Below are 81,339 nucleotides of genomic sequence, written 5' to 3'. Positions count from 1 at the left end.
ACCACGCGTTCCCATACCGAACACGACCGTTAAGCCCTCCAGCGCCAATGGTACTTAGACCGCAGGGTCTTGGGAGAGTAGGACGTCGCCAAGCACGAGAGACCTATCGCATGTGATGCGATAGGTTTTTTGTTTTATCCATTACCAATCATTCATGTCAAATAAAGAAGCCTTAGATCGCTCCATATGAGCTTCTAAGGCTTTGCTGTTACCGGCGGTAATAAGAGGCTTCTCTAGACTCAAGCCGTAAGACGCCGTCCTTCTGTTCTTTACGGAAGGTGAAGGAGAGAAGCATGCGTGGAATTAGCAGCCACAGATGCCAGCTAACGATGCTGATCATTAAAGATTCTTTGATCCAAGGATAGAGGAGTGCGATAGCGCATAAGCCGATCCAGAACATATGGCGGTGCACACGTCGGAATAATTGGAGTTTAATATCGTTAGCCGGTTTAAAGCCGATCCACGGCGGCGTGATGCGCCATATCCATTTTCGATCGGCGGCTTCGTCAACGCGGATAAAGGTAAGCAAAATAATGGCGATATGGATGATCTGGACGACGGCAAAACCAAACAACCAAGAAAATAAACCATCCATTTGATACATAAGCATTTGAAAGGCGAGTAAAATGGCTGCAATGAGCAAATGGCTCTGGATGAGCTCAGGACGAATGATCTTTCTTTTGACGAGCTGGTATTGATAAATGGTGGCATTTTGTTGTTCGGATAGTTTTTGGCGCATGAATGAACGTCCTTCCGTCTGAAATACAGTAACTCTCGTTAACTATATCGGTATTTATTAGTAATCTGTCCATAGTTTCGGCTAAACAATTTTGCTTGTGCAGTAACCATTAGCCCAGATGCGGCATACGATATATAAATATTTGAAATGCGCTATGAAACAAGTATAAATAGATAGACTATGTGCCATAATAATAGCTATATAGGAACGAACAGAAAGCGGGGATTGTCATGAACGATAATCGCGAGCATAAATGCAACATTTGCAATGAACAGAAGGCCGAAGGCGAAGGCATTCGGATTGTTAGCGGCTTTATTTGCGAGACGTGTGAAGAAGAAATGGTACGTACAGATGTTAAAGATGCGAAATACCCCTTTTTCATTCATCAAATGAAGCAAATCTTTTTGGGCGAAAATGCTTGAGCGGTTTCTGACTACAGAAGCTGCTCTTTTTTTGTGGCCTAATTCGGGTACAATAGATGTTATTACCGAAAGTGAACGTTTGGCCGAAAGGAATGCTATTATATGAAGAAACTTTTTAGGGCTCCTATATTTGAGGCACTTATCAATCATGCGACTAGTGACCCGGTGGGGTTTCATGTACCAGGGCATCATGGGGGACAAGCATTAAAGCAAGACTTATGGGATGAACAAATGAATGGCAATGCGCTTGCTTATTTTGAGAAGATCATGCAGCTGGATGTAACAGAGCTTTCGTCAACCGACGATTTGCATCATCCTGAAGCATCTATAATGGAAGCTCAGAAATTAGCAGCTGTGACATTTGGCGCAGAGGAGACCTATTTTCTGGTGGGAGGAAGCACTTCGGGCAACATTGCTTTACTGCTTACGGTATGCGAGCCGGATGATATTATTATCGTGCAGCGCAATGTACATAAATCGATCATTAACGGCTTGAAGCTGGCAGGAGCTAGAGCAGTCTTTCTAACGCCCCAAATTGAACCGCAAACGGGACTCACGACAGTTCCTACGGTGCGGCAGGTAGAGGAAGCACTTGCGGCATATCCGGAGGCAAAGGCGGTTTTCTTATCAAATCCAAATTATTATGGCATGGGAGTAAAGCTCAAGCCTTATATTGATGTTGTTCATTCGTATAATAAGCCCATAATGATCGATGAGGCGCATGGAGCACATTATGGCCATCACGCATCATTCCCAAAGTCGGCAGTATACGAGGGTGCAGATGCGGTTGTACAGTCGGCACACAAGACGCTTCCTACCTTGACGATGGGTGCATTGCTCCATGTACAAGGAAGCAGGATACCAAGGGATACACTGCAACAGTCTTTAGCGATGATTCAAAGCTCAAGCCCCTCTTTTCCGATTCTTGCTTCAATCGATATTTCCCGAGCAATGATTGATACTTTGGGGGATCGCTTATTTGACCAAAGCATGCGTTCGGCTGCCGCTTTCCGTGAATGGCTGGAACAGCAGCAAGCAACGCCAATAAGTGAAATGAAGATAGAAGACGAAAGGTCCGATACACTGCGCTTAGACCCGTTAAGAGTCGTTATGTACGACAGATCAGGAACATACTCGGGTTATGAGCTTCAGAAGCATTTGGAGCGCTATGGGTGCTTTGCAGAGATGGCTGATCCCCGTTATGTAGTGCTCGTATTCGGTATTCAGACCTCCTTACGCGATACGCAGAGGCTTCAGGAGGCTATAGCGGCGATTAACGATGGGAATATGAAGCAAGGATCAGATATAAAGAGTATGCCGTACATAAATGAAGGCTTACAGCTTTCGAATACCGAGCCTGTTTCGTTTGCCAGAGCTAGGTTTAAGAATAAAGCAAGTTTACGAATACAATTAAGCGCAGCGGAACACCATATATCGGCTGAGATGGTTACTCCATACCCGCCAGGCATAGCCATCCTATATCCAGGGGAGAGGATAACGGCAACCATGATTGCGCATATTCAGCATCTCTCCGCGATGGGGGCGAAATTCCAAGGAGCAGCCGATCCTGACATGGAGACGATTAGGGTATACCAAGAATAGGGACGGATAGCCTATGGGAATTTGCTTTTGCTGCAAATCTTCATTGTACAAGGGGTATCGCTTTGTTAATATAGAAGAAAGTATAGTTAACATAAACGTTAGGAGAAGCCTTAGCTTGAAAAAAGGTGTTTTCATTACCATAGAAGGCGGCGAAGGAGCCGGCAAATCGACACTGATTGAACAGCTTTCGAATACGATGCTTCAAAGGGGAAAATCGGTCCTTATGACGAGAGAGCCTGGAGGTATTCCGATTGCTGAGCAAATACGTGCCGTCATATTGGATCGCAGCAATGTCACCATGGATGCAAGAACAGAAGCGCTGCTTTATGCAGCTGCAAGAAGGCAACATTTAGTTGAAAAGGTCGTTCCCGCACTGGAGCAAGGCCATATTGTCATTTGTGATCGATTTGTCGATAGCAGTCTTGCTTATCAAGGGCATGCGCGAGGACTTGGCATGGATGAGGTATGGGCGATCAACCGGTTCGCTATCCAAGAGCTTATGCCTGATCTGACCATCTACATGGATGTGTCTCCAGATGTAGGTCTTGAGCGAATCGCACAGGCGTCAGAGAGAGAAATCAACCGTTTGGATCTCGAAAAGCATTCCTTCCATGAGAAGGTAAGAGAAGGCTACATGCAGCTGCTTCAGCAGAATCCAGATCGAATCGTGCTTGTAAATGCCGAACAGAGTCAGCAAACGGTGTTTGATGACGTTTTACAGGCAATTGAGAACCGTTTTGCAGGATTTTTTGCAACCGATGTCAAATTTAAAGGTATGGTTTAATTTTAGACCATCGAAGGGCATAGTCTTTTGCGGCTAATAATTGCTCAAATAAGTTTGGCAATAACATGCAAGCGCTCAATAACCTATTCTAATAGTAGTCAAGGGGGAATGAAGATGAAATTAGTAATCGCGGTTATTCAAGATAAGGACAGCAATAGACTCTCAAATGCTCTAGTGCGTGAAGGATTTAGAGCAACGAAGCTTGCAAGTACAGGCGGCTTTCTAAGAGCAGGAAATACGACGTTTATGATCGGTATTGAGGATGAGCGGGTGCACGAGGTGCTGCAGGTCATCAATTCCAATTGCAAGGTGCGCGACCAGCTTGTTACTCCTGTATCACCTATGGGCGGATCAACGGATTCCTATATCCCATTCCCTGTTGAAGTGCAGGTTGGAGGCGCAGCCGTATTTGTAGTACCAGTCGAAAGATTTGAGCATTTCTGAATGGGCGTGACATTCGATGAAAATTGATCAAGGCTTCCGGCCGCTAGGCCAAAATCGTCCAGGCAACGAGGCAGCAAGTAAGCAGGTTCAGCCTAGGAGCTTTGCCGACGTCATGGTTCAACAAGATGCTGACCGTACCCAAGAGCAGCTTCAGCAGAAGCTGCAGGACATTCACAGACAAGGCGATCGTCTTGCCAAAATAATGACGGTTCGCGAGCTTAAGCTGTATCGTCAGATGATCAAGCAGTTTTTGGAGGATACCATCAGACGCGGCGTCGTACTGAAGGAAGTCAAAGGCTTTGATCGAAGGGGCCGTATTAAAAGATATAAACTGCTAGATGAGATTGATGAGACACTCGTCTCGATGGCCGAGGATTTGCTCGATAGCGAGCAAGGCAGAATTGACTTGCTTAACAAGATCGGGGAGATACGAGGCCTGCTTATCAATTTATTATTTTGATGAGAACCGGGCAGGGAAAGGTTAGGAACGGCTATGAGCCTTGAACAAATAACAGGGCAATGGAAAGCGCAGCGGATTTTGACTCATGCGCTGCAGAGCGGCAAGATCTCACACGCTTACTTATTTAACGGACCTTCGGGTACAGGAAGAATGGCAATGGCGCGTGAATTTGCTAAGGCGCTGTTCTGTACAGCAGGCGGCGCCGTTGCATGCGGAGAGTGCTTGGAGTGCAGGAAGTTTGAGCACGGCAATCAAACGGACCTAACGACAATCGCGCCGGATGGCCAATCGATAAAGATCGACCAAATTCGCGAGCTGCAGCGGGACTTCTCTTACCGAAATAGCGGGACGAAGCGCAAAGTATATATGATTGAGCAAGCTGACAAAATGACGATGCAGGCAGCAAATAGCTTGCTCAAATTTTTGGAGGAGCCGTTATCGCCGGTTGTAGCTATTTTGATAACCGATAATGGACAAGCTGTTCTGCCTACCATCCGCTCTCGCACGCAGTGGGTGCCATTTCTACCGATGTCGCCAGAGAGCATGCTGCAGACGTTAATTGCCGAAGGAGCGCCTCCTACATTAGCCCGAACCGTTGTTCAATTAACGTCGGGTTTGGATGGAGCTAGACAATTTCTCCAACAGAATCAGTTTGCAGAAATCAGAAGCCTAGTGATACAATTAGGCAAGGAGAGTTTGACCCGATTCACCGCGGCGATGATCACTGCTGGACAACAGCTTTTTAAGACGGATTTAGTGGAGCATACACAATTGCTGTTGTCGTTGTTAGTTATATGGTTTAAAGATTTGATTCAGTTCCAGGCCGGAAGGCAGGACAACATCGTTTTTATAGATCAGTTGGAATGGATAAGCAAGCACGCGTTTGATCGATCGTTCGCAGGCTGGGTGTCCTGCATAGAGCATACGCTTGAAGCAAGTAAGCGCATGCGTGCAAATGTAACGCCTCAGCTCGCATTTGAGCAACTATTGGTAAACTTACAGGAGGGCTAATTCTTGTATAATGTCATCGGTGTTCGCTTCAAGAAAGCGGGCAAGATCTATTACTTTGATCCGGTCGAGCATCCCGTGGATAAGGAACAACATGTTATTGTTGAAACAGCACGCGGAATCGAATACGGTAAAGTGGTGGTGGGACAGAAGCAAGTCGGTGAATCGGATGTTGTACTTCCTCTAAAGAAAGTAATACGCATTGCAAGCGATGTAGACGCTAAAGTCGTCGAAGAAAATCGCGCAGCAGCCAAAAATGCGTTCTCTACTTGTCTTGAAAAGATTAAAGGTCATCAGCTTCGCATGAAGCTGGTAGACGTAGAATTTACGTTTGACCGCAACAAAATTATTTTTTACTTTACGGCAGAAGGCCGTGTCGACTTTCGCGAGCTAGTTAAAGATTTGGCTAGCGTGTTCCGTACAAGAATTGAGCTAAGGCAAATTGGCGTACGGGACGAAGCGAAGATGCTTGGTGGAATCGGTCCTTGCGGACGAGTGTTATGCTGCTCCTCTTGGCTGGGCGATTTTGAGCCCGTATCGATTAAGATGGCTAAGGATCAGAATTTATCACTTAATCCAACTAAGATATCCGGTTTATGCGGGCGTCTTATGTGCTGCCTGAAATATGAGCATGACAACTACGAAAGCATTCGTGAAGAACTTCCGGCTATTGGAAAATTCGTTGTCACCTCATATGGGGAAGGTAAGGTTACTGGCATAAACACATCCACGAAAAGCGTGTATGTGCAATTATTTGATACACCAGGTAAACCGAAAGAACTGTCGATGGATGATGTCGTCATCAAATAAGCGGCAGAGTGCGATTCTCACGGGTGAGGTTACACTCACGCTTGAAGCTCTGGGGTGGGAACTTGGAGAAGAAAGATATATTCTTGAAAATGGACGAGCTGGATAACCAAGTAGGTACGTTCCATAAGGAGCTGACGGCTTTGAAGCAGAAGGTAAAAGAACTGTTAGAAGACAATAAGCGTCTGAGTGAAGAGAACAACCAGCTGCGTCAACTGTTTAAAAGAGAAGCGGAGCTTGAACGTGAAGTCGTTAAAGCTCCAGCCAAAGGCAAAAAATCGGGTGCATCCCAAGAGGTGCAGGTGCTTGCCGAGCAAGCATTCGCAGAAGCGAATGTAGCAATCGGAGAAGGCCATGATAATTTGACCCGGCTGTACCACGAAGGATTCCACATTTGCAACGTATATTACGGGCATTTGCGGACGGAGGGTGACTGTTTATTCTGTCTATCCTTTCTAAATAAATAGTGGAATCCGTATCGACATGCCGTCCTTGCCGCAAAGGGCGGTATTTTTATTAACAGGACTTGTGAAAAAAAGGATGGACATTATTACCGATTAATGAAAAGGAGCGGCTTAAAACGTGTCGGAACAAACTCTATTAGCAGCTAATGAACGGCTTGATGATTTAATGACGGAATCAGGACTAAAAATTATACAGAGCAGGGAAGTATTCAGTTTCTCGCTTGACGCTGTGCTGCTTTCTCGGTTCGCAAGCGTACCGAAGCATGGCCGTATAGTCGATTTATGTACGGGTAACGGTGTTATTCCCATGCTTCTCACTACAAGAACAAATGCGAAGATTGATGCGGTTGAAATTCAGCCAAGACTTGCGGATATGGCTAGAAGAAGCATCTTGCTCAATCAGTTGACGGAGCAAATAACGGTTATTGAGCAGGATTTGAAATTGTATCCGAAGCTTGCGGGCAATGGGGTATATGATGCAGTGACGGTTAACCCGCCTTATATGCCGGTAACGGCAGGCGACCAGAATGAAAACGAGCATTATGCGATTGCTAGGCATGAAATACACTGTACGCTTGATGATGTTGCGGAAGCATGTTCGAGGCTCGTACGTCCCGGCGGGAAGGTGTCCATGGTCCATCGGCCATCACGCTTGCTGGATATCGTCGAAACGATGCGCAAATGGCGGCTTGAGCCGAAGCGGATCCAATTTGTTCATCCTCATGCGAATGCGGAAGCCAATATGGTATTAATAGAAGCGATGCGGGATGGAAAGCCTGATATTAAGCTTCTTCCGCCGATTATGGTATATGAGAATGGGGTGCAAATCGTTTGAACATACAGAAAAGCTTCTCAGAGGCTGCAAAAGAAATTACAGGCAGCCTATATTTAGTAGCTACGCCAATCGGCAATTTAGAAGATATGACATTCCGTGCGATCCGTACACTAAAGGAAGTACAGCTGATCGCCGCTGAGGATACAAGGCAAACACGCAAGCTGCTTACGCATTTTGAAATCGGTACCCGCATCGTCAGCTATCATGAGCATAATAAGCGGGCAAGCGGGCCAGAGCTTATCCGGCTGCTGCTGGAGGGACAATCGATTGCATTAGTAAGCGATGCGGGGCTGCCGGCAATTTCCGATCCTGGCGCTGATCTTGTGAAAGAAGCAGTTGAACATAATATCCCCGTTATTCCTATTCCTGGGGCAAACGCCGCCTTATCTGCGCTTATCATGTCAGGATTGCCGACAGAACGTTTTTTATTTGCCGGATTTCCGCCACGTGAACGTAAATCGTTAATGAAGTGGCTGAAGGATATGCAGGCTCAGAGAGGAACCCTTCTTTTTTACGAGTCCCCCCACCGTATTGGCAAAACATTGGAAGCAGTACTAGAATGTCTGGGTGATCGCCATGTTGCATGCGTAAGAGAGTTAACGAAGCGGCATGAAGAGGCGGTGCGCGGGCGAGTATCAGAATGTATAGATTGGTTTGCGGAGCATCCGCCGCTGGGCGAGTTTTGTATCGTAGTCGAAGGATCAGAAGGATCTGGCGCAAGCGAGCAGCCAGCTGCCGACATCTGGTGGTCAGAGCTTGAACTTGCTGCCCATGTTGCCCACTATGAAGAGCAGTATGGTCGGAAGGAAGCCATTAAAATGGTTGCCATTGATCGAGGATTGCCAAAAAGAGATGTATATAATGAGGTTAATAGATAAAGCTGTATAAGAAACCATTAATTAGACAAAAAAAAGACCTTCCTGGCCGGGTTCAAGCTCAGGAAGGCATCAAGGAGTATAAAAAAGGTTAGAATTAACAAGTTGATAAGTACAGTATAACCGATTTTTTTTATTTTGTCACAGGTGTTGGCATTTCAGACAAACAAATATGACAAACAATTTTTCCTTTGAAGTAAGATACGTTTTCTGCATTGCCACAGAAGATACATGCAGGCTCGTATTTTTTAAGCATGATGCGCTCGCCATCCACGTAGATTTCAAGTGCATCTTTTTCGCCTATTCCTAGTGTACGGCGTAATTCGATTGGAATAACGACCCGTCCTAGTTCATCAACCTTACGAACAATACCAGTAGATTTCATCATAATCTATCATTGCCCCTCTCAAAATACAATTCGCCATCGTTCGACATAAATTTTGCTTTTATGATTACTATAATACCAACGATTACCATAATAGTCAACCAATAAAATTGACTTTCAAAGCCGTCAGGTTAAGTATTTGACTATACACAAGGCTCATATTACTCTGTAATAGAATACAACAGCTTCGACATTTTGGAAACTAATTTACGACACTATTCGACAATAGTTTCACTTAATGTGTCGAAAATATGAACAAAGGAGATGAGAGACGATGAAGCAACAGCTGACCGAAGAGAAGGTTTTTAAGGACCCTGTCCATCATTATATATATGTTCAGGACCAAACGATTTGGGATTTAATCAATACGAAAGAGTTCCAGCGATTGAGAAGAATCCGCCAATTAGGAACCTCGTATTTAACTTTTCATGGTGCTGAACATAGCCGATTTTCACATTCGCTAGGAGTCTATGAAATTACGCGTAAAATTATTTCTCAATTCGAGCGTAACGGCTATCCCGATTGGCCTGCCGAGGAGCGGCTGGTCTCGCTTTGTGCCGCGCTGCTGCATGATGTCGGTCACGGCCCGTTCTCCCACTCCTTAGAAGAAGTATTCGACACGGATCATGAAGAGTGGACATGCAAAATCATACTGGAGAACACGGAAATCAACCAAGTGCTGCGGGCCGTATCGGAAGAGTTCCCCGCGCAAGTTGCTGCAGTTATCCGAAAAACATATCCAAAGCCCATCGTCGTAAGTCTCATTTCAAGTCAAATGGATGCTGACCGTATGGACTATTTGCTTAGAGATGCTTATTATACCGGTGTCAACTATGGAACCTTTGACTTAGAGCGCATATTACGGGTATTGCGTCCCTATAAAGGGCAAATTGTAGTGAAAGAAAGCGGAATGCATGCCGTAGAGCATTATTTGATGTCTCGCTATCAAATGTATTGGCAGATTTACTTCCATCCAGTTACAAGAAGCTCTGAGATTATTTTACGTCAAATATTTCGTAGAGCGCAGGAGCTTTATGTGGGTGGCTACACATTTGATTGGATGCCGAGCTCACTAAAAGGATTGCTTCACAACTCGATTACGGTGCAAGATTATTTGAAGCTGGATGAAGCACTCGTGCAGACCGCTTTCACGCAGTGGGCAGAGGAGCAGGATTCGCTGTTAAGCGATTTATGCGATCGATTTATGAACCGCCATTTATATAAGTACATAACGATCGAAAATCCGGATGAGGACCTTTTGAATGAGATCGGCCATTGCTTCTCTTCTATAGGAATGAATCCGGATTACCATATGGAAATTGACTTCCCGTTTGACCTTCCTTATGACGTATATCGACCGGACAAAAAAGAAGGAGAAAAGAAAGAAAAAGCGCCGATTTTGTTGTTAGACGGGCAAGATGAAATAAGCGAAATATCTGCCAAATCCGACATCGTTCGCTCGATTACGGGGCTGCATCAAGGCCAGTATCACTTGTATTATCCGGAAGAGCCGCTCAAAAAAAATATTTCCCTGATACCCGATTCGTTGAAAAAATTGTTTAAACTCGACTAAAGGAGCCTGACACTAACATGACATTACTTTTTGATACCCATACGCACTTAGACTCATATAAATTCGACGAGGATCGCGACGAGGTTATTCAGCGCGCGAAGGATGCAGGCGTACACATGCTGCTTAATATCGGCTTTAACCGTGAAACCATCCCAACGACGATCGCGCTTGCTGAGCAGTATGATTTTATTTATACGGCTGTTGGCTGGCACCCGGTGGATAGCATCGACATGCTTCCCGAGGATTTAGAATGGATCGAGCGCCTTTGCGCACATGAGAAGGTTGTTGCTATCGGTGAAATCGGCTTGGATTATCACTGGGACACGTCACCCAAAGACGTTCAGCAGCGTGTATTCCGCGAGCAAATCCGCCTAGCCCGCAAAGTAGGCAAGCCTATCGTTATTCATAACCGCGATGCGCATGAGGATGTTATTCGGATTTTGCAGGAGGAAAATGCAGCCGAGGTTGGAGGGGTCATGCACTGCTTCTCAGGCAGCTGGGAAACCGCAAAACAATGCCTGGATATGAATTTTTATATTTCGTTCGGAGGGCCGGTTACTTTCCAAAATGCAAGGGTACCCAAAGAGGTGCTTAAGCAGGTTCCGCTCGATAAAATTTTGATTGAAACCGATGCTCCATATTTGGCTCCTCATCCGTTCAGAGGGAAGCGAAATGAGTCCTCGTATGTGGCACTCGTCGCACAGACAGCAGCCGAATTATTAGGCAAATCTGTTGAAGAAATAGGCGCAATTACGACCGAAAACGGAAAAAAATGTTTTGGTATTGTCTGAAAACGAGAGAACCAGAGAGAATTTAAGACCTTTATTGCGTAAAAACTAATTTTTATAGCGATTATCGCTTAATTTTTCCGTCTTTATCCACCTTTTTCGCTTAAATCGTCTTTTATCGTATCTTTACAATTCACCTCGTATGAGGGTATGATTCAACTCAGAGCATTACATTTTGTATTGGATTTCCAGTTTGCGCTTAATCTCCATTTGGAGAGCGGGGGAACCAAATACGGGTTTTTGTACCGTGTTTTGAATTCTTCAAGGGGTGAATTTCGGAGCCTTTGCCATGAGCATTGCGTTTTCGAATAGGGCGTCTCTCTTGCCCGAATCCGTCAGCTAACCTCGTAAGCGTTCATAGAGAGTGATCAACCTCGTGCATCCATTTTTCTGTATCCCAGTGTAATCATTTACCGGGAAGCCACGAAACAGATCCTCTGTCGACGGCTTCTTTTTATTTTCGAATAAACGGGAATTTGTCGACATAGGGATTAAAGATGGGGGTGGGAGGATCGATAGCAGTACTGGATTGCGTGCTTGCACGCCAATATACTATAGTCGCGTCAGTTGTATCATGCGTAACACTTGGCGGCGGGGCTATGAAGGAGGACCGATGAAGTGGGAATACTCCAGGTTAAGGACACCCATGGGAAACGATCATCCAGCATGTCTTTCGCATTGCGATGGAAGCGTGAAAACTTGCGTTTGATTCTTTTGAGTGCTACTATCTCAATCGCTATGACTTTCATGTTTTTGGTGTTGTTGTACGGAACGGCTGTCAAAAGCGTCTCCGTAGTAGTGAACGGACAAGAAACCATTGTGGAAACGAAGCAATGGGTCCTGCAACGCCTACTGGATGAACAAGCTATCGCAATTGGACCACATGATGAGGTGTCCATACCGCTTAATGCGGCAATAAAGGACGGAGATCGAATTGAGGTTACTCAAGCGATTCCGGTAATTGTGAAAGCTGATGGCAAGACCTCTACTGTATATACGACAGAGAGAACAGTGCAGGCAGCGATCGAGGAATTAAATATTCCAGTTCGTAATCATGATAAAGTAATGCCTCCGCTTAATACGGTAGTTGATTCGGAATTAACGGTAACGGTCGTACGTGTCGACACGAAGGTGTCTGAATCCGAGCGCGCCATGCCGTACTCTATCGTAAAGAAGAAAGATCCTACGCTGGAAGCGGGCAAGGAAAAGCTCGTGCAAACCGGTAAGGAAGGCCTTATTGTTGAACATATCGAGAAGCAGTACGAGGACGGCATTCTCATTTCGAAGAAGATGGTCAGCAAGGTTGTCCAGACCGCTGCAGTTGACCAGGTTGTCGTTATCGGAACGAAGAAGGCTGAGCCAAAAGTTTCTGTGCTCTCTAACAAAAGCCAGAGCGTTGCAACGCTTACGAAGAGCGGTGTATCGTTCAAGGCCAAGACCGTACTTAAGAACTTCACGCTGACTGCCTATTCGGCAGGTGTCGCTTCTACAGGTAAAGATTCCGACCATCCGGATTACGGGATTACAGCATCTGGCTCCCGTGTGAAAGAAGGACGAACGATAGCGGTTGATCCAAAGGTTATTCCGATTGGCTGGTGGGTTTATATTGAAGGGATCGGTTTCCGCCGGGCTGAGGATACGGGCAGCGCGATAAAAGGAAACAAAATCGACGTATACTTCGATAGCAACAAAACGGCAAATAAGTTTGGCAGGAAGAAGGGCTTTACCGTTTACGTGCTCGGGCCTAATAAACCAACGTCAAGCTAATATGCGGGTTTACCATCATCTTATCGTAATATTCAATTAAATATGCCATCATAAGGAGAGGCACCGCCTCTTCTTTTTGCATGTTTGCGGGTTTATAAGAGTTTATGTTGAAGGGAATGGTCTTGATGATCAAAGAGATCATTGTCGTTGAAGGTAAAGACGATACCGCAGCGATAAAACGGGCGGTTGAAGCGGACACCATAGAGACGAACGGCTCGGCTATCGGCGAGGACGTGCTGAGAAGAATTGCGCTTGCGAACGAGCGCCGCGGCATTATTATATTTACAGATCCCGACCATGCGGGAGAGCGAATTCGCAAAATCGTTGCGCGTCACGCGCCCGGTTGCAAGCATGCTTTTTTGCCACAGGAGCAAGCTTTGTACAAGGGAGATATCGGCATTGAGAATGCAAGCCCGGATGCGATTCGCACGGCACTCTCAGAGCTCCGTACAGAGTCGCTTGACGAATCGGGAGAGATTAGCTTTGAGGATTTAATGGAAGCGGGGCTTATTGTTCATCCAGACGCTTCTAATCGACGCTTGGTTATGGGCAAGCTACTCGGGATCGGTTATGCAAACGGCAAGCAGTTCTACAAGCGTTGTACAAGCTTTCGCATTTCCAAGGTGGAATTTGCAGAAGCGTTTAAGCAAATGGAAGAGGAACTGGGGGGTTAGGAAATGAGCGATCACGATCAAAATGAGCAAAGCAAGGCTGCGGTGAAATCGGCACCCTTCGAGGTAGCAACGCCAAAGCGGACCAAAGAGATTATTGCCAAATACGGCTTCTCTTTCAAGAAAAGTCTAGGGCAGAACTTTCTGATTGACCAAAATATTTTGAACAATATCGTTGCAGCAGCTGAGCTGGATGAAACGAAGGGAGCGCTTGAGATCGGTCCCGGGATTGGCGCGCTTACGCAGCGTCTTGCGCAAGCTGCCGGCAAGGTGGCGGCGGTCGAGATCGATAACCGGCTTATTCCGATTTTAAAGGATATATTGGCTGAAGAGCAGCATACCACGGTCATTCATGGCGATGTGCTGAAGCTTGATTTGAAGCAGCTGTTCGAAGAGCAATTTGCCGATGTAACGGGCGTCAGTGTCGTAGCTAATTTGCCTTACTATGTGACTACGCCTATTTTGATGAAGCTGCTTGAGGAGAAGCTGCCGCTTGAGCACATCGTCGTGATGATTCAGAAGGAAGTGGCTGAGCGGATGGCAGCGAAGCCAGGAGGCAAGGAGTATGGCAGTCTTAGCGTGGCTGTCCAATATTACTGCGTGCCTAAGCTTGTCTGTACGGTGCCGCATACGGTGTTTATTCCGCAGCCAAACGTGGATTCGGCTGTTATTAAGCTATCCCTGCGCGATAAGCCGGCCGTTGATGTGCCGGACGAGGATCATTTTTTCCGTGTCGTGCAAGCGAGCTTCGCACAGCGCAGGAAGACGCTTGCGAACAATCTGACTGCATTTGTAGGCAAGGAACGGCGTGAGGCATTGACGGAGATGCTCCTGAAGAACGAAATTGACCCTATAAGGCGCGGCGAGACGCTTTCGCTTGAGGAATTTGCGCGGATTAGCCGCAGCATGCTGGAAGCGGGCTGGGGAGCTCAGGCGGTTAAGTCATAAAAATACTCACCATTCGCTCTATCTGCCCATAGGATAGAGGAAGAGGTGATTTACCCATGAAGCAAGGGGACCTGGTCGTCCGCAAATCGTATGGCGGTGACGTGCTATTTAAGGTTGAAGCTGTTCGTACAGAAACTGCTGTTCTGAAGGGCACGGACTACCGATTGCTTGCGGATGCTCCGATTCCAGATCTGTCGGTCGTACGCGATCCAGAATCGACAAGCGCGGTTCAGCAAGTTCGAATAAAAGTAAATGATTCCTTAAGACGTATGCACTCTGAACGAGAACGTCAAGCGATTGAGAACGAGGATAATATTCGGCATGCGATGCAGCAGAGCCAGCCATTTTTTGAAGTGCCAGGAAAAGTTCTTCATCTCGATGGCGACGGTAACTATTTGAAGAAGAGCATGCAGCTGTACAACACGATGCATGTTCCTTCGCATGGCCTTCATGTGCATGAATCCCAAATGGCTGATGTGCTGTACCGACTGCTGCCTCAAATCCAACCGGATATCGTCGTTATAACCGGACATGACGGTGTATTGAAAAACCGCGCACAAATGGACCTATACAGCCTAAGCAGCTACAAAAACTCACAGCATTTCGTTAATGCGGTTCGCGTTGCTCGTGAATACGAGAAGAATCGCGACGGATTGATTGTTATTGCGGGTGCTTGCCAATCGCATTTTGAAGCATTGCTTCAGGTAGGCTCCAACTTTGCGAGCTCGCCTGGACGTATTTTGATTCATGCGCTCGATCCCGTTTATATAGCCATTAAAGCGAGCTATACGTCGATTAAAGACACGATCAACTTAGCTGACGTTATTCATGGCACGATAAGCGGAATCGATGGTGTAGGCGGCATTGAGACGATGGGACGCTTCCGCGTTGGCATGCCGAAGCCTAAAATAACGGAATCCTCTTCTATGTTAAAGCAGTAAATCAGTAAAACAAATAACGCCGTTTAGGCGTTATTTTGTTTTTTAAGGTTGAAGCAACTTCTTAATATGTATATTATTTGCTATTTCATACACAGTTTTTTTAAAATGGGTGAAATCACCGTTGACAAGTAAATATTCCGGCTGATATAATATTTTGCTTTGTTTGACAAGCCTCCTTTTTTTAGTTATAATGGACAAGGAAAGAGGTGGTAGTGGACAATGGCAAAAAATGCGCTATTGGATATTAAACGCAGTTTGGAAGCTCATGTTGGCTCCAAAATCCGTCTTCGAGCGAACGGTGGCCGACGAAAGACCATCGAACGAACCGGCACGTTGGAAGAAACCTACCCTTCTGTTTTCATTGTTAAGCTGGATGAAGAGCAACATGCGTTCAAGCGTGTCTCTTACAGTTATGCGGATATACTGACCGAGTCGGTGGAAGTGACCGTATGCAATGATGAAGGTCAAGTCCGTATTGCCCATTTGCAACAATAGATTATATATCGCCTAGTGAGGCATGTTAGCGCAGAGAAATCTGCGCTTTTTTTTTATTAAAAAACTTACTTAGTGTTCTCGGGCGTGAGCCAATTCCAGCGCGTATGGACCCATTCAATTTGAAGCATACTACCTGTGCAATAGTGACAGCCTATATGCTTATCGTTAATTTGGAGTTGGAGGTAATGGAATGGGCCGCAGAAGACGTGGAGTGATGTCAGAGCAGTTGAAATATGAACTGGCTAAGGACCTTGGATTTTACGATACGGTGCAGCAAGAAGGCTGGGGCAGCATTCGTGCGAAGGACGCGGGCAACATGGTGAAGCGTGCGATACAGCTTGCCGAGCAAGCCGCTGCAAAGTCGAATCAGCCGTAAGCGGAACGTCATATTTATGCAGGCAAAAGCTAAGGTGTTGGCATTCGGAAATTAACCGTTTGTCATCTCTTAGCTTTTATTGCGTTCGTTTGATATAATGATGCTTAAGCTTACGAACGAACGGGTGAACTTATCGGATGAAAATTTATGAAAAAGCTCCTGCCAAAATTAATTTATTGCTCGATGTGCTCCGCAAGCGTGATGACGGCTACCATGAAGTCGAGATGATTATGACGATGGTTGACCTTGCAGATCGACTTGAAATGGAAGAGCTCCCTAGAGATACTATTATTATTTCAAGCCAAGTAGGCTACATACCTCTAGACGAGAAGAACCTAGCCTTTCAAGCGGCTAGGCTTATTAAAGAACGCTATGATGTGAAGCAAGGCGTATATATCCATTTGGACAAAAAGATTCCGGTCGCTGCGGGACTCGCCGGCGGAAGCAGCGATGCCGCTGCTGCGCTGCGCGGACTAAACCGGCTGTGGAAGCTGCAGATCCCTGAGGACGAGCTATGCCGACTTGGCGCTGAGCTTGGCTCTGACGTTCCTTTTTGCGTAACAGGCGGCACAGCGATTGCTCGCGGCCGTGGCGAGAAGCTTGAGCATATCGCGGCCCCTCCGCAGTGCTGGGTCGTGCTGGCGAAGCCGCCAATTAACGTTTCCACAGCAGACGTCTATGGCAGATTCCGGGCTAACGAGCTGAAAGAGCATCCTTCCATCCCTAATATGGTCGATGCGCTGCAGAGAGGCTCCTTTGCCGATATTTGTGACGGGCTTGGCAACGTACTGGAGAAGGTTACGCTGGATGTGTATCCGGAGGTCATGCAGCTGAAGGAAAGCATGATTCGTCTTGGCGCCGATGGCGTATTGATGTCAGGCAGCGGACCGACCGTTTTTGGCCTTGTGTCGAAGGAAGCCAAGCTTCCGCGCATTTACAATGGGCTCCGAGGTTTCTGCAAAGAAGTCTATGTGGTAAGAATGCTGACATAGGACTGACGTTCTTCTTGATTAAATCCGTATAAAAATGTTATATTGACATTATATTATTCGGATTTAGTGGGGGGAGATGTGTTTGAAGAAGTTGAAACGGAGCTCGCGGTTGGTTGAAATGACGCAATACCTATTAAGTCGACCCCACACGTTAATTTCACTGACAGCATTTGCTGATCGATATCAATCGGCAAAGTCTTCAATTAGTGAGGACCTGGCGATTATTAAAGAAGTGTTTGAGGAAGAAGGAATTGGTGAGCTTCATACACTTGCTGGAGCTGCTGGCGGAGTGAAATATACGCCGAAGATGCAGCAAACGACGGCTCTTACCATTATGACGAGCATATGCCGCCAGCTAGAGCAGCCTGAGAGGGTTCTTCCCGGCGGTTATTTGTATATAACGGATATGTTAGGCCAACCGGAGCTGCTGGCTGATGTCGGGAGAATGTTTGCAACCGCGTTCGCGGATCGGAAGATCGACGTCATTATGACGGTAGAGACAAAAGGGATACCACTTGCGTATGCAACGGCTGCCTGCTTGAACATACCGGTTGTCATTGTGCGGCGCGATAACAAGGTGACGGAAGGCTCCGCGGTTAGTATCAACTATGTATCGGGATCAACGAAGCGAATTCAGACGATGTCTTTGGCGCGCAGAGCGCTGAAGGAGCATTCGCGCGTTCTCATTATTGACGACTTCATGAAGGCTGGCGGGACGATCCAAGGAATGATGGATCTGCTGTTCGAATTCAAAGCTACAGTTGCGGGAGTAGGCGTATTTGTCGAGTCCGGCGAGGTAGAGCTCGAAGAACGTCTGCTTGAGGATTATGTATCCTTGGCTAAGCTGACTGCCGTTGATATGAAAACGAAGCAAACGACTGTTGTTCCTGGTAATTATTTTAAAGGATAAAATTGTCTGGAAATAATGGCTTATACTTCTTGATAGGAAAGGCTGGGACCATAATGACTACGAAGCAGCAACTGGAAGTAATCGCAACTGATAAAGCGCCTGCAGCGATTGGGCCTTATTCGCAAGCGATAAAACTGGGAGGATTATTGTTCACTTCGGGACAAATTCCATTAGATGCATCTGGACAGCTTGTAGAAGGCGGAATAGAAGAACAAACCCATCAAGTGTTTCGTAATTTGGAGGCTGTTCTTGCGGCTGCAGGCGCCGGCTTTCAGGATGTAGTAAAAGCTACTGTATTTATGAAGGACATGAATCAATTTGCAACGGTAAATGGCATTTACTCGTCGTACTTCGGAGAGCATAAACCGGCTCGATCAGCCGTTGAGGTCGCGAGGCTGCCAAAGGATGTTTTTGTCGAAATAGAGGTCATTGCATCGACTCTTGTCGAATGAAAACGAAAAAGATTTAATTGTAAAAAAATATTTTAAATACAGCATGATTTTTCCAAAAATGTAGAAGGAATTGGCACAAAAACGTGGAAGTATACACCAAGTCTCTGATAGACAAAGGTGGTGAACACAAGTGCAAATTACTGATGTCAGACTCCGCCGTGTAAATTCCGAAGGGCGTATGAAGGCGATCGCATCCATTACTATTGATAATGAATTCGTTGTTCACGATATTCGTGTCATCGACGGAAACAATGGTATGTTCGTTGCAATGCCAAGCAAACGTACTCCGGATGGAGAATTTCGGGATATCGCTCATCCGATCTCTTCAACCACCCGGGAGAAAATCCAGGCTGCTGTTCTCGCAGAATATGAGCGTGCAGCAGAAGAAGTTGCGATTGAAGAAGGAGCTTAACCAAAGCATTTCATGAATTTTGGGGTTGTTTGGAGAAGAGAGCCATGGCTCTCTTTTCTTTTTTTTTGCAATAGAGGAACATAATCGTATAATGGAATATAATAAAGCTAGTATTTTTGTAGATGGGTTTAACTGTGTTTATTATTCATAGTAGATTTAGGAGGTCTTTCATTTGAAAGTGATGGCGATTGTGCTTGCAGCCGGACAGGGCAAGCGTATGAAATCGAAATTATATAAAGTGCTTCATCCGGTATGCGGGAAGCCGATGGTTGGTCATGTGCTTGATGTTGTGAAGGAAGCGAAAGCGGAGCGCTCCGTTGTGATCGTAGGGCATGGTGCGGAAATGGTTAAGTCCTTTTTGGGCGACAGCGCGGAATATGTGCTGCAGGAGCAGCAGCTAGGTACGGGCCATGCGGTGCGTCAAGCTGAAGGCTTGCTGGGCGAAGAGGATGGCACGACGATCGTTATTTGCGGAGATACGCCTCTCGTACAGGCTTCCACGATTAGCGCAATGCTTGAGCTGCATGCATCAAGCGGTGCGGCTGCTACGGTGCTTACGGCATCATTTGATGTTCCTGCCGGCTACGGGCGCGTTATTCGCGGCGAGGATGGAACGGTGCAGCGCATAGTCGAGCAGAAGGATTGTTCGCCGGATGAGGCGGCGGTTAAAGAAATCAATACAGGCACGTACTGCTTCGACAACAAGAAGCTGTTCGCAGCGCTTGCGAAGGTAACGAGCAACAACGCGCAGGGAGAATTTTATTTGACCGATGTTATCGGCATTTTCCGCGAGGCAGGCGAATCCGTTCAAGGCTACTGCACTTCGGATTTGGCGGAGGCCATTGGCGTGAACGACCGCGTTGCGCTTGCGGAAGCGGAGCGCTTCATGCGCGAGCGTATTAACCGCAACCATTTGCTTGGCGGCGTTACGCTTATCGATGCTTCTTCGACTTATATAGAGGCAGGGGTACAAATCGGTTCGGACACGGTTATTTATCCGGGTACGGTGCTGCGCGGATCAACGGTTATTGGCGAGGATTGCATCATTGGTCCTCAAGCTGACATTGCGGACAGCACAATCGGAGCAGGCGTTACGATTAAATATTCCGTTGTGGCGGAGTCTGTCGTAGGCGACACCAGCTCGGTAGGTCCTTACGCTAACTTACGCCCAGGCTCGAAGCTTGGCGTTGGCTGCAAAATCGGCGATTTCGTTGAACTCAAAAACGCAACGTTGGACGATGGAAGCAAAGTGTCGCATCTGAGCTATGTAGGAGATGCCAAGGTAGGCAAAGACGTGAACGTTGGCTGCGGTGCGATTACGGTCAATTATGACGGCTATAATAAATTTGTTACAGAAATCGGCGACAATGCGTTTATCGGCAGCAACGTCAACCTCATTGCTCCCGTGAAGATCGGCGATGGCGCTTATGTCGTTGCCGGATCTACAGTAACGCATGATGTTCCGGCTGGCGACCTCGCGATTGCGCGCGAGCGCCAAGTGAATAAACCAGGTTATGCGGACAAGATTCGCGGCCGTGCCAAAGCGAAGAAAGAAAAGAAGCAGCAATAAATACGACGCAGCTAAAAGATGCAGGACGAATTCGTAATGGCGAATTCGTTGCTGCATCCTTTTTTTGTCTTCTTTTATTAGTTGTTTAATATTTGGCAGCAGTGGGTAAGTTATAGGGAAATGCATACGAAGCGAGTTTTTGCTTCACAAAACTTTTAGGAGGTAATCAATATGGCGATAGCGATGAACGCGGATCAACGAACTGGCACGACGAAAGGTGAGTTGCGCCAATTGCGGCTCCAAGGGAAAATTCCGGGCGTTATTTACGGAAAACAATTAGATAATGCCGCTCAGGTAACTGTAGATAGCAAGGAGCTGCAGGCGCTGCTTCGGTCCCATCCGAACGCGGTGCTTGAAATAAATGTTCCATCACATGGCAAAACATCGGTTATGATCTCAGAAATCCAGCGTGATTCATTGAGCCGTCAAGTGCTTCATGTTGATTTCCACCAAATCAACATGAACGAAAACGTGCGTGCTAACGTTCGGATTACTGCGGAAGGCGATTCGCAGGGAGTAAGAGAAGGAGGCATTCTTCAAGTGATTTTGCATGAGCTTGAGGTGCAATGCTTGCCTGGCAACATTCCTGATTCCGTATCCGTAGACATTTCCGCGCTAGCGATAGGCGAGAGCGTACTCGTAAGCGATTTGAAGCTGCCTAAGGGCGTTGAATCGCTTGCTGAGCCGGAGCAGGTCGTCGTGACGATTCTTGCGCCGCAGAAGGAGCTTACGGAGGAAGAAGCAGAGGATGCGGCTGTGGAGCTTGCAGAGGCGGAATCCCGTTCCAAGGAAGCGCAGCTTGAAGGCATTAAGAGTCTGTAATTCCAACCTTGCAAAATACAGTTGCGAATTTGAATGGCGCCGCCCTTTACTAGGGCGGCGCTGTTTTGTCATTAGGCGAGGCTGGCGCTATCTATTCTCATTTTTAACTACGTTTAAGCCGTTTACGCTTGCAAGAGATTATGATACATTTGTCCGTAAAGGAGTGGAGCAAGCAATGAGGTGGATTGCAGGACTTGGGAATCCCGGTACGGCTTATCAGGGAACCCGGCACAATGTTGGATTTATGGTTATTGATGAGCTGGCGAAGCGCTGGGGCATTAGCGTTACGCAAAGCAAATGCAAAGCTTTAATCGGAGAAGGCAACGTGCAAGGCACGAAGGTTGTCCTTATTAAACCGATGACATATATGAATTTGTCAGGCGAGTCTGTTCGGTCTTTTCTCGACTATTTTAAAGCAGATGTGCAAGATGGCTTGATCGTTTACGATGATTTGGATACGGAGATCGGAAAGCTTCGGCTTCGTTATCAAGGCAGCGCAGGCGGGCATAACGGCATTAAGTCGCTCATTCAGCATCTGGGCACGCAGACGTTCGACCGCGTTCGGATGGGCATCTCCCGTCCGCAGCCAGGCATGAACATTGCGGATTATGTGCTGTCCACTTTTCCGAAGAGCGAAAAGGAGAAGCTGGATGCGATGATCATGGATGCATGCGATGCGATTGAGTTCAGGCTGAAAGCGCCATTTGAAGAGACGATGGCAAAGTTTAACCGATAATCTGTTAGATTACGGGATTACGGGCATACTGAAGGGTATAACGACCCTTCAGGAGGCATACATATGGCTGTAAACTATATTTGTCGGCATTGCAGAACGTCAATTGGATCCCTCAGCGGGTCAAATATAACCGAGCACCAGCTTGGTTTCCATTTCTTGACCCCCGAAGAGCGCAGCGATATAATAGCGTATGACCCAAATGGAGATGTAACGGTAAAAGTGGTTTGTGATTATTGCCGCGAGGCGATCGACGCGAACCCGGAGCTTCATTTGGTAACTAGCCCTCTTCAATGACGGAAAGTGAATAGTATGAGCCTTAGCGGATGGCTGAGGCTTATTTTCAATGTACAGGGAGCGATCGTAATACTCTTTCGATTGTGTATAGAAACGGGGTGTCGCAACGTTGAAAGCTTTAATTAATGCTTTTGCCGCGGATACGGACGTTCAGTCCGTCATATCCGGTATTCGTAAAGGCATGCGCGAACAGATGATATCTGGGCTCGCAGGCTCTTCCAGGCAGGTGCTGATTGCTGCGCTGCAGGAGGATGTAGAGCGTCCAATGCTCGTTGTGACGCATAATATGTTCGCTGCGCAGAAGATTGCAGAGGATTTGCAGGAATGTCTTTCACCAGAAAATGTTTTATTATATCCCGCGAATGAGCTGGTTGCTGCAGAGGCGGCGATCTCGAGTCCCGAGACGCTAGCGCAGCGAATGGATGTGCTGATCAAGCTATCCAAGGGCTATCGCGGGATTGTTGTCGTGCCCTTCTCAGGGGTTCGGCGCTATTTGCCAATAAGCAGTGTGATGGCTGAGGCGCAGATAGAAGTGAGCATAGGCGATTCGCTGCCGATTGATGCGTTCCTCAGACAAATGACAGCGCTTGGCTACACGAGAGCCGACCGAGTGGAATTGCGCGGCGAAATGAGCGTTCGCGGCGGTATTGTCGACTTCTATCCGTTAACGGCCTCGCAGGCGTACCGGATTGAATGGTTTGGCGATGACGTTGATTCCATTCGCGCCTTTGACCCTGCGGATCAGCGCTCTTCCGATCGCTTTGAGTCCTACGTGGTTCCGCCATGCCAAGAGCTGATGGCTGATGGACACCGTATGGAGGTTGCGGCTAATCATGCGCAGAAGCTCCTTGAGAAGCAGCTCGACAAAATGACCGACCGCACAGCGAAGGAGCGTCTTCGTACGGAACTGGGCGGAGAGCTTGAACGGCTGCGCGAGCATGTATATTTTCCGGAAATGTACAAATATATTTCGCTTCTATATCCCGAGCGGCAAACGATTCTCGACTATATGCCAAGCGATACGCTTCTCATACTAGACGAGCCAACGCGTTTGATAGAGACGTCCAAGCAATTGGAGCGGGATGAGGCGGAATGGTCCATGCACTTGCTGCAAAACGGCAAATCGCTGCCGGATCTTGCGCTTGCGCGCGATACGGAGGAGATTTTGCACCATCGACCGTTTCCGACGCTATTTCTATCCTTGTTCCTCAGGCAAATCCCGCATTCGCAGCCGCAAAATATTTTGAACATGACGAGCCGCTCGATGCAAAATTTCCATGGGCAAATGAATGTCCTTAAGGCAGAGATGGAGCGTTGGCGCAAAACTGGCGCAACCGTCATGATGCTGGCCGGCAACGCGGAGCGCATGGAGAGAATGCGCCGCGTGCTCGACGACTATAGCATCGAGACGCCTATCCTGCTTGAGGGTAATTTGCAGTCCGGATTTGAGCTGCCTTCCTCTCATCTCGTCATTATTACCGAGGGCGAAATGTTCTCCCAGAAGCAGCGCAAAGCAAGAAGATTGGATAAGAAGGTCGATAATGCAGAGCGTATTAAGAGCTACACGGAGCTGAAGGTTGGCGACTACGTCGTTCACCATAATCATGGTATCGGCAAATACGTAGGCATCGGTACGCTTGAAATAGCAGGCATTCATAAAGATTATTTGCATATTTTGTATGCTGGCGGCGATAAGCTGTCCGTTCCGATCGAACAAGTCGATATGATTCAGAAGTATGTCGGCAACGAGGAGAAGGAGCCGAAGGTCAATAAGCTCGGCGGAAGCGAATGGACGAGAGCGAAGAGCAAGGTAAAAGCCTCCGTACAGGATATCGCCGATGATTTGATCAAGCTGTATGCAGAGCGGCAGACCGCGCCGGGTTATGCTTTCGGACAAGACACGTCGTATCAGAATGAATTCGAGGCCATGTTCCCGTATGACGAGACGCGCGATCAGCTGAGAGCTATAGAAGAGATTAAAAAGGATATGGAAAAAACCCAGCCGATGGATCGTTTGCTGTGCGGAGACGTTGGTTACGGCAAAACCGAGGTTGCGATTCGTGCTGCTTTCAAGTCGGCTATGGACAGCAAGCAAGTAGCGGTACTCGTTCCGACGACGATTTTGGCGCAGCAGCATTACGAGACATTCCGCGAGCGGTTCTCGGGTTATCCGATTAACGTTCAGGTGCTTAGCCGTTTCCGATCCCGCAAGGAGCAGAACGAGACGATGAAGGGACTGAAGACGGGAACGGTCGATGTTGTCATTGGCACGCACCGCTTGCTGTCGCAGGATATTATTTTCAAGTCGCTTGGGCTTCTTATCGTCGATGAAGAGCAGCGGTTTGGCGTATCCCACAAGGAAAAGCTAAAGAAGCTGAAAACCAATGTTGACGTGCTTACGCTGACGGCTACTCCGATTCCGAGAACGCTGCATATGTCGATGCTAGGCGTGCGCGATCTGTCGGTTATCGAGACGCCGCCGGAGAATCGTTTCCCCGTGCAAACTTATGTAGTCGAATACAGCCCGTCCCTCGTACGCGAGGCGATTGAGCGAGAGCTTGCGCGCGGAGGTCAAGTCTACTATTTATATAATCGCGTTCAAGGCATCTACCAAATGGCGGAGCAAATTAATGCGCTCGTTCCGGGTGCTAGAGTTGCGGTCGGCCATGGCCAAATGTCGGAGCAGGAGCTCGAGAAAACGATTCTCGATTTTCTTGATGGCGAGTCTGACGTTCTTGTCAGCACGAGCATCATTGAGACGGGCGTCGATATCCCGAACGTCAACACGCTAATCGTACATGATGCGGATAAAATGGGACTTTCCCAGCTTTACCAGCTACGTGGCCGCGTAGGGCGCTCGAATCGCATTGCGTATGCGTATTTTACGTACCAAAGGGATAAGGTGCTTACAGAGGTCGCAGAGAAGCGTCTGCAATCGATCAAGGAATTTACAGAGCTTGGCTCGGGCTTCAAAATCGCGATGCGCGATCTATCGATTCGTGGAGCGGGCAATTTGCTAGGCGCGGAGCAGCATGGGTTTATTGCCTCTGTCGGCTTCGATATGTATTCGCAAATGCTGGCCGATGAGATTGCGAAGCGCAAAGCAGAGATGAGCGGCGAGGAAATGAAGGAAGAGAAGCCGGTCAGCACGCTTATTGATGTCAGCATCGATGCTTATTTGCCTTCCGATTACATTTATGACAGCATCCAAAAGATCGAGATTTACAAAAAAGTTGCCGCTATTCGCAATTTTGATGAAGCGGATGATGTGATTGATGAGCTAGTGGATCGTTTTGGCGATTTGCCGCAGGCGGTTAGCAATTTGCTTGCTGTAGCTAGGCTGAAGGTATACGGCACGATGTATGGCATTGAACAGATTAGCGGCAAGGGGGATGACCTGGTGCTTCGTTATGCTGCCTCGGAGAAGCGCCGGATTGACCGGAAAAAGGTGGATCAGCTGTGTTTGAAGCATGAGAACCGCTTTAAGCAGGGCAGCGAGCAGGAGCCGAATCCAACGATTTTGCTGCGCGGCAAGGGATTGAATATGGAGCAGAAGATTCATATGATCGAGCAATTTTTGCAGGCCTATAAGGATGTTCTTCTATATAAGGACGAATTGCAAAATGTGTCGCCATAGACAAGATTCGCTTTATGCGTCCCTTTTCTGATACAATACAAACAAGCTCAAAAGATGAAAGGGGATTCAACATGTTACACAGTTCACGCAAATCGGCATGGCGCAAAGGCGCGCTGCTTATCGTGGCAGTTGTGCTGGTCATGACTATGGCGGCATGCGGCGCGAAAAAGACAGAAATTGCTACCTATAAAGGCGGCAATGTGACAGATACGGAATTCAACAAGTATTTGGATGTATTTACGGTTATGCAGCCAACGTACGCGCAAATTATCGAAATACCGCAATTTAAGGAGCAGTTGCTCCAACAGTATATTTCCTACAAAATTTTAGGCAGCCGCGCAACGGAGGAATCCGTTAAAAAGGCTGAATCCGATGTTAAAGAACAAATGAAACAATATAAAGATGCATTGAAAAATAATGCGGAGCTCAAAACGGCTGTTGACGCGAAGAAATTAAAAGATAAAGATATGGAGAACTATTTGCTGCTGACATCTAAAGTTGTCGCACATATGAACTCCCAAGTAAAAGATGAAGATATGAAAACCGAGTATGAAAAGAACACGGTTAACTATGCGCTAGTTACGGTTCGTCATATTTTGGTAGCGACAAAAGATCCTTCATCCCAAGAAGGCAAAGAGCTTCGTACGGCTGAAGCAGCTTTGGCGCGTGCCAAAGAAGCGAAAGCTAAGCTGGATGCGGGCGGCGACTGGGCAGCCGTTGCCAAAGATTTCTCCGATGATACAGGCTCCAAGGAAACTGGCGGCCTCTATGCAGACAAGATTAACGGCGACTGGGTTGAAGGCTTTAAGCAAGCAGCGTACAAGCAAGAGATCGGCGTTACTGGCGATCCGGTAGAAACAGAGTTTGGTTACCATGTCATTAAAGTAGAGAAACGTGACGCACCCGCTTTTGACAAAATCAGCGACACGGTCAAAGACAAGCTTAAGAGCACGATTTCCTATGAGCTTATGAACAAGTTCATGACGGACGAGCTTCCTAAGCAAGATATCGTGATTAAGCTTCCTAAGACGGAAGAAGAGACTCCGGCAAGCGACGCGCCTGCGAGCGATGCTCCTGCCGGCAGTGAAACTCCAGCAACGGATGCACCGGCGACAGATGCGCCTGCAACGAAATAATTGCAGCAACCTGTTATTTAGACCCTTTAACCAACTGCTGGTTAAGGGGTCTTTTTCTGAAAATATGTAAAGTAAGGGTTGATTGCACGGTGAACACAAACCACTATTTGCTGCGTGAGGCGATGATTGTCGTATTGAAATCTCCTGGAACATCAACCGAGATGAAGATCGGCGCGCCTACGTTATTTATGGTTAGCGAGGGCAGTGGAACGATGACGATTAATGATTCCGTCACCGAGCTCAGCTTTGGCTGCCTCTTGTTTGCCCATGCCGGAGCAAGGGTGTTCATGACCAGCACGGAATCTGCCGACTTGCGCCTAGCTGAGTGAGGTTTTACGGTCCGATGAGACCGTAGGCGCTTATGAAATTGCAGATGGCAATGTTTTTGCGCTTAGCACGCAGGATCGCGGCGCGTATGCACTATATGAGGTGCTGGGGCTTCCTGCTCCTAATTCAATAAAACGGCATGTAATTGAGGCGGGAAAAAGTAAAATGATCGCTTCAGGCGAGCTTTCAGCCTATGCAGCCGACCATATGGTCGTGAGTATCTATGAAGAGGGCGGAATGGAGAAAACAAACCGGTTGTTGGCAAGCGATGCTTGGCGCAACCTTCCGGCTGTCAGAGAAGACAGGGTATACGCGATACCCGTCACGAAATGTTTCGCGAATGATGGCGTATCCTTGCAAAAGCTGACAGACATGCTCGTCGATATGCTTCATTCTCGCCAAAATCAAAAGTGACAATAATCCATATGACAAGGTGACTTTTATCTATAGACGGCAGCTATCGCTATTTGATATACTTCTAATGATAATGATTCCCATTATCATTAATAAGAATCAATCGTTGAACGTAAATAGGGAGGCTCACCATGTTAAAGAAGAAATCGTATTTGATCGTTAGCGCTATTGTCCTTATGTTGTCAGTTCTTGTATCCGCGTGCGGCGGAGGGAACAATACAAACGGCAATGCTGCTGCTAACGCGCCTAAAGAGAGCGAAGCGCCGGCAGCAACGGAAGCGCCTGAGGCACAATTCCGCAGTTACGAAACGGCAAAGGGAGCGGTAGAAATTCCGGTGAAGCCGCTAAAAATAGTTACGGATTATTACGGAGGCGAGCTGCTTTCGGTAGGCGCCAATGTTATTGGTGTTGAGCCTACCGCTTTCGATAATCCGTTTCTGAAGGAGAAGCTTAAAGGTGCAGCTGACGTAGGCGCGCCGGTTAACGTAGAGAAGGTGCTGGAGCTACAGCCAGACCTTATCGTCGTGATGTATGACGAGAACTATGAGGCCTTGTCTAAAATAGCGCCGACGATTCATATTCCTTACGGCACGGCTACGAATATTTATGAAACGGTAAAATTGTTTGGCGACATCGCAGGTGCGCCGGATAAAGCGGAGCAGTTTATTGCTGAATTCGATAAAAAAGCTGCTGAAGGCCGCGAGAAGCTTAAAGGAGTCGTAGACGAGAATGCAACCTTTGGCCTTTACGAGCTAACCGATAAAGGCGAGCTGTGGATTTTTGGAGACAACGCGGGTCGCGGCGGTCAGGCCGTCTACAACGCTTTGAAGCTGAAGATGCCGCATATTAGTAAGAGCACGGAGGAACAAACGATTCAATTGTCGCTCGAGGCATTGCCGGAATATGGCGCTGATTATATGTTCCTAACGACATACGACCCCGAGAAAAAGGGCGAGGAGCTGGAAAAATTGAAGGCTTCAGGCGTATGGAGGGGTCTTAAGGCGTCCAAAAACAACAATTTGTTCTATAATGATTTTGATACGTTCTACCGTTATGATCCCATTGCTATAATGGGACAAATCGATCTCTTCGTTGACATGCTTGTGAAGCGTGCGGAAGAGAACAAGAAATAAATGTGATCGAATAATCGTACGAGCCCATTTTAAGGCATGAGCCTTGAGGTGGGCTTTTTTTACGCGCAAGAACCTAATGTCATAATTTCTATCATAAATTACCGTTTTCAATCATATATGAAAATGTAATCTATCCAAAATGTCATTATACATAACATTAAGCATAGAAAAATCCCCCAAAAAGCCCATTTTTCAATAAAATTTTATCCTTTAAAATTTATATGTAAACTATATTGACATCCATATAATGGGCAAACTATAATGAAAGCACGAACATTGGAAGTCTATTCCAAGGGATTGTTCGGATATAGAGACAAATATAACAATTTGGGGAGTGGGAATATGAAAAAGAGAATGTTTTATCAGTTTAGCTTGTTGCTTGTGGCATTATCGCTAGTATTGGCGGGCTGTGGAGCTAGTAACAACAAACCAGCATCTACGAATGGGGAAACGGATAAGGCAACAAATACAGCAAATACGGGAGCAAGCGCAGAGGGGGAAATTAAAGTAGGAATTTTGCACTCGCAGAGCGGCACGATGGCCATAAGCGAGGTGTCGGTAATCGATGCGGAAATGATGGCGATTGATGAGATTAATGCCGCTGGCGGCGTATTGGGCAAAAAAATCGTACCCGTTCTTGAAGACGGAGCATCGGATTGGCCGACCTTCGCAGAGAAAGCCCGCAAGCTGATCTCCGAGGATAAGGTCGCGGCGGTGTTCGGCGGATGGACATCTGCTAGCCGTAAGGCGATGAAGCCGGTATTCGAAGAGCTGAACGGCTTGCTCTGGTATCCGGTGCAATACGAAGGCCTTGAATCTTCCCCGAATATTTTCTACACAGGCGCAACGACCAACCAACAGATCGTTCCTTCGGTTTCGTGGCTGCTTGAGAACCGCGGCAAAAAGTTTTACTTGCTCGGATCGGATTATGTATTCCCTCGCACGGCAAACCTCGTTATCAAAGAGCAGTTGAAGGCTGAAGGCGGCGAGTTGGTTGGCGAAGAATATACACCGCTTGGCCACACGGATTACAGCACGCTGATCAGCAAAATTAAAGCAGCAAAGCCGGATGTCGTATACAACACGCTTAACGGCGATAGCAACGTCGCTTTCTTCAAGCAATTGAAGGATGCAGGAATTACGGCAAAGGACTTGACGACCTTGTCTGTATCGGTAGCAGAGGAAGAAATTCGCGGTATCGGCGTCGATGTGCTGGAAGGTCATTTGGCGGCATGGAACTACTACCAAACGACGGATACGCCAGCAAACAAAACGTTCGTCGAAAACTACAAAAAGAAATACGGTGACGAGCGCGTAACGGCAGATCCGATCGAAGCTGGCTACACGGCGGTTTACTTATGGGCAGCAGCGGTTGAAAAGGCAGGTTCTATAGAAGTGGATAAGGTGAAGGAGGCGGCAAAAGAGCTGGAGTGGGATGCTCCAGAAGGCAAAGTGAAAATCGATGGCGCTACACAGCACATTTACAAAACGGTTCGGATCGGCGAGGTGCAAGCTGACGGTCAATTCAAGGAATTGTGGAATTCGGGCGAAGCTGTTAAGCCTGATCCGTATCTGAAGGGTTATGATTGGGCGGCAAGCATTCAACCAACGGAATAATTCATAAGCAGGTCATGGTCTAATACGCAGCAATACATGGGGGAGTATTCGATCGCTTCGAATGCTTCCCTTCTGTTTTATCGAAGCGGTGATGACGGCTGATGTTCATGCATGAAAGGAGTGGTCATATGGAAGTGTTTCTGCTGCAGCTATTTAACGGCTTGAGTATTAGCTCTATTTTGCTTCTGGTGGCGCTTGGGCTAGCCATTACGTTTGGCTTAATGAAGGTCATCAACATGGCGCACGGCGAGTTGATTATGATTGGAGCTTACTCCACTTATTTAACGCAAAACCTATTCCATGATTATTTGCCAAAATCGATGTTCGACTGGTATTTCGTGCTCGCCGTTCCGGTTAGCTTTGCGATTGCGTTTTTGTTTGGCCTCATTCTCGAAATGTCTCTTATCCGTTTCTTATACGGACGTCCGCTGGATAGCCTGCTTGCGACATGGGGCGTTGGTCTTGTGCTGCAGCAGCTTGCGAGGTCGATCTTCGGCGCGCCAAACGTGGCGGTTACAAGTCCGGCATGGTTAAACGGCGGCTTAAAGATTATGGATGGAACTCTGCTTCCTTATAAACGGCTTTTTATTATCGCACTCGTTATTGCCTGCTTGGTGGCGATGTATTTCTACATCTACCGCAGCCACGAGGGAAGAAGGATGCGCGCGGTTATGCAAAACCGTGACATGGCAGCATGCCTTGGCGTATCGACGCGGCGGGTTGATTCGATGACATTTGCTATTGGCTCCGGAATTGCCGGAATCGCGGGTTGTGCGTTAACGCTGATCGGGCCAATAGGCCCCTCGCTTGGCACCTACTATATCGTCGACGCGTTTATGGTCGTCGTGCTTGGCGGCGTCGGCAAGCTTGTCGGAACGGTTCTAGGTGCTACGGGGATCGGCATGTTCAATACGCTGTTTGAGTATTGGACGAATGCATCGCTTGGCAAGGTGCTGGTGTTTGTCTGCATAGTGGCTTTCCTTCAATGGAAGCCAATGGGGCTCGTTGCGATGCGTTCGCGGTCGCTTGATTAAGATAAGGAAGGTGGGACGCTCATGCGATTGCAAAAGTTTACGCCTCAGCGAATATGGATACTGATTGGATATGCCGCTGCGGCTGCCGCGCTATTCTCGGCACCGCTCTTTGTAAGTGATTTTCGGCTTAATCTGCTGGCGAAATTTCTAGCCTTTGCTATAGTTGCGCTTGGGCTTGATCTAATATGGGGCTTTACGGGGATATTAAGCCTCGGTCACGGCATTTTCTTCGGGCTTGGCGCGTATGCGATGGCGATGTATTTGAAGCTGGAAGCAAGCGGGGGGAGGCCGCCGGATTTTATGGGCTGGAGCGGCCTTAAGGAGCTTCCGCTGTTTTGGCAGCCATTCCAAAGCTTCTGGTTTGCGGTTGCGATGGGAATTGCGATACCTGCACTGCTCGCGCTGGTGCTTGGTTATGTCACGTTCCGCAACCGGATTCGCGGCGTGTACTTTACGATTTTGACGCAGGCGCTCGTTATTATTACGACAACGCTGCTCATTGGCCAACAAGCCTTCACGGGCGGGACGAATGGAATAACAGGCTACTCTACCGTGCTTGGATTTTCGATTGGCTCACCGGATACGAAGCGCGTGCTTTACTATATTACGGTCGCTGCACTCATTGGCATATTCATATTTTGTCGTTTCGTAATTGGCAGCCGTTTCGGCAAAGTGCTTCGCGCGATTCGCGACGGCGAGAACCGCGTTCGATTTATTGGCTACAACCCAGCGATTTATCAAATGGTGGTGTTTACGATCTCTGCCGGAATTGCGGGTATTGCAGGCATGCTGTTCGTGCTTCATGTCGGCATTATTTCCCCGTCCATGCTCGGCATTGTGCCTTCGATAGAAATGGTGTTGTGGGTGGCAATTGGCGGTCGTGGAACGCTCGTTGGCGCAGCGCTTGGCGCCATTCTAATGAACTGGGCAAAAAGCGAGTTCAGTACGGCGTATCCCGAAGGCTGGCTGTTCTTTATGGGCTTGCTGTTCGTGGTGGTCGTCGTGTTTATGCCAAAAGGCGTCGCGGGTTTGGTTAGCCAATTGAAATTCCGCAAAAAGAGGGGGGAACCGAAGCATGAAGGAGTCCGCAATCCTGCTGTGTGATGATGTGACGGTTGATTTTGACGGGTTTAAAGCGATCCAAGGGATGAATTTGCAATTGGAAAAAGGCGAGCTGCGTTTCCTGATCGGCCCGAATGGCGCCGGCAAAACGACGATGCTGGATGTGATCTGCGGCAAGGTGAGGCCAACGGCAGGCCGGGTAACGTTTGGGGGCAAGGTGGACATTACGAAGAAGAAGGAGCATCAGATCGCAGAGCTTGGCATCGGCCGCAAGTTTCAAGCGCCTTCGATCTTCCCGTCTATGACCGTTGCTGAAAATTTGGAGATCGCCATGCGGCAGAAGCGCGGCGTATTGGCCACTCTCTTCGCCAAGATGGAGGAGGAGCAGCGCGCGCGAATCGACGGTCAGCTTGTGATGATAGGTCTCCAGAAGAAAGCGGAGTGGCGGGCCGGCGGTTTGTCGCATGGCGAGAAGCAGTGGCTGGAGATCGGTATGATGCTGCTCCAGGAGCCGGAAATATTGCTGCTTGATGAACCGGTAGCAGGGATGACGGACAAGGAAACGGATAAGACGGGCGAGCTGCTTCATCAAATTGCCCGCAAGCGTTCGATCGTTGTCGTTGAGCATGATATGGAGTTTGTCCGCAACTTTGCGAGCAAAGTTACGGTCATGCATGAGGGACGGCTGCTTAAGGAAGGCACGATGGATGAGATTCAGCGGGATGACCGCGTAGCTGAAGTGTATTTGGGGAAAAGGCGGGATGCCGATGTTAGCCGTTCAACAGCTTGAGGCCGGATATGGAGAAAGCATTATTTTGCGAGACGTATCGCTAAAGGTGAAGCAAGGGCAGGTTGTCTGCCTGCTTGGGCGCAATGGGGTCGGCAAGACGACGCTTATGAAAAGCATTATGGGGCTGCTGAAGGCAAGGGAAGGCTCCGTATCGTACAACGGAACGAATCTGACGAAGAAGGCGCCGGGGCTGCGGGCAAAAAGCGGAATCGGCTACGTGCCGCAGGGCCGCGAAATATTTGGTCAGCTGTCGGTCTATGAAAACTTGCTGCTCGGACTCGAAGCCTCGCGGTCGAAGGCTGCCGCTATTCCGGAGGAGGCAATCGCCAAGTTCCCGGTGCTTCCGACTATGTACACGCGCCGCGGCGGTGATCTCAGCGGCGGGCAGCAGCAGCAGCTTGCATTCGCAAGGGCGCTTGCCTCAAAACCCGAGGTGCTGCTGCTCGATGAACCCTGCGAAGGGATTCAGCCCTCCATCGTAGATGATATACGGGATGTTATTCGGTCGATTAAAGCCGATGGCAGGACGGCGATTCTGCTGGTGGAGCAAAGCTTGGAGTTTGTGAAGAGCGTCGGCGACTACTTCTACGTGCTTGAGAAGGGCGCGGTCGTATGGGAAGGCGGCTTGGAGTCGCTGAGCGATGAGGTTATTCGCAAATATTTGACGGTATAAGATTGGTTCGGTTTAAAACAATGGAAAACGAGCCTTAGAATCGCTTCTAAGGCTCGTTTGGCATGTCTTCAGTAACTCAAACCCCGCCTGTACCTCGAATTATTGCAGCTCGGCACAAATAACGGGAATTTCTCCAGCTAATTTTTCAGTAAAAGAATGGACCGAGCATTTAGCTGGAAAATCTCCAGTTAAAATGAGCGTTAACGCATCAAGCGAGGTGAGGGATAGAGAATTAGCGGGAGAAAATCCATCTAAAGCTGATTTTCGCCGGATATTTCTTGATTTAACAGGAGGTTTTCCTGTTCATTATTCAGGCAGCGGTGTTCTCTGTCCGTTGGAGCAACAGATCGCCCGGAGGCTAGCATCTGCTGCAAGTCATGCGCCCCTGCTTACGGCAAGAGGACTGAAGAATGATGCGTTTTCGTTGTCCCCTTGCGAGTTTCAGTTGGGGCGCTGATACAGCGTGATTTTACAAATGCTTTTCGACTACCGCTTGGTAAAGAGATTTGGGGCGCAGCCCGACCAGCTTATCCATCGCCTGCCCATCCTTATAGACGATAACGGTCGGCGTGCCTAACACGCCTGCTTCTGAGGCGGATGCCGGCAAATCCTCGCAATTCACCTTCACGATACTGACTCTGCCGTTCATCTCCTGGTCGAGCTCATCTAATACTCCGAGCAGTGTCTTGCAAGGCGGGCAAAAAGGCGCGCTATAGTCGACAAGAACGACGCCCTCGCTAACGATCGACTTCAGCATGCTGTCTGATTCCGCGTTCATAATGGCCATCTGTATTTCCCTCCTTATTCCTATTCATCATTTCCTTGCTCTTGCTGTCCAAGAAAGGCGATTCGGTCGATCAAATTCGCTTTAATTTGGTTCAGCTCAACAATTTGCCGCTCGATTTCGGCCAACTTTTTGCGGTAAACCGGCATCACTTCAGTGCAAAATGCCTCTTTATTTTGAAGCACGCAAGTAAGAAAACCGGCAATCTGCTCCGTCGTTAAGCCAAGATTCAAATAAAGCTTGACCGTCTCCACCGTCTCTATCGTTAGAGGCGTATATTCACGGTAACCGTTAGGCTGACGGACGGATGTGATCAAGCCTTGCTGCTCGTAATAGCGCAGAGAACGAATGCTGACGCCTGTTGTCCGCGATAATTCACCAATTTTCATAGCAAGCCCCCGGGTTTATGAGAATGGTATAGTATCAGTATAAACAGTGACATTAATGTCAGGGTCAATGATTATTTTGAAAAAACAGAAAACATCAATGGCTGATTAAAGTCTTCCAGTAGCTCCAAGCCTTCAGGTAGTCGGATAAATCTTGCGGATGATGCTTGAGGCAAATCGCTATGCGGTAATAAAGCTGAATAATGACTTCTTCAACGAGCTTCGATTGTGAAATGCCGGTATGATGCAGCAAGCTGAACGCGGGCATTAACGTTTCTAGATTTAAATCATCAGGAGATGAGCAGAAAGCGTAAAGGAAATCATAGAGCGGAGGGCCGATAATCGGTGAAGGGTCGATAACTCCGGTTAGAGCATCCTGTTCAAAGACAAAATTGTGGACGCCGCAATCGCCATGAAGCAGAAATCTGTCCTGTTCCTCGCCTAGCGCAGTATTTTCTACAAATGACTTTACGACGGAGTAATCCTCCAATGACAGATAGCTCCCCACCTGATTCCGAGCATATTCCACTGCAAGAGCTAGAAAGTCACGCCATGTATCGCAAGGCTCCTCCAGCCAATACCCCCATTTATCTGAATCGCTGAAGCGTTTGTAATGGTTGATAAGCCCGCTTGCCAAAATCGTCAGCCATTGCGCCTTCGAGCCGCGTTTATAATCGGTTGTTCCTGTAAGATAGGAATAAACAAAAAATGCGTTATCAGGGGCTATGTAGATAAGCTTAGGCAAAAGAGGGCTGTCCCTATAGGTTTGTTTGAACTGTGTGACTAAAGAGATGTGCTGCGGATGATCGAGCTTTAACACGTATTTTGGCGCTTCGTTAACTTGAACGGTGAAAACAAGCCCGTCCGTCGTACCGTCCATTTGATTTTTAACCTCGGAGCGGCTGTCGATTACTCCCTGCGTGCGAAGGTTTTGAACGATATCATTCACATTAAGTTTTATTGTCATGTTTAGAACCTCCGATTCAACATTCAACAGCTAACGATTAATTTTGCGTAGTGTTCGTGTATTTTTCAACCCAATGTTCACGCCATTCTTGAAAAGGTTGATCCTGAAGCTCCTCTAAGGTCTTGCCGTCTATCGACCAATAGCCGCCGTCCGACGCGTCGCCGTGTGGGTGCGAGGTTCCTCCTATTGGTTTGTGATCCGCCACATAGACATAAACGTCGACTTTTTCTTTGCTGAGCGGGTGATTGGTTACGATGAACTTTTGGACTTGAATGGTTTTGCCAAAATAATCGGAAGGATCGGCGGACTGTAAACCCCAATATATCATATAGGGCAGCTCAATAATTTTTTGCTTCGTTAGCTCATATAGTATCCTTTTTGCTCGAGATAGCTCTGAGGCTCGGACCGCTCTAACGTTGCGTTCTTTTCGCTCGTACAGCCGGTGGAAAAGGAAAGCATGAAAAGGATCAAAACATATTTCAAAGCAATCACCCCAGTCTTCTTCTCTCGTTTCTTGTGACGAAAGCCAACCGATTATTGTTGCGAATAGGCATAAGTAATTTAGCGGAGAGGGATTGCTTATATTTGTAAAAAGTGATATCATTTTTATATCAAAATAATATAGTGGATGATGACAAAGGGGTGGGGTTCGATGAATGAGAAGAAGGCCTGGTATGTGAGTGGCTATATGGCTTTGCTGTTTGCGGTTGTTGCTGCTGGCGGCGGTATTTTTCTAATTATATTTGAAGCGTCGAAAGATAACGGGTCTGCTATTCTGATTGGAGCAGGTGTATTGTTGACGGTGTTGTCTGCGCTATGCCTATCGTCGCTTATGATCGTGCAGCCAAATCAAGCGAAGGTCGTTACGTTCTTCGGGACGTATATGGGCTCTGTGCTTGAAAGCGGCTTGTGGATGGTGCTTCCGCTGACGACAAAGACGAATATTTCGTTAAAAGTACGAAATTTCAACAGCCAGACGCTTAAAGTGAATGATGCGGAAGGAAACCCTGTTGAAATCGGCGCGGTTGTTGTTTTTAAAGTAATGGATACGGCTAGAGCGTCCTTTGATGTCGATAACTACGAAAGATTTGTAGAAATTCAGAGCGAGACAGCTGTTCGGCATATTGCGGCTCAATATCCGTATGACATCTTCTCTGACAACGATGCGCTGTCGCTAAGAGGCAATGCGGATGAGGTGGCATCCGAGCTTAACCGCGAGCTTCAAAACCGGCTAGCGGTCGCAGGAGTGAAGGTGCTGGAAACGCGTCTGACCCATCTGGCTTATGCGCAGGAAATCGCAAGTGCGATGCTTCAGCGTCAGCAAGCCATTGCAATCGTGGCGGCGCGCTCCAAAATTGTCGAGGGTGCAGTCGGCATGGTAGATATGGCGCTTCGGCAGCTTGAAGCAAATGGGATCACGTTGGACGACGAGCGCCGTGCTGCGATGGTGAACAACTTAATGGTGTCGATCGTGTCCGATCGCGCCGCTACTCCTGTCATTAACACGGGAACCTTGTATGGCTAGAGGCTGATTGTTATGGCAAAAGAAAAAAAAGCATTTCCGCTTCGCTTGGATCCTGATCTTCATCGTGCGCTGGAGCAATGGGCGACAGATGAATTTCGCAGCGTCAATGGGCACATTGAATTTTTGCTAAGAGAAGCGTTAGGCAAGGCAGGCAGGCTTAAGAAGCCTAACAAGGCGGAAGATAAGGCAGAGGACAATCAATAAACTAACCTTCGGGGCATAAAAGCGATTATCGTGTTTTTAGCGGTAATCGCTTTTTTGATGATGATCAGCACGTAAAATGAAGGGGGAATTGAAAGGGAAATATTTTTAAATGTTATAAAACCTAACATTGTAATTGACAGAACCGTATGATCGGCACTATACTACGAATTAACGTTAGGTTCTATTACAATTGCATATCGACTCTCGCTAGCGAATGATCGCGGGAGCAGCAAGCTGTCTAGGGTTCCGTTCGAACGACTTGCAGCACTCGGCTATGATCGGGTGGGCACGGGTTTGAGTTCTGGTCCGAGAGATGGCGTATAGCAAGCGGCAGCCTTAATCGGTGCCTAGGCTGTATAACACGGAAGGATAAAAGCCTGGGAGATTTTCTCCCGGGCTATTCATTTTTTGTACAACAAATTTTGGGAGTGATCTTATGCTGGCTGCGAAATCGACAAATGGAACGATTGAGATTCAGGGATTGCAAAAGGTGTACGAGTCGAAAAAAAGCCGGTTTGAAGCGCTTCGCGACATCGACCTGACCATCGGGGAAAATGAATTTCTTACGATTGTAGGGCCATCTGGCTGCGGCAAATCGACGCTGCTACGGATGGTGGCAGGCCTTGACGAGCCAAGCGGCGGATCACTCACGGTAGACGGGGAAGACATTATCGGGCCGGGCGCCGATCGCGGAATGGTGTTCCAAGGCTACACCCTCTTCCCGTGGCTGACCGTCCGCGAAAATATTGAGTACGGGCCGAAGCTGAAGGGCATATCGATTTTGGAGCGCAGAAAAATATCGAATTATTTTCTAAAGGTTATTCGTCTGGAATCATTCGACAAGGCTTATCCGAAGCAGCTTTCGGGAGGAATGAAGCAGCGCGTTGCGATCGCTCGCGCGTTAGCCAATCGTCCGAAGGTGCTTTTGATGGATGAACCATTCGGCGCGCTTGACGCACAAACGAAGCTGGAGATGCAGGAAATGCTGCTGGAGGTATGGGAGAAGGAGAAAACGACGGTTCTCTTCATTACGCATGATATTGACGAAGCGATTTTTTTATCGCAGCGCATTGTCGTTATGGGAGCGGGACCTGGCCGCATTTTGAAGGAGTTTCGGGTGGAGCTTCCGGAAGGACGCACGCCGGAGGTGCGTGAGCATCCCGATTTTCTGTCCTTGAAGCGTGAGTTGGCACAGCTGCTTAAGCATTAATCAGACGAAGGAGGAAATATGATGACCACAGCTGGCATGAATGAAAAGTCTTTGGAGCAAGGTGGCCGCGAAGCAGCTTCCTCTTCTCCGCCCCAATCTCGATCAAAGCTCCTTAAGGCGCTTGGAATCATCGCAACCATTATGTTTTATCGGCATCCTGCAGCTCTCTCCGGAGCGGCAGGATGTTTTCTGTCTAATGGGACAAAGCGCTGAGCAGAGCATCGACTCGGTCAAAAGCTTCTGTAAGGCATGCAAGCAAATGGAGAAAATGGGGCATGCTGAAAAAGGATAATAAGGAAGCGGGGACATGATGGCGGGAACATTCATGGCGCCTAATCACAAAGAGATGGAACGTTTGGCTGAAACTGTAGTCCGTGCATAAGAAATTGGGAGCGGATGAATACTATGGTCAGATTCAAAATCTTTTGAAGGATGTTTCTTCTTCGTTATAAACAAGCTGAGTATCCAGTCGATTCAAAATCCTCTAGGAAAGCGGGGCAACAAGAAATGAAAGCAACTGGAATTGTACGTCGCATCGATGATCTCGGGCGTGTGGTGATTCCGAAGGAGATCCGCCGTACACTGCGTATTCGCGAGGGTGACCCTCTAGAAATATTTGTAGATCGTGATGGCGAAGTTATTTTGAAAAAATATTCTCCTATCGGCGAGCTTGGTGACTTTGCCAAAGAATATGCGGAGTCGTTATTTGAGGGAACGAACCATGTTACATTGATCACGGACCGGGATACCATAATCGCAGTTGCCGGAGCCTCCAAGAAAGAGCTGCTTGATAAGCAGGTTGGGGCCGTTCTGGAGAGCTGTATGGAAAATCGCAGAACGCTCGCGGAAGCCAACGGCGGCGCATTTGAGATTGTGAAGGATACGCAGGAAACGTACAGCTCCTTCGTTATTGCGCCGATCATCGCCGGCGGTGATCCTATTGGTACCGTTGTGCTCCTCAGCAAGGATGAGTCAGTGAAAATGGCCAATATGGAAACGAAGATGGCTGAGACGGCAGCTGGCTTTTTGGCCAAGCAGATGGAGCAATAGCACGAGTGCAAGGCAATGAAAACAGCAATAGCGAAGAAAATGACAGCTTCTTTGATCGAGAGAAATCTCGATTGAGGAAGCTTTTTCAAGGTTTGTGATTGTGAGGTATAATAGATACCAAAATCAATCGAGGGATAGGCAGGAGCGTGGAAGGATGGGCCGCAAGCCAAGGGGAAAAGAGCATGCAGCGAATATGCTCAAGCTTGTGGACGGGCGTAAAGCGGGTAGAGATGGTGATGGTGAGACTCCTGCTAAAGAGGAGCAATTGAAGGAAGCGGCGGCGGAAGAGCTGCCGTTTGAAGGCAGGGTTCCCGTAGCGAAAAGCTCTAAGCGGCTGCTCATGAACGGTGTCGTCCTGATGGCGGGCGCGGCTCTGTTATCGAAGCTAATCGGTGTTTTTCAAAAAATACCGCTGCAAAATTTGGCGGGGGATCGCGTATTTGGCATTTATAATGCGGTATATCCATTTTATCAGCTGGCGGCTGTTCTGGCGACGGCTGGTTTGCCTACGGCTGTATCGCTCTTGATCGCAGAGAGGCTGCGCAAGGGAAATGACCCAGAGGGCGTCAGGCGTACGTTATTTGCGGCGTTGCTGCTGCTTGGAATAACAGGAATCGTTACGTTTAGCTTTATGTGGGCAGGCGCTAGTCACGTGGCTGAATGGATTGGTGATACGGATACGGCTGGCGCGATTCGCTCGGTCTCGTTTGCGCTGCTGCTGGCTCCGTTCGTTGCCGCATTGCGGGGATATGTACAGGGTATGGGCAGGATGGGGCTGTCCGCTGCCTCGCAAATCGTAGAGCAGATGATACGCGTTGGCGTCATGCTGCTGGTGCTTGCGATGAGCTGGTCGTCGATTGGCTGGACAGACGCTTCCGTAGCGTCTGGCGTTATGAGCGGCTCGGCGTTTGGGGCGTTGGCTGCGCTGCTAGTCCTTGCCGTATATGTGTGGAGACAGCGCCGCCGCAAGCGGGATGCCCGTGTAGCCGGTGCATTGCGCGGCGAAATGAAAAAACTCGCGGCAATTGCGCTGCCGGTCGCGCTTGGGGCAGTTGTCGTTCCCGCCCTCGGAGTCGTGGATGCCTTTACGGTTCCGAGATTGCTTCAGGCCGGAGGAGCGACCGAGGCTAATGCGATGGCGCTGTTTGGCGTATACAGCCGGGCGCAGCCGTTAGTACAGCTTGTTGTTATGGTAGCAGGAGCCGCGGCCGCAGCGCTTGTGCCTGGCATTGCGCTCGCGCGAATGCGCGGCGCTTATGGACAGCTGCGCGTCCAGCTCTCGCTTGCGGAACGCGCGGCATGGGCAATCGGCGCGGCGGCGGCGCTTGGCCTAGCCATTCTTGCGGAGCCGCTAAATGTGATGCTGTATGCCGACTCCAATGGCACGATAGCATTTGCGTTAATAGGCTGTACCGCGCTTGCGGGCAGCGTTAACGCCGTAACCGCGCCAGTGCTGCAAGGGCTTGGCGCGGTGAGGATTCCAGCAGTGCTGCTGCTTATTGCGGCGCTGCTGAAGGGCGTGATGAACGCCATGCTTGTACCGGCTTACGGCATCGAAGGAGCGGCCATTGCCGGCGTAGCAGCGCTAAGCGCGGCAGCCGTGCTGGGCGCGGTCGCGGTGCGATATATCGCGGCGGGCGCTGGCGCTTCGATGGCGGGGAGCTGGGGAGGCGCGGAGCGGGATTTGAGTTTGGGAGAAGGGGCGGCTGATAAGGAGAGTGCAGGTGCGGGAGAGCGAGCGGATGGAAGAGCGAGCGAGGATGAGCGAGTGGCTGAAGATGCGAGTGAGGGAGAAGGAGCGGCTGAGAAAGCGAGTGTAGGTGCGGGAGTGCGAGCGGGTGGAAGAGCGAATGTGGATGAACGAGCGGTTGAAAAAGCGAGCGAGCGTATGCAAGCGGGCGGGAAAAGACGAAGGCCGCTGCTTGGTCGCGCGGCCGCAGGCACGGGCTTTGCGCTCGCGGCGATGGCCGCGGCGCTTGTTGTCGCCGAGCGAGCGCTTGGCGCCGCGCTAGGCGGGTTGCCGCCTCGGGCGGCAGCAGCTGCGCTTGCGCTGACGTGCGTAGCCGTCGGCGCTTGCGCCTTTGGCGCCGCGGCTTTGCGCGGCGGCGCCATTAGCGCGCGCGAATTGCGCGCGCTGCCGGGCGGCGGCGTACTGGCCGCCCGCCTGCGGCGCTGGCGGCTTATTCCGCCAGCGCAGGATGAGCGCTAGCGCCTGTTAGCGCCGCCCGCCCGTCATGAGCAAAGCTGAGAAACAGCTCGGCTGATGCAATAAGCATGGACTCGGCGTATACGATAATCGCAAATTCGTCCAACATAATGGTTGCAAGAACATATAGGCTCTTACAACTAAAGAATGGCTAAGTTTCACAGCCTATAAGCACAAATACGTGTTAACAGCACTAAATCGACGCACAAAACGCACTGCAAATTTGCCGTAAGAACACATACATTCTTACGGTCCAATTTCAGTTGGTTTTCACAGCCTATAAGCACAAATACGCGCTAACAGCACCAAATCGCCGCACAAAACGCACTGCAAATTCGCCGTAAGAACATATACGTTCTTACAGCCCGATAATGGCTGGATTCCACGCCTTATAAGCACAAACACGTGCTTACGGCACCAAATCGACGCACAAAACGCACTGCAAATTCGCCGTAAGAACATATACGTTCTTACAGCCCGGTAAAGGTTAGTTTTCACAGCCTATAAGCACAAATACGCGCTAACAGCACCAAATCGCCGCACAAAACACACTACAAACTCGCCGTAAGAGCACATATGTTCTTCAGCCGAAGAACAGCTGCGATCTACAGCCTATAAGCACCCATTACCTGCTTACAGCAGCGCGTCACGGTGCAAAAAGGCCGCCAAAAGTAACAATTTTGTGCAATATATTGATGTTTCTGACGAATTGGTCCATTATTACTTTTTGTAGCAAAATAGCGATTATCATTTTGCTGCTTTTCTCTGTCTCTCTCGCCTTCAACGATGCAGCATACATAATCGTGTTCTAATTGTTCTAAGTGTTCTAAGTGTTTCTAACTGTTCTAAGCTGTCCTGGCTCCCAGCCATCACAGCTCAAAATATGTTCAAAGGAGGCTTAACCAACATGACGGCTCCAAAACTTACAGTCGTTGGACTAGGCTCGGGCGACCCCGACCAAATGACGCTTGGCGTATGGCGCAGGCTGCAGGCGGCGAACCGCATATTTGTGCGTACGGCGCAGCATCCGGCGATGTCGATGCTTCAGGATAATGGCATCGCTTATACGTCATTCGACGCTCTTTACGAGCAGCATGAGTCCTTTCCGGACGTATACAAGGCGATTGCTGAGGCGCTTATTGCCGAAGCCAAAAACACCAGCGAGGACGAATCGCTAATCTACGCGATTCCCGGTCACCCGATGGTAGCCGAACGTACGGTTCAGCTGCTGCGCGAGCAATGCCCTGAAGCGGGCATTGACCTGCAAATTATCGGCGGCGAGAGCTTCCTGGATCAAGCGTTCGTCAGCCTTGGAATCGATCCGATCGAGGGGTTTGCGCTTCTTGATGCGGCAGATTTGCAGCCATCTCTGCTGCAGCCGCAGTTGCATACTTTGATTGGCCAAGTGTATGATGCTTTCACGGCATCTGATGTTAAGCTCGCCCTCATGGAGCGCTATCCAGATGATTACGAGGTTGTTGTCGGACATGCTCTTGGCGTTGCTAACGAGCAGCAGATCATTCGCGTTCCGCTATACGAGCTTGATCGTACGCCGGGCTATGGCAATCTATCGCTCATTTGGGTGCCGCGCTCCGACGATGCGTCGCTGCGCAACCGCTCCTTCGAGCGGCTGCATGAGATTGTTTCCATTCTTCGCAGCCCGGAGGGCTGTCCGTGGGACCAGGAGCAAACGCATCAGTCCCTTCGCAAAAATTTTATTGAAGAGCTGTACGAAGCGCTGGAAGCCATCGACAACGATGATCCCGACGGTATGCAGGAGGAATTTGGGGATGTTATTCTGCAAGTGATGCTTCATAGCCAAATGGAAGAAGAGACTGGCGCTTTTTCTGTCTATGATGTGATACAATCACTTAACGAGAAACTTATTTTCCGCCACCCGCATGTGTTTGGGGATCTGGATGCTAGCGATTCGCAAGAGGCATTAGTCAACTGGGAGCAAATGAAGGCCGAGGAAAAACGCCTGAAAGGAACCGATGTGAACCGCCCATCGGTGCTCGATGGCATTCCGCCCGATCTGCCAGCCCTTATGAAAGCTTATAAGCTTCAGAAAAAAGCAGCTAAGGTAGGCTTTGATTGGGACACGCTTGACCCCGTGCTCAGCAAGATAGAAGAGGAACTCGCAGAGCTGCGCGAAGCGATTGCTTCTAAGTCCGAGGAGGAGCAGGCCTCGGAGCTTGGCGATTTGCTGTTTGCGGTCGTCAATGCCTCACGCTTCATCCATGCCGATCCGGAAGAGGCGCTTTCTCGCACGAACAAAAAATTCCGCAGTAGATTTGCGTATATTGAGGAACAGCTTCGTATAAGCGGGAAGCAATTTGACCAGACTGATTTAACAGAAATGGATCGTTGGTGGGATGAGGCTAAACGCCATTCGTAGGTTTCATTTCGTCATGAATCGCCTTTTTTCCACACCAATCGCAAAAAAATTTCAAATAGCGGCAGGATTTATTTGCTAGAAGGCAGAATAAGTATTCTTCGTGAGAGTAAGAATTGAAAGTAACGGCGGCGCTACAAGCGTCGACCACAAATAACGGTAACGAATTAGGAGGATTTTATAATGAACAAAACAGACTTGATCAACAACATTGCAGAAAAAAGCGGTTTGACTAAACGTGACGTAGAAGCAGTACTTAACGGCTTCTTGGGCGAAGTAACAGATGCACTTGCAGGTGGCGATAAAGTACAATTGATCGGCTTCGGTACTTTCGAAACTCGTAAACGTGCTGGACGCACTGGCCGCAACCCGCAAACAGGCGCTCCAATCGAAATCTCGGAAGCAAAAGTTCCTGCATTCAAAGCAGGCAACAAGTTGAAAGAAGCTATCCAATAATCAATGCGATTGGATAAATTTCTTAAGGTATCCCGACTGATCAAGCGCCGTACCGTTGCGAAGGATGTTTCCGAGCAAGGTCGCGTATGGATTAACGGCCGCGAAGCGAAAGCTAGCAGCTCCGTTAAAGTCGGTGATGAGCTCCAAATCCAATACGGTCAAAAAATCGTAACCGTGCGCGTTGAGCGAATTGCGGATACGACCCGTAAGGATGAAGCCGGAGAGCTGTATACCTTGGTGAAAGAAGAGCAACGCCCGCGCGAGAACACGCTCGAGTGGGAACAGCAGCAATAACAACCAGACTGCCCGCAAGCACAAAACTTGCGGGCAGTCTTTTTTTTGCACATGCCTGTTTCAACTTCGTCATTATTGTTTATTTACTCGGAGGACTATTGAATGAATCATGTGCAGCTCCCAATTCCGGAGTATCGGCGGAAGGGTTTTTCTTTGCTTGGCGACGCGTTTTCTCTTTTTTTCAAGCATGCGTTCCCTATTCTTTTTTTTGTTGCTATTATAGCGGTCCCAGTGGAAGCGATAAAAAACTATTATTATTTCGAGCCTGGAAGTGACAGCGGTTTTCTTGATTCCGTGTCGCGGTGGGATAATTTTATCGGGCTTTTCTTTTTGAGCGTCATCACGCCTATGATCGTGCACTACTTGCTTGGTCAAATGACTGCGAGTAACGCCGCAAAGAGGCAGTCTCTTCTGTGGGGCATGCGCAAATGGGTGCGAATGATCATGTACGGCTTTTTGCAAAATGTCATCTTGCTTGCAGGAATCATTATGCTTGTTGTGCCTGGGTTGATATTCGCAGTATGGCTGATGCTGATGCCTATCTTTGTGTCGGCTGAGGATACTTCGCGGAGCAATCCGCTGCAGGAATGCCGGGGTATGGCGCGCGGACGCTTTTTTAAATTTGCAGGGTATGCGGTGGTCGGCTATGCCGTGATCATTTTGATCAGCGCGATAACTGGTCTTTTCTCAGCCTTCATACCAAACGAATCCTGGATCACTGCCACTATTTTTGATGTATGGATCGATTGGTTCAGCGAGCTGATTACAGTCGTATTTCTGCTAGTCTATTTACAAGTGAAGACCGAAACCCGCGACTTGTTGCCGGAGCCCGCCAATCCGCTAGAATAAGTTCTAATTCTCGTCCTCGTCCCATAAGCTAGTCTAAACGTATAAGACAGGATAAGCCCCGCGCTTATACACTGCTTATATTTGAATGCGGAACGTATGCCGCGCCGCCCATTGGACGGCGGTAGCCGTTTACGCCTAGACTGCTAACGAAGCGGAGGACGAGTCTATGGTTGACCAAGGCAAGGGGCAGAAGCGTCAGGAAGTCAAAATGCTTAATCGCAAGCTGCTGGAGCTTACCGGCGTCGTGAACGTGGAGAGCTTCGACAGCGAGGAATTTTTACTTGAGACAGAGCTTGGCTACTTGGAGGTTAAGGGCCAAAATTTGCATATGAAGCATCTTAGTCTCGAACAAGGGCAGGTGGCAATTGAGGGGCTCGTCCATTCGCTCGCCTATTTGGATGGAAACAACGCCTCTTCAAAATCAAAAGGGCTGTTCGGGAAGCTATTTAAGTGACGCTTAGTATGCAATGGTTGACGATGGCAGTCATGCTCCTGTCGGGGCTTGGCATGGGAACGGTGTTCGACGGCTATCGGGTCATGTCGAATGAGCTGAAGTTTCCGCGCTGGTGGCTGCCTGTGCTTGATGTCATCTATTGGATGGCGGCGGCGCTAGTCGTCTTTCGGGTGCTGTACGCCAGCAACAACGGCGAGGTGCGGGCGTACGTTTTTATTGGACTGGCTATCGGCATTATTCTCTATTATTTGCTGCTCAGCAAGATCGTTATCATTGTCGTAAAATGGGTCATAGGAGCGGTGCGAAAGCTCATTGCTTTTGTGCTAAAATGCCTCGAAATCCTTATCGTGAAACCGATTTTGCTGCTCTACAAACTGGTAATGGTTATTTTAGCATTTGGGTCTGCACTCACTATTTTCGCATTAAAAATTGTGGTACAATTGGTTCGTCCATTTTGGAAATTGTTACTTTGGATGGTAAGGCCAGTCACTCGTCCGCTTGGACGCTGGCTGTCGCCCTACATAGCCAAGTGGCAATTGGCCGAGAGGCTGAGCAAGATCGGACTACTAATTGCCCAATTGTGGAGCAAATGGTTTAGGAGGTAATACCGCTCATGGCAACAGCTGCTGTAAATAAGACTCCAGGGAATGCTGGAACAAAACGCCGGTTCAAACTGTGGATGATGTTCATCGTGCTATTTATGGGCTGGGCGGGATACACCATCTTTGGCCAGATGCAGCAGAAGAACGCCACTGGCGTTAAGCTAACTACAATACAAGGGCAGCTGGAAGCGTCCACCAAAGAAACAGAGGCGCTCAAACGTCAAATTGAACGGTTAAACGACCCAGAATATATCGAACAACTAGCAACAAAAGAGCAGGGCATGGTCAAGAAGGGCGCGCAGCAGATTTTCAGCGATTAAATAGGGCTCCAAATCGGGTGAACGTCTGTTGACCTTACTTGAACGGTTCGGTTATAATCACGTTAATAGCGTTTTCGCAAAACTTTTAGCATATGCTTATGAACTCAGTTTTGCTTCGCATAACTTTTAGGGAGGAACATTTTATTTTATGGCAATTGAAGTGGGCGCTAAGTTAGAAGGAAAAGTGACAGGCATTACGCATTTTGGGGCATTTGTCGACTTGTCGGGAGGTGTCACGGGTCTTGTTCACATTTCGGAAATTGCTGATAATTACGTCAAAGACGTGAAGGATCACCTGAAAATCGACGATGTCGTGAAAGTAAAAGTGATCAACGTGGACAAAGACGGAAAGATCGGACTTTCCATTAAGCAAGCCATTGACCGGCCAGAAGGCCAACCAGCGCCACAACAACGCGAGCGTCACAGCGGAGGCGGCGGTGGAAGCACTGGCGGTAGTGGTGGTGGTGGCGAACGTTTCAACCGCGGTGGCGGAGGCGGTGGTGGCGGACGTCCCTTCAACAAGCAATCGTCTGGCAGACCGGCATACGGTAAACCGTCATTCGAGGATAAAGTGTCACGTTTCCTGAAAGACAGCGAAGAGCGCATCTCCTCTTTGAAGAAGAATACGGAGGGCAAACGCGGCGGACGCGGTGCCAAGCGAGTATAAGCTGAATCGTCATAACATTATACAGGAGCAGAACCTCATTGGTTCTGCTTTTTTTGCGTGCGGAAACAAAGAATCGGGCGCGTATCTTGGTAAGCGCTTACCATTTGCTGTCGAAGCGGGACGTTGCACCTGGTAAATGCCGGTGAATAATTGCCGATTGGAAGCGGAGCCATCTGTTTGGCACGGTCATTGTCGTTTGTCAGCTTCCTAGCTGCTGGAAAAAAATACTTTTCCCCGATCCTCCCTCATTCCCGACAGGTTACAACGTGATTTCGCCATCATTTGAATGATTTATAGCACATATTTTGTTGGCGGCAATTTGCTGGCATGGGATATAAAAGATGGGACAATCCCATACGGGGCATATGTTTGACCGCGTACTGACAATGGCCGCGACACCAATTATTTATGTCGGAAAAAATTTACAATCGTGTTACGTTAACTGACAAACTTCATGCGGACAACCTCCTATAATGAAAAACACATTACATTCGGAATGGTGGTGTCTGCTCATGGAAAAGGAAAACGCGGTTGTGCTTCCAGGTGTGAAACGGACAAGTCTGGCTCAAACGATGTTGCAGAAAGGTCGGGAATGGGCCGCCGCGCGGCGATTCATTCAAGTCATTTTGGCCAAAAAGTGGACATTTTTACTCGTGGGTGTAGCCTTCCTGCTCGGAAGGGCGGTTATACTCGAATCGCTAATGCCGTTTGCTATCGCTTATTTCGCTGTTATCTACTTTATGCGCAGGGATATTTATCCGTGGGTGGCAATCTCCTTGGTAGCGGGAAGCTGGATGGCAGCCGATCCGGCGCCCATGTGGATTGCGATGGAAATTGCGGTGTTGTTTCTATTTCTGAAGGGTTTGGAGGCGTATGAGAAGGCGGAGCTGTCATCGGCGCCGATTCTGGTGTTTGCGTCAACGCTATTGGTGCAGATGTTCAGCGTCTTTATAGGGGACGAGCTTAGCTGGTATAACTTTATGCTCGTTGTCGTGGAGGCGGCGCTCAGCTTTGTGCTTACGTTGGTGTTTATACAAGCGATTCCCGTTTTAACGATGACAAAGAAATCAGCCTCGCTCAAAAACGAAGAAATCATTTGTTTAATGATTTTGCTCGCGTCTGTCATGACAGGGGCGGTTGGCTGGGTGTTCTACGGCTTGTCGGCAGAACATGTGATGTCTAGGTATATGCTGCTGTTATTCGCTTTAGCAGGCGGCGCCCCGCTTGGCGCTTCGGTCGGTGTTGTTGCAGGACTCATTCTAAGCTTGGCTGACTTTGGCGCAGTCGTTCAAATGAGCTTACTCGCGTTTGCGGGATTGCTTGCTGGCTTGCTGCGTGACGGCGGCAAAATGGCAGCGGCATTCGGAATGTTGCTTGGGACATCGATTTTATCCATATATGTAGGGAGTCAGGCTGATGTTATGAGCTCAACCTGGGAGTCGGTAGCGGCAGCTATTTTTCTTATGCTGACGCCTCGTACGATGATTCGTACGATCTCGCGGTATGTGCCGGGTACGAATGAGCATGCCAAATCGCAGCATGAATATGCAAAGAGGGTGCGTGAGGTAACGGCTGACCGCGTATCGCAATACTCGGAAGTGTTCAGCCAGCTGTCGCGCAGCTTTGGCCAGCTCAACAACAGCGTTACAAATTTGAACCGGGAGGATGAGATTAGCCACTTTATGAATTCGGTAGCCGAGCGCAGCTGTTCGAGCTGCCACAGGCAAAACGCATGCTGGGAGGACAAGTTCTTCCATACGTACAAAATGATGACCGATATGATGACTACAGTAGAGGAGGATCGTGTTCCGTCCGCCAAGGAGATACCTCGGGCTTGGTCAGCGCACTGCGTCAAATCATCCCAGGTACTTATGGATATGACCCAGCAGTACGAGCTATACCAAAATAATATGCACTGGAAGAAACAAATATACGATTCCCGCCGGCTTGTTGCGGATCAATTGCAAGGCGTATCGCAGGTAATGGTCGATTTGGCCAAAGAAATTAAACGAGAGGGGCAGACGCTGCATTTGCAGGAGGAGCAAATTCGAGAGGCGGTGGAAGGACTCGGCTTATCGGTCCAAGGGATTGATATTGTAAGCTTGGAGGAGGGAAATGTGGACATAGAGGTATACCACGCATTTGGGCAGGGGTATGATGAGTGCCGCAAAATAATCGCGCCTCTGCTTAGCGATATTTTGGGCGAGCATATCGCAGTTAAGTCAGAACGCCCGCCAACAAGAAGCGGAGAACCGACGCTCGTAGCCTTCGGCTCGGCCAAGCAGTATGAGGTGGAGACCGGTATTGCGGGCGCGGCTAAAGGAGGAGATCTGCTGTCAGGCGACAGCTTCAGCATGGTTGAGCTTGGTAACGGCAAGTTTGCTGTTGCGATTAGCGACGGCATGGGCAATGGCGAACGGGCGCGGCAGGAGAGCAGCGCGGCATTGTCTATTTTGCAGCAGCTGCTGCAGTCCGGCATGGATGAGAAGCTGGCGGTGAAGTCCGTCAATTCAGTGCTCTTATTGCGTTCATCCGATGAAGTATTCGCTACCGTCGATTTGGCGATCGTTGATTTGTATACGGCGCAGACGACGTTTATGAAGATAGGGTCAACCCCAAGCTTTATCAAACGAGGAAATGAGGTCATTCCGGTAACGGCAAACAATCTGCCTATTGGCATTCTTCAAGATATTGACGTTGATTTTGTCTCAATGCAAATGCAGTCCGGCGATACGCTCGTCATGATGAGCGACGGCATTTATGATGCTCCGGGCCTTGCCGTCAACAAGGAGCTATGGATGAAGCGCATTATTAGCGAGCTGGATACCGATGAACCGCAGGAAATGGCGGATGCGCTGCTTGAGAAGGTCGTTCGCCATCATAACGGCGAAATCGTGGATGATATGACAGTGCTCGTTGCGCGCATTGACAAGCATTTGCCGGAGTGGGCGTCATTCCGCTTTCCCGGCATTACGCGCATGGAGCGCCCAAGGACGGTGAGCTAGCAAGTATTACTTTGTAACATTGGGTAATCCGCGCCAGAACGGTGAGCTGGCGATTGGATCTATTCTTTAATCAAGCGGAAGCCTTTTTGTCTGCCTTGCTGATCGGAGGCTGGCGGCAAAATGGCTTCTTTTTGCGGTTTAATTGGTTAATCTGGCGTGTGGGAATAGTGGGTTAAAGCTGTGCATGCAAAATCATCTCACTATATGGGTGATGTACCCGTATCTTCCATCTCCGAAACAGAAGCTTATCATCTATTTATTGAACTTATAGAATTAGCCGATGAATGATATAGTTGAAAGGATTCCTTCCGCCACATGATGGCGGGATGTAGGCTGCCGCATTCTTGCAATTATTGATCTTTTTACGACTCTAGCTGTTTATCCCTCTCAAAAAAGGCAAAGCTAATAGAAAGGCTGAGGCTAAGCCTATGCTTTCGAAGCTGTGTTTGATTCTCAGACACTGAGCCTATGCTTTCGAAGTTGTGTTTGTTACACAAACACTAAAGGAGGATAAACAGTTATGAAGCAAATATTATTAATAACGGATGGTTGCTCGAATGTGGGGCTTAGTCCGGTAGTGGCGGCTGCGCATGCGCATTCGGATGGGATATCGGTGAATGTGGTGGGCGTGCTCGATCAGGGTGATGTAGGTGAGCTAGGAGCGACGGAGATTGATGAGATTGCGCGCGCGGGCGGGGGACTCAGCAGAATGGTCAACATGCGCCAGCTGTCCCAGACGGTGCAGATGATGACGCGCAAGACGGTCGTGCAAACGATTCAGCTGGCGGTGCAGAAGGAACTGAAGCAAGTGCTCGGAAATGGTTCAATTGAGGCGCTTCCGCCTGAGAAGCGCGGTGATGTGGTTCGCGTAATTGACGAGCTGGGGGAAACATCGAGCTTACAGGTTGCGCTGCTTATTGACGCAAGCGCCAGTATGAAGCCGAAGCTTGCTGCTGTGGAGGAGGCCATCCGTGATTTGATGCTCAGCCTGCAGGCTAGGCAGGGGAAAAGCGAAATCTCGGTTTTTCATTTTCCAGGCTCAAGGCATGGGGATGATTGCGTGATGGATTTAGGCTGGACGAGTCATCTCAATGGCGTACAGGGCATTTTTCCAAGGCTGCAAATGGGCGGAACGACGCCTACGGGGCCTGCAATCATGCAAGTGATTGATTTTTACCGTCAGGGAGATTATGGTAGGAAGAGCAGAGACGAAACGGATGGGATGATGAGTGACTACGTCGTTTAAGGTTGATCTTCGCCGCGGCATGGTGGTGACCGGCAAGTGGAAGCAGGGGCGATACAGAGTTGAGAGGTTGCTTGGGGAGGGCGCAAACGGTAAAGTATATCTCGTACAGCGCGATCGCAGCTGGTATGCCTTGAAGCTTGGTCTTGATGCGATTGATCTGCAATCCGAAATTAACGTATTGCAGTCGATTGCCAAACAAAAGCAGCACGGGCATGAACCTTTTCTTTTTGACGTGGATGATTTGTACGGGCCGGATGGACGGGAATATCCCTTTTATATTATGCGCTACGTTCCGGGCGGGACGCTGGGCGACTACTTGAAGCAAAACGGTACGGAATGGTTTCCGCTCGTTGGCCTGAACCTGCTTGGCAAGCTGGCGAAGCTGCATCAGGCTGGCTGGGTGTTCGGCGATCTCAAGGTGGAAAATGTAATGGTCGCCGATTATGGGCACGTGGAGCTGGTTGACTATGGCGGCGTGACGTCGTCAGGCAAAGCGATTCGCCAATTTACGGAAATTTATGACCGCGGCTACTGGAACGGCGGCTCGCGGTCGGCAGACCCGAGGTACGATCTGTTTTCCTTCGGCGTGCTTTGCATTCAGCTGCATGAATCGAAGCGGCTCCACCAGCTGACGCTTGAGCTACTGCCTCAGAACCGATCCGCGGGCGACCTGATGCAGATTGCGGAAGCGAGCCCGTCGCTTAAGCCGATCGCGGGCTGGCTGCGCAAAGCCTTTGGAGGCCAGTTCGCGGATGCCGGAGAGGCATCTGAAGCATGGCGATTATTGATGCATAGACGGGATACGCACAGGCACTCCTCTACGCCAGTGTGGCTGAAGGGGCTTGTTGCCGCCTCTGCCGTCCTGCTCGGGACATCGGTTTATTGGTTGCTGCGCAATGTGCTGTAAGATCAGCCAGGAGCAGGGAAGTGAAGGTGAGGGAACTACATATGAATCTGCGTAACGAACTTGAAAAAGCAGCGGCGGAGCGAGGGCTATGGTCAACGGGCGATTGCATCGTAGTGGCGGTTTCCGGCGGCCCGGATTCCATGGCGCTGCTCCACATGCTGGCTGCTTCTGCGAAGGAAAGCGACTTAACGATCATTGCAGCTCATGTGAATCACGGCTTTCGCGTTCAGGAGTCGGCACATGAGCTGATGGTCGTTCAGGCATTCGCGGAGAAGCTAGGCATTGTTTGCGAAACTGTCACTTTCGACATGCCTTCTTATATAGAAGAAACGCGTATGAATGGACAGGCGGCCTCGCGCGAGAAACGATATTCATTTCTGCAAGAGATCGCTGCGCGTTACGGAGCCACTCGAATTGCGCTAGCCCATCATGCAGATGATCAAGCGGAGACCGTGCTTATGCGGGTCATTCGGGGGACAGGCTTAACCGGGCTCGCTGGAATCCTTAGCAAAAGGCGAGAAAAAAACGTGGAACTTATCAGACCGCTGCTTCGTATGAAGAAGTCAGACCTTCTGCGTTACTGCGAACAGCATCAAATCCCGTACTGCACGGATAGCAGCAACAAGGAACGCCATTATTTCCGAAATATTATTCGGCTAGATATTTTACCGTATTTATCTCGGCACAATCCGCAGCTATCCCAATCGCTTCAGCGGCTTGCTGAAGTAGCAGGGGCGGAAGACGAGTGGATGGAGAAACAAACCGAAGCGTTATTCGCGCAGCTCGTTACGTTATCCCCCAATGAATGCGCGATTAGCTGCAACGATTTGCATGGTCTCCACGTCGCTTTACAAAGGAGATTGATTAAACTAATATTAAGTTATCTTTCTAAAGAAACGGAAAAGATATCCTTCGAGCAGATTGAGACGATGCGGCTTGCTGCTTCCGCTCATGCCCCAGCAACCTGGCGGATCGATGCCGGTGCCGGTATTCGCTGCGCTCGTGAGTACGATATGATGCGATGGCTTCAAGTTCCGCAGCATTCGTCAGACGAAGCGAGCGACTATTCGTATGAGGTTGGAAGGGACACAGCCAGCTTGAAAGTCGACCCGTGCGGTTGGACATTTGCCTTTTTCCATGCATCTGCAGAAGATAGCCGTAAGCCAGCTTCACGTTATGAAGCTTGCTTCGATGTTTCAGAGTTATTGTTTCCGCTCGTCGTTCGAAATAGGCGACCGGGCGACAGAATTCAGGTTTTAGGATTAAATGGTTCGAAAAAAGTGCAAGATATGTTCGTTGACGAGAAAATTGCTCCGCTGAAGCGGGAGTCGTATCCATTGCTGTTCGATGCAGCAGGGAAATTGCTCTGGATTCCGGGCATTCGCAGATCTAGCCACGCACTGACGGAGACGCGCACGCAAGGTGTGCTTTTCATAAGGGCTGGCAACGAATAAGAAGCACTGGTACACTCATAAACATAGTTAAGGCGTAGGGGGATTTCTACTTTGCAGAACGATATTCAAGAAGTATTGTATGACGAGCAGCAAATTGGTGACAAGGTTAAAGAGCTTGGTGAAACACTAAGCAAAGATTTTAGCGGACGCAATCCGCTCGTTATTTGCGTTCTTAAGGGCGCATTTATTTTTATGGCGGATTTGGTTAAGGAAATGACAGTGCCGCTTGAAATTGATTTCATGGCCGTGTCTAGCTATGGGCAATCGACTAAATCATCTGGCGTTGTCAAAATTATTAAAGACCTTGATGTATCGGTCGAAGGCCGCGATGTTCTGATCGTTGAGGACATCATCGACAGCGGGCTAACGCTCAGCTATTTAATCGATGTTCTTGAGCGCCGTAATGCGAAGTCGGTCACCGTCGTTACATTGTTCGATAAGCCGGCTCGCCGTACAGTGGACTTGGAAGCGGATTACAAAGGCTTTACGCTGCCGGACGAGTTTGTTGTCGGTTATGGACTGGATTTTGCAGAGAAATATCGCAATCTCCCTTACATTGGCATTTTGAAGCCGCAGGTCTATGAGAAATAATAGCGATTCACCCGTACATGCCCTTCTCCGTACACCTCTATTGTTATGGAAAGTCATGCTATGGTAAAATATTTTAAGCGTCTGAGAGGAGGTTGGGGATGAATCGGATCATCCGTAATACTGGTTTTTATTTAATTATCTTTTTGGTGACCGTTGGGATTTTTCAATTTATCAGCAGCCAAAATGACACGACAGTTGGATTGCGATATGACGAGCTTCGCGCTGCAGTTGAATCAGGCAATGTTAAAGAGCTGAGTGTTAAGTATGAGAATCAAACTTATTTTGTTTCTGGTAAATATAATACAAAGCCTGCAGGCGCGGAAAGCGACCAATTTGTATCTAGGGTCAGCGTCAAAGCGGAGGAGAAGATCCTCGCATGGCAGGAGCAGTTCGGGTTTCAGCTTGAAAGCAAGGAAATGGATCAGCCAAGCATTTGGCTAACATTCCTCACTTCCATTATTCCGTTTGTCATTATCTTTGTCCTGTTCTTCTTCTTAATGAATCAAGCTCAGGGCGGCGGCGGCAAAGTGATGAACTTTGGCAAGAGCAAAGCGCGGCTTTATGATAATGAGAAGAAGCGGATTACATTTGAAGATGTCGCTGGTGCAGACGAGGAGAAGCAAGAGCTCGTTGAGGTTGTAGACTTCTTGAAAGATCCGCGCAAATTTAATCTGGTTGGGGCTCGCATACCGAAAGGTGTCTTGCTGGTCGGTCCTCCAGGTACAGGTAAAACCTTGCTTGCCCGCGCAGTAGCAGGGGAAGCAGGTGTACCGTTCTTCAGCATTTCCGGTTCCGATTTCGTGGAGATGTTCGTCGGTGTCGGCGCATCCCGTGTGCGTGACTTGTTCGAGAATGCGAAGAAAAACGCTCCATGTATCATCTTTATCGATGAGATTGATGCAGTAGGTCGTCAGCGTGGCGCAGGTCTTGGCGGCGGTCATGATGAGCGTGAGCAAACGCTCAACCAATTGCTCGTTGAGATGGATGGTTTTGGCGCTAACGAAGGCATTATTATCATTGCTGCAACGAACCGTCCTGATATTCTCGATCCGGCACTTCTACGCCCAGGCCGTTTTGACCGTCAAATCACGGTTGATCGTCCAGACGTTAAAGGCCGTGAAGCGGTGCTTAAAGTGCATGCGCGCAACAAGCCGCTTGCGAAGGACGTTAAGCTTGAAGTTATCGCGAAGCGCACGACTGGCTTCAGTGGTGCCGACCTAGAAAACTTGCTTAATGAAGCAGCGCTTCTTGCTGCCCGTCGCAACAAAAAGGATATTGCTATGGTCGAGGTTGATGATGCGATCGATCGGATTATCGTCGGTACGGAGAAGAAGAGCCGTGTTGTCAGTGACCGCGAGAAACGTATCGTTGCTTACCATGAGGCAGGACATACCATTGCAGGCTTCTTCTTGGAGCATGCAGATATGGTTCATAAAGTTACCATTATTCCTCGCGGCCGCGCTGGCGGATACGTCATTATGCTGCCGAAGGAAGACCGTATGCTTGTAACGAAGCAAGAGCTTCTTGATAAAATTACCGGTTTGCTTGCAGGCCGCGTGGCGGAAGAGCTGTTTATTGGAGAAATCGGAACAGGCGCATACAGTGACTTTAAACAAGCGACTAGTATCGTGCGTGCGATGATCATGGAATACGGTATGAGCGATAAGCTTGGACCAATGCAGTTCGGCAGCTCGCAAGGGCAAGTATTCCTGGGCCGTGATATCGGTCACGAACAGAACTACTCCGATGCGATTGCTTACGAGATTGACCAAGAAATGCAATCCATCATTACGGGTTGTTACGACCGTGCGAAGAAGCTATTGTCAGAGAAGAGCAAGGAAATGCATTTGATTGCTCAAACGCTGCTTAGCGAAGAAACGCTTGAACTCGAGCAAATTAAACGTTTGGTTGAGACAGGTACTTTGGAGGGCGGCCCGTCTTCTGATGGAGCTGCAACAACAACTGAATCGACTGTTGAGACAGTTGGCGATGTGAAGGTCCGCATTCAGACACGTGAGCAGGATGAGATTAAAGGTCCTGTCCTAGAGAAGCGAGACAACCCAGAAGATCCGGATAAGAACGAGTAGATTTTTGTTATTGATGGCTGGTATAGTCGTTCTGCTACTTGCAACAAGTGGCGGGACGACTATTTTTTTCTTTATTAATGTTCGGATTTAGCCTATAATACGGTTATAAACCTTTAGCGCAAAACAGAGATGCTAACATAAAGGTTTATCTTTTTCGGCCAATATATTACATATATGTTACATGGAAGCGCGGTCAATGATTTTATGTTAGCAAACCTAACACTAATTCATTGACGTATAATTTTTTGTAACTATAATGAAATAATAGCGGCCAGGAACAGCAAGAATAAGAAAGTAATCGGGGTTGCACTGCTTCACCTAAATTTGAGCAAGGGAGAGAACACGCATGAAAAAAACATTTAGCTTTATGCTCGTTATGATGATCGCGTTGACACTAGTGTTGTCAGCTTGCGGAGCGAAGAAAAACAATGAGGGCGGAACAGGCACAAACACAAATGAGGGTGCCAAAGTTGAGTCTGATGGAACTGGTAAAGATTTTAAAATCGGTATGGTTACTGACGTAGGTGGCGTACATGACAAATCCTTTAACCAAAGCGCATGGGAAGCTCTTCAAAAAGTAACAGCTGAGACAGGCGCTGAAACGAAGTTCTTGGAAAGTAAAGGCGAAGCAGACATGGAGCCGAACCTGAACAGCTTCGTTAAAGAAGGCTACAGCCTCACTTGGGGTATCGGTTTCTTGTTCAACGATGCACTTAGCAAAGTGGCAAAAGAAAACCCTGATGCAAAGCTAGCTGTAATTGACAGCGTAATCGAAGCTCCAAACGTTGCTTCGATCACTTTTGCTGAGCATGAAGGATCTTTCCTTGTGGGCGTTGTTGCGGGTCTTATGACCAAAACAAACAAAGTAGGCTTTGTAGGCGGTATGGAAATTCCGGTTATCAAACGTTTTGAAGCAGGCTTCAAAGCGGGTGTAGCTGCGGTTAAACCAGATGCGACTGTAAAAGTTGACTACACAGGCGACTTCGGTAAGCCTGACCTTGGTAAATTGTCTGCAGCAACGATGTATGATGCTGGTATCGATATTATTTTCCACGCTGCTGGCGCTACTGGTAACGGCGTGTTTAACGAAGCAAAAGCTCGTAAAGATGGCGGCGACGACATTTGGGTTATCGGCGTAGATAAAGACCAATCGCTTGAGTTCGGCGATGAAATCACGCTTACTTCCATGATGAAGGGCGTAGATGCAGCGGTTCACAAAATTTCTAAAGACCTGATTGCAGGTAACTTTGCTGGCGGTACGACGCAAGAGCTTGGTTTGAAAGACGATGCAGTAGGCTTGCCGGCAACTAGCAAGAACATTCCTGCTGATGTGCTTGCAAAAGTAGATGAATATAAAGCGAAAATCGTTAGCGGCGACATTAAGGTACCGACTGAATAGTTTCCTTTATCCAAAGGTATCCTTTGATTGAGGATCGTTTGTCGATGTATCAGACAAGACCGGCTTCGGCCGGTCTTTGTTCTTTTTTTATGTTGGAAAGACAGCGTTAGAAAACCGGGGAGATGATGAGAATGGACCGGAGTTTGCCAGCAGTACAGTTAAAAGGTATTACAAAGCGCTTCCCTGGGCTCGTTGCAAATGATTCCATAAATTTTGAATTGAAAAAAGGCGAAATTCATGCGCTTTTGGGTGAGAATGGCGCAGGCAAGTCGACGCTAATGAACATTTTATTCGGACTATATCAGCCGGATGAGGGTGAAATATGGATTAATGGCAATCAGACGGTTATTGAAGGCGCGTCGAAGGCTATTGATTTAGGCATCGGCATGGTGCATCAGCATTTCAAGCTGGTACAGCCTTTTACGGTTGCAGAAAATATTGTGCTTGGCAATGAACCTGTCAAAGGTATGAAAATCGATTATAAGCTTGCAAATGAGAAGGTTCGGGCTATTTCTGAACGTTATGGTCTGAAAGTAGATCCTCAGGCGCGGATTAAAGATATTACGGTAGGAACACAGCAGCGGGTCGAAATTCTGAAAACGTTGTATCGGGGCGCGGAAATCGTTATTTTCGACGAGCCGACTGCCGTTCTAACTGTACAGGAAATCGAAGAACTGATTGAGATTATTCGTAATCTTGCTGCGGAAGGCAAGTCCATTATTATCATTACGCATAAATTAAAAGAGGTTATGGCGCTCGCCGACTCCGTAACGGTCATTAGACGAGGCAAGGTTATTAAAACCGTAAGCACGGATGAGACAAACGAGCAGCAGCTTGCTGAGCTTATGGTTGGCAGGGACGTATCCTTCGAGGTCAAGAAGACGAAAAACGAGCCTGGCAAGGTCGTCCTCTCGGTTGAGGATCTGCAAATGAAAGGCGAGCATGGCAAAAATGCTTTGAACGGCACTAGCTTTACTATCCGTGCCGGGGAAATCGTCGGAATAGCCGGCGTTGACGGCAACGGCCAAAGCGAGCTTATCTATGCGATTACAGGAATGCGCAAACTTGATGGCGGCAGCGTGAAGCTGAATGGACGGGATATGACGAACCTTTCACCGCGCCAAATATCGGTTGCCGGCGTAGGCCACATTCCAGAGGATCGGCATAAGCATGGCTTGGTGCTTGATTTCTCCGTAAGCGAAAATATGATTTTGAATACTTATTTTGAGCCGGAGTTTGGCCGCTCGATGTTTATTGACTACGATGCGATGGACAAGCTGGCGGACAAGCTCGTAACCGAGTTTGACGTACGCTCGTCGGGCATTCATACGCATGCGCGAGCTCTCTCGGGAGGCAACCAGCAAAAAGCGATTATCGCTCGCGAGCTGCATAAGGATCCTGATCTGCTTATTGCTGTGCAGCCGACGCGCGGACTTGATATCGGTGCGATTGAATACGTGCATAAGCGGCTTGTGCAAGCCCGTAATGAAGGGAAAGCGATTTTGCTCGTATCCTTCGAGCTTGATGAGCTTTACGCTTTATCCGATCGCATTGCAGTTATGTACGAAGGCAAGCTAATGGGCGAGGTTGATGCTGAGAATAGGGACGATCAACAGCTTGGTTTGATGATGGCTGGCAATAAGTCGGCTGTTGCTGCATCAGAGGGGAGAGGATAGCGTATATGGAAACTTTGAAAAAAATATTTAATAAAACATCTATCCTTATTCCCGGTGTAGCGATCATACTCGGGTTATTGATTGGCGCTATTGCAATGGTGGCTGGAGGCTACAATCCAATTCTGGCTTACAGCTCATTGCTGGACAAGCTCTTCAGCACGCCTTACAACATGGGGGAAGCAGTTCGGGCGATTACGCCTTTGATCTTCACGGGTTTGGCGGTTTCATTTGCATTCCGTACCGGACTCTTCAATATCGGGGTTGAAGGACAATTTGTAATGGGTATGACGGGCGCGACGATTATCGGCGTGCTGCTCGACTTGCCTTGGTATATCCATGCTCCGCTCGCTATTATTACAGGAGCTGTATTTGGCGGACTTTGGGCGGCAATTGCTGGATACTTGAAAGCAAAACGCGGCGTCAATGAAGTTATTTCGTCGATTATGTTGAACTGGATCGCTTTGTTCCTGTCCAACTTTATTATCGCGAAGTTCCTAGTGGAGAAAGGCCAACAAAAATCGATGGCTGTTCATGAGTCGGCGATGGTGAAAATTGATTGGCTAATTAAACTGACGGACAACGCCCGCATGCACTGGGGTACGATCATCGCGCTTATCTGCATCGTTGTGTTTTACATCGTGCTTTGGCGCACGAAGCAGGGTTATGAGCTGCGCGCGGTTGGACATAATCCCGATGCGGCTTTGTATGCAGGCATGAACGTTAAATTAACGATGGTTAAATCCATGTTTATAAGCGGCGTATTTGCCGGTCTTGGCGGCGTGTTTGAAATTTTGGGCGTGTTCGGCAACCAGACGGTTATGGCCGCTTCGCCAGGATACGGATTCGATGGCATTGCGGTAGCATTGCTTGGCGGCAATACGCCAATCGGCGTTCTGCTTGGAGCCATTTTGTTCGGAGGTCTAAGCTACGGCTCGGCTGGTATGAGCTTTGGCGCAGGCGTTCCTCCAGAGGTTGTGCGCATCGTAATCGGCGCCGTTATTTTCTTCGTTGCTTCGCATGGACTAGTGAAGTGGTTCCTCAAGCCTTTTCTAAATAAACGTGCAAGCAAGCGGAAGGAGGCGGTGTAAAATGAACGTGGTCGATGTTATTGGGCAGCTTATTAATACAACACTCGTGTTCTCCACCGCTCTTATCTTTACAGCACTTGGAGGCATGTACTCCGAGCGCTCAGGTGTCGTCAACATAGGGCTAGAGGGCTTGATGGTATCCGGTGCATTCGCTGCGGCGGTTGCAACCGAATATGCGATCCAAGCCGGCCTTGGAAATGCTTCGCCTTGGATCGGTCTCGTAGCGGCAGCCATATATGGCGTTCTGGTCTCGCTTCTGCATGCCGTATCCACGATAACGTTCCGTGCCGATCAGACGGTTGTGGGTGTCGTGATTAACATTTTCTCGCTCGGCTTGTCGCTGTACCTAACCAAAAGCTTGTATGATGGTTCAGGACAAACGCCGCAGCTTGCAAACGTATTTCATAAATGGAAAATACCTTACTTATCCGATATACCGTTGCTTGGCAAAGCGATATTTACAGCTTATCCGACAACCTATATCGTCATTATTCTTGCCGTTGTCAGCTACTTCGTCCTTTTCCGTACGCCATTTGGCTTGCGCCTTCGCGCGGTAGGCGAGCATCCAAGCTCTGCGGACACTGTCGGCATCAGTGTTACAAAATATCGCTATATCGGCGTATTGCTTAGCGGAGCGCTTGCGGGTCTTGGCGGCGCGACGATTACGCTGACTACGACGAGCAGCTTTGCCCATAATACGATTTCGGGGCAAGGGTTTATCGCGCTGGCAGCCCTGATATTCGGCAAATGGAATCCGCTTGGCGTCGTTGGCGCTGCCATGTTCTTCGGCCTTGCACAGGCGCTGAGAAGTTTTGCGCAGCTGTTTGAATTCTCGAAGCAAATTCCGGTTGAGTTCTTCTACATGCTGCCTTACGTCTTGACGCTCGTTGTATTGGCAGGCGCTGTTGGACGCTCGAACGCGCCATCGGCACTTGGCCAGCCTTACGATCCTGCTAAACGGTAGCAGCCGATCTAAAAATGATGCTAGGGTCTCTATCCAATTATGGATAGAGACCCTTTTTTTATTTTTGGACGGCTATTTAAGTAGAACTTTGCTCATAGACAGCCCTTATATTAATTAATTTTAAATTGCTGCCCGAAAATGGCCTTTAATACATTGACAGTAGCATCTACCACGTGTAAATTAAATCTTAATCAAATGAATTTATCCCTTTTGGTTTAAACTATAGGCGAGCGACTTTCTAAGTTTGTGCATCAATTCACAAAGTTCAGCTTGCCGCATTACGGAATGGGCATTATCCCCCATCCCTCATAAGAGGAGAGGATCTACTGTGGAAGCACTGGCACTGGAACGCAAGGCGGAGCAAAACCGTGAGCTGCGTGAACGGTTGTTACAGTTGAAGAAAGAACGGAATGCTATCATTTTAGCCCATTATTATCAACGTGATGAAATTCAAGAGGTAGCTGATTTCCGCGGCGACTCCTTCCTGCTTGCGCAGAAAGCTGCCCAAACGGATGCCGATGTAATCGTATTCTGCGGCGTTCACTTTATGGGTGAGAGCGCTAAGATTTTGGCACCGAACAAGACCGTAATCATTCCTGATGAGCGTGCCGGCTGCCCGATGGCAGACATGGTAAGCGTAGATGGCTTGCGCAAGCTGAAAGCGCAGCATCCGAATGCAAAAGTCGTTACTTACATCAACTCGTCTGCGGAAATCAAAGCGGAGACTGACATTTGCTGTACGTCGGCGAATGCGGTTAAGGTTGTTAATTCGGTTGAGGGCGACGAAGTCATCTGGGTACCGGACAAAAACCTTGGTCACTATGTGCAGCAGAACACCGATAAGAAAATGATTATCTGGGAAGGCTACTGCAACACGCATGACATGCTAACAGTGAAAGACGTAGAAGAAATGAAAGCGAAATATCCGAACGCACAGTTTGTTGTTCACCCGGAATGCCGTCCGGAAGTGGTTGAGCTTGGCGATTTTGTAGGCAGTACAACCGCCATCATTAAATATTGCAAAGAATCGGATTGCCAAGAGTTTATCGTAGGGACAGAGGACGGTACAGGTTATCAGCTTCGTCTGGACAGCCCAGGCAAGACATTCCATTTTGCATCTAAATATTTGGTTTGCCCGAACATGAAGGTCAACAATTTGAAGAAGCTCGTGAAAAGCTTAGAGACGATGCAGCCTCAAATCTATGTGCCGCCGCATGTTGCGGATCAAGCTCGTTTGTCCTTGGAGCGCATGCTACTCGTGAAGTAGTATGCGCTACTCCTATGTTTGAAATATAAGAACTTATTTGTTCTAATTCTATGATTATGCTTATATTTCACCACGAAACGAAAGCAAAACGAAGCCAAAGGTCGGCTTTTGCCGTTTACGCTTGGAGGAGCCATAATGATTCCTAGATATTTAGTCGATGTGCAGTTGAGTGAGCTGCCTGTTATTGAAAAAGACGTCATTGTTATCGGGGCCGGCATTGCCGGTCTTTTTACCGCTATACGGGCAAGCGAAAATAATTCCGTTCTTATGATTACGAAGAAATCGCTGCTAGACAGCAACACTCGCTATGCGCAGGGCGGTATCGCTGCCGTTATTTCGGACGAGGATTCGCCTGCCTATCATAGACAGGATACGCTTATTGCAGGCGCTGGTTTGTGTTCGAATGAGGCGGTTGATGTACTTGTGCATGAGGGACCGAAGGGTGTTCGCAGCCTGATCCAGATGGGAACGCAGTTCGATTTGGAAAATGGCGAGTTTGCTCTCACGAAGGAAGGCGCGCATAGCCAGCGGCGTATTTTGCATGCCAATGGGGACGCGACTGGCTTTGAGATCGTTAGAGCGCTATCGGAAACCGCTGTCGCTAATCCGAAAATCGAAGTGTGGGACGACCACTTTGTCATCGATCTCGTGACTCAGGATGGGGAATGCTGCGGCGCAATCGTGCAGAAGCCTAGCGGACAACGCTTGTTCGTCAAAGGAAAAGCGGTCATCTTGAGCTCTGGCGGAGCAGGACAGCTCTATCGCTATACAACCAATCCCGAAGTGGCAACAGGTGACGGTATTGCGATGGCTTACCGTGCAGGCGCATACATACAGGACGTGGAGTTTATTCAATTCCATCCGACTTCGTTATGCTATCCGGGCGCTCCGAGATTTCTCATTTCGGAGGCCGTGCGCGGAGAAGGGGCGTATCTTCGCAATATTAAAGGAGAGCGCTTCATGGAACGCTACCATGAGCAGCTGGAGCTTGCGCCTAGGGACGTTGTAGCAAGGGCGATCGTCAGCGAGATGGAAGAGACGAAATCGACGTTTGTTTATATCGATATTACGCATGAATCAGCGGAAATGGTAAAGCATCGTTTTCCTACTATATATGAATACTGTTTGAGATATGGTCTCGATTTGACGTCCGACTGGATTCCGGTTGCGCCTGCCATGCATTATATGATGGGAGGAGTGAAAACCGACCTAAATGGGGAAACGAACATTAAGCGTTTGTTCGCATGCGGCGAGGTATCATCCACCGGTGTCCATGGCGCTAATCGACTGGCAAGCAATTCGCTTTCCGAGGCGATCGTATTCGGCAGAAGAATCGTGAAACGAATTAATGAGCTGTCAGGCAGTACGATTACGCCTGTTATTGAGAATGAAACAGAACGAAGCAGCACATCGATTCAGGCTGTAGTGGAAAGACGGCTTAAGCTGCAAAAAATTATGGTGCGTTATGCTGGCTTGCGCCGTGATGCAAAGGGGCTTGAGAAGGGTCTTGAGGAATTGAAGCGTCAGCTGTCGATTTATCAATCGGTTCTAACCGAGCGTGAAGAGTACGAGTTTGCTAATTTGTTAACCTGTGCGATGCTGACCACGGAAGCGGCGCTTTCGCGGGAGGAAAGCCGTGGAGCGCATTATCGGGAAGACTTCCCGGCACGCGACGATGTGTCATGGAGAAAGCATACGGTGTTGCACCGTCTATATGGACTGACGGAGGAGCGGATAGAAGATGTATGAATGGACGGCAGGCGGATATGATGCTGCAGTGCGCGAGCAAATTCGCGGCTGGCTGGCAGAGGATTTGGGCAGCGGAGATATAACGACGGAGACCACGATTCCTAGGGAGTCGAAGTCAAAGGCCGTTATTCACGTGAAGGAAAGCGGCATTATTGCAGGGCTTCCCATCGCTAAGCTTGTATTTGAGGTTGTAGATTCGTCGCTTGTGTTCGAGCAGAAGGTACAGGACGGCGACTATGTAGATAAAGGTACGGTAATTGCAATCGTAGAGGGCAGTACACATAGCTTGCTTATAGGCGAGCGTCTTGCGCTTAACCTGATGCAGAGACTATCGGGCATTGCTACTAAGACACGCGCTTTCGTAGATGCGCTTGAGGGGCTTCCGGTCCGGCTTGTGGATACACGCAAAACAACGCCTGGCCACCGAATGCTGGAGAAGTATGCCGTGCGCGTTGGCGGTGGAGCGAACCACCGGTTTGGGCTGTACGATGCGGTTATGATCAAAGACAATCATATTAAAGGCTCTGGCGGCATTCGCGCGGCGGTTGAAGCAGCACGCCGCAAAATTCCGCATACGATGAAAATTGAAGTGGAGACGGAGTCGCTTGAACAGGTTGATGAAGCGCTGGCATGCGGCGCAGACATTATCATGCTCGACAATATGGCCCCTGATCGGATGAGAGAAGCGGTCGCTCGAATCAAGGGAGCTTCGCCTCATGTTATCGTAGAAGCATCAGGCGGCGTTTCATTAGAAACCATAAATCGTATTGCGGCATGTGGAGTTGACGTTATTTCCGTAGGCGGACTGACTTACTCCTTCAACGCGCTGGATATTAGCTTGGATTTGAATGCGAAGAAGGGTGGGGAACCGCTTTGATCCTCGTCATTGATGTCGGGAATACGAACATTGTGCTCGGCGTATACAAAGGGAAAGAACTTTTGCACCACTGGCGGCTTAGCACGAATCGTTCGGCGACAGTAGATGAGTACGGCATTAACATTCACAATCTGTTTCATTACGCAGGCGTGAAGCTGGAGCAGATAAACGGTGTCATTATTTCATCGGTGGTGCCTCCTCTAATGCGGACGTTAGAGCAGCTATGCTTAAAATATTTGCGCAAAACACCGCTTGTCGTAGGGCCTGGCGTAAAAACAGGATTAAACATCCGCTATGAAAATCCGCGTGAAGTCGGAGCCGACCGCATCGTGAATTCCGTAGCGGGCATCGTCAAATACGGATCACCCCTTATTGTCGTCGATTTTGGAACGGCTACGACATTTGATTATATCGATGAAGGCGGCAATTATTTAGGCGGGGCTATTGTTCCGGGAATCGGCATTTCGACCGAGGCGCTGTATCAGCGTGCCGCGAAGCTGCCGCGCATTGAGCTGGTAAGGCCAAAGAGCGTAATTGGGCGCAATCCGGTAACGTCGATGCAGGCTGGCATTATTTTCGGTTATGCTGGACAAGTAGATGGAATCGTAAAACGCATTCGTAACGAGTTTTGCGTCAATCCGCGCGTTATTGCGACCGGGGGCCTAGCCGAGTTAATCGCTGCAGAATCGGAAACGATAGAAGAGGTTGATCCGCTTCTGACACTCGAAGGCTTAAGAATTATATATGAACGCAATCAGGAGGGATTATGATGGAAAATCAGCTGAAGGACGTGTTGGTGCGAGGGACGGCATGGGGCGGAAAAATTCGAGTGTTCGCGGCTCGCACGACTCTGCTTGTAGAGGAACTTCGCCAGCGGCATGGCACGTTCCCAACTGCTACGGCAGCACTGGGCCGCACCTTGACAGCCGGAGCCATCATGGGCGCCATGCTGAAAGGGCAAGAGAAGCTGACCATCCAAGTGAAGGGCGATGGCCCAATCGGTCAAATCGTCGTGGATGCGAATGCAGACGGAGAGCTGCGCGGATACGTTGATCACCCGCAGGTTCATTTGCCGAGCAATGCGCATGGCAAGCTGGATGTTGCCGGTGCGGTCGGACGCAGCGGGCATCTTCATATTACGAAGGACTTAGGAATGAAGGAGCCTTATCGGGGAAGCATTCCGATAGTCTCCGGCGAGCTTGGCGAGGATTTCACGTATTACTTCGCGGTTTCGGAGCAGACGCCATCTGCGGTTGGACTCGGCGTATTGGTGGATACGGACAATTCGGTGCTGCATGCAGGCGGATTTATCGTACAGCTTATGCCAGGATTAACGGATGAGGAAATTACACGGCTGGAGCAAGCGGTAGGCGCGATGCCTCCCGTTACGACTTTGCTGGATCAAGGCGAGACGCCTGAGAATATGCTTGCCCGTATTGTTGGCGAAAGCGGAGATCTTCAGATTCACGATACGATGGACTTGAAATTCCAATGCTTCTGTTCCGCGGAACGCGTAGAGCAAACGCTTCTCAGTTTGGGCGAAAATGAGCTGAAACAAATTATTGAAGAAGACGGAAAAGCGGAAGTCGTTTGCCAATTTTGCAACGAAGCGTATACATTTGAGCGGGCGCAGCTAGAGCTGCTGCTTGATCAAGCGAAACCGAAGCCGATCCAATAATCGGAGGCATTAGGGTAATGAAGAAATACGAGGTGCTGAGGGCCGTTGTCATCCTTCAAGCCGTATGTATGGTGGTGTTAACGGTTGTTGTGGTAGTGAAGGTGTGGCCGGGGAACGATCGACTGCCAGGCACTAACCCGCCAACGAATGTAGGCAGCGAAGAGGAGACCGGAGAACCGGCCAAACCTGGCCATACCCCGAGCGTTGATCCTTCGCAGCAAGCGGACAAGCAGCGGATTATTGCTAAGGTGGGCACGGAAGAGATCACGTTAGCCGATCTGGAGAAAGAGCTCCATAAGCAGTATGGGGATGCTGTTCTGCGTACATTAATGCTTCACAAAGCGATTGATTTGGAGGCGGCAGCTTCCGAGCTGTCCGTATCGGCTGAAGAGCAAAGCCGTGAGCTTGAGAAAATGATCGAAGGCTACGATAGCGAGGCTCGCTTCTATGAAGTCATGCTGGAGCAGGTTGGCATGACGAAAGAACAGGTGCTGGAAGATCTGCGTTACCGATTGCTCATGGAGAAAATCGTCGTTCGCAGCATTAATGTTAGCGATGAAGAGGTTGACCGTTATATTGCCGACCACCCGGAGGAGTTCGCTGCGCGAATACAGCTGCATCTGCAATGGATTTTGACGGAAACGTCGAAGGAAGCGAACTCTGTACTTAGGCTGCTGACTGACGGTGAGGATTTTAGCACGTTGGCACGGAACTACTCGATTGACTCCTTCACAGCAGATTCAGGCGGAGACTTGGGCTTGATTGATGAAGATGACCCTTTCTACAACCGCGAGATGCTGGATACAGCCAGCAGGCTGCAAGTAGCCGAAATGGCTGGTCCCATTAAGGTTGACGGGGGTTATGCGGTTATTCGGCTCATCGAACGCCAGACGACAACAAAAATGACGGGGCGCAGGCTGCAAGATACGGTTCGCAAGCAGCTGGCACTTGAACGCGCCGACTCGATGACGGATCTTGAAGACAGGCTGCTGGATAAATACGATGCTGAGCAAACAGGAAAAACAGAATAGCATCGATTAGAGTATCGTTTTCAGTGGAGTGAGAAAGTCACTATTGACAACGGATGCAAGACATTGTTAAGATGGAATTAGTGAAAAAACCAACTGAATTAGTCGGAATAAGGAGGCAGTTATTTCCATGGCCAAAATTGTGCAAAGCGTTCTAGATCTTATCGGTGATACTCCGCTTGTTCGTTTGAACCGTCTCGTACCTGAAGGCAGCGCAGAAGTTTATGTAAAGCTTGAATACCAAAACCCAGGTGCAAGCGTAAAAGACCGTATCGCAATCAGCATGGTTGAGGTAGCGGAGCAAGAAGGAATTATTAAACCAGGCGATACGATTATTGAGCCTACAAGCGGCAACACAGGAATCGGACTAGCGCTAGTAGCAGCAGCTAAAGGCTACAAGGCGATTCTTGTAATGCCTGAAACCATGAGCGTTGAGCGTCGCAACCTGCTTCGTGCTTACGGGGCTGAACTCGTATTGACGCCAGGATCTGAAGGTATGAACGGTGCGGTTCGCAAAGCGGAAGAGCTTGCAGCTGAGAACCCTAACTACTTCCTGCCGCAACAATTCAAAAACCAAGCAAACGTGAAGATCCACCGTGAAACGACTGGCCCAGAAATCGTTGAGGCGATCAACTCCCTTGACGGCAAATTGGATGCATTCGTTGCAGGTATCGGTACAGGCGGTACAATTACAGGTACTGGCGAAGTGCTTAAGAAAAACTTCGACGGCATCAAAATCTACGCAGTTGAGCCTGCGGCTTCGCCGATTCTATCTGGCGGCAAACCAGGCGCTCACAAAATTCAAGGTATCGGCGCTAACTTCGTACCTGACATTTTGAACCGCGAGGTATATGACGCTGTTATTACGATTGAGAACGAAGATGCGTTTGAATATGCTCGTCGCGCAGCGAAAGAAGAAGGCATCCTTTGCGGCATTTCTTCCGGTGCAGCGATTTATGCGGCATTGCAAGTTGCGAAGGAGCTTGGCGCTGGCAAACGTGTAGTTGCTATCGTTCCGAGCAACGGCGAACGTTACCTTTCGACTCCATTGTTCAACTTCGAAAACTGATTTTTATTGCCTATACAAGAGGGCCTTTCATTCCCCGGAATGGAAGGCTTTCTTTTTAGTTAGCTATTCTGTATACTGAGCAAAATAAGTCAAGTTATCGGGGGTTGAAGGTGATGGTCACCGCAATGGAGCAGTGGAATCGGTGGCACGCCGAACGTAAATATACGACGCTGCCGCTACTAAAGGAACTGCCATTTGAGCTAGAGATTCGGGCGGGCGTTACTTCATGGGAAGAGGTGTGGCAGGACGCCTCGCCTTATGCTTTTGTACTAGAGAGCGGCAAGGACGGACGTTATACGTATTTGGGGCTGCATCCGGATGGCGTGATACGCGGCAAAGGCATGTCTGCGGAGTCGGTGCAGTTTCATTCGGTCGAAGAGCAGAGCAAGCGCCGGTGGGAAGGGAAACCTCTAGACGTTGTGAGGGAGTGGATGAGCGGCCAGCTTGGTCCAAGGCTTGAGGATGGCCCTAAGTGGCTTGGCGGCTGCGTTGGATTTTGGGGTTATGATATCATACGCTCCATTGAGCGATTGCCTGTTATAGCTGAGGATGATCGGAATATTCCGGATTATTTATTTATGCAGCTGAATGAGCTATGGGTGATTGACCATGTGCAATCGAAGGTGTTTTGCGTTGTGCATACGAAGGTTGATCTGGACACGGATCATGACGAACTTAGCTCTGCCTATGAGCGTGCTTTATCCAGAGCGGAAGGGATGACCGATTACTGGTTAACCTGGTTTGACGAAGAACGCGCCAAGGAGAAGGCAGCGGCCCTTCGCGGTCAGCGGCAGCAACTGCTGGAAGACGATAGGCTGCAAATCGACGTCGCTTCTGTCAGCGGCATTACCTCTCCTTTTTCGAAGGAAGCTTATATGGAGGCCGTTCGGAGCATACAGGCATATATCGAGCAAGGCGACGTATTTCAAGTGAATCTTTCGGTGCGGCAAAGCAAGGCGATTGCGGCTTCGCCAGAAGAGCTGTATGAATGGCTAAGGCTCGTTAATCCGTCTCCCTATATGGGCTTTCTGCGTTGTCCCGACTTCCAGCTAGTATCGGCATCGCCGGAGCTGCTCGTCGAGCTGCGCGAGAGCAAGCTTGCCACAAGGCCCATTGCGGGAACCAGGAGGCGGGGGCGCACGGAAGAGGAAGATCTTCGCCTAGCAGACGAGCTTCTCTCGAACGAGAAGGAGCGGGCCGAGCATATTATGCTGGTTGATCTGGAGCGGAATGATCTTGGACGGATTTCAGCCTACGGCTCCGTACAAGTAGAAGAGCTCATGGTTATCGAATATTATTCGCATGTCATGCATCTTGTTTCACAAGTAAACGGACAACTAGCAAGCGGCAAGGATGCTTACGATGTCATTTCGGCTACCTTCCCGGGAGGGACGATTACAGGCGCTCCAAAAATTCGCACGATGGAAATTATTGAAGAGCTTGAGCCGACGCGCAGAGGTCCCTATACAGGTTCGCTTGGATGGATTGACTATAACGGGGATATGGAATTTAATATAATTATCAGAACAATTGCGCTGCAGGACGGGATTGCTCATATTCAAACCGGAGCAGGTATCGTTATCGATTCCGATCCGGAGCGAGAATATAAGGAATCGTTGAACAAGGCGAAGGCATTATGGAAGGCCATTCAATATAGCGAACGGTTTGCCGCGCACGGACAAGCAGCAGAACCGGATAGAGGAGGAGCGTTAACATGATACTGGTAATCGATAATTATGATTCTTTCACTTACAATTTGGTTCAATATTTAGGTGAGCTCGGGGAAGAAATTATAGTCAAACGCAATGACGAGATTGATTTGGCAGGAATTGAAGCGCTGGCTCCTGATCATATTTTGATATCGCCAGGTCCTTGCTCGCCGAATGAAGCAGGCATCAGCCTGTCGCTGATCGAGCATTTTAAAGGGAAAACTCCGATTTTCGGCGTTTGTCTAGGCCATCAGGCAATCGGACAAGCCTTTGGAGGCGAGGTTGTACGCGCAGAGAAGCTGATGCATGGCAAAACGTCCGCTATTCATCATAATGGAACGTCGGTTTTTGCTGGTTTGCCTTCGCCATTTACCGCTACACGCTACCACTCTCTCATCGTGCGCCGCGAAACGCTGCCGGATTGCTTGGAGATTACAGCAGAGACGGATGAAGGCGAAATTATGGGTCTGCGTCACAAGGAATATGCGATTGAAGGGGTACAATTCCACCCGGAATCCATTATAACGGAGCATGGTCTGACGATGCTGCGTAATTTCTTGCAAAATCGGAGCGCCGCGGTACGATGAAAGTCGGACTGAACGGCTCCGTTATGGAAGCGAGCGAAGCCGTGATCTCAGTATATGATCACGGTTTTTTGTACGGGATGGGCTTGTTCGAGACCTTTCGCACCTATGAGGGGAAACCTTATTTATTGGACAGGCATATGAGGCGATTGCAGTCGGGCTGCGAGCAGCTTGGCATTCGGTATCACGCCGATGCTGGGCAAGTCAGGAAGCTGGTGAGCGAGCTGCTGGAAGCGAACGGCCTTACGGACGGTTATGTACGAATGACGGTCAGCGCTGGTGAGGCTGAGCTTGGCTTGCCGACAGGCGATTACGAGCAGCCTAATATGTTCATGCTGGTAAAGGCCTTGCCGACTGTTAATGATGCGGTTCATATGCGCGGACGGGAGCTGCGCCTTATGCAGACTAGACGGAATACGCCGGAGGGCGATGTCCGCTTCAAATCTCTCCATTATATGAACAATATTATTGCGAAGCGCGAGCTGCTCGCTGGCGATGCCTCTGCAGGCGCTGAGGGGCTTATGCTTAGCCGCGAGGGCTGGCTTGCCGAAGGTATTGTCAGCAATTTGTTTTTTGCGAAGGATGGCATCGTCTATACGCCTGACCTAACTACCGGCATATTGCCGGGTATTACGCGCGAGCGGGTGCTTGAGCTGGCGCGGAGCGCGGGTTACAGTGCGGAGGAAGGGCTTTATAGCTGGGAGCGGCTGCATGCGGCCGATGAAATTTGGCTTACCAATTCAATTCAGGAGCTTGTTCCTGTGACGAGGATATCGGACTCGAGCGGTTGGAGCGCGGTTATTGGGAATGGTGAAGCGGGAATCGTGACAAGAGCTTTGTTGTCGTTGTACCGGCAATCAACACGAACCGATTAAGGTAAGATCAAGTAGTTATAGCAGCCGTTAGCTGTAGTTGAAAGAATAAGAAAAAGGGTGGGGGTCTTACCGTGGATCAGCAACCACATTTCTACAAAAGAACATACGAACTAGGCAGCGGAGTGAATCTGACGCTCGGCAGCCGCACATTAATTATGGGTATTCTCAATGCTACCCCTGATTCATTCTCCGATGGAGGGCGTTATACGAATGTAGATGCTGCTGTTGCCCATGCGAAAGCGATGGTCCAGGACGGCGCCGACATTCTCGATATCGGCGGCGAGTCGACGCGCCCCGGCTTTGAGCCGGTGGAGCTCGAAGAAGAGATTAGGCGCATAGTTCCCGTCATTCAGGCGGTGCGTGAAGCGCTGCCGCATATTCCGCTCTCGATTGATACGTACAAAGCGGAGACGGCGCGCGCGGCGCTTGAAGCTGGCGCCCACATCATCAATGACATCTGGGGTCTTAAGGGCGACCCCAATATGGCCGCCGTTGCGGCGGAGTATGGTTGCCCGGTTATTATCAACCATAATCGCCATGCCCGGGACTATAACGACCTCGTCCCGGATGTGCTCGCTGACCTGCAAAGCAGCGTCAGCATCGCTCATAATGCCGGCATCGCCGATGAGCTGATCTGGCTGGACCCCGGCATCGGCTTCGCCAAAACCCATGAGGACAACCTCGAGCTGCTCGGCCGCCTATCAGAGCTGCATGCGCTCGGTTACCCGGTGCTGCTTGGCACCTCGCGCAAAAGATTCATCAAGCAGACGCTGAATCTGCCTGTGGAAGAGCTTGCAGAGGGGACGGCTGCGACCGTCGTCCTCGGCATCGCGCATGGCTGCCAAATTATGCGCGTGCATGATGTGCGGCAAATCAAACGCGCCGCTCTGATGGCCGATGCGATCCTATACCGCAGCTAAGCCTGCTGCGGATGGCTTTTTTAAAATAATAGCTACGCTACATCGTTAGGAGAATGACTATAATGGATAGCATGACGATTAAAGGGATGAAGTTTTACGGCTATCATGGCGTGTTTCCCGAAGAGAACAAGCTGGGCCAGCAATATTACGTCGATATCGAGCTGCTGATGGATTTGGAGCAAGCGGGGTTGACGGATGATTTGAGCTTAACGGTCAATTATGCGGAAATCCACGCTCTTGCCAAAACAATCGTAGAAGGACCGCCTTTTAAACTGATCGAGGCTTTAACCGGTCACGTTGCATCGCGAGTACTGGAAGCTTATACTATGGTAAAAGAAGTTACAGTTCGAGTAACGAAGCCGCACCCGCCGTTCGACATCCATTTTGATGGAGTAACGGTAGAGATGCGCAGAAAGCGGGATGCTGATGGACGAACAATTCCCGCGTGACGGCGCTCCGGCTGACGCTTATATCGCATTAGGCTCCAATATGGGCAATCGCGAGCAATTGCTGCTTACGGCGATCGGTCTCATTGATGGCCATCCGGACATCGTGGTAAATAAAGTATCAGGCATGTATGAGACGGACCCGGTAGGATATACGGAGCAACCGCCTTTTCTCAATATGACACTAGCTGTGCGGACGACGCTTTCCCCGTTATCGCTGCTGAGGCAGCTGCTTGCTTTCGAGCAGCAATTAGGGAGAGTTCGACAAATACGTTGGGGACCGAGAACCATTGACCTCGATCTTCTCCTGTATGATAATGTCAGAATGGATCAAGAGGAACTGACATTGCCGCATCCGCGCATGATGGAGCGGCCGTTCGTATTAGTGCCGCTGCATGATGTTATGGATCAATCGCACCAGTTGCAAGCCGAGGTAGGTGCAGCGTCTGAGGCGGCGCTTCAGGATGGAAAGGAAGGCATCACGCTATGGAAAACAATCAATTGGCGCAGCGCGTCAGAGCCTTTCGAAAGCTGAAGGGCTATACTCAGCAGGAGCTGGCCAAGGTGCTTGGCGTATCAGTAGCGGTTCTCGGCTCATTGGAGCGAGGAACGAGAAAGACAGATCCAAAGCTGTTAAGTCACATAGCCAAAACGTTAGGAATCAGCTACGAGGAACTTATGTCTGACGATCGTCAGTGATGATGAAGCTAGAGATAGGAACAATAAACGGATAGAAGGGGAGCAAGGAGCGACATGCTGAAAATCGGTGACATCGAGATGAAGAACAGAGTAGTGCTAGCGCCGATGGCAGGCGTGAGCAACCCGGCTTTTCGATTGATTGCCAAGGAATTTGGAACAGGTCTTGTATGCGCGGAGACGGTAAGCGACAAGGCGATTTTGCACGGAAATAAGCGGATGCTGGAGATGCTTGTTCGTCGATGAGCGGGAAAAGCCGCTAAGTCTTCAAATTTTTGGCGGTGACCGTGAGTCGCTTGTTGAAGCGGCTAAAGTCGTCGATAAGCAGACGAATGCGGATATTATCGATATTAATATGGGCTGCCCGGTGCCGAAGGTAACGAAGTGCGATGCAGGGGCCCGCTGGCTGCTTGATCCGAACAAGATTTATGAAATGGTCTCAGCGGTTGTAGATGCGGTACAGAAGCCGGTAACGGTCAAAATGCGCATCGGCTGGGATGGTGAGCATATCTATGCGGTCGAGAATGCACGTGCTGTTGAGCGCGCAGGAGGCAAAGCCGTTAGCGTACATGGACGTACCCGCGAGCAGTTGTATACCGGCAAGGCTAATTGGGACATTATAAAGGATGTCAAAGAAGCGGTATCTATTCCCGTAATTGGGAATGGCGACGTCTTCTCTCCAGAGGATGCTAAGCGGCTTCTTGATCAAACAGGCTGCGACGGCGTTATGATCGGACGCGGAGCGCTCGGCAACCCTTGGATGCTGTATCGGACGATCCAATACTTGACCAATGGCGAGCTGCTTAGCGATCCGACGCCGCGCGAGAAAATGGAAGTAGCCATTTTGCATCTGGACCGGTTAGTGGCGCTGAAGAACGAAGCGGTTGCGGTACGGGAGATGCGCAAGCACCTTGCTTGGTACCTCAAGGGACTACCAGGCGGAGCTCGCGTGAAGGATGTCATCATGGAAGAGACCGGACGCGATCCGATGGTAGCCATTTTGGAAAACTACGTACGGACGCTTGAAGAGGAAGCCGAATTCCAACCGACAGGCGTTTCCGCAGGCGGAAGCGCAGCGGCTGCTGAAGAGGTTGTATACTAAGTTGCGAATCAATCGATTATGCATTTTCCCTTGTACGCCAACCTAACCGACACCTTTCGACAAAAGCCGCTACCAAGCGGCTTCTGCTACAATTGCAACAAATGAAACGGTTTCAATGGGTAGGCTGGCTTTGATTGACATTCAGGGTGACTTTGCAATATAATCGTGCAATATAATCAACGAACACATCAAGAGCGCCTCAAACATCAGTAGGTATGAGGAGCAAGAAGCGTAATATATTAGGTATCAGTGAATTCATACAAGGTATGAAAAATTAGTCACATGACAGGAGAATCGGAAAGATGAACGATAAGCAAATCATTCTGACTCAAGAAGGGCTGCGAAAGCTCGAAGATGAATTAGAGAACCTAAAGTCGGTCAAGCGTCGTGAAGTTGCGGAACGTATTAAAGTAGCAATCGGCTATGGTGATATAAGCGAAAACTCGGAGTACGAGGATGCTAAGAATGAACAAGCATTCATCGAAGGCCGTGTTCTTACCCTTGAGAAAATGCTGCGCAACGCGCGTATTATAAATAATGATGATATTGATATTGATACCGTGAGCATCGGCTCGATCGTAACGGTTGAAGATATGGAATATGGCGATACAATGGAATATTCCATTGTAGGTACAGCGGAAGCAGATCCTTTGCAAAACAAGATTTCGAACGAAAGCCCGGTTGGCAAAGCGATTTTGGGCAAGAAAAAAGGCACAGTCGTTGAAGTAAACGTACCAGTCGGCATCATCCAGTACAAAATTCTCGATATCAAAAAATAAGGTTTGCCATGTGCGGATCAGAAAGCTTCCTTGTGGGAAGCTTTTTGAACGTTTACAATAGAAGAACCTATTATTTAAGATTATGAGAGGCTTATCTTTTACTGCAGGGTTCTGGCGACAACCGCGTACGCCTGCCGAACGATCAAGGAGATGAAGAAGTGGAACATGAAAACAATGAGCAGGAGCTAAGTGAGCTCTTGCAAATTCGCAGAGACAAGTTGGATGAGCTGAGAGGGCTGGGAGTAGACCCGTTCGGCCGTAAATTCGAGCGCACTCATAATGCCAAAGATATTGTACAAGCTTATGAATCGCTCAGCAAAGAAGAACTTGAAGGACAAGCCGTTAAGGTGAGCATTGCAGGCCGTATTATGCAAAAGCGCGGAATGGGCAAAGCCGGCTTCGCTACGATTCAAGATTTGAGCGGCAGAGTTCAAATCTACGTGCGCAAAGACTCGGTCGAAGAGCATAAGTTCGCTGCTTTCGATTTGCTTGATATCGGCGATATCATCGGCGTACATGGCGTTGTATTCAAAACGAATACGGGCGAGGTATCGGTCAAAGCTCAGGATATCGAAGTGTTGACTAAATCTTTGCTTCCATTGCCTGATAAGTATCATGGCTTGAAGGATGTGGAGCTTCGCTACCGTCAGCGATACGTTGACCTTATCGTGAATCCAGACGTGCAGCAAACCTTTATTACCCGTTCAAAAATCATTCAATCGATGCGCCGCTACTTGGATTCCCGCGGTTATTTAGAAGTTGAAACGCCAACGCTGCATTCCATTGCAGGCGGCGCGGCAGCGCGTCCTTTCGAGACGCATCATAATGCGCTCGACATGCAGCTCTACATGCGTATTGCGATCGAGCTTCATTTGAAGCGGTTGATCGTAGGCGGCATGGAGAAGGTGTATGAGATTGGCCGCGTGTATCGTAACGAAGGCATTTCGACTCGCCACAACCCGGAATTTACCATGATTGAATTGTACGAGGCTTACGCCGATTACAAGGATATTATGGCTCTAACCGAAAATGTGATCGCGCATATCGCGCAAGAGGTTCTCGGTACAACCAAAATTACTTATCAAGGTCAAGAGATTGATCTGACTCCGCAATGGCGTCGCGTCTCCATGGTTGAGCTTGTCAAAGAAACGACGGGCGTTGATTTTGGCGTGGAGATGAGCGATGAGGAAGCACATCGCCTGGCGAAAGAGCATAAGGTAGCCGTTGATCCGCATATGACATTTGGCCATATCCTTAACGCTTTCTTCGAGCAGTTCGGCGAGCACACGCTCATTCAGCCGACGTTCGTAACCGGACATCCGGTTGCGATTTCACCGCTTGCGAAGAAGAACGAAGAGGATCCGCGTTTCACGGATCGTTTCGAGCTCTTTATTGTAGCGCGCGAGCATGCGAATGCATTTACGGAGCTGAACGATCCAATCGATCAACGCGAGCGGTTCGAATCACAGCTTGTGGAGCGTGAGCACGGCAACGATGAAGCGCATGAGATGGATGAAGACTTCATCCGCGCTCTAGAATACGGCATGCCGCCAACCGGCGGACTAGGAATCGGTATCGATCGTTTGATCATGCTGCTAACCGATGCGCCGTCGATCCGCGACGTACTGTTGTTCCCTCATATGAGAGATCAACGCTCTGCAGAGTAACGATTAAAATAGCAGAACCGCTTGGCACTGGCTGCCGGCGGTTCTTTTTATTTTCATCTGTCGAGCATTTGCAGCAGCAATCGTGAAATAACTACCAATTTCTTCTTTATAAGATGGCGAAATCTATTGATTTGCTAGAATCATATGGTAAGATGGATCTAATAAAGCGATACACGATAAACGGCAAACCTATCGAAAGGTAGGGACGCAAAGCTAAAGGGCCTTCCGGAAGATGGCAGCCAGCTACCGAATGGATGGGCTTTTTTTGTTTGTATAGGGACATGCGCTCAGCATGCAGCTTCACACGATAACGGCAAACCTATCGAAAGGTAGGGACGCAAAGCTAAAGGGCCTTCCGAAAGATGGCAGCCAGCTACCGAAGGGAGTTACGTTCATGCGTAAACTATTTTTAGCAATCGCAGCTTTTGTGCTTTTTGCATCCATTAATGTCTCTGTGGCACAAGCAAGCGAAGCGAATGCATCTGCTTGGCTGAATACGAGCAATTTGGATAACGGTGTTGTCTCCATCCAATATGCCGTAAATGCTAAAGTGAAAACGAAGCTTATGATTGTAAAAGGCCAAACGAACTATACATACAACCTCACTAGCGGGAAAACAGCCGAAAGCTTCCCATTGCAGCTTGGCAATGGTGAATATACGATTTCATTGCTTGAGAACACAACGGGCAATAAGTACAAACTAATAAATAAAGAGACAGTAACTCTTAGCTTAAAGGACAGCAACTCCGTTTACTTGAACTCCATCCAAAACATAGATTGGACAAGCTCAAGCAGTGCAGTTGCCAAAGCAAAGGAATTAACAAAAAATAAGAAGACAGACGCCGAGAAAGTAAAAGCGGTTTATGACTACATCATTACTAACATTAACTACGACAATCAACTTGCTGCTAACTTGTCGGTTGATTACCTTCCTAATATCGATCGTACTTTAAAATCAAAAAAAGACATTTGCTACGGTTACGCTTCTCTGTTCGCAGGAATGCTGAGGAGCTTGGATATTCCAACCAAACTAGTGATGGGACAATCCACATATGTAGATGTATACCACGCATGGAATGAAGTTTACATGGGTGGCAAATGGGTACTAATCGATACGACAGTCGATGCTGGCTTGAACAAGGGCAATAAGAAGTTCGAGCTAATCAAAGACGCAGCCAAGTACACAGCTGCAAAGCAGTACTAAATAACGGAGTAAATAACGAGCTAGCGCTTAGTTGCGAAGCTCGTTTTCTTATGTTTGGGCTCGGTAAAATCATCTGCATAAACGTAACTACTATATAGAAGAAAGATGCTGTAATTGGTGCCTTTAAAAAAGATTTAACTTTTATTAAAAAAGTACTTGCATTCGTATAGGCACACGTGATATATTATCTAGGTCGCCAACGAGACACACGGTCGACAAGAGAGAAAAGATTGCTCTTTGAAAACTGAACAACGAGTGAAACTGCCTCGCAAATCCTTCGGGATTTAGCGAAAAAGCGATATAAAAGTAATGAGCATTTCAAACACCAATTTGGAGAGTTTGATCCTGGCTCAGGACGAACGCTGGCGGCGTGCCTAATACATGCAAGTCGAGCGGATCTTGTCCTTCGGGATAAGATTAGCGGCGGACGGGTGAGTAACACGTGGGTAACCTGCCTGTAAGACTGGGATAACATTCGGAAACGAATGCTAATACCGGATACGCGATA

At 48.8% G+C, this 81,339-nt stretch carries 83 protein-coding genes, 1 pseudogene, 4 riboswitches and 1 other annotated feature; of the genes and pseudogenes, 78 read left to right on the top strand and 6 right to left on the bottom strand.

Annotation, left to right across the window (positions count from 1 at the left end; genetic code table 11):
• Positions 1-84: a sequence feature (5S ribosomal RNA rRNA prediction is too short), on the top strand.
• A 124-nt stretch (positions 85-208) separates the two neighbouring features.
• A complete protein-coding gene (locus ADU23_RS08875) occupies positions 209-739 on the bottom strand; it encodes a hypothetical protein (protein WP_053373404.1) in 531 nt (176 codons plus the stop codon).
• Positions 740-969: 230 nt separating this feature from the next.
• Here ADU23_RS08875 and ADU23_RS08870 point away from each other — a divergent pair, with 230 nt between their 5' ends.
• The 10 genes from ADU23_RS08870 to rsmI all read left to right on the top strand — a co-directional run bounded on the left by ADU23_RS08870 (position 970) and on the right by rsmI (position 8,443).
• On the top strand, positions 970-1,161 hold the full coding sequence (locus tag ADU23_RS08870; RefSeq protein ID WP_053373403.1) for a sigma factor G inhibitor Gin: 192 nt from the start codon (positions 970-972) through the stop codon (positions 1,159-1,161).
• A 102-nt stretch (positions 1,162-1,263) separates the two neighbouring features.
• Positions 1,264-2,763: an aminotransferase class I/II-fold pyridoxal phosphate-dependent enzyme gene (locus tag ADU23_RS08865; protein ID WP_053373402.1), complete on the top strand. Its 1,500-nt coding sequence runs from the start codon at positions 1,264-1,266 to the stop codon at positions 2,761-2,763.
• 115 nt (positions 2,764-2,878) lie between these two features.
• The gene (gene tmk, locus ADU23_RS08860; protein WP_053373401.1) at positions 2,879-3,547 is read left to right on the top strand and encodes a dTMP kinase; all 669 of its coding nucleotides are present in this window, start codon (positions 2,879-2,881) and stop codon (positions 3,545-3,547) included.
• A gap of 114 nt (positions 3,548-3,661) precedes the next feature.
• Positions 3,662-3,991, top strand: a complete 330-nt coding sequence (locus ADU23_RS08855; RefSeq protein ID WP_028609547.1) for a cyclic-di-AMP receptor — start codon at positions 3,662-3,664, stop codon at positions 3,989-3,991.
• 16 nt (positions 3,992-4,007) lie between these two features.
• On the top strand, positions 4,008-4,451 hold the full coding sequence (locus ADU23_RS08850) for a YaaR family protein (protein WP_053373400.1): 444 nt from the start codon (positions 4,008-4,010) through the stop codon (positions 4,449-4,451).
• Between the two features lie 33 nt (positions 4,452-4,484).
• On the top strand, positions 4,485-5,462 hold the full coding sequence (gene holB / locus ADU23_RS08845) for a DNA polymerase III subunit delta' (RefSeq protein ID WP_053373399.1): 978 nt from the start codon (positions 4,485-4,487) through the stop codon (positions 5,460-5,462).
• A gap of 3 nt (positions 5,463-5,465) precedes the next feature.
• Positions 5,466-6,269, top strand: a complete 804-nt coding sequence (locus ADU23_RS08840) for a PSP1 domain-containing protein (protein ID WP_053373398.1) — start codon at positions 5,466-5,468, stop codon at positions 6,267-6,269.
• Between the two features lie 62 nt (positions 6,270-6,331).
• The gene (locus ADU23_RS08835) at positions 6,332-6,733 is read left to right on the top strand and encodes an initiation-control protein YabA (RefSeq protein WP_053373397.1); all 402 of its coding nucleotides are present in this window, start codon (positions 6,332-6,334) and stop codon (positions 6,731-6,733) included.
• Positions 6,734-6,896: 163 nt separating this feature from the next.
• Positions 6,897-7,565 carry a tRNA1(Val) (adenine(37)-N6)-methyltransferase gene (locus tag ADU23_RS08830; protein ID WP_053377544.1) on the top strand — a complete coding sequence of 223 codons (669 nt, stop codon included), beginning with the start codon at positions 6,897-6,899 and terminating at the stop codon, positions 7,563-7,565.
• Complete coding sequence (gene rsmI, locus ADU23_RS08825) at positions 7,562-8,443, top strand: 16S rRNA (cytidine(1402)-2'-O)-methyltransferase (protein WP_053373396.1); 882 nt, start codon at positions 7,562-7,564, stop codon at positions 8,441-8,443. Before ADU23_RS08830 ends, rsmI begins: the two co-directional genes overlap by 4 nt.
• A 130-nt stretch (positions 8,444-8,573) precedes the next feature.
• Here rsmI and ADU23_RS08820 read toward each other — a convergent pair whose 3' ends face one another.
• On the bottom strand, positions 8,574-8,828 hold the full coding sequence (locus tag ADU23_RS08820; RefSeq protein ID WP_028609554.1) for an AbrB/MazE/SpoVT family DNA-binding domain-containing protein: 255 nt from the start codon (positions 8,826-8,828) through the stop codon (positions 8,574-8,576).
• Between the two features lie 271 nt (positions 8,829-9,099).
• Between ADU23_RS08820 and ADU23_RS08815 the strand changes: the two genes are divergently transcribed.
• The 26 genes from ADU23_RS08815 (at position 9,100) to urtE (ending at position 34,395) form a co-directional block, all read left to right on the top strand.
• Positions 9,100-10,398 carry an HD domain-containing protein gene (locus ADU23_RS08815; protein ID WP_053373395.1) on the top strand — a complete coding sequence of 433 codons (1,299 nt, stop codon included), beginning with the start codon at positions 9,100-9,102 and terminating at the stop codon, positions 10,396-10,398.
• 17 nt (positions 10,399-10,415) lie between these two features.
• Positions 10,416-11,189: a TatD family hydrolase gene (locus ADU23_RS08810; RefSeq protein WP_053373394.1), complete on the top strand. Its 774-nt coding sequence runs from the start codon at positions 10,416-10,418 to the stop codon at positions 11,187-11,189.
• A 183-nt stretch (positions 11,190-11,372) separates the two neighbouring features.
• Positions 11,373-11,556: riboswitch (cyclic di-AMP (ydaO/yuaA leader) on the top strand.
• Positions 11,557-11,804: 248 nt separating this feature from the next.
• Positions 11,805-12,953, top strand: a complete 1,149-nt coding sequence (locus ADU23_RS08805) for a 3D domain-containing protein (RefSeq protein ID WP_053373393.1) — start codon at positions 11,805-11,807, stop codon at positions 12,951-12,953.
• Between the two features lie 125 nt (positions 12,954-13,078).
• On the top strand, positions 13,079-13,627 hold the full coding sequence (rnmV, locus tag ADU23_RS08800) for a ribonuclease M5 (RefSeq protein WP_053373392.1): 549 nt from the start codon (positions 13,079-13,081) through the stop codon (positions 13,625-13,627).
• A gap of 3 nt (positions 13,628-13,630) precedes the next feature.
• Complete coding sequence (gene rsmA / locus ADU23_RS08795) at positions 13,631-14,572, top strand: 16S rRNA (adenine(1518)-N(6)/adenine(1519)-N(6))-dimethyltransferase RsmA (protein WP_053373391.1); 942 nt, start codon at positions 13,631-13,633, stop codon at positions 14,570-14,572.
• A gap of 56 nt (positions 14,573-14,628) precedes the next feature.
• The gene (gene yabG / locus ADU23_RS08790) at positions 14,629-15,513 is read left to right on the top strand and encodes a sporulation peptidase YabG (RefSeq protein ID WP_053373390.1); all 885 of its coding nucleotides are present in this window, start codon (positions 14,629-14,631) and stop codon (positions 15,511-15,513) included.
• Positions 15,514-15,732: 219 nt separating this feature from the next.
• Complete coding sequence (gene veg / locus ADU23_RS08785; RefSeq protein ID WP_053373389.1) at positions 15,733-16,008, top strand: biofilm formation stimulator Veg; 276 nt, start codon at positions 15,733-15,735, stop codon at positions 16,006-16,008.
• Between the two features lie 190 nt (positions 16,009-16,198).
• Entirely contained in the window at positions 16,199-16,384 is a 186-nt protein-coding gene (locus ADU23_RS08780; protein ID WP_053373388.1) for a small, acid-soluble spore protein, alpha/beta type, read from the top strand.
• Positions 16,385-16,521: 137 nt separating this feature from the next.
• Positions 16,522-17,376, top strand: a complete 855-nt coding sequence (ispE, locus tag ADU23_RS08775) for a 4-(cytidine 5'-diphospho)-2-C-methyl-D-erythritol kinase (RefSeq protein ID WP_053373387.1) — start codon at positions 16,522-16,524, stop codon at positions 17,374-17,376.
• 82 nt (positions 17,377-17,458) lie between these two features.
• Complete coding sequence (gene purR, locus ADU23_RS08770; protein ID WP_053373386.1) at positions 17,459-18,286, top strand: pur operon repressor; 828 nt, start codon at positions 17,459-17,461, stop codon at positions 18,284-18,286.
• 53 nt (positions 18,287-18,339) lie between these two features.
• A complete protein-coding gene (locus ADU23_RS08765) occupies positions 18,340-18,738 on the top strand; it encodes a RidA family protein (RefSeq protein ID WP_053373385.1) in 399 nt (132 codons plus the stop codon).
• 130 nt (positions 18,739-18,868) lie between these two features.
• Positions 18,869-19,150 (top strand): septation regulator SpoVG, encoded by a 282-nt coding sequence (spoVG, locus tag ADU23_RS08760; protein ID WP_028609566.1) that lies wholly within the window; start codon positions 18,869-18,871, stop codon positions 19,148-19,150.
• A 172-nt stretch (positions 19,151-19,322) separates the two neighbouring features.
• A complete protein-coding gene (glmU, locus tag ADU23_RS08755; protein ID WP_053373384.1) occupies positions 19,323-20,720 on the top strand; it encodes a bifunctional UDP-N-acetylglucosamine diphosphorylase/glucosamine-1-phosphate N-acetyltransferase GlmU in 1,398 nt (465 codons plus the stop codon).
• A 171-nt stretch (positions 20,721-20,891) separates the two neighbouring features.
• Entirely contained in the window at positions 20,892-21,542 is a 651-nt protein-coding gene (locus tag ADU23_RS08750; RefSeq protein ID WP_053373383.1) for a 50S ribosomal protein L25/general stress protein Ctc, read from the top strand.
• A 175-nt stretch (positions 21,543-21,717) separates the two neighbouring features.
• The gene (pth, locus tag ADU23_RS08745) at positions 21,718-22,278 is read left to right on the top strand and encodes an aminoacyl-tRNA hydrolase (RefSeq protein ID WP_053373382.1); all 561 of its coding nucleotides are present in this window, start codon (positions 21,718-21,720) and stop codon (positions 22,276-22,278) included.
• Between the two features lie 63 nt (positions 22,279-22,341).
• Positions 22,342-22,572, top strand: a complete 231-nt coding sequence (locus ADU23_RS32030) for an anti-sigma-F factor Fin family protein (RefSeq protein WP_076271278.1) — start codon at positions 22,342-22,344, stop codon at positions 22,570-22,572.
• A 109-nt stretch (positions 22,573-22,681) separates the two neighbouring features.
• Positions 22,682-26,209 (top strand): transcription-repair coupling factor, encoded by a 3,528-nt coding sequence (gene mfd / locus ADU23_RS08740; RefSeq protein WP_053373381.1) that lies wholly within the window; start codon positions 22,682-22,684, stop codon positions 26,207-26,209.
• A gap of 71 nt (positions 26,210-26,280) precedes the next feature.
• Complete coding sequence (locus ADU23_RS08735) at positions 26,281-27,345, top strand: peptidylprolyl isomerase (protein WP_053373380.1); 1,065 nt, start codon at positions 26,281-26,283, stop codon at positions 27,343-27,345.
• 89 nt (positions 27,346-27,434) lie between these two features.
• Positions 27,435-27,674 carry a hypothetical protein gene (locus ADU23_RS08730; protein ID WP_053373379.1) on the top strand — a complete coding sequence of 80 codons (240 nt, stop codon included), beginning with the start codon at positions 27,435-27,437 and terminating at the stop codon, positions 27,672-27,674.
• A 163-nt stretch (positions 27,675-27,837) separates the two neighbouring features.
• Positions 27,838-28,086: an ABC transporter substrate-binding protein gene (locus tag ADU23_RS08725; RefSeq protein WP_053373378.1), complete on the top strand. Its 249-nt coding sequence runs from the start codon at positions 27,838-27,840 to the stop codon at positions 28,084-28,086.
• 131 nt (positions 28,087-28,217) lie between these two features.
• Positions 28,218-29,219: an ABC transporter substrate-binding protein gene (locus ADU23_RS08720; RefSeq protein ID WP_053373377.1), complete on the top strand. Its 1,002-nt coding sequence runs from the start codon at positions 28,218-28,220 to the stop codon at positions 29,217-29,219.
• Positions 29,220-29,561: 342 nt separating this feature from the next.
• A complete protein-coding gene (gene urtA / locus ADU23_RS08715) occupies positions 29,562-30,836 on the top strand; it encodes an urea ABC transporter substrate-binding protein (protein WP_053373376.1) in 1,275 nt (424 codons plus the stop codon).
• A gap of 128 nt (positions 30,837-30,964) precedes the next feature.
• The gene (urtB, locus tag ADU23_RS08710) at positions 30,965-31,870 is read left to right on the top strand and encodes an urea ABC transporter permease subunit UrtB (RefSeq protein ID WP_053373375.1); all 906 of its coding nucleotides are present in this window, start codon (positions 30,965-30,967) and stop codon (positions 31,868-31,870) included.
• 21 nt (positions 31,871-31,891) lie between these two features.
• A complete protein-coding gene (gene urtC, locus ADU23_RS08705) occupies positions 31,892-32,974 on the top strand; it encodes an urea ABC transporter permease subunit UrtC (protein ID WP_053373374.1) in 1,083 nt (360 codons plus the stop codon).
• Positions 32,946-33,722 carry an urea ABC transporter ATP-binding protein UrtD gene (gene urtD, locus ADU23_RS08700; RefSeq protein ID WP_053373373.1) on the top strand — a complete coding sequence of 259 codons (777 nt, stop codon included), beginning with the start codon at positions 32,946-32,948 and terminating at the stop codon, positions 33,720-33,722. Before urtC ends, urtD begins: the two co-directional genes overlap by 29 nt.
• A complete protein-coding gene (urtE, locus tag ADU23_RS08695) occupies positions 33,700-34,395 on the top strand; it encodes an urea ABC transporter ATP-binding subunit UrtE (RefSeq protein WP_053373372.1) in 696 nt (231 codons plus the stop codon). The genes urtD and urtE overlap by 23 nt, the downstream gene beginning before the upstream one ends.
• A 469-nt stretch (positions 34,396-34,864) precedes the next feature.
• Here urtE and ADU23_RS08690 read toward each other — a convergent pair whose 3' ends face one another.
• The 4 genes from ADU23_RS08690 to ADU23_RS08675 all read right to left on the bottom strand — a co-directional run bounded on the left by ADU23_RS08690 (position 34,865) and on the right by ADU23_RS08675 (position 36,860).
• Positions 34,865-35,182 (bottom strand): thioredoxin family protein, encoded by a 318-nt coding sequence (locus ADU23_RS08690; protein WP_053373371.1) that lies wholly within the window; start codon positions 35,180-35,182, stop codon positions 34,865-34,867.
• 20 nt (positions 35,183-35,202) lie between these two features.
• Positions 35,203-35,568 (bottom strand): MerR family transcriptional regulator, encoded by a 366-nt coding sequence (locus tag ADU23_RS08685; RefSeq protein ID WP_053373370.1) that lies wholly within the window; start codon positions 35,566-35,568, stop codon positions 35,203-35,205.
• A gap of 94 nt (positions 35,569-35,662) precedes the next feature.
• The gene (locus tag ADU23_RS08680) at positions 35,663-36,532 is read right to left on the bottom strand and encodes a phosphotransferase (RefSeq protein ID WP_053373369.1); all 870 of its coding nucleotides are present in this window, start codon (positions 36,530-36,532) and stop codon (positions 35,663-35,665) included.
• Between the two features lie 37 nt (positions 36,533-36,569).
• Positions 36,570-36,860 (bottom strand): DUF4830 domain-containing protein, encoded by a 291-nt coding sequence (locus ADU23_RS08675; RefSeq protein ID WP_053373368.1) that lies wholly within the window; start codon positions 36,858-36,860, stop codon positions 36,570-36,572.
• A 324-nt stretch (positions 36,861-37,184) separates the two neighbouring features.
• Here ADU23_RS08675 and ADU23_RS08670 point away from each other — a divergent pair, with 324 nt between their 5' ends.
• From ADU23_RS08670 to ADU23_RS08465, 42 genes and pseudogenes are all read left to right on the top strand, one after another.
• Entirely contained in the window at positions 37,185-38,057 is an 873-nt protein-coding gene (locus ADU23_RS08670) for an SPFH domain-containing protein (protein WP_053373367.1), read from the top strand.
• Positions 38,058-38,069: 12 nt separating this feature from the next.
• Positions 38,070-38,261: a hypothetical protein gene (locus tag ADU23_RS08665; protein ID WP_053373366.1), complete on the top strand. Its 192-nt coding sequence runs from the start codon at positions 38,070-38,072 to the stop codon at positions 38,259-38,261.
• A gap of 227 nt (positions 38,262-38,488) precedes the next feature.
• A riboswitch (guanidine-I (ykkC/yxkD leader) is annotated at positions 38,489-38,647 on the top strand.
• Positions 38,648-38,697: 50 nt separating this feature from the next.
• Positions 38,698-39,471, top strand: coding sequence for an ABC transporter ATP-binding protein (locus ADU23_RS08660; RefSeq protein ID WP_141680273.1), 774 nt, complete (start codon positions 38,698-38,700; stop codon positions 39,469-39,471).
• A gap of 40 nt (positions 39,472-39,511) precedes the next feature.
• Positions 39,512-39,763: a hypothetical protein gene (locus tag ADU23_RS08655; protein WP_157265699.1), complete on the top strand. Its 252-nt coding sequence runs from the start codon at positions 39,512-39,514 to the stop codon at positions 39,761-39,763.
• 215 nt (positions 39,764-39,978) lie between these two features.
• Positions 39,979-40,521, top strand: a complete 543-nt coding sequence (spoVT, locus tag ADU23_RS08650) for a stage V sporulation protein T (RefSeq protein ID WP_053373364.1) — start codon at positions 39,979-39,981, stop codon at positions 40,519-40,521.
• A gap of 154 nt (positions 40,522-40,675) precedes the next feature.
• Positions 40,676-42,730: a polysaccharide biosynthesis protein gene (locus ADU23_RS08645; protein WP_053373363.1), complete on the top strand. Its 2,055-nt coding sequence runs from the start codon at positions 40,676-40,678 to the stop codon at positions 42,728-42,730.
• A gap of 904 nt (positions 42,731-43,634) precedes the next feature.
• Entirely contained in the window at positions 43,635-45,125 is a 1,491-nt protein-coding gene (gene mazG / locus ADU23_RS08640) for a nucleoside triphosphate pyrophosphohydrolase (RefSeq protein ID WP_053373362.1), read from the top strand.
• Between the two features lie 180 nt (positions 45,126-45,305).
• The gene (locus tag ADU23_RS08635) at positions 45,306-45,578 is read left to right on the top strand and encodes an HU family DNA-binding protein (protein WP_053373361.1); all 273 of its coding nucleotides are present in this window, start codon (positions 45,306-45,308) and stop codon (positions 45,576-45,578) included.
• A gap of 3 nt (positions 45,579-45,581) precedes the next feature.
• The gene (locus ADU23_RS08630; protein ID WP_053373360.1) at positions 45,582-45,872 is read left to right on the top strand and encodes an RNA-binding S4 domain-containing protein; all 291 of its coding nucleotides are present in this window, start codon (positions 45,582-45,584) and stop codon (positions 45,870-45,872) included.
• A gap of 102 nt (positions 45,873-45,974) precedes the next feature.
• Positions 45,975-46,721 (top strand): hypothetical protein, encoded by a 747-nt coding sequence (locus ADU23_RS08625; protein ID WP_053373359.1) that lies wholly within the window; start codon positions 45,975-45,977, stop codon positions 46,719-46,721.
• Between the two features lie 166 nt (positions 46,722-46,887).
• A complete protein-coding gene (gene yabP / locus ADU23_RS08620) occupies positions 46,888-47,175 on the top strand; it encodes a sporulation protein YabP (RefSeq protein WP_053373358.1) in 288 nt (95 codons plus the stop codon).
• Complete coding sequence (gene yabQ / locus ADU23_RS08615) at positions 47,172-47,780, top strand: spore cortex biosynthesis protein YabQ (protein WP_063845970.1); 609 nt, start codon at positions 47,172-47,174, stop codon at positions 47,778-47,780. The genes yabP and yabQ overlap by 4 nt, the downstream gene beginning before the upstream one ends.
• A gap of 8 nt (positions 47,781-47,788) precedes the next feature.
• Entirely contained in the window at positions 47,789-48,097 is a 309-nt protein-coding gene (locus ADU23_RS08610; RefSeq protein ID WP_053373357.1) for an FtsB family cell division protein, read from the top strand.
• Positions 48,098-48,245: 148 nt separating this feature from the next.
• The gene (locus tag ADU23_RS08605; protein WP_053373356.1) at positions 48,246-48,764 is read left to right on the top strand and encodes a S1 domain-containing RNA-binding protein; all 519 of its coding nucleotides are present in this window, start codon (positions 48,246-48,248) and stop codon (positions 48,762-48,764) included.
• Between the two features lie 512 nt (positions 48,765-49,276).
• The gene (gene spoIIE, locus ADU23_RS08600; RefSeq protein ID WP_053373355.1) at positions 49,277-51,769 is read left to right on the top strand and encodes a stage II sporulation protein E; all 2,493 of its coding nucleotides are present in this window, start codon (positions 49,277-49,279) and stop codon (positions 51,767-51,769) included.
• Positions 51,770-52,289: 520 nt separating this feature from the next.
• Positions 52,290-53,015 (top strand): vWA domain-containing protein, encoded by a 726-nt coding sequence (locus ADU23_RS08595; protein ID WP_053373354.1) that lies wholly within the window; start codon positions 52,290-52,292, stop codon positions 53,013-53,015.
• Positions 52,999-53,922 (top strand): serine/threonine protein kinase, encoded by a 924-nt coding sequence (locus ADU23_RS08590; protein ID WP_053373353.1) that lies wholly within the window; start codon positions 52,999-53,001, stop codon positions 53,920-53,922. Before ADU23_RS08595 ends, ADU23_RS08590 begins: the two co-directional genes overlap by 17 nt.
• A 41-nt stretch (positions 53,923-53,963) precedes the next feature.
• Entirely contained in the window at positions 53,964-55,376 is a 1,413-nt protein-coding gene (gene tilS, locus ADU23_RS08585; RefSeq protein WP_053373352.1) for a tRNA lysidine(34) synthetase TilS, read from the top strand.
• A 51-nt stretch (positions 55,377-55,427) separates the two neighbouring features.
• On the top strand, positions 55,428-55,967 hold the full coding sequence (hpt, locus tag ADU23_RS08580; RefSeq protein WP_053373351.1) for a hypoxanthine phosphoribosyltransferase: 540 nt from the start codon (positions 55,428-55,430) through the stop codon (positions 55,965-55,967).
• A gap of 98 nt (positions 55,968-56,065) precedes the next feature.
• Positions 56,066-58,054, top strand: a complete 1,989-nt coding sequence (gene ftsH / locus ADU23_RS08575) for an ATP-dependent zinc metalloprotease FtsH (RefSeq protein WP_053373350.1) — start codon at positions 56,066-56,068, stop codon at positions 58,052-58,054.
• Positions 58,055-58,400: 346 nt separating this feature from the next.
• Positions 58,401-59,453 carry a BMP family lipoprotein gene (locus ADU23_RS08570; RefSeq protein ID WP_053373349.1) on the top strand — a complete coding sequence of 351 codons (1,053 nt, stop codon included), beginning with the start codon at positions 58,401-58,403 and terminating at the stop codon, positions 59,451-59,453.
• A gap of 131 nt (positions 59,454-59,584) precedes the next feature.
• Complete coding sequence (locus ADU23_RS08565) at positions 59,585-61,129, top strand: ABC transporter ATP-binding protein (RefSeq protein ID WP_053373348.1); 1,545 nt, start codon at positions 59,585-59,587, stop codon at positions 61,127-61,129.
• Positions 61,130-61,134: 5 nt separating this feature from the next.
• Complete coding sequence (locus tag ADU23_RS08560) at positions 61,135-62,217, top strand: ABC transporter permease (RefSeq protein WP_053373347.1); 1,083 nt, start codon at positions 61,135-61,137, stop codon at positions 62,215-62,217.
• A gap of 1 nt (position 62,218) precedes the next feature.
• Positions 62,219-63,181, top strand: coding sequence for an ABC transporter permease (locus ADU23_RS08555; RefSeq protein ID WP_053373346.1), 963 nt, complete (start codon positions 62,219-62,221; stop codon positions 63,179-63,181).
• A gap of 328 nt (positions 63,182-63,509) precedes the next feature.
• Positions 63,510-64,448, top strand: coding sequence for a quinolinate synthase NadA (nadA, locus tag ADU23_RS08550; RefSeq protein WP_053373345.1), 939 nt, complete (start codon positions 63,510-63,512; stop codon positions 64,446-64,448).
• 135 nt (positions 64,449-64,583) lie between these two features.
• Complete coding sequence (nadB, locus tag ADU23_RS08545) at positions 64,584-66,197, top strand: L-aspartate oxidase (protein WP_053373344.1); 1,614 nt, start codon at positions 64,584-64,586, stop codon at positions 66,195-66,197.
• Entirely contained in the window at positions 66,190-67,074 is an 885-nt protein-coding gene (nadC, locus tag ADU23_RS08540; RefSeq protein WP_053373343.1) for a carboxylating nicotinate-nucleotide diphosphorylase, read from the top strand. Before nadB ends, nadC begins: the two co-directional genes overlap by 8 nt.
• Complete coding sequence (locus tag ADU23_RS08535; protein WP_053373342.1) at positions 67,071-67,844, top strand: type III pantothenate kinase; 774 nt, start codon at positions 67,071-67,073, stop codon at positions 67,842-67,844. Before nadC ends, ADU23_RS08535 begins: the two co-directional genes overlap by 4 nt.
• Complete coding sequence (gene hslO, locus ADU23_RS08530) at positions 67,844-68,752, top strand: Hsp33 family molecular chaperone HslO (protein WP_053373341.1); 909 nt, start codon at positions 67,844-67,846, stop codon at positions 68,750-68,752. Before ADU23_RS08535 ends, hslO begins: the two co-directional genes overlap by 1 nt.
• Positions 68,753-68,769: 17 nt before the next feature.
• Positions 68,770-69,783 carry a peptidylprolyl isomerase gene (locus ADU23_RS08525; RefSeq protein ID WP_053373340.1) on the top strand — a complete coding sequence of 338 codons (1,014 nt, stop codon included), beginning with the start codon at positions 68,770-68,772 and terminating at the stop codon, positions 69,781-69,783.
• Between the two features lie 127 nt (positions 69,784-69,910).
• On the top strand, positions 69,911-70,849 hold the full coding sequence (gene cysK / locus ADU23_RS08520) for a cysteine synthase A (RefSeq protein ID WP_053373339.1): 939 nt from the start codon (positions 69,911-69,913) through the stop codon (positions 70,847-70,849).
• 113 nt (positions 70,850-70,962) lie between these two features.
• Complete coding sequence (locus tag ADU23_RS08515; protein WP_141680274.1) at positions 70,963-72,567, top strand: anthranilate synthase component I family protein; 1,605 nt, start codon at positions 70,963-70,965, stop codon at positions 72,565-72,567.
• Positions 72,564-73,145, top strand: a complete 582-nt coding sequence (gene pabA / locus ADU23_RS08510) for an aminodeoxychorismate/anthranilate synthase component II (RefSeq protein WP_053373337.1) — start codon at positions 72,564-72,566, stop codon at positions 73,143-73,145. The genes ADU23_RS08515 and pabA overlap by 4 nt, the downstream gene beginning before the upstream one ends.
• Positions 73,142-74,017: an aminodeoxychorismate lyase gene (gene pabC, locus ADU23_RS08505; protein ID WP_053373336.1), complete on the top strand. Its 876-nt coding sequence runs from the start codon at positions 73,142-73,144 to the stop codon at positions 74,015-74,017. The genes pabA and pabC overlap by 4 nt, the downstream gene beginning before the upstream one ends.
• A gap of 71 nt (positions 74,018-74,088) precedes the next feature.
• On the top strand, positions 74,089-74,937 hold the full coding sequence (gene folP, locus ADU23_RS08500; RefSeq protein WP_053373335.1) for a dihydropteroate synthase: 849 nt from the start codon (positions 74,089-74,091) through the stop codon (positions 74,935-74,937).
• 62 nt (positions 74,938-74,999) lie between these two features.
• Positions 75,000-75,386: a dihydroneopterin aldolase gene (gene folB / locus ADU23_RS08495; RefSeq protein WP_053373334.1), complete on the top strand. Its 387-nt coding sequence runs from the start codon at positions 75,000-75,002 to the stop codon at positions 75,384-75,386.
• Positions 75,364-75,918 (top strand): 2-amino-4-hydroxy-6-hydroxymethyldihydropteridine diphosphokinase, encoded by a 555-nt coding sequence (folK, locus tag ADU23_RS08490; RefSeq protein ID WP_053373333.1) that lies wholly within the window; start codon positions 75,364-75,366, stop codon positions 75,916-75,918. The genes folB and folK overlap by 23 nt, the downstream gene beginning before the upstream one ends.
• Positions 75,870-76,082 carry a helix-turn-helix domain-containing protein gene (locus ADU23_RS08485; RefSeq protein ID WP_053373332.1) on the top strand — a complete coding sequence of 71 codons (213 nt, stop codon included), beginning with the start codon at positions 75,870-75,872 and terminating at the stop codon, positions 76,080-76,082. Before folK ends, ADU23_RS08485 begins: the two co-directional genes overlap by 49 nt.
• A gap of 54 nt (positions 76,083-76,136) precedes the next feature.
• Positions 76,137-77,181: pseudogene (gene dusB, locus ADU23_RS08480) on the top strand (tRNA dihydrouridine synthase DusB).
• Positions 77,182-77,483: 302 nt separating this feature from the next.
• Positions 77,484-77,960, top strand: a complete 477-nt coding sequence (gene greA, locus ADU23_RS08475; RefSeq protein ID WP_053373331.1) for a transcription elongation factor GreA — start codon at positions 77,484-77,486, stop codon at positions 77,958-77,960.
• A 158-nt stretch (positions 77,961-78,118) separates the two neighbouring features.
• Complete coding sequence (lysS, locus tag ADU23_RS08470; RefSeq protein ID WP_231637343.1) at positions 78,119-79,627, top strand: lysine--tRNA ligase; 1,509 nt, start codon at positions 78,119-78,121, stop codon at positions 79,625-79,627.
• 172 nt (positions 79,628-79,799) lie between these two features.
• Positions 79,800-79,878: riboswitch (cyclic di-GMP riboswitch) on the top strand.
• Positions 79,879-79,929: 51 nt separating this feature from the next.
• Positions 79,930-80,008: riboswitch (cyclic di-GMP riboswitch) on the top strand.
• Positions 80,009-80,021: 13 nt separating this feature from the next.
• Positions 80,022-80,831, top strand: coding sequence for a transglutaminase-like domain-containing protein (locus ADU23_RS08465; protein WP_053377541.1), 810 nt, complete (start codon positions 80,022-80,024; stop codon positions 80,829-80,831).
• Positions 80,832-81,339 lie beyond the last annotated feature (508 nt).

The organism is Paenibacillus sp. FJAT-27812 (genome assembly GCF_001273905.1).
In the GTDB taxonomy this organism is placed as follows: domain Bacteria; phylum Bacillota; class Bacilli; order Paenibacillales; family Paenibacillaceae; genus Pristimantibacillus.
This window is presented reverse-complemented; position numbering and strand designations above follow the sequence as displayed.

What these genes read in the sequence shown, in the direction of transcription:
- ADU23_RS08875 (WP_053373404.1), bottom strand. Translation starts at nt 739, where the DNA reads ATGCGCCAAAAACTATCCGAACAACAAAATGCCACCATTTATCAATAC.
- ADU23_RS08870 (WP_053373403.1), top strand. Translation starts at nt 970, where the DNA reads ATGAACGATAATCGCGAGCATAAATGCAACATTTGCAATGAACAGAAG.
- ADU23_RS08865 (WP_053373402.1), top strand. Translation starts at nt 1,264, where the DNA reads ATGAAGAAACTTTTTAGGGCTCCTATATTTGAGGCACTTATCAATCAT.
- ADU23_RS08855 (WP_028609547.1), top strand. Translation starts at nt 3,662, where the DNA reads ATGAAATTAGTAATCGCGGTTATTCAAGATAAGGACAGCAATAGACTC.
- ADU23_RS08850 (WP_053373400.1), top strand. Translation starts at nt 4,008, where the DNA reads ATGAAAATTGATCAAGGCTTCCGGCCGCTAGGCCAAAATCGTCCAGGC.
- holB (WP_053373399.1), top strand. Translation starts at nt 4,485, where the DNA reads ATGAGCCTTGAACAAATAACAGGGCAATGGAAAGCGCAGCGGATTTTG.
- ADU23_RS08830 (WP_053377544.1), top strand. Translation starts at nt 6,897, where the DNA reads ATGACGGAATCAGGACTAAAAATTATACAGAGCAGGGAAGTATTCAGT.
- ADU23_RS08820 (WP_028609554.1), bottom strand. Translation starts at nt 8,828, where the DNA reads ATGATGAAATCTACTGGTATTGTTCGTAAGGTTGATGAACTAGGACGG.
- ADU23_RS08815 (WP_053373395.1), top strand. Translation starts at nt 9,100, where the DNA reads ATGAAGCAACAGCTGACCGAAGAGAAGGTTTTTAAGGACCCTGTCCAT.
- ADU23_RS08810 (WP_053373394.1), top strand. Translation starts at nt 10,416, where the DNA reads ATGACATTACTTTTTGATACCCATACGCACTTAGACTCATATAAATTC.
- rnmV (WP_053373392.1), top strand. Translation starts at nt 13,079, where the DNA reads ATGATCAAAGAGATCATTGTCGTTGAAGGTAAAGACGATACCGCAGCG.
- rsmA (WP_053373391.1), top strand. Translation starts at nt 13,631, where the DNA reads ATGAGCGATCACGATCAAAATGAGCAAAGCAAGGCTGCGGTGAAATCG.
- yabG (WP_053373390.1), top strand. Translation starts at nt 14,629, where the DNA reads ATGAAGCAAGGGGACCTGGTCGTCCGCAAATCGTATGGCGGTGACGTG.
- veg (WP_053373389.1), top strand. Translation starts at nt 15,733, where the DNA reads ATGGCAAAAAATGCGCTATTGGATATTAAACGCAGTTTGGAAGCTCAT.
- ADU23_RS08780 (WP_053373388.1), top strand. Translation starts at nt 16,199, where the DNA reads ATGGGCCGCAGAAGACGTGGAGTGATGTCAGAGCAGTTGAAATATGAA.
- ispE (WP_053373387.1), top strand. Translation starts at nt 16,522, where the DNA reads ATGAAAATTTATGAAAAAGCTCCTGCCAAAATTAATTTATTGCTCGAT.
- ADU23_RS08765 (WP_053373385.1), top strand. Translation starts at nt 18,340, where the DNA reads ATGACTACGAAGCAGCAACTGGAAGTAATCGCAACTGATAAAGCGCCT.
- ADU23_RS08750 (WP_053373383.1), top strand. Translation starts at nt 20,892, where the DNA reads ATGGCGATAGCGATGAACGCGGATCAACGAACTGGCACGACGAAAGGT.
- pth (WP_053373382.1), top strand. Translation starts at nt 21,718, where the DNA reads ATGAGGTGGATTGCAGGACTTGGGAATCCCGGTACGGCTTATCAGGGA.
- ADU23_RS32030 (WP_076271278.1), top strand. Translation starts at nt 22,342, where the DNA reads ATGGCTGTAAACTATATTTGTCGGCATTGCAGAACGTCAATTGGATCC.
- ADU23_RS08735 (WP_053373380.1), top strand. Translation starts at nt 26,281, where the DNA reads ATGTTACACAGTTCACGCAAATCGGCATGGCGCAAAGGCGCGCTGCTT.
- ADU23_RS08725 (WP_053373378.1), top strand. Translation starts at nt 27,838, where the DNA reads ATGATCGCTTCAGGCGAGCTTTCAGCCTATGCAGCCGACCATATGGTC.
- ADU23_RS08720 (WP_053373377.1), top strand. Translation starts at nt 28,218, where the DNA reads ATGTTAAAGAAGAAATCGTATTTGATCGTTAGCGCTATTGTCCTTATG.
- urtA (WP_053373376.1), top strand. Translation starts at nt 29,562, where the DNA reads ATGAAAAAGAGAATGTTTTATCAGTTTAGCTTGTTGCTTGTGGCATTA.
- urtB (WP_053373375.1), top strand. Translation starts at nt 30,965, where the DNA reads ATGGAAGTGTTTCTGCTGCAGCTATTTAACGGCTTGAGTATTAGCTCT.
- urtC (WP_053373374.1), top strand. Translation starts at nt 31,892, where the DNA reads ATGCGATTGCAAAAGTTTACGCCTCAGCGAATATGGATACTGATTGGA.
- urtD (WP_053373373.1), top strand. Translation starts at nt 32,946, where the DNA reads ATGAAGGAGTCCGCAATCCTGCTGTGTGATGATGTGACGGTTGATTTT.
- urtE (WP_053373372.1), top strand. Translation starts at nt 33,700, where the DNA reads ATGTTAGCCGTTCAACAGCTTGAGGCCGGATATGGAGAAAGCATTATT.
- ADU23_RS08690 (WP_053373371.1), bottom strand. Translation starts at nt 35,182, where the DNA reads ATGGCCATTATGAACGCGGAATCAGACAGCATGCTGAAGTCGATCGTT.
- ADU23_RS08685 (WP_053373370.1), bottom strand. Translation starts at nt 35,568, where the DNA reads ATGAAAATTGGTGAATTATCGCGGACAACAGGCGTCAGCATTCGTTCT.
- ADU23_RS08680 (WP_053373369.1), bottom strand. Translation starts at nt 36,532, where the DNA reads ATGACAATAAAACTTAATGTGAATGATATCGTTCAAAACCTTCGCACG.
- ADU23_RS08675 (WP_053373368.1), bottom strand. Translation starts at nt 36,860, where the DNA reads ATGATATATTGGGGTTTACAGTCCGCCGATCCTTCCGATTATTTTGGC.
- ADU23_RS08670 (WP_053373367.1), top strand. Translation starts at nt 37,185, where the DNA reads ATGAATGAGAAGAAGGCCTGGTATGTGAGTGGCTATATGGCTTTGCTG.
- ADU23_RS08665 (WP_053373366.1), top strand. Translation starts at nt 38,070, where the DNA reads ATGGCAAAAGAAAAAAAAGCATTTCCGCTTCGCTTGGATCCTGATCTT.
- ADU23_RS08660 (WP_141680273.1), top strand. Translation starts at nt 38,698, where the DNA reads ATGCTGGCTGCGAAATCGACAAATGGAACGATTGAGATTCAGGGATTG.
- ADU23_RS08655 (WP_157265699.1), top strand. Translation starts at nt 39,512, where the DNA reads ATGAAAAGTCTTTGGAGCAAGGTGGCCGCGAAGCAGCTTCCTCTTCTC.
- spoVT (WP_053373364.1), top strand. Translation starts at nt 39,979, where the DNA reads ATGAAAGCAACTGGAATTGTACGTCGCATCGATGATCTCGGGCGTGTG.
- ADU23_RS08645 (WP_053373363.1), top strand. Translation starts at nt 40,676, where the DNA reads ATGGGCCGCAAGCCAAGGGGAAAAGAGCATGCAGCGAATATGCTCAAG.
- mazG (WP_053373362.1), top strand. Translation starts at nt 43,635, where the DNA reads ATGACGGCTCCAAAACTTACAGTCGTTGGACTAGGCTCGGGCGACCCC.
- ADU23_RS08635 (WP_053373361.1), top strand. Translation starts at nt 45,306, where the DNA reads ATGAACAAAACAGACTTGATCAACAACATTGCAGAAAAAAGCGGTTTG.
- ADU23_RS08630 (WP_053373360.1), top strand. Translation starts at nt 45,582, where the DNA reads ATGCGATTGGATAAATTTCTTAAGGTATCCCGACTGATCAAGCGCCGT.
- ADU23_RS08625 (WP_053373359.1), top strand. Translation starts at nt 45,975, where the DNA reads ATGAATCATGTGCAGCTCCCAATTCCGGAGTATCGGCGGAAGGGTTTT.
- yabP (WP_053373358.1), top strand. Translation starts at nt 46,888, where the DNA reads ATGGTTGACCAAGGCAAGGGGCAGAAGCGTCAGGAAGTCAAAATGCTT.
- ADU23_RS08610 (WP_053373357.1), top strand. Translation starts at nt 47,789, where the DNA reads ATGGCAACAGCTGCTGTAAATAAGACTCCAGGGAATGCTGGAACAAAA.
- ADU23_RS08605 (WP_053373356.1), top strand. Translation starts at nt 48,246, where the DNA reads ATGGCAATTGAAGTGGGCGCTAAGTTAGAAGGAAAAGTGACAGGCATT.
- spoIIE (WP_053373355.1), top strand. Translation starts at nt 49,277, where the DNA reads ATGGAAAAGGAAAACGCGGTTGTGCTTCCAGGTGTGAAACGGACAAGT.
- ADU23_RS08595 (WP_053373354.1), top strand. Translation starts at nt 52,290, where the DNA reads ATGAAGCAAATATTATTAATAACGGATGGTTGCTCGAATGTGGGGCTT.
- tilS (WP_053373352.1), top strand. Translation starts at nt 53,964, where the DNA reads ATGAATCTGCGTAACGAACTTGAAAAAGCAGCGGCGGAGCGAGGGCTA.
- ftsH (WP_053373350.1), top strand. Translation starts at nt 56,066, where the DNA reads ATGAATCGGATCATCCGTAATACTGGTTTTTATTTAATTATCTTTTTG.
- ADU23_RS08570 (WP_053373349.1), top strand. Translation starts at nt 58,401, where the DNA reads ATGAAAAAAACATTTAGCTTTATGCTCGTTATGATGATCGCGTTGACA.
- ADU23_RS08565 (WP_053373348.1), top strand. Translation starts at nt 59,585, where the DNA reads ATGGACCGGAGTTTGCCAGCAGTACAGTTAAAAGGTATTACAAAGCGC.
- ADU23_RS08560 (WP_053373347.1), top strand. Translation starts at nt 61,135, where the DNA reads ATGGAAACTTTGAAAAAAATATTTAATAAAACATCTATCCTTATTCCC.
- ADU23_RS08555 (WP_053373346.1), top strand. Translation starts at nt 62,219, where the DNA reads ATGAACGTGGTCGATGTTATTGGGCAGCTTATTAATACAACACTCGTG.
- nadB (WP_053373344.1), top strand. Translation starts at nt 64,584, where the DNA reads ATGATTCCTAGATATTTAGTCGATGTGCAGTTGAGTGAGCTGCCTGTT.
- nadC (WP_053373343.1), top strand. Translation starts at nt 66,190, where the DNA reads ATGTATGAATGGACGGCAGGCGGATATGATGCTGCAGTGCGCGAGCAA.
- hslO (WP_053373341.1), top strand. Translation starts at nt 67,844, where the DNA reads ATGGAAAATCAGCTGAAGGACGTGTTGGTGCGAGGGACGGCATGGGGC.
- ADU23_RS08525 (WP_053373340.1), top strand. Translation starts at nt 68,770, where the DNA reads ATGAAGAAATACGAGGTGCTGAGGGCCGTTGTCATCCTTCAAGCCGTA.
- cysK (WP_053373339.1), top strand. Translation starts at nt 69,911, where the DNA reads ATGGCCAAAATTGTGCAAAGCGTTCTAGATCTTATCGGTGATACTCCG.
- ADU23_RS08515 (WP_141680274.1), top strand. Translation starts at nt 70,963, where the DNA reads ATGGTCACCGCAATGGAGCAGTGGAATCGGTGGCACGCCGAACGTAAA.
- pabA (WP_053373337.1), top strand. Translation starts at nt 72,564, where the DNA reads ATGATACTGGTAATCGATAATTATGATTCTTTCACTTACAATTTGGTT.
- pabC (WP_053373336.1), top strand. Translation starts at nt 73,142, where the DNA reads ATGAAAGTCGGACTGAACGGCTCCGTTATGGAAGCGAGCGAAGCCGTG.
- folB (WP_053373334.1), top strand. Translation starts at nt 75,000, where the DNA reads ATGGATAGCATGACGATTAAAGGGATGAAGTTTTACGGCTATCATGGC.
- folK (WP_053373333.1), top strand. Translation starts at nt 75,364, where the DNA reads ATGGACGAACAATTCCCGCGTGACGGCGCTCCGGCTGACGCTTATATC.
- ADU23_RS08485 (WP_053373332.1), top strand. Translation starts at nt 75,870, where the DNA reads ATGGAAAACAATCAATTGGCGCAGCGCGTCAGAGCCTTTCGAAAGCTG.
- greA (WP_053373331.1), top strand. Translation starts at nt 77,484, where the DNA reads ATGAACGATAAGCAAATCATTCTGACTCAAGAAGGGCTGCGAAAGCTC.
- ADU23_RS08465 (WP_053377541.1), top strand. Translation starts at nt 80,022, where the DNA reads ATGCGTAAACTATTTTTAGCAATCGCAGCTTTTGTGCTTTTTGCATCC.